96 protein-coding genes and 1 pseudogene (1 of these 97 running past the window's edge) are annotated in these 114,944 nt (G+C 71.5%); 50 read left to right on the top strand and 47 right to left on the bottom strand.

Translation table 11 applies throughout. From position 1 onward, the window contains the following. The 3 genes from ACLVWQ_RS29570 to ACLVWQ_RS29560 form a co-directional block, all read right to left on the bottom strand. Positions 1–801 carry the 5' portion of an acetyl-CoA C-acetyltransferase gene (locus tag ACLVWQ_RS29570; protein WP_414112265.1) on the bottom strand. 414 nt of this gene lie to the left of the window's left edge, so only the first 801 of its 1,215 coding nucleotides appear in the window; the start codon lies at positions 799–801; the stop codon falls past the left edge of the window. A gap of 84 nt (positions 802–885) precedes the next feature. After that, positions 886–2,025 carry an acyl-CoA dehydrogenase family protein gene (locus tag ACLVWQ_RS29565; RefSeq protein ID WP_414112264.1) on the bottom strand — a complete coding sequence of 380 codons (1,140 nt, stop codon included), beginning with the start codon at positions 2,023–2,025 and terminating at the stop codon, positions 886–888. After that, positions 2,022–3,161, bottom strand: a complete 1,140-nt coding sequence (locus ACLVWQ_RS29560) for a CaiB/BaiF CoA transferase family protein (RefSeq protein WP_414112263.1) — start codon at positions 3,159–3,161, stop codon at positions 2,022–2,024. The genes ACLVWQ_RS29565 and ACLVWQ_RS29560 overlap by 4 nt, the downstream gene beginning before the upstream one ends. 160 nt (positions 3,162–3,321) lie before the next feature. Here ACLVWQ_RS29560 and ACLVWQ_RS29555 point away from each other — a divergent pair, with 160 nt between their 5' ends. Further along, complete coding sequence (locus tag ACLVWQ_RS29555; RefSeq protein ID WP_414112262.1) at positions 3,322–4,245, top strand: adenosine kinase; 924 nt, start codon at positions 3,322–3,324, stop codon at positions 4,243–4,245. A 225-nt stretch (positions 4,246–4,470) separates the two neighbouring features. Here the strand turns inward: ACLVWQ_RS29555 and ACLVWQ_RS29550 are convergent, their stop codons facing one another. Continuing rightward, entirely contained in the window at positions 4,471–5,160 is a 690-nt protein-coding gene (locus ACLVWQ_RS29550; RefSeq protein ID WP_414112261.1) for an endonuclease V, read from the bottom strand. A gap of 31 nt (positions 5,161–5,191) precedes the next feature. Further along, on the bottom strand, positions 5,192–6,313 hold the full coding sequence (locus ACLVWQ_RS29545) for a YCF48-related protein (protein WP_414112260.1): 1,122 nt from the start codon (positions 6,311–6,313) through the stop codon (positions 5,192–5,194). Between the two features lie 249 nt (positions 6,314–6,562). Here ACLVWQ_RS29545 and ACLVWQ_RS29540 point away from each other — a divergent pair, with 249 nt between their 5' ends. Then, positions 6,563–6,979, top strand: a complete 417-nt coding sequence (locus ACLVWQ_RS29540; RefSeq protein ID WP_414112259.1) for an SsgA family sporulation/cell division regulator — start codon at positions 6,563–6,565, stop codon at positions 6,977–6,979. Positions 6,980–7,176: 197 nt separating this feature from the next. Here the strand turns inward: ACLVWQ_RS29540 and ACLVWQ_RS29535 are convergent, their stop codons facing one another. Then, positions 7,177–7,860 carry a GOLPH3/VPS74 family protein gene (locus tag ACLVWQ_RS29535; RefSeq protein ID WP_414112258.1) on the bottom strand — a complete coding sequence of 228 codons (684 nt, stop codon included), beginning with the start codon at positions 7,858–7,860 and terminating at the stop codon, positions 7,177–7,179. A gap of 350 nt (positions 7,861–8,210) precedes the next feature. On the opposite strand from ACLVWQ_RS29535, the gene ACLVWQ_RS29530 reads away from it, so the two are divergent. The 3 genes from ACLVWQ_RS29530 to ACLVWQ_RS29520 all read left to right on the top strand — a co-directional run bounded on the left by ACLVWQ_RS29530 (position 8,211) and on the right by ACLVWQ_RS29520 (position 12,090). After that, positions 8,211–9,857: an ABC-F family ATP-binding cassette domain-containing protein gene (locus ACLVWQ_RS29530; protein ID WP_414112257.1), complete on the top strand. Its 1,647-nt coding sequence runs from the start codon at positions 8,211–8,213 to the stop codon at positions 9,855–9,857. Positions 9,858–10,119: 262 nt separating this feature from the next. After that, positions 10,120–10,896 carry a dimethylargininase gene (gene ddaH, locus ACLVWQ_RS29525; RefSeq protein WP_414112256.1) on the top strand — a complete coding sequence of 259 codons (777 nt, stop codon included), beginning with the start codon at positions 10,120–10,122 and terminating at the stop codon, positions 10,894–10,896. 213 nt (positions 10,897–11,109) lie between these two features. Next, on the top strand, positions 11,110–12,090 hold the full coding sequence (locus ACLVWQ_RS29520) for an acyl-ACP desaturase (protein WP_414112255.1): 981 nt from the start codon (positions 11,110–11,112) through the stop codon (positions 12,088–12,090). Between the two features lie 25 nt (positions 12,091–12,115). On the opposite strand, the gene ACLVWQ_RS29515 is transcribed toward ACLVWQ_RS29520, so the two are convergent. The 4 genes from ACLVWQ_RS29515 to ACLVWQ_RS29500 all read right to left on the bottom strand — a co-directional run bounded on the left by ACLVWQ_RS29515 (position 12,116) and on the right by ACLVWQ_RS29500 (position 18,579). Next, a complete protein-coding gene (locus ACLVWQ_RS29515; RefSeq protein WP_414112254.1) occupies positions 12,116–15,544 on the bottom strand; it encodes a hypothetical protein in 3,429 nt (1,142 codons plus the stop codon). A gap of 76 nt (positions 15,545–15,620) precedes the next feature. Further along, complete coding sequence (locus ACLVWQ_RS29510) at positions 15,621–15,899, bottom strand: WhiB family transcriptional regulator (RefSeq protein ID WP_414112253.1); 279 nt, start codon at positions 15,897–15,899, stop codon at positions 15,621–15,623. 368 nt (positions 15,900–16,267) lie between these two features. Then, the gene (locus ACLVWQ_RS29505; RefSeq protein WP_414112252.1) at positions 16,268–17,347 is read right to left on the bottom strand and encodes a LacI family DNA-binding transcriptional regulator; all 1,080 of its coding nucleotides are present in this window, start codon (positions 17,345–17,347) and stop codon (positions 16,268–16,270) included. 272 nt (positions 17,348–17,619) lie between these two features. Beyond that, positions 17,620–18,579, bottom strand: coding sequence for a multicopper oxidase domain-containing protein (locus ACLVWQ_RS29500; protein WP_414112288.1), 960 nt, complete (start codon positions 18,577–18,579; stop codon positions 17,620–17,622). Positions 18,580–18,910: 331 nt separating this feature from the next. On the opposite strand from ACLVWQ_RS29500, the gene ACLVWQ_RS29495 reads away from it, so the two are divergent. Next, complete coding sequence (locus tag ACLVWQ_RS29495; RefSeq protein ID WP_414112251.1) at positions 18,911–21,391, top strand: ThuA domain-containing protein; 2,481 nt, start codon at positions 18,911–18,913, stop codon at positions 21,389–21,391. 38 nt (positions 21,392–21,429) lie between these two features. Continuing rightward, positions 21,430–23,625 (top strand): OmpL47-type beta-barrel domain-containing protein, encoded by a 2,196-nt coding sequence (locus tag ACLVWQ_RS29490; protein ID WP_414112287.1) that lies wholly within the window; start codon positions 21,430–21,432, stop codon positions 23,623–23,625. Between the two features lie 3 nt (positions 23,626–23,628). Here ACLVWQ_RS29490 and ligD read toward each other — a convergent pair whose 3' ends face one another. Further along, complete coding sequence (gene ligD / locus ACLVWQ_RS29485; protein ID WP_414112250.1) at positions 23,629–24,657, bottom strand: non-homologous end-joining DNA ligase; 1,029 nt, start codon at positions 24,655–24,657, stop codon at positions 23,629–23,631. A gap of 93 nt (positions 24,658–24,750) precedes the next feature. Here ligD and ACLVWQ_RS29480 point away from each other — a divergent pair, with 93 nt between their 5' ends. Both ACLVWQ_RS29480 and ACLVWQ_RS29475 read left to right on the top strand, forming a co-directional pair. Next, positions 24,751–25,815 (top strand): ATP-dependent DNA ligase, encoded by a 1,065-nt coding sequence (locus ACLVWQ_RS29480; protein WP_414112249.1) that lies wholly within the window; start codon positions 24,751–24,753, stop codon positions 25,813–25,815. 161 nt (positions 25,816–25,976) lie between these two features. After that, positions 25,977–26,927: a DUF3048 domain-containing protein gene (locus tag ACLVWQ_RS29475; RefSeq protein ID WP_414112248.1), complete on the top strand. Its 951-nt coding sequence runs from the start codon at positions 25,977–25,979 to the stop codon at positions 26,925–26,927. Between the two features lie 18 nt (positions 26,928–26,945). Here the strand turns inward: ACLVWQ_RS29475 and ACLVWQ_RS29470 are convergent, their stop codons facing one another. Beyond that, a complete protein-coding gene (locus ACLVWQ_RS29470) occupies positions 26,946–27,419 on the bottom strand; it encodes a MarR family winged helix-turn-helix transcriptional regulator (RefSeq protein ID WP_414112247.1) in 474 nt (157 codons plus the stop codon). A gap of 227 nt (positions 27,420–27,646) precedes the next feature. Between ACLVWQ_RS29470 and ACLVWQ_RS29465 the strand changes: the two genes are divergently transcribed. Genes ACLVWQ_RS29465 through pcaD form a run of 7 tightly spaced genes read left to right on the top strand, consistent with a single transcriptional unit; the run spans position 27,647 to position 34,243 of the window. After that, the gene (locus ACLVWQ_RS29465; RefSeq protein WP_414112246.1) at positions 27,647–28,459 is read left to right on the top strand and encodes a CoA transferase subunit A; all 813 of its coding nucleotides are present in this window, start codon (positions 27,647–27,649) and stop codon (positions 28,457–28,459) included. Beyond that, positions 28,459–29,130, top strand: coding sequence for a CoA transferase subunit B (locus tag ACLVWQ_RS29460; RefSeq protein WP_414112245.1), 672 nt, complete (start codon positions 28,459–28,461; stop codon positions 29,128–29,130). Before ACLVWQ_RS29465 ends, ACLVWQ_RS29460 begins: the two co-directional genes overlap by 1 nt. An 11-nt stretch (positions 29,131–29,141) precedes the next feature. Continuing rightward, positions 29,142–30,344: a thiolase family protein gene (locus tag ACLVWQ_RS29455; RefSeq protein WP_414112286.1), complete on the top strand. Its 1,203-nt coding sequence runs from the start codon at positions 29,142–29,144 to the stop codon at positions 30,342–30,344. A gap of 8 nt (positions 30,345–30,352) precedes the next feature. Further along, a complete protein-coding gene (gene pcaH, locus ACLVWQ_RS29450; RefSeq protein WP_414112244.1) occupies positions 30,353–31,135 on the top strand; it encodes a protocatechuate 3,4-dioxygenase subunit beta in 783 nt (260 codons plus the stop codon). 2 nt (positions 31,136–31,137) lie between these two features. Continuing rightward, on the top strand, positions 31,138–31,710 hold the full coding sequence (pcaG, locus tag ACLVWQ_RS29445; RefSeq protein ID WP_414112243.1) for a protocatechuate 3,4-dioxygenase subunit alpha: 573 nt from the start codon (positions 31,138–31,140) through the stop codon (positions 31,708–31,710). After that, a complete protein-coding gene (gene pcaB / locus ACLVWQ_RS29440) occupies positions 31,707–33,092 on the top strand; it encodes a 3-carboxy-cis,cis-muconate cycloisomerase (RefSeq protein WP_414112242.1) in 1,386 nt (461 codons plus the stop codon). The genes pcaG and pcaB overlap by 4 nt, the downstream gene beginning before the upstream one ends. Next, positions 33,089–34,243 carry a 3-oxoadipate enol-lactonase gene (pcaD, locus tag ACLVWQ_RS29435; protein WP_414112241.1) on the top strand — a complete coding sequence of 385 codons (1,155 nt, stop codon included), beginning with the start codon at positions 33,089–33,091 and terminating at the stop codon, positions 34,241–34,243. The genes pcaB and pcaD overlap by 4 nt, the downstream gene beginning before the upstream one ends. A gap of 417 nt (positions 34,244–34,660) precedes the next feature. On the opposite strand, the pseudogene ACLVWQ_RS29430 reads toward pcaD, so the two are convergent. Further along, positions 34,661–37,409, bottom strand: a pseudogene (locus ACLVWQ_RS29430) (ATP-binding protein). A 236-nt stretch (positions 37,410–37,645) separates the two neighbouring features. On the opposite strand from ACLVWQ_RS29430, the gene ACLVWQ_RS29425 reads away from it, so the two are divergent. From ACLVWQ_RS29425 to ACLVWQ_RS29415, 3 genes are read left to right on the top strand one after another with little or no spacing between them, the layout of a single operon-like run. Further along, positions 37,646–38,992 (top strand): MFS transporter, encoded by a 1,347-nt coding sequence (locus ACLVWQ_RS29425; RefSeq protein ID WP_414112240.1) that lies wholly within the window; start codon positions 37,646–37,648, stop codon positions 38,990–38,992. Between the two features lie 29 nt (positions 38,993–39,021). Further along, positions 39,022–40,170, top strand: coding sequence for an anhydro-N-acetylmuramic acid kinase (locus tag ACLVWQ_RS29420; protein WP_414112285.1), 1,149 nt, complete (start codon positions 39,022–39,024; stop codon positions 40,168–40,170). Between the two features lie 54 nt (positions 40,171–40,224). Beyond that, positions 40,225–41,190: a DUF2510 domain-containing protein gene (locus tag ACLVWQ_RS29415; RefSeq protein WP_414112239.1), complete on the top strand. Its 966-nt coding sequence runs from the start codon at positions 40,225–40,227 to the stop codon at positions 41,188–41,190. Between the two features lie 142 nt (positions 41,191–41,332). Here ACLVWQ_RS29415 and ACLVWQ_RS29410 read toward each other — a convergent pair whose 3' ends face one another. Then, positions 41,333–41,983, bottom strand: a complete 651-nt coding sequence (locus tag ACLVWQ_RS29410; RefSeq protein WP_414112238.1) for a TetR/AcrR family transcriptional regulator C-terminal ligand-binding domain-containing protein — start codon at positions 41,981–41,983, stop codon at positions 41,333–41,335. Between the two features lie 206 nt (positions 41,984–42,189). Here ACLVWQ_RS29410 and ACLVWQ_RS29405 point away from each other — a divergent pair, with 206 nt between their 5' ends. After that, on the top strand, positions 42,190–43,038 hold the full coding sequence (locus tag ACLVWQ_RS29405) for a phosphatase PAP2 family protein (RefSeq protein ID WP_414112237.1): 849 nt from the start codon (positions 42,190–42,192) through the stop codon (positions 43,036–43,038). After that, entirely contained in the window at positions 43,035–44,042 is a 1,008-nt protein-coding gene (locus ACLVWQ_RS29400; protein ID WP_414112236.1) for a DMT family transporter, read from the top strand. Before ACLVWQ_RS29405 ends, ACLVWQ_RS29400 begins: the two co-directional genes overlap by 4 nt. A gap of 110 nt (positions 44,043–44,152) precedes the next feature. Here the strand turns inward: ACLVWQ_RS29400 and ACLVWQ_RS29395 are convergent, their stop codons facing one another. The 8 genes from ACLVWQ_RS29395 to ACLVWQ_RS29360 form a co-directional block, all read right to left on the bottom strand. Continuing rightward, on the bottom strand, positions 44,153–44,989 hold the full coding sequence (locus ACLVWQ_RS29395) for a phospholipid scramblase-related protein (RefSeq protein WP_414112235.1): 837 nt from the start codon (positions 44,987–44,989) through the stop codon (positions 44,153–44,155). 55 nt (positions 44,990–45,044) lie between these two features. Further along, positions 45,045–47,108, bottom strand: coding sequence for a phosphocholine-specific phospholipase C (locus ACLVWQ_RS29390; RefSeq protein ID WP_414112234.1), 2,064 nt, complete (start codon positions 47,106–47,108; stop codon positions 45,045–45,047). 222 nt (positions 47,109–47,330) lie between these two features. Continuing rightward, positions 47,331–48,224 (bottom strand): ABC transporter ATP-binding protein, encoded by an 894-nt coding sequence (locus ACLVWQ_RS29385; RefSeq protein ID WP_414112233.1) that lies wholly within the window; start codon positions 48,222–48,224, stop codon positions 47,331–47,333. Next, positions 48,221–49,285 (bottom strand): FecCD family ABC transporter permease, encoded by a 1,065-nt coding sequence (locus tag ACLVWQ_RS29380; protein WP_414112232.1) that lies wholly within the window; start codon positions 49,283–49,285, stop codon positions 48,221–48,223. Before ACLVWQ_RS29380 ends, ACLVWQ_RS29385 begins: the two co-directional genes overlap by 4 nt. Next, positions 49,282–50,325: a FecCD family ABC transporter permease gene (locus ACLVWQ_RS29375; RefSeq protein ID WP_414112231.1), complete on the bottom strand. Its 1,044-nt coding sequence runs from the start codon at positions 50,323–50,325 to the stop codon at positions 49,282–49,284. The genes ACLVWQ_RS29380 and ACLVWQ_RS29375 overlap by 4 nt, the downstream gene beginning before the upstream one ends. Further along, positions 50,322–51,371 carry an iron-siderophore ABC transporter substrate-binding protein gene (locus tag ACLVWQ_RS29370; RefSeq protein ID WP_414112230.1) on the bottom strand — a complete coding sequence of 350 codons (1,050 nt, stop codon included), beginning with the start codon at positions 51,369–51,371 and terminating at the stop codon, positions 50,322–50,324. Before ACLVWQ_RS29370 ends, ACLVWQ_RS29375 begins: the two co-directional genes overlap by 4 nt. 218 nt (positions 51,372–51,589) lie before the next feature. Continuing rightward, the gene (locus ACLVWQ_RS29365; protein WP_414112284.1) at positions 51,590–52,369 is read right to left on the bottom strand and encodes an AraC family transcriptional regulator; all 780 of its coding nucleotides are present in this window, start codon (positions 52,367–52,369) and stop codon (positions 51,590–51,592) included. A 50-nt stretch (positions 52,370–52,419) separates the two neighbouring features. Further along, positions 52,420–53,286, bottom strand: a complete 867-nt coding sequence (locus ACLVWQ_RS29360; protein ID WP_414112229.1) for a siderophore-interacting protein — start codon at positions 53,284–53,286, stop codon at positions 52,420–52,422. Between the two features lie 126 nt (positions 53,287–53,412). Here ACLVWQ_RS29360 and ACLVWQ_RS29355 point away from each other — a divergent pair, with 126 nt between their 5' ends. Further along, positions 53,413–54,117 (top strand): restriction endonuclease, encoded by a 705-nt coding sequence (locus ACLVWQ_RS29355; protein WP_414112228.1) that lies wholly within the window; start codon positions 53,413–53,415, stop codon positions 54,115–54,117. Between the two features lie 71 nt (positions 54,118–54,188). Here ACLVWQ_RS29355 and ACLVWQ_RS29350 read toward each other — a convergent pair whose 3' ends face one another. The 14 genes from ACLVWQ_RS29350 to ACLVWQ_RS29285 form a co-directional block, all read right to left on the bottom strand. Then, the gene (locus tag ACLVWQ_RS29350; RefSeq protein ID WP_414112227.1) at positions 54,189–57,086 is read right to left on the bottom strand and encodes an AfsR/SARP family transcriptional regulator; all 2,898 of its coding nucleotides are present in this window, start codon (positions 57,084–57,086) and stop codon (positions 54,189–54,191) included. Positions 57,087–57,471: 385 nt separating this feature from the next. Next, positions 57,472–58,002, bottom strand: coding sequence for a sigma-70 family RNA polymerase sigma factor (locus tag ACLVWQ_RS29345; RefSeq protein ID WP_414112226.1), 531 nt, complete (start codon positions 58,000–58,002; stop codon positions 57,472–57,474). Positions 58,003–58,158: 156 nt separating this feature from the next. Continuing rightward, a complete protein-coding gene (locus ACLVWQ_RS29340) occupies positions 58,159–58,800 on the bottom strand; it encodes a hypothetical protein (protein WP_414112225.1) in 642 nt (213 codons plus the stop codon). Positions 58,801–58,867: 67 nt separating this feature from the next. Then, positions 58,868–59,878: a CHRD domain-containing protein gene (locus ACLVWQ_RS29335; protein ID WP_414112224.1), complete on the bottom strand. Its 1,011-nt coding sequence runs from the start codon at positions 59,876–59,878 to the stop codon at positions 58,868–58,870. 146 nt (positions 59,879–60,024) lie between these two features. Further along, positions 60,025–61,434: an RICIN domain-containing protein gene (locus ACLVWQ_RS29330; protein WP_414112223.1), complete on the bottom strand. Its 1,410-nt coding sequence runs from the start codon at positions 61,432–61,434 to the stop codon at positions 60,025–60,027. A 176-nt stretch (positions 61,435–61,610) separates the two neighbouring features. Next, a complete protein-coding gene (locus ACLVWQ_RS29325) occupies positions 61,611–62,534 on the bottom strand; it encodes an aldehyde dehydrogenase family protein (protein WP_414112222.1) in 924 nt (307 codons plus the stop codon). Further along, positions 62,527–64,017: an aldehyde dehydrogenase family protein gene (locus tag ACLVWQ_RS29320; RefSeq protein ID WP_414112221.1), complete on the bottom strand. Its 1,491-nt coding sequence runs from the start codon at positions 64,015–64,017 to the stop codon at positions 62,527–62,529. The genes ACLVWQ_RS29325 and ACLVWQ_RS29320 overlap by 8 nt, the downstream gene beginning before the upstream one ends. A gap of 16 nt (positions 64,018–64,033) precedes the next feature. Continuing rightward, positions 64,034–65,008: a deoxyribose-phosphate aldolase gene (gene deoC, locus ACLVWQ_RS29315; RefSeq protein WP_414112220.1), complete on the bottom strand. Its 975-nt coding sequence runs from the start codon at positions 65,006–65,008 to the stop codon at positions 64,034–64,036. Further along, positions 65,001–66,020 (bottom strand): ABC transporter permease, encoded by a 1,020-nt coding sequence (locus ACLVWQ_RS29310; protein WP_414112219.1) that lies wholly within the window; start codon positions 66,018–66,020, stop codon positions 65,001–65,003. Before ACLVWQ_RS29310 ends, deoC begins: the two co-directional genes overlap by 8 nt. Then, the gene (locus ACLVWQ_RS29305; RefSeq protein WP_414112218.1) at positions 66,017–67,588 is read right to left on the bottom strand and encodes a sugar ABC transporter ATP-binding protein; all 1,572 of its coding nucleotides are present in this window, start codon (positions 67,586–67,588) and stop codon (positions 66,017–66,019) included. Before ACLVWQ_RS29305 ends, ACLVWQ_RS29310 begins: the two co-directional genes overlap by 4 nt. Positions 67,589–67,614: 26 nt before the next feature. Continuing rightward, the gene (locus tag ACLVWQ_RS29300; protein ID WP_414112217.1) at positions 67,615–68,577 is read right to left on the bottom strand and encodes a sugar-binding transcriptional regulator; all 963 of its coding nucleotides are present in this window, start codon (positions 68,575–68,577) and stop codon (positions 67,615–67,617) included. 26 nt (positions 68,578–68,603) lie between these two features. Next, positions 68,604–70,115 carry an FGGY-family carbohydrate kinase gene (locus ACLVWQ_RS29295; protein WP_414112216.1) on the bottom strand — a complete coding sequence of 504 codons (1,512 nt, stop codon included), beginning with the start codon at positions 70,113–70,115 and terminating at the stop codon, positions 68,604–68,606. Beyond that, a complete protein-coding gene (locus tag ACLVWQ_RS29290; protein WP_414112215.1) occupies positions 70,112–71,161 on the bottom strand; it encodes a galactitol-1-phosphate 5-dehydrogenase in 1,050 nt (349 codons plus the stop codon). The genes ACLVWQ_RS29295 and ACLVWQ_RS29290 overlap by 4 nt, the downstream gene beginning before the upstream one ends. A 74-nt stretch (positions 71,162–71,235) precedes the next feature. Beyond that, entirely contained in the window at positions 71,236–72,231 is a 996-nt protein-coding gene (locus tag ACLVWQ_RS29285; RefSeq protein WP_414112214.1) for a substrate-binding domain-containing protein, read from the bottom strand. Between the two features lie 327 nt (positions 72,232–72,558). Here ACLVWQ_RS29285 and ACLVWQ_RS29280 point away from each other — a divergent pair, with 327 nt between their 5' ends. Genes ACLVWQ_RS29280 through ACLVWQ_RS29270 form a run of 3 tightly spaced genes read left to right on the top strand, consistent with a single transcriptional unit; the run spans position 72,559 to position 74,794 of the window. After that, entirely contained in the window at positions 72,559–73,623 is a 1,065-nt protein-coding gene (locus ACLVWQ_RS29280) for a Rieske 2Fe-2S domain-containing protein (RefSeq protein ID WP_414112213.1), read from the top strand. Continuing rightward, on the top strand, positions 73,620–73,805 hold the full coding sequence (locus ACLVWQ_RS29275) for a hypothetical protein (protein WP_414112212.1): 186 nt from the start codon (positions 73,620–73,622) through the stop codon (positions 73,803–73,805). Before ACLVWQ_RS29280 ends, ACLVWQ_RS29275 begins: the two co-directional genes overlap by 4 nt. Then, positions 73,802–74,794, top strand: a complete 993-nt coding sequence (locus ACLVWQ_RS29270; protein ID WP_414112211.1) for a PDR/VanB family oxidoreductase — start codon at positions 73,802–73,804, stop codon at positions 74,792–74,794. The genes ACLVWQ_RS29275 and ACLVWQ_RS29270 overlap by 4 nt, the downstream gene beginning before the upstream one ends. Here ACLVWQ_RS29270 and ACLVWQ_RS29265 read toward each other — a convergent pair. Next, a complete protein-coding gene (locus ACLVWQ_RS29265; protein ID WP_414112210.1) occupies positions 74,745–75,560 on the bottom strand; it encodes an IclR family transcriptional regulator C-terminal domain-containing protein in 816 nt (271 codons plus the stop codon). The two genes, ACLVWQ_RS29270 and ACLVWQ_RS29265, sit on opposite strands and share 50 nt — an antisense overlap. Positions 75,561–75,744: 184 nt before the next feature. Here ACLVWQ_RS29265 and ACLVWQ_RS29260 point away from each other — a divergent pair, with 184 nt between their 5' ends. Genes ACLVWQ_RS29260 through ACLVWQ_RS29245 form a run of 4 tightly spaced genes read left to right on the top strand, consistent with a single transcriptional unit; the run spans position 75,745 to position 79,134 of the window. After that, positions 75,745–76,722 (top strand): ABC transporter substrate-binding protein, encoded by a 978-nt coding sequence (locus tag ACLVWQ_RS29260; protein ID WP_414112209.1) that lies wholly within the window; start codon positions 75,745–75,747, stop codon positions 76,720–76,722. Next, the gene (locus ACLVWQ_RS29255; RefSeq protein WP_414112208.1) at positions 76,719–77,492 is read left to right on the top strand and encodes an ABC transporter permease; all 774 of its coding nucleotides are present in this window, start codon (positions 76,719–76,721) and stop codon (positions 77,490–77,492) included. Before ACLVWQ_RS29260 ends, ACLVWQ_RS29255 begins: the two co-directional genes overlap by 4 nt. Before the next feature lie 20 nt (positions 77,493–77,512). Then, entirely contained in the window at positions 77,513–78,292 is a 780-nt protein-coding gene (locus tag ACLVWQ_RS29250) for an ABC transporter permease (protein ID WP_414112283.1), read from the top strand. Positions 78,293–78,312: 20 nt separating this feature from the next. Continuing rightward, on the top strand, positions 78,313–79,134 hold the full coding sequence (locus ACLVWQ_RS29245) for an ABC transporter ATP-binding protein (protein WP_414112207.1): 822 nt from the start codon (positions 78,313–78,315) through the stop codon (positions 79,132–79,134). A gap of 55 nt (positions 79,135–79,189) precedes the next feature. Here ACLVWQ_RS29245 and ACLVWQ_RS29240 read toward each other — a convergent pair whose 3' ends face one another. Next, entirely contained in the window at positions 79,190–79,867 is a 678-nt protein-coding gene (locus tag ACLVWQ_RS29240) for a hypothetical protein (protein ID WP_414112206.1), read from the bottom strand. 279 nt (positions 79,868–80,146) lie between these two features. Between ACLVWQ_RS29240 and ACLVWQ_RS29235 the strand changes: the two genes are divergently transcribed. From ACLVWQ_RS29235 to ACLVWQ_RS29220, 4 genes are all read left to right on the top strand, one after another. Continuing rightward, positions 80,147–80,806 carry a helix-turn-helix domain-containing protein gene (locus tag ACLVWQ_RS29235; protein ID WP_414112205.1) on the top strand — a complete coding sequence of 220 codons (660 nt, stop codon included), beginning with the start codon at positions 80,147–80,149 and terminating at the stop codon, positions 80,804–80,806. 32 nt (positions 80,807–80,838) lie between these two features. Then, complete coding sequence (locus ACLVWQ_RS29230; RefSeq protein ID WP_414112282.1) at positions 80,839–81,384, top strand: toxin-antitoxin system, toxin component; 546 nt, start codon at positions 80,839–80,841, stop codon at positions 81,382–81,384. A gap of 15 nt (positions 81,385–81,399) precedes the next feature. Further along, positions 81,400–82,545, top strand: a complete 1,146-nt coding sequence (locus tag ACLVWQ_RS29225; RefSeq protein WP_414112204.1) for an MAB_1171c family putative transporter — start codon at positions 81,400–81,402, stop codon at positions 82,543–82,545. Between the two features lie 242 nt (positions 82,546–82,787). Beyond that, a complete protein-coding gene (locus ACLVWQ_RS29220) occupies positions 82,788–83,015 on the top strand; it encodes a hypothetical protein (protein WP_414112203.1) in 228 nt (75 codons plus the stop codon). Positions 83,016–83,082: 67 nt separating this feature from the next. Here ACLVWQ_RS29220 and ACLVWQ_RS29215 read toward each other — a convergent pair whose 3' ends face one another. Next, entirely contained in the window at positions 83,083–83,790 is a 708-nt protein-coding gene (locus ACLVWQ_RS29215; RefSeq protein ID WP_414112202.1) for a 4'-phosphopantetheinyl transferase family protein, read from the bottom strand. Beyond that, positions 83,738–84,643 carry a metallophosphoesterase family protein gene (locus tag ACLVWQ_RS29210; protein WP_414112201.1) on the bottom strand — a complete coding sequence of 302 codons (906 nt, stop codon included), beginning with the start codon at positions 84,641–84,643 and terminating at the stop codon, positions 83,738–83,740. The genes ACLVWQ_RS29215 and ACLVWQ_RS29210 overlap by 53 nt, the downstream gene beginning before the upstream one ends. A 147-nt stretch (positions 84,644–84,790) precedes the next feature. On the opposite strand from ACLVWQ_RS29210, the gene ACLVWQ_RS29205 reads away from it, so the two are divergent. Both ACLVWQ_RS29205 and ACLVWQ_RS29200 read left to right on the top strand, forming a co-directional pair. Then, a complete protein-coding gene (locus ACLVWQ_RS29205) occupies positions 84,791–84,934 on the top strand; it encodes a hypothetical protein (RefSeq protein WP_414112200.1) in 144 nt (47 codons plus the stop codon). A gap of 201 nt (positions 84,935–85,135) precedes the next feature. After that, positions 85,136–86,311, top strand: coding sequence for an ATP-grasp domain-containing protein (locus ACLVWQ_RS29200; RefSeq protein WP_414112199.1), 1,176 nt, complete (start codon positions 85,136–85,138; stop codon positions 86,309–86,311). 9 nt (positions 86,312–86,320) lie between these two features. On the opposite strand, the gene ACLVWQ_RS29195 is transcribed toward ACLVWQ_RS29200, so the two are convergent. The 3 genes from ACLVWQ_RS29195 to ACLVWQ_RS29185 form a co-directional block, all read right to left on the bottom strand. Beyond that, positions 86,321–89,389: an alpha-mannosidase gene (locus ACLVWQ_RS29195; protein WP_414112198.1), complete on the bottom strand. Its 3,069-nt coding sequence runs from the start codon at positions 89,387–89,389 to the stop codon at positions 86,321–86,323. Positions 89,390–89,476: 87 nt separating this feature from the next. Continuing rightward, on the bottom strand, positions 89,477–90,814 hold the full coding sequence (locus tag ACLVWQ_RS29190; RefSeq protein ID WP_414112197.1) for a 6-phospho-beta-glucosidase: 1,338 nt from the start codon (positions 90,812–90,814) through the stop codon (positions 89,477–89,479). Positions 90,815–90,878: 64 nt separating this feature from the next. Continuing rightward, the gene (locus ACLVWQ_RS29185; RefSeq protein ID WP_414112196.1) at positions 90,879–91,628 is read right to left on the bottom strand and encodes a DeoR/GlpR family DNA-binding transcription regulator; all 750 of its coding nucleotides are present in this window, start codon (positions 91,626–91,628) and stop codon (positions 90,879–90,881) included. Between the two features lie 147 nt (positions 91,629–91,775). Here ACLVWQ_RS29185 and ACLVWQ_RS29180 point away from each other — a divergent pair, with 147 nt between their 5' ends. From ACLVWQ_RS29180 to ACLVWQ_RS29145, 8 genes are all read left to right on the top strand, one after another. Beyond that, positions 91,776–92,849 (top strand): carbohydrate kinase family protein, encoded by a 1,074-nt coding sequence (locus tag ACLVWQ_RS29180; protein WP_414112195.1) that lies wholly within the window; start codon positions 91,776–91,778, stop codon positions 92,847–92,849. A 50-nt stretch (positions 92,850–92,899) separates the two neighbouring features. Next, positions 92,900–94,186 (top strand): extracellular solute-binding protein, encoded by a 1,287-nt coding sequence (locus ACLVWQ_RS29175; RefSeq protein WP_414112194.1) that lies wholly within the window; start codon positions 92,900–92,902, stop codon positions 94,184–94,186. After that, entirely contained in the window at positions 94,186–95,148 is a 963-nt protein-coding gene (locus ACLVWQ_RS29170; RefSeq protein ID WP_414112193.1) for a carbohydrate ABC transporter permease, read from the top strand. Before ACLVWQ_RS29175 ends, ACLVWQ_RS29170 begins: the two co-directional genes overlap by 1 nt. A 14-nt stretch (positions 95,149–95,162) precedes the next feature. Beyond that, positions 95,163–96,062, top strand: a complete 900-nt coding sequence (locus ACLVWQ_RS29165) for a carbohydrate ABC transporter permease (RefSeq protein WP_414112192.1) — start codon at positions 95,163–95,165, stop codon at positions 96,060–96,062. After that, the gene (locus ACLVWQ_RS29160; RefSeq protein ID WP_414112191.1) at positions 96,062–98,989 is read left to right on the top strand and encodes a glycoside hydrolase family 2 TIM barrel-domain containing protein; all 2,928 of its coding nucleotides are present in this window, start codon (positions 96,062–96,064) and stop codon (positions 98,987–98,989) included. The genes ACLVWQ_RS29165 and ACLVWQ_RS29160 overlap by 1 nt, the downstream gene beginning before the upstream one ends. Before the next feature lie 69 nt (positions 98,990–99,058). Further along, complete coding sequence (locus tag ACLVWQ_RS29155; protein WP_414112190.1) at positions 99,059–99,907, top strand: PaaX family transcriptional regulator C-terminal domain-containing protein; 849 nt, start codon at positions 99,059–99,061, stop codon at positions 99,905–99,907. Between the two features lie 20 nt (positions 99,908–99,927). Next, positions 99,928–100,203, top strand: coding sequence for an Imm1 family immunity protein (locus ACLVWQ_RS29150; RefSeq protein ID WP_414112281.1), 276 nt, complete (start codon positions 99,928–99,930; stop codon positions 100,201–100,203). 111 nt (positions 100,204–100,314) lie between these two features. Continuing rightward, positions 100,315–100,758 (top strand): Imm1 family immunity protein, encoded by a 444-nt coding sequence (locus ACLVWQ_RS29145; RefSeq protein ID WP_414112280.1) that lies wholly within the window; start codon positions 100,315–100,317, stop codon positions 100,756–100,758. A gap of 262 nt (positions 100,759–101,020) precedes the next feature. Here the strand turns inward: ACLVWQ_RS29145 and ACLVWQ_RS29140 are convergent, their stop codons facing one another. Then, positions 101,021–101,779, bottom strand: a complete 759-nt coding sequence (locus ACLVWQ_RS29140) for an IclR family transcriptional regulator (RefSeq protein ID WP_414112189.1) — start codon at positions 101,777–101,779, stop codon at positions 101,021–101,023. Positions 101,780–101,880: 101 nt separating this feature from the next. Then, complete coding sequence (locus tag ACLVWQ_RS29135) at positions 101,881–102,345, bottom strand: MarR family winged helix-turn-helix transcriptional regulator (protein WP_414112188.1); 465 nt, start codon at positions 102,343–102,345, stop codon at positions 101,881–101,883. A 204-nt stretch (positions 102,346–102,549) separates the two neighbouring features. Between ACLVWQ_RS29135 and ACLVWQ_RS29130 the strand changes: the two genes are divergently transcribed. The 5 genes from ACLVWQ_RS29130 to ACLVWQ_RS29110 all read left to right on the top strand — a co-directional run bounded on the left by ACLVWQ_RS29130 (position 102,550) and on the right by ACLVWQ_RS29110 (position 108,099). Continuing rightward, positions 102,550–103,467 carry an SDR family NAD(P)-dependent oxidoreductase gene (locus ACLVWQ_RS29130; protein WP_414112187.1) on the top strand — a complete coding sequence of 306 codons (918 nt, stop codon included), beginning with the start codon at positions 102,550–102,552 and terminating at the stop codon, positions 103,465–103,467. Positions 103,468–103,470: 3 nt separating this feature from the next. Then, complete coding sequence (locus ACLVWQ_RS29125; protein ID WP_414112186.1) at positions 103,471–104,358, top strand: amidohydrolase family protein; 888 nt, start codon at positions 103,471–103,473, stop codon at positions 104,356–104,358. Positions 104,359–104,369: 11 nt separating this feature from the next. Beyond that, positions 104,370–105,950 carry an acyl-CoA synthetase gene (locus ACLVWQ_RS29120; RefSeq protein ID WP_414112185.1) on the top strand — a complete coding sequence of 527 codons (1,581 nt, stop codon included), beginning with the start codon at positions 104,370–104,372 and terminating at the stop codon, positions 105,948–105,950. A 12-nt stretch (positions 105,951–105,962) separates the two neighbouring features. Further along, a complete protein-coding gene (locus tag ACLVWQ_RS29115) occupies positions 105,963–106,418 on the top strand; it encodes a MaoC family dehydratase (RefSeq protein ID WP_414112184.1) in 456 nt (151 codons plus the stop codon). Positions 106,419–106,716: 298 nt separating this feature from the next. Beyond that, positions 106,717–108,099 carry a glycoside hydrolase family 16 protein gene (locus tag ACLVWQ_RS29110; RefSeq protein WP_414112183.1) on the top strand — a complete coding sequence of 461 codons (1,383 nt, stop codon included), beginning with the start codon at positions 106,717–106,719 and terminating at the stop codon, positions 108,097–108,099. Here the strand turns inward: ACLVWQ_RS29110 and ACLVWQ_RS29105 are convergent. Then, entirely contained in the window at positions 108,093–111,140 is a 3,048-nt protein-coding gene (locus ACLVWQ_RS29105) for an NACHT domain-containing protein (protein ID WP_414112182.1), read from the bottom strand. The genes ACLVWQ_RS29110 and ACLVWQ_RS29105 overlap by 7 nt on opposite strands. A 68-nt stretch (positions 111,141–111,208) precedes the next feature. After that, positions 111,209–112,168 (bottom strand): helix-turn-helix domain-containing protein, encoded by a 960-nt coding sequence (locus ACLVWQ_RS29100; RefSeq protein ID WP_414112181.1) that lies wholly within the window; start codon positions 112,166–112,168, stop codon positions 111,209–111,211. A gap of 146 nt (positions 112,169–112,314) precedes the next feature. Between ACLVWQ_RS29100 and tkt the strand changes: the two genes are divergently transcribed. Together tkt and ACLVWQ_RS29090 are read left to right on the top strand one after the other, a co-directional pair. Beyond that, positions 112,315–114,432: a transketolase gene (gene tkt / locus ACLVWQ_RS29095; protein WP_414112180.1), complete on the top strand. Its 2,118-nt coding sequence runs from the start codon at positions 112,315–112,317 to the stop codon at positions 114,430–114,432. A gap of 19 nt (positions 114,433–114,451) precedes the next feature. After that, positions 114,452–114,944 (top strand): transaldolase family protein (locus ACLVWQ_RS29090; protein WP_414112179.1); only part of this gene is annotated, 493 nt, incomplete at its 3' end.

Below are 114,944 nucleotides of genomic sequence, written 5' to 3'. Positions count from 1 at the left end.
CAGCGAGGCGCCGTCCACGATCCCGGACGAGTTGCCGGCGTGGTGGACGTGGTCGATCTTCTCCACCCAGTGGTACTTCTGCAGCGCCACGGCGTCGAAGCCGCCCAGGTCGCCGATGTCGGCGAACGACGGCTTGAGCCTGGCCAGGGAGTCGGCGGTGGTGCCGGGGCGCGGGTGCTCGTCGTGGTCGAGGACGACGAGTCCGTTGCGGTCCCGCACGGGGACGACGGACCTGTCGAAGCGGCCGTCCTTCGAGGCCTCGGCGGCGCGCTCCTGGGACAGCGCCGCGTACTCGTCGACGTCCCGGCGGGAGAAGCCCTCGATGGTCGCGATGAGGTCGGCGCCGATGCCCTGGGGTACGAAGTCGGTGGCGAGGTTGGTCATCGGGTCGGCGAACCAGGCGCCGCCGTCCGAGCCCATCGGCACCCGGGACATCGACTCGACGCCGCCCGCGAGGACGAGGTCCTCCCAGCCCGAACGGACCTTCATCGCGGCGAGGTTGACGGCTTCCAGGCCCGAGGCGCAGAAGCGGTTCTCCTGGACGCCGGCCACGGTGTCCGGCAGTCCGGCGGCGATGGCCGAGATCCGGGCGATGTCGGAGCCCTGGTCGCCGACCGGCCCCACGACACCGAGCACGATGTCGTCGATGGCGGCCGGGTCGAGCCCCGGGAAGCGGGCCTGGATCTCGTGGATGAGTCCGACGACCAGGTCGACGGGCTTGGTGCCGTGCAGGGCGCCGTTCGCCTTGCCGCGGCCGCGCGGGGTGCGGATCGCGTCGTACACGTACGCTTCGGTGGTCACTCGTGAGCCTTTCGATGAGAGCCCGGGGGACGAGAAGGGGAGGGAGAGAAGGGCGGCGAGAAGGGGGCGGAGAGGAGAAGCCCGTCAGCCGAGCAGGGAGCGGCCGATGATCTCCTTCATGATCTCGGTGGTCCCGCCGTAGATGGTCTGGATACGGCCGTCGGTGAAGGCCTTGGCTATCCGGTACTCCGTCATGTAGCCGTAGCCGCCGTGCAGTTGGAGGCAGCGGTCGGTGACGCGCTTCTGCAGTTCGGTCGCCCACCACTTGGCCATCGAGGCGTGCACCGCGTCGAGTTCGCCCGCCGTGTGCTCCTCGACGCAGCGGTCGACGAACGTGCGGGTGACGGCGCACTCGGTGGCCATCTCCGCCACCTCGAAGCGGATGTGCTGGAGCTTGGACAGCGGACGCCCGAAGGCCTCGCGCTCCTTGACGTACTCGGTGGTGATCTCCAGCAGGTGCTCGGCGGCGGCGATCCCGGCGACGGCGATGCTCAGCCGCTCCTGCGCGAGGTTCGTCATCAGGTGCACGAAGGCGCCGTTCAGCTCGCCGAGCAGGTTCTCCTTCGGGACGCGTACGTCGTTGAAGAACAACTCGGCGGTGTCCTGGGCCTTCTGGCCGATCTTGTCGAGGTTGCGGCCGCGCTCGAACCCGTCCGTGCCGCGCTCGACGACCAGCAGGGAGAGTCCGTGCGCACCGCCCTCGGGCGTGGTCCTGGCGACGACGATCACGAGGTCGGCCAGGATGCCGTTGGAGATGAAGGTCTTGGAGCCGTTGAGCAGCCAGTGGTCGCCCCGGTCCTCGGCGTGCGTGCGGATGCCCTGGAGGTCCGATCCGGCGCCGGGCTCGGTCATGGCGATGGCGGTGATCAGGGAACCGTCGCAGAAACCGGGCAGCCAGCGGCGCTTCTGCTCCTCGGTGCCGAGCCCGGTCAGATAGGGCCCGACGATGTCGTTGTGCAGCCCGAGCGCGAGCCCGGCGGCTCCCGCGCGGGTGAACTCCTCGGCGAGGGCCACGCTGTAGCGGAAGTCGGCGGTGCCGCCGCCGTACTCCTCGGGGACGGCCAGTCCGAGCAGGCCCTGGCGTCCGGCCGCCGACCAGGCGTCGCGGGAGACGATGCCGTCCTTCTCCCACTGCTCGTAGTGCGGAAGCACCTCCTTGGTGAGGAAGGTGCGGACGGTCTCACGGAACGCCTCGTGCTCGGGGCTGAAGAGCTGCCGCTTCATTCGGGGGTGCCTTTCAGGAGGTCCGGTACGTCCCAGTCGCGGGCCACGTCCTCGGTGCCGCTGCCCGGCAGGGCGGGCCCGCCGCGGACGGTGGTGGGGGTGGCGGAGAAGCGGGGTGCGGGGGCGGGCTGGGTGATGCCGTCGTGCTCGGTGAAGGTGCCGCGGGCCGCGAGGTGCGGATGGTGCGGTGCCTCGCGCAGCGACAGCACGGGCGCCACGCACGCGTCGGAGCCTTCGAAGACCTCGGTCCACTCGTCACGGGTACGGGTCCTGAAGCGGGCCGCGACCGCCTCGCGCAGCTCGCCCCAGCGGGACAGGTCCTTGTGCGCCGAGGCGTATCCGTCGAGGCCGAGCAGGGTCACGAACTCGGCGTAGAACTGGCTCTCCAGCGCGCCGACCGCCATGTGCCGCCCGTCGGCCGTCTCGTACGTGCCGTAGTACGGGCAGCCGCCGTCGAGGAGGTTGGCGCCGCGCCGGTCCTGCCAGCCGCCGCCGGCGAGCATGCCGTGGATCATCGAGCTGAGGTGGGCGGTACCGTCCACGATCGCCGCGTCCACGACCTGTCCCGCGCCGCCCGCGCGCGCGTGGTGCAGGGCGGCGAGGATGCCGACGACGAGGTACAGGGAGCCGCCCGCGTAGTCCCCGACGAGGTTCGCGGGGACGGCCGGAGGCGCGTCGGGGGCGCCGATCATGCCGAGGGTGCCGGTCAGCGCGATGTACGCGATGTCGTGCCCGGCGCGCGGGGCGAGCGGTCCGTCCTGGCCCCAGCCGGTCATCCGTCCGTAGACGAGCTTCGGATTGCGGGCGTGGCACGCCTCGGGCCCGACACCGAGGCGTTCGGCGACGCCCGGCCGGAAGCCCTCGATGAGGATGTCGGCGCGCCCGACCAGGCCGAGGACGCGGTCCGCGCCGTCGGGGGCCTTGAGGTCGACGATCACCGAGCGCTTGTTGCGGTTGGTGACGTCGTACGCGGGGTCGATCGCGAGTCCCCCGCCGGTCGGCCGGTCCACCCGGACGACGTCCGCGCCCAGATCGGCGAGGAGCATGGCGGCGAAGGGGCCCGGCCCGATGCCCGCGAGCTCGACCACGCGCACTCCGGCCAGCGGACCGTGCCCTGCTGTTCCTGCCGCTGTCATCAAGCCCCCAGCACTGTGACACAACCGATGTAACACCAATGATGTTATGAACGCGTTCCACTCCGCACAAGCCCTTGGCGAGCAAGCGCTTAGCCAATTCGCGCACAGCGCCCGTGGGACGGTTGCACCCGGCACCCACCCTCACATCAAAGGAGTGCTCTTGAGCAGCGAGATCGATGTGCTCGTCCTCGGCGGCGCCGGGGTCGACACGATCGTCTATGTGCCCGAACTGCCGTTGCCCTACGCGGACAGCCGTATGGTGCCCGCGATCGAGGCGCGGGCCGGGCAGACCGGTGACTTCGTGGCGCTCGGGGTGCACGCCCTGGGGCTGCGCACCCACCACCTCGACCTGCTCGGCGCGGACCACCACGGCGATCTGGTCCGAGCCCTGCACCGCGACCGGGGCATCGCGCTCACCGAGGTCCCCCAGCCGGCCGGCACCAAGCGGGCCGTGAACCTCGTCGGCCCCGACGGACGGCGCCTGTCGCTGTACGACAGCACGCGCCGGCACGACGACGACCGGCTGCCCCCGGAGACGGTACGGGCCCTCGCCGCGGTGAGCCGGCACGTCCATGTCTCCATCTCCCAGCCCTGCGCGCACAGCTTCCCGGTCCTGCGGGAGACGGGGGTGACCCTCTCGACCGACCTGCACAACTGGGACGGCACACAGGCCTACCACGAGCAGTTCGCGTACCAGGCCGACATCGTCTTCGTCTCGACGGCCGAACTCGCGGACCCGGAGAGGACCATGCGGCGGATCGCCGAGCGGGGCCGGGCCGAGGTGGTCGTCGCCACCGCCGGGGCCGAGGGCGCGTACCAGCTGCTCGACGGCGAGCTGACGCACATCCCGGCCGTCACGCCGACCGCCCCGGTCGTGGACTCCAACGGCGCCGGGGACGCCTTCGTGGCGGGTTATCTCTTCGGTCGGCTGACGGGTGAACCGCCCGAGCGGTGCGGTCTCTTCGGCTCGGTGGCCGGGGCCTACGCCTGCACGGTGCCGGCCACGCGGGCCGATGTCATCGGACGCGAGGAACTACGCACACACGCACGCGCGCTCGAAACCCGACGGCAGCCCCCACCCTGACGTTCCCGTCCGGGGGTGCCAGGCGGCACTGAAAGGCAGGGCCGCTTTTCAGGGGCGCGGGGAACGGCGCGCCCAGCCACACCCAACCCGCACCCGACGAACGACCGTGGGGGGCGAGGGCGAAGCCCCGCCTACAAGGGGCGCGGGGAACGGCGCGACCAGCCCCCACCGGACCCGCACCCCACCGAAAGACACAGACTCACGCTCACGCTCACGCGCACGCGTTCACGCCATGGTCGCCTTCAACGCCCGGCGGCACAACGCGTCCGCGTACCGGGTCGTCTCCGGGAGACGGAAACGCGGCGCGAGGTGGAGGGTATGGGCGCAGGCGGTCTCCAGCGTCACACGGTGGCCGACCGAGACGAACACCGGCTTGACCCCCGCCCGCGTGCGCAGCACCCGGCCGACCTCCTCCACCCCCGCACGCAACGGCGAGCCGGAGCCACGCGGAACGCCCGGCTCCTCGTACGTGAAGGTGAACGGGTTCTTGGCGACCCCGATCGTCGGGAGGCCGGTGAGGACGCCGAGGTGGCTCGCCAGGCCGAAGCGGCGGGGGTGGGCGAGGCCGTAGCCGTCGCAGACCACCAGGCCGGGCGCGCACGGCAGCGCTTCGAGCGCGGCCAGGACGGCCGGGACCTCCCGGAAGGCGAGCAGTCCGGGGACGTACGGAAAGGGCACCTGACCGACGGCCGTGGACTCGGCGACCACGTCGAGGGTCGCCGCGTCGAGCACGACGGCCGCGGCCACGACGACGTCGCGCTCGTCGTCGTACGCCACGTCGACCCCGGTCACCCGGCCCGTCCCCGGCGGCGGCCCCGGCTCGTCGAGGACCACCCGCCCCCTCAACTCGTCCTGCACGGACCGGGCCTGCTCTTCGGTGGCGGGCCAGCCCGCGGGGATGCGTACGGTCGTCATGGTGCCGCCGAGCCTAGGTCCTGCCGGCGCGTCAGGGGGCCAGGCGGGCCACCCTGCCCTGCTCGCCCGAGGCCCAGCAGGACCGGTCGGGGGCGCAGTCGACGGTGTCGTACGAGCCGGTGTCCAGCGGGCGCCAGGTGCGGCCGGCGTCCGTGGTGAGGTCGGTGCCGGTGGGGCCGACCGCGAGGGCGGCGGTGCGGCTGTGCGGGAGCCAGGTGACGCCGGAGCGGTAGGCCGGTGGCGGTGTGGTGGACGTGGTCCAGGTGCGGCCGCCGTCGCCGCTGACCGCTGCCGCCCGGGGCGAGGTCTGGTCGGCCCGGTAGTCGCCGCCGACCGCGATGCCGTGCGTCCGGTCGCGGAAGGCGAGGGCGAAGACTCCGCGGGCCGGATCGCCCGCCGGGACCGGGGTGTCGGTGACGGTCCAGTGGAGACCGCGGTCCGAGGAGTGCAGCACGCGCGCGCGTGTCGCCCCGCCCGTGGCGAGCCACACGTCGCGCGGCCCCGAGCTGACCAGGCACTGCCCGCCGGCCGCGAAGCCCGCCTCGCCCTCCTGCGCCGCGGGCATCCCCGCGCCGGGCAGCACCTTCCAGGAACGGCCGCCGTCGCCGGTCGACAGGATGCGGAACCTGCCGTCCACCGGGTCGCTCATCGCCAGGCCGTGGCGCCGGTCGAAGAAGGTCATGCAGTCGTAGAAGGCCTTGGCGTCGGTGTTGCGGAAGGACTCGGTCCAGGTCGCGCCGCCGTCCTCGGTCCGCAGCACCCTGGACGCCTCGCCCTCGCCGATGGCCAGCACGACGGCCCGCCCGCCGTCGAAGGCCTCGACGTCACGGAACTCCAACTCGGCGGCCCCGGGCGGCGATACGTTCCGCCAGCTCGCCCCGCCGTCCGTGGTGCGCAGCACGGTGCCCTTGGACCCGGCCAGCCAGGCGGTGTCCCGGCTGACGGCGGAGAGCCCGCGGAACCGCGCGTCCGTGCCGCTGTCCTTGAGCTCCCACCGGGGTCCCGCGGGCGGCTTCCCGTGTGACTGTTTTCCGCCACTCGGCCCGCGGTCCGACGGTCCGTGTGCCTGCGCCGGTGCCATGATCGCGGCTGCGAACGCCGCTCCGCACACCCCCACGGTCATCAACCGCCTCGTGAATCCCGGAATTCTCATGTGTCGCGTCTTGCCCAAGCCCCTCATGGCGGGCGAAGCTAGCCCACTCCCCCGGCGACGTCCAGATGCCCCGGGAGGCATCAGTGATCACGCGAGAAATCAATGATCACTCCTGTGATTGAAGGCGGTGACGGAGGTCACTAGGACTTCATGCGTTTTCGCAGGCACGGATTGGCCGATTCCGACGTCTCTACAAGTATCCGGCTCATCCGTCCGCAGTTCGTCCGTCCGTCACAAGGGAGCAAGGCGTTGTCCACCGTCATCGAGCAGCCCGTAGAGGCCCGCCTCGTCGCCGCCGCGCCGCGGATGCCGAGCATTCCCGCGACGCTCAGCTACGACCCCCGCGATCCCTTCGCCGTCCGCATGTCCTTCCCGGCCCCGTCCACGCTCGAAGGCGTGGAGGTGTGCTGGACCTTCGCCCGCGAACTGCTCGCCTCGGGACTGGAGGAGGAGGTGGGCCACGGGGACGTACGGGTGCGGCCGTACGGATACGACCGCATCGTCCTGGAGTTCCACGCCCCGGAGGGCACCGCCGTGATCCATGTGCGCGTCGGTGAGTTGCGGCGGTTCCTGGAGAGTTCGACGGAGCTGGTGCCCGTCGGTCTGGAACACCTGCACCAGGACCTGGACCACGACCTCGCCGAACTGCTGCGCGACTCCTACTGACGTTCCCCCACGAACGTTCTGCCACCTGCTACCTGTTACTGCCGCCTGTCACCTGTCACCTACCTGTCGCCTGTTGTCTGCTGTCCGCCATCTGCTACTGATGCTCTGAAGTTCCGGGAAGCGCCCTCCCTCGGCAGGCGCCGGCCGGCAGCTGCGTCCGCTCCCACGGTCGCGACAGCGGGGTGTGTGCTGCCCGCTCAGTCCCCCTGCCCCGCCACCCCGGACGCCGCCATCACCACGGCCAACGCCGACCGCACCTCGTGCACCGCCTGTTTCAGGGCCGGAGTCGCCGTCCCGCTGCGTTCCGCCAGGGCTTCCACCCGTTCGGCCCACTCGTTGCCGTGTCGCCGCTCCTTGCCGGACATGAGCGTGCGCAACCCGGCCGCGGCCGCCAGGGCCACCAGCGCCGCGTCCCGCTCGGACACCTCGTCGACCGGCACCGGGCCCGCCAGCACCAGCCGCGCCTCCTCCCGCAGCCCGTCCACGACGGCGACGCGGTCGATCTCGTACTCCACGGACGGGAACACCCCGAGCACACGTGTCTTCTCGGCGCGCAGATATCCGTCGGCCGCGAGCTGCGCCTGTACGGCGTCCAGCGTGATGCGGGCCCGCAGGCTCACCCAGGTCTTCCACTTGTGCGGCCGGGACTCCTCGATGAGTTCCAGGAGCCCGTCGAGGACCGGGTCCCCGGTACGGCCGTCCGGGTCGGTGGGGGTGACGGTGCCGTCCACGTCCGCCAGCAGCCCGCGCTGCGCCAGCTCGGTGAGTGCGCCGGCCCGGACCAGGTGCGGGACCTGGGAAGCGCCGGTGATCTTGAGTTTCGTGGTGTCCCAGGCCAGCAGATAGAGCCGGGCGGGCAGCGAGAGCGGGCCATGGGGCACGGAGTCTCCTTCGGTCGAACCAGCAGGTCGGACGGGGTGGACAGGGTCGGACGGGGTCGGGAGCACGTTAATCCGTTGACAGCCCCTCGGCCGCCTCCTACGTTGTAAAGCGGTCCTGTTGCCGCCGAATGGAGAAGGACGTTGCTCGTCTGAGGTCTTGAGACACCGCGTCACACACGTCACGTTCCCGTGTGTGCGCAGCGTGCGACCTCGGCCAGCGAGCCGTCCCGCGGTACAGGGCTTTCGCCGTGTTCCGGGCAAGCCCGCGGGACCCCGTCCTTCCGGCCGTCGTCGCCTCCCGGTGTCTCGATACGTGTCGTCCCGACCGCGTCAAGCACTGCGAGGCCCTCATGTCTACTGCCCCCACTTCCATCACCTGCACCTCCCTCTCCTTCGCCTGGCCCGACGGCACTCCTGTCTTCGACGGTCTCCAGGTGTCCTTCGGCCCCGGCAGGACCGGGCTCGTCGGAGTCAACGGATCAGGCAAATCAACCCTGTTGAAGCTGATCGCGGGCGAACTCGATCCGGCCGACGGCACCGTCCGGGTCGCGGGCGACGTCGGCCAGCTTCCGCAGAACGTCACCCTCGACACCACGCTCCGGGTCGACGAGGTCCTCGGCATCGCCGCCCAGCGCACCGCGCTGCACGCCATCGAGTCGGGCGACGCGTCCGAGGCGCACTTCGACGTCGTGGGCGACGACTGGGACGTCGAGGAGCGCGCCGTGGCGACGCTCGGCGAACTGGGCCTGGGCCGCATCGGCCTCGACCGCACCATCGGCGAGGTCTCGGGCGGCGAGTCGGTCCTGCTGCGGCTGGCCGCGCTGCTGCTGCGCCGGCCCGACGTGCTCCTCCTCGACGAGCCCACCAACAACCTCGACCTGTACGCGCGCCGACGGCTGTACGCGGCCGTCGAGGCCTATTCCGGGGTCATGGTCGTGGTCAGCCACGACCGTGAACTCCTCGACCTGGTCGACCAGATCGCCGATCTGCGCTCCGGTGAGGTCACCTGGTACGGGGGCAACTACTCGGCGTACGAGGAGGCGCTGGCCGCCGAGCAGGAGGCGGCGACGCGCATGGTACGGGTCGCCGAGTCCGACCTGAAGAAGCAGAAGCGCGAACTGGCGGACGCGCAGGTCAAGTTGGCGCGGCGCAAGCGGTACGGCCAGAGGATGTTCGAGCAGAAGCGTGAGCCGAAGATCGTGATGGGGGCGCGCAAACGGGCGGCCCAGGAGTCCGCGGGCAAGCACCGCGTCATGCACGAGGAGAAGCTCGCCGAGGCCAAGGAGCGGCTCGACGACGCGGTGGAGGCCGTGCGGGACGACGACGAGATCCGCGTCGACCTGCCGTACACGGCGGTGCCGCCGGGCCGTACCGTACTGACGCTCCTGGACCTTGAGTTGGCGTACGGGGCGAGCGTGGCGGGCTCCTTCGACCTGCGCGGGCCGGAGCGGGTGGCGCTGATCGGGCGCAACGGCGCGGGCAAGACGACGCTGCTGCGGACGGTCGCCGGGGAGCTGGAGCCTGTCTCCGGGGAGGCGCGGGCGCATGTGCCGCTGCGGTTCCTGCCGCAGCGGCTCGATGTGCTCGACGACGAGTTGACGGTCGCCGAGAACGTGGCGCGGTTCTCGCCGGGCGCCACCAACAACCGGGTCCGGGCGCGGCTGGCCCGCTTCCTGTTCCGGGGTGCCCGCGCGGACCAGCGGGCGGCGACGCTCTCCGGTGGCGAGCGTTTCCGGGCGGCTCTCGCGGCGCTGATGCTCGCCGAGCCCGCGCCGCAGCTTCTGCTGCTCGACGAGCCGACGAACAACCTGGACGTGGCGAGTGTGCGACAGCTCACCACGGCGCTGGAGTCGTACGAGGGGGCGCTGGTCGTGGCCAGCCACGATGTGCCGTTCCTGGAGTCGATCGGGATCACCCGCTGGCTGCTGATGGAGGGAGAGCTCCGGGAGGTCGCGCCTGAGGCGGCGTGGCCCGGCGGCGTGGCCCGGCGGGGCTGAGGCAGTACGTCCGGCGACGGCCGGTGGGGGCTGAGCGCGCAGTTCCCCGCGCCCCTGAAAAACCGGGCCGCCGCCCGCGCGCCCCCACAGGCCCAGGCGGCACGCCCCCCCGACCGCCGGCGGGGGCTGAGCGCGCAGTTCCCCGCGCCCCTAAAAGCCGGGCGGCCGCCCCCGCACCCCCAGCGGTCGAGGGGGCTGTCGTCGGGACGGTGGGGGCTGCATGATGTGCGGGGACACACCCTGCCGAGACGGAGATCCGCACGTGCCCAGCCAGAAGGCCCTCATCCGCCGTCCCAGCCCCCGCCTGGCCGAAGGCCTCGTCACCCATCTGGAGCGGACGCCCGTCGATGTCGGCCTGGCGGTCGAGCAGTGGGAGGCGTACGCGGACGCTCTGCGGACGCACGGCTGGGAGACCGTCGAGGTGGAGCCCGCCGACGACTGCCCGGACTCCGTGTTCGTGGAGGACCCGGTGGTCGTCTTCCGCAACGTGGCGCTGATCGGCCGCCCCGGAGCGGAGTCCCGGCGCGAGGAGACCGCCAGTGTCGAGGAGGCGGTGGCCCGGCTCGGCTGCTCGGTGAACTGGGTGTGGGAGCCGGGCACGCTCGAAGGCGGCGACGTCCTGAAGGTCGGCGACACCCTCTACGTGGGGCTCGGCGGACGCACGAACGGCGCCGGCGTCCAGCAGCTGCGGGCCACGTTCGAGCCGCTCGGCGCCCGGGTCGTCGCCGTACCGGTGAGCCGGGTGCTGCACCTGAAGTCGGCCGTCACCGCGCTGCCGGACGGCACGATCGTCGGGTACGAGCCACTGGTGGACACGCCGTCGCTGTTCCCCCGCTTCCTGGCAGTGCCCGAGGAGTCCGGCTCGCACGTCGTCCTGCTGGGCGGCGGGAAGCTCCTGATGGCCGCGAGCGCGCCCAAGACCGCCGACCTGTTCGCCGGGCTCGGCCACGAACCCGTCCTCGTCGACATCAGCGAGTTCGAGAAGCTCGAAGGCTGCGTGACGTGCCTGTCCGTCCGGCTGCGGGACCTCTACGTCTGATACGTCCAAGGCATCCGATACACCCGAAACGTTCCGCCCGTCCGCCGGACGGTGTACTCCCCACGTAAAACGATTCGATCTTCGAAGAGATCATCGCTGATCAGGGCTCTTTACGACGCGCTTAACCTACGGTGTCGTAACCTACGGATACGTAGCCTACGATGCCGTAGGTTAGGTGAACGCGCTCAGTATTCACGTCCCCCTGGAGCCCCCGTGACGATCACTTCTCCCCATCTCGGCAGCCCGTCCTCCGACTGGACCGACGCCCGCTTGCTGTACGCGTTGGAAGAAGTGGTGGAGACCGAGCTCAACCGCCACCTGAAGGTCGCCAAGGACTGGATGCCGCACGAGTACGTGCCCTGGTCCGACGGTCGCAACTTCCCCGGCATCTTCGAGGACGGCGAGGCCTGGAACAAGGAACAGTCCAAGGTCACCGACCTCGGCCGCATCGCCCTCGTCGTGAACCTCCTGACCGAGGACAACCTGCCCAGCTACCACCACGAGATCGCCTCCCTCTTCGGCCGCGACGGCGCCTGGGGCACCTGGGTGCACCGCTGGACCGCCGAGGAGGGCCGCCACGGCATCGTGATGCGCGACTATCTGCTCGCGTCGCGCGCCGTCGACCCCGACCAGCTGGAAGCCTTCCGCATGATGCACATGAGTGAGGGCTTCGAGTCGGACAACCGGCACTCGATGCTGCACTCCGTCGCGTACGTCGCCTTCCAGGAGCTCGCGACCCGCGTCTCGCACCGCAACACCGGCCACCAGTCGGGCGACCCGGTCTGCGACCGCATGCTGGCGCGCATCTCGACCGACGAGAACCTGCACATGGTCTTCTACCGCAACCTCCTCAAGGGCGCCTTCGAACTCGCGCCCGACCTGACCATGCAGGCCGTGCGGGACGTCATCGTCCAGTTCCGGATGCCCGGACACGGCATGCCCGGCTTCGAGCGCGCCGCCGCGCAGATGGCGATCGGCGAGGTCTACAACATGCGGATCCACCACGACGACGTCCTGATGCCGATCCTGCGCCACCTCAAGGTCCTGCAGATCGAGGGCCTGGGCCCTGACGGCCTCAAGGCCCAGGAGGAGCTCGGCCTCTACATGGGCGGCCTGGACGCCGAGGCCCTCAAGTTCGACGAGAAGCTCGCGGCCCGCAAGGCCCGCATGGCGGCCCGCGCCGCCGCGGTCTGATCCCGCTTCCGCTTCCTGCGCCTCCTCACTCGTACGCCGTCACCTCGGCCAGCGCCCTGTCACGGACGTCGGCCACCGGGTGGCGGCGCAGTGCTCTGAGCTGTGCGCGCCACGGCGGCCCCCAGTCCGTACGGGTGCCGAGCGCGGCCGTGAGAGCCATGGCGAGCAGTCCCTGACCGTGTCCGCCGTGAGCGGTGAGCCGGTGGGCGACGTCGAGGAGGGTCTCGGCGTCGCCCTCGTGCGTCCTGCGGCCCAGCCGGTCGGCGAGTTCCGAGGCGGTCCTGGCCGCGAGCGCCGGACGCCCGTCCGTCAGCGCGGCCAGCCGGGTCAGGGCCTCCTCCACCCGCTCCGCCTCCGTGTCGAGGTCGAGATGGACGACCGTGACCGCGGCGGCCTGCGGCACGAACCCGTCGTACCGCGCGAGCAGTTCGGCGGCGCCGAGAGCCGCCGCCCGGATAGGTACGGCGGCCGTCGCTCCCTGCTGCGCGAGACGGGCGACGAGGTGGTCGACGCGTTGTCTGGCGGGCCGGTCGCGGCGGGGTTCGGCGTCGACGGGCTCTGATCCGGCGCCCGCGTCACTGCCCGGCGAGCCACCCACCGCCGTCCCGCCGTCCGCAGTCTCTGCCTCATCAGCCGTCTCTGCTTCCGCCAAGGCGTGCAGGGCCCTCCGCACGCCGTCGGCTCCCCGGTCCGAGCCCGTCGCCGCGACCACCAGACCCTGGACCGCGGTCCGCCAGCTCGTGCGGTTCGACAGGTCCGCGGCGGCGGAGGCCAGGACGGTGGGCGCGTGGGGGCACCAGGGCGCCCAGCGGGCCAGGGCGTCGAAGGCGAGGACGGCCGTCGGCGCGTCGTCGGTCGTGGACACGTCCCGGACGAGCCGCGCGTACCGCTCACGGTGGCGTTCCGGCAGATCGAGGGGTTCGACGCGCAGCACGGCGGCACGGAGCACCGGTTCGGCCCCGGCGGCGTCGTGCAGCAGCGTCCACACGGGCTCCTCGGCGAGCAGCGAGCCCGCGAAGGCGACGCACGCGGCACGGACGTCGAGATGGGCGCCCGGCCGTCGGTACGCGGCGGTGAGAACGTCGGCGGCCGTCGGGGCCGGGAGCCTGGCCGCGGCGAGGCGGACGGCCTCCTTGCGGCTGGTCACCTTGGTCTGCCGCGCGAACAGCACCTCGCGCAACCGGTCCGCGAGCAGGGAGGGCGCCACATGCCGGGACGCCTGGGTGGCCGCGTACACCGCGACGCGCGCCCGGTCACCGTCCGCGTACGCGAGAAGTTCGGGGAGGACGTCGCCGGGGCGGTCGGTGCGGGCGAGCGCGCCGAGCGCGGCCTCCGCGAGCACGACGTTCGACGAGCCGGTCCAGGCCCGTACGAGTTCCACGCCCCGTCCGGGCAAGAGCGCGGCCTGCTCGACGGCGGCGGCCCGGGTGTACGCAGGCAGGCTCGCGTCGGCGGCCGACGCGGCCAACCGCCGGGCCACGGCGTCCTGCTGGCGTGGCAGCCAGCGCCGTACGTCACGGCTCACGGGCACCGTCCACGGGCTGCCCCTGGTGAGGAAGCGCCCGTACGGCGGAGTGTCCGCGAGGAGCACGTCGAGGAGGTCGGTGCGGCGGCGGGTGATCACCGCCAGGACGGGCCCCAGGGTGCCCGCCGAGGGTTCGAGCGCCAGGACGCGGGCGGCGCGCTCGTCACGGGTGGCCGGTGGTTCCAGCCACAGTTCGACGGCGGCGCGTACCGTCGTGTCGTTCCCGAACCGGACGGCCTGCCACAGGAGTTCCTGCAGATCGGTCATCGCGGCGGCGCGCCGTCCCACCGCTCGGACCAGCGCGAAGGTGAGGCTGTGGTCGGCCTTCTCCGCACCGGCCTCGATCCACGGCCGCAGCGCCTCGTACACCCGGTGTTCCTGGCCCCGGCGCAGCGTGGCGTCGAGCCGGCCCAGGTCGGCGCCGCCGGTGTTGCCGGAGATCCGTACGAGGGTGCGCAGGGCCCAGTTGACCAGCTCCCTCGATCCGCCCGCGGCATGCTCCCGGAGCACGGACAGGGCGAGTTCGCTGAGGTTGCGCCGGCTGCCCGGCGAGGAGTCGCGGGCGTCGACGGCGTCGGTGACGATCACGTCGAGGTGCGGCTCGGCGTCCTCGGTGAACAGGACGGACGGGACACGGGACAGCGCCCACAGGGCCGGCTGGCGCACCGGGTCCTGTTCGTTGCGGAGCCGGGCGGACTCCGCCAGTACGGACACGACGGCCGCGGGGTCGCCGGAGCGGGCCGCGTTGGCGATGAGCAACGGCCAGGCCAGGGCCCGGTCCTCGGCGGCGGAGCGGCGCGTGGCCTCGACCAGCCGGTCGCGCACCTGGGTGACCGGCAGATACGACTCGGCGAGCAGGACGGTGCCCCAGGGCGCGCCGCTCTCGCGCGCCGCGTCCGCCATCCGCCGCGCCTCCTCGGCGACCCCGCTGCGCGGCAGGGCCTCCAGGACGGCGGTGTCGACGGCGTCGCCCCGCGGGCCGCGGCCGGCCATCGCGTCGAGGTAGAAGGCGAGACGCCGAGCGGGCGGCAGCACCGGAAGGAACGCGGCCAGGTGGCCGGATTCGGCCAACGCCCGGCCGAACGCGTCGAGTTCCGCGCTCCGCGACCGCGCCAGCGCGCGCATCAGCGAACGGCTGCGCACGACCGCGTACGGGAGGGTGTCGCGCGCGAGGAGCAGCCGGAGCACGCGTTCCGGGGCGACGGCGGCGAACGCGCGCAGCTGATCGTGGAGTTGCTGCGGGAGCCGGTCGGGTGCGTAGCGTTCGACCACCTCCAGCGCGCGTGAGGGCTCGACGGGCACGGTGACCGTCACGGCCGGCGCGTACCGCTGCCACCAGGCATCGCGCAGCGAGGGCGGCAACGCGGCCAGCTCGCCCTCCACCGCGTCCAGCAGGACTCCGGTGTGCCTCCTGCCGAGCGGCGTCCAGCCGCGCACGGCGTGGAAGAGCGAGGGCAGCAGGCGCGCGACCGTCGTCGGCGAGCATCCTGGCAGCAGCCGTGCCGCCTCCGCGTCGCCCCAGGTGTCCCGCAGCGGTTCGACGAGCCGGTCGGCCAGCGCGGTGCGGCGTCCCGCGACCACGGCACGCAGCAGCTCCCGGCGTATCGCCTCGGGTGCGTCGACGAGGGCCGACTCGTAGGCGGAGTCGGGCACCTGGAGGCTGTCGGCGACGCGCAGCGCGTGGCCGCGCACGAAGGAGTCCGGATCGGCGAGCCGTGCCCCGATCCACCCGGTGTCCCCGCTGACGGCCGCCGCGACGACGGCGAGCCCCCGCTCGTAGGATCCGCGCGCTTCGAGTTCGTCCAGCAGCGGACGTGCTTCGGCCGACTCCCGCACTCTGGCGGCGAGTTCCCGCATACGCAGGGGGTACGGCAGTGGATCGAGGGCGTTCAGCAGGCTCTCGGCCTGGTGCCGCGGCGTGTGGACCATGTGGTGGATTGTGCCTGCCGGGGCCCGTGGCGCGCGCCGAATTCCCGATGCGGCCCCGGGCCGCGCGGGCGCCGCCCTACTGCCGGACCACTGCCGGGCTCCCGCTCGGCCATTGCTGGGCGCGTCGGAGGCTGAGCCGCTCCTTCTCGGAGAGGCCGCCCCAGACGCCGAAGCGTTCGTCGTTGTCGAGCGCGTATTCGAGGCACGCGGAGCGCATCTCGCACAGCCCGCAGATCTGCTTCGCCTCCCGCACCGAGCTGCCCGGCTCGGGAAAGAAGAAGTCGGATCCGGTCTGGGCGCACAGTGCCTGTTCCTGCCAGGAGAGGTCGGGCGCGGCGGCGGTGTCGTTGTGCATGCGGGGATCGTGTCGCATACCGAAAAACGTTCGATCAACGCCGGATCAACGCCGGCGTGCCCGAGCCCGAGCGCGACTGCCGGAGCGAGCGGTCCCTCGTGGCACCCAGGGCCCGACAAGGCGCGACAGTGCCTGATGATGCCCCTGCCGACAGGCGAGCGCACAGCGGCGCGCGGCACCGTCACGGCAGGATCGCGACCGAAGCGGGCCGAAGTCGCGGCGGAAACGCGGTCGGTCGCCGAAACGGAGGCGCGTCGGCGGTGCCCGAGGGCTCCGCCGAATCACCGGAACGCCACGCCCCGGCCGGCCCGCACCCGACACCCACCCCCGAGCAGCCCCACCCGACGCGCCCCACCCCAGTGGAACGGCTACGCCGAGGCGCGCAGAACCAGCGTCGTGGGCAGCACGACACTGGACGGCGGCGCCCCTGCCTCCGCTTCACCCGCCACCGCTTCCCCCGCCACCCCGCCGGAGGCCGCCGCGGACGCCGGCCGGTCCAGCCCCCGCAACAGCAGCCGCGCCATCAGCCGCCCCATCTCCTCGATGTCCTGACGGACCGTGGTGAGCGGCGGGTCGACCTGTTCGGTGAACGGCAGCACGTCGTCGAAGCCGATCACGGCGACGTCCTCGGGCACCCGCCGTCCCCGCTCCCGCAGCACCCGCATGGCGCCCGCCGCCGTGAGGTCGTTGGCGGCGAACACCGCGTCCAGGTCGGGGCGGCGGTCGAGCAGTTCCCGCATGGCGCGCTCCCCGCCCCCCGGGGTGAAGTCGCTCTCCACGATCAGCGCCGGGTCGGCGTCCACCATGACGTCACGGAACCCGTCGAGCCGGTCGACCGCCGAGGTCTGGTCGAGGGCGCCGGTGATGTGGGCGATGTGCCGGCGGCCGAGCCCGACGAGATGCCGGACGGCCTCCCGCGCGCCGCCCCGGTTGTCGCAGTCGACGTAGACCGCGTCGCGCGACCCCGCGCTCCAGCCGGGGCGCCCCCCGTACACGGTCGGCACGCCGCGGATCAGGCCCGGCAGCGGGTCGTCTAGGTGCAGCGAGAAGACGAGCGCGCCGTCCACATGGCCCCCGGCGAGGTAACGCGCCACCCGGGCATGGTCGTCGCGCCCCTCCGTGAGCAGCAGCACGAGCTGCGAGTCGTGGGCCGTCAGCTCCTTGCTGATGCCCCGGAGCTGCAGCGCGAAGAAGGGGTCGGTGAAGACCCGGGTCTCCGGTTCGGCGATCACCACGGCGACCGCGTCGTGCCGTCGGGTGACGAGGCTGCGCGCGGCCTGGTTCGGGACGTAACCGAGCTCGTCGACGGCGCGTCGGACCCGCTCGACCAGTGGTTCGCGCACGCCCTCACCTCCGTTGACGACACGCGACACGGTGGCGCGGGAGACCCCGGCCCGGGCGGCCACGGCCTCCAGTGTCGGACGTGGCTCTGTCGACTGCTCGGTCACCTCGGGGCTCCTCAGGGCGGCGGTTGCCGATCAGGATAGCCCGCACCCACCCCACACTTGAGAGCGCTCTCACCCCCACGAGCCTCAGGAGGACAGGGACTCAACTCGCCACCCGCCCTGGAGGGCAGGGGCGCAGCCCCGCCCTCCGGGGGCGCGGGGAACTGCGCGCCCAGCCCCCACCCACCCGCACCCGACAACACACCCCGAACAACCTCACCCACTCACGCCGGGCCCAGCCGGACCAACCCCCCGGCCCAACCCCAGTGGAACGCTCAGTGCTCGTGGGGGGTGTAGCCCGGAATCGTCCCGTCCGCCTTCTTCACCAGGAACAACCCCGCCATCCCCATGTCCGAATGACTCTGCACATGGCAGTGGTACATCCACGCCCCCGCCCCGACGCCCTCCCCCGCGATCACCTGGAAGCCGAACGAGTCCGCGGGCCCCACGATCTTGTTGTCGATGACCTGGCTCGGATCGTCGGGCCCGGTCAGCAGCCCCGTGCGGTTGTCCGCCCAGCGGTGACCGTGCACATGGAACGTGTGGTAGTACTCGCCGTGCGTGATCATCACGAACTCGACCCGATCACCCAGGGTGGCCTCGAAGTTGGGGCTCTCATGGGCGGGCTTGTTGTTGATCAGCATGTCGTTGAAGACGACGGTCACGGTCCGGTCGGGAAGGATGTCGCCCTTGCGGCGGACGATCACCGGACCGTAGAGCCCCTTGCGGATACCGCCCGTGCCGTGCTCGGTGCCGACGACATGGTCGTGGTAGTGCCAGTACCCCGCGCTGCCCGCCCGCCAGGTGCCGTCCGCGCGGCGGCCCGGGGCATGCGTGCGCCAGGTGTACGTACGGGTGCCGCCCGGCTCGACATGGGAGTTGCTCAGCTTCGTGCCGTCGCTGGAGACCTCGTAGTCCAGGCCGTGGACGTGCAGACTCGCCGCCACGTCCAGCGTGTTCTCGACCTCGATGTACGCGGTGTCGCCCTCGTTGAGCTCGATCAGCGGGCCGGGGATCGAGGCCGCGCCCTTCTCGAACCCGTAACCGAGCTGGCCGTCGGCGAGTTTCTCTATGTACAGCTTGATCCGCTTCGTCTCGCCGCCCGCGGGGGCGGTCCTCGCCGTGCTCTCGGCGGGTGCCGCATCCTGCACCGCGACGAGCGACAACGATGTCGCGACCGTGGCGACGGCGGCCCCGCCCAGCATCATCCGGCGGCTGAAGCCGCGTCTGTCCATGTCGTCCGTGGTGGTGCCCATGCCGAACTCTCCCAACCTGCAGCCGAATTGACGGAAATCGATGGAATCGCCGGACCCGAGTGACAGAGACGAACTGGGGAGACGCTAGTGGCATCACAGTCGTTTATCCACACTCAGGACAAAGTTCGTGTCGTTCTGGTCATAGGTATTGGCGAGTTCCAGGAAAGGGTCTAGCTTCCATGGCGCTGTGCTGTGACGCGAGTGACCCGAAGAGACGCGACGCAGGTTGTAGCGCCCCGGAGGCGAACCGAGCCCAAAAGGGAACAGAGGGGTGGGTGACCACATGCGGCTCACACCGCATCGAACGCCTATGACAGTACGAAGGACGAGCAGAGGCAGACGCAGAGGCTGGGCAGCCGCGCTGGCCGCCGGAGTCGTCGCCGCGGGTGTCCTGTCGGGCCCCGCCGCGAGCGCGCGCCCCGCGCCTGAGCCACCGTTGACAACGATGTCGATCAAGTCGCCGCCCGGCGGCTCCGACGTGAAGGTGCTGATCTTCCACGGTTCCGCGGCCGGCGGCGAGGAGTCGCCCGTCGTCGACGCCGGGATCGAGGCGATCGAGGACATCGGTCTGACCGGCCCCGCGGCCGGGCGCTTCGGCGTGACGGCCACGGACGACGCCTCGGTCTTCACCGACGAGACGAAGCTCGGCCGCTACAACGCCGTCGTCTTCCTGACCGGCGGCGGAGACGTCCTCGAACCGGAGCAGGAGGCCGGTCTCGAGGCATACATGAAGGCCGGCGGCGGCTTCCTCGGCATCCATGACGCGGCCCGCGCGGAGCCGTACTCGGACTGGTTCACCGGACTCGTCGGTGCCCGCCCGGCGGCCGGCGGCCCGACGAACGTACAGCGGGCGACCGTCGAGGTCGGCGACCGCGTGCACCCCGCCACCAAGGACCTCCCGCTCCAGTGGAAGCGTCTCGACCAGTGGCTGAACTGGGAGAAGAACCCGTCGGGCGACGTGCACACCGTGGCCCGCGTCCGCGAGGCGACGTACCAGCCGGGCACCGGCGCCAACGGCGCGGACCACCCGATCTCCTGGTGCCGTGACTACGACGGCGGCCGCTCCTTCTACACCGGCATGGGCGGCACGGCCTCCTCGTACGACGAGGCGGACTTCCGCACCCATCTGCGCGGCGCGCTCGACTGGACCACCAGGATCTCCCAGGCCGACTGCAAGGCCACGATCAACGCCAACTACAAGGCCGAGCGGCTGACCCAGCCCAACCAGCCGGGCCAGAACGACCAGATCGGCGAGCCGCACGGCCTGGTCACCGCGCCCGACGGACGGGTGTTCTACATCGGCCGCGGCGGCGCCGACTCGTCGCAGCCCGTCGTCACGGACTGGAACAACCCGGACGTCGGCAAGGGCAAGGGCGAGATCCACGTCTACGACCCGAAGACCAAGAAGGTCACGCTGGCCGGCTACCTGACCGTCTTCGGCAACAAGGGCGGCGGCGAGGAGCTCACCAAGGTCGAAGAGGGCCTGCTGGGCATCGAGCTGGACCCGCGGTTCGAGGAGAACGGCTGGGTGTACCTGCACTACACGCCGCACTCCAAGATCAACCGTGACACCCAGATGGCCGAGCGCTACGTCTCCCGCTTCACGTACAACTCGACCACCGCCAAGCTCGACATGAGCAGCGAGAAGGTCCTGCTCAAGTGGCCGGTCCAGATCCACAGCTGCTGCCACGCGGGCGGCGGCCTGGCCTGGGACTCCAAGGGCAACCTGTACATCGCCACCGGTGACAACAACTCCAGTGGATTCAGCGACGGTTACTCCGGCAACAACCCGCAGCCCAACTACAAGGGCGTCTCCTTCGCGGACGCCCGCCGCACGGCGGGCAACACCAACAACCTCAACGGCAAGATCCTGCGCATCCACCCGGAGCAGGACGGCACGTACACCCTGCCCGAGGGGAACCTCTTCACGGGCAAGGAGACCGCCGAGGGCGGCGGCAAGACCCGCGGCGAGATCTATGTGATGGGCGTCCGCAACCCGGCGCGCATCTCGATCGACAAGAAGACCGACACCCTCTACGCGGGCTGGGTCGGTCCTGACGCCTCGGAGCCGTCGACGACCTGGGGTCCGGCGAAGTACGACACGTTCGCCGCGATCACCAAGCCGGGCAACCACGGCTGGCCGTACTGCATGGGCAACAAGCAGCCCTACCGGGACCGCAACCTGCCCGATCCGACGAAGCCGCTCGGCTGGTACGACTGCGACGCCCCGAAGAACGAGTCGCCCAACAACGACGGTCTCGTCAACCTCCCGCCGGTCACCTCGAACACCATCTGGTACTCGCCCCAGGGCGGCGGCCCGGACTTCCCGCGGGACGCCAACGGCATCCCGTCGTACAAGACGGCGGAGCAGAAGTTCCTGCTGCCGTGGCTGAAGGGCGGCGGCCAGGCTGCCATGGACGGACCCGTCTACCGGTACGACGAGAACCGGGCCGGTGCGGGCAAGTGGCCCGCGTACTGGGACGGCAAGTGGTTCGTGGGCGACTTCTACGACGCGGACCAGCCCCGGCACGCCGTGCTCCTCGACCCGAAGACGGCCGGACAGGGCGGCATCCCGGTGCACGCCGAGTCCCTGAAGAAGATCGTCCCCATCGGCAACGACGGCATCAAGAACCTCATGGACTGGAAGTTCGGCCCGGACGGCACGCTGTACGTCCTCGACTACGGCCGTGGCTTCTTCACATCGGACTCCAAGTCCGCGCTGTGGCAGGTGACGTACAAGGGCGGCGGCCCCACGCCCGCCGCCGATCAGCTCGCCAGGGAGGCGCAGTGACGCGCGTGACGAACATCCGAAGGCGAAGAACTGGACGGCTGTGGACGGCGCTGCTGGCGTCGCTGCTGATGGTCCTGGGACTCGCGGCCACCTCGGCGTCCGGCCAGAACGACAAGAACCCGTCCAGGGCGGCCGCCGCGGCGCAGACGCTCACCTGGACGGCCGGTGACGACATCACCAAGTACGCGTCCGCGCCCACCACGGCGGTCGCGGGCCCGACGACGATCGTCTTCGAGAACAGCGAGGCGACCGGCAACACCACGGGCATGCCGCACACGTTGACGTTCGACGTGTCGGACCCGGAGTACCAGAACGACGTCCCGCTGAACATCCTGGCCAACCCGAACGACGACCAGGGCGGCAAGCACACGGCCGAGGTGACGCTCTCGCCGGGCCGGTACCGGTACTTCTGCACCATCCCCGGCCACGGCCAGATGACCGGCATCCTCGTGGTCACGGAGGGCACCGGCGAGGACACCACCGCGCCGGAGACCGCGGCCGCGGTGAGCGGGACACAGAACGCGGACGGCGCGTACGTCGGTTCGGCGACGGTGACGCTCAGCGCGACCGACGACGCCTCCGGCGTGGAGCGGATCGAGTACGCGATCGGTGACGACGGCGCCTGGCAGCCGTACACCACGCCCGTGGTGATCGACCAGGTCGGTCCGCAGAAGGTCCGCTACCGGGCCCTCGACAAGGCGGGCAACGTCTCCGCGGAGAAGGCGGAGGAGTTCTCGGTGGTGGCCCCGGACACGGGTGACACCACGCCGCCGGAGACCTCGGCCGCCGTGAGCGGTGAGCAGAACCCGCAAGGGGAGTACCTCTCCATGGCGACCGTCACGGTGACGGCCTCCGACACCGGTTCCGGCGTCAACACCATCGAGTACGCGCTCGGTGACGCCGGCGCCTGGCAGCCGTACACCGCTCCGGTGATGGTCCACGAGGTGGGCGCGCACACGGTGCGGTTCCGGGCGACGGACAAGGCGGGCAACGCGGCCGCCGAGAAGTCCGTGTCGTTCACCGTCGTGGCGCCGCCCGCCGAGGACACCACTCCCCCGGTGACCGGCGTGAGCGTCGAGGGCTCGAAGAACTCGGCCGGGGCGTACATCAACACCGCCAAGGTGACGGTGACCGCCACGGACGCGCACGACGGTTCGGGCGTGGCGGCGATCGAGTACTCGCTCGACGGCGGTCCGTACCTCGCGTACACCGCTCCCGTGGTCGTCGACCGCGTGGGCGCGCACTCGGTGACCTACCGGGCGCGCGACAAGGCCGGCAACACCTCGGACGCCCGGACGGTGAGCTTCACGATCGCCCCGGGCGGCGGCGTGCCCGCGCCCAACTGCGCCGAGTTCGACGAGCGGTTGACGGTCATCGTCGGCACGGTCGACACGGGTGTGCCCAACCGGATCACCAACAGCCGGTGCCGCATCAACGAGTTGATCGAGGACGAGCGGGAGTGGACGTCCCACGCGTTGTTCCTCAAGCACGTGAAGTCGGTCCTGGACGGCCTCCTCGACGACGGTGTCGTCGTCGAGCGCGAGTACGACCTGATCAACGAGGCGGCCGACGAGTCGCGCATCGGTGAGCCCGGCCAGACCGAGGGGTACCGGACGATCCTGGACGGTACACCGGCCACCTTCGACAAGTGGGAGCACGTGGGCGGCGGTTCGTTCGGCCTGAACGGCGACGGGACCATCACCTCGGGCACGTCGAAGGACGGGCTCGGCATGCTGTGGTTCCCCGAGCGCAAGTACGGGGACTTCTCGCTGAAGCTCCAGTGGCGTGACGACGCGCCGGGCACGGGCAACGCCAACTCCGGTGTGTTCGTGCGGTTCCCGCAGGTCCACAACCACCCGGTGGAGTCACGGCCCGAGTGGGTCGCCATCGAGTACGGGCACGAGATCCAGGAGTTCGACAGCCCGACCGGCGACATGTACAAGACCGGTTCGGTCTACGGCTTCGACCGGGTGGGACTCGCCGGTGCCGGCGTCACCCAGAAGGGCACCTGGAACGACTACGAGATCCGCGTGGTGGACCAGCACTACTCGATCCTGCGCAACGGTGTGCTGATCAACGAGTTCGACAACACCGGCGGCCAGGAGTTCACCCCGCCCCGCTCGGACGACCCGGGCACGGACGGCCGGCGGTTCGCCTCCGGCTACATCGGGCTCCAGGTGCACAGCGTCACGGACGTGGTGTCGTACCGGGACGTCCGGATCAAGGAGCTGTGATCCTCAGGTAGGCGCAGGTCCGCTCTCCTTCTTGGCCCTGCTCGGCTGTACCCGCTTCGGCTCGCCCGGCATCTTCGGGTACTCGGGCGGGTACGGCAGATCGCCGAGATCGTGATCGTGTTCGTCACGGTCGGCGAGTTCGAGCAGGGCTTCGAGGGAACAGGCGTGGTCGTCCATGTCCGCGTGCACGTCGCCGAGTTCGGCGAAGCGCGCGGGCATGGTGACCAGGTCGAAGTCACGGGGAACGGCCTCGCCGACCTCGTCCCAGGTCAGGGGCGCCGACACCGGCGCGTGCGGACGGGGGCGCACGGAGTAGGCAGAGGCGATGGTGCGGTCACGGGCCGTCTGGTTGTAGTCGACGAAGATCTTCTCGCCGCGCTGCTCCTTCCACCAGGCCGTGGTCACCTGATCCGGCATCCGGCGCTCCAGCTCACGTCCGACGGCGATCGCGGCCCGGCGGACCTGGGTGAAGGTCCAGCGCGGTGTGATCGGCACGAAGACGTGCAGGCCCCGGCCGCCGGAGGTCTTGGGGAAGCCGCGCAGGTCCCCGTACTCGTGGAGCACCTCGCGCAGCTCGTGGGCGGCGCGCACCGCGTCGGCGTAGTCGGTGCCCGGCTGCGGGTCGAGGTCGATGCGCAGTTCGTCCGGCCGGTCGACGTCGTCACGGCGCACGGGCCAGGGGTGGAAGGTCAGCGTGCCGAACTGGGCGGCCCACAGGACGGCGGCGACCTCGGTGGGGCACATCTCGTCGGCGCTGCGGCCGCTCGGGAAGGTGATGTGCGCGGTGGGGATCCAGTCGGGCATGTTCTTGGGCGCCCGCTTCTGGAAGAAGGACTCGCCGCCGACGCCGTCCGGGTAGCGCTCCAGTGTGGTCGGCCGGTTCCTGAGGGCGCGCAGGATTCCGGGGCCGACCGCGAGGTAGTACCGCGCGAGGTCCAGCTTCGTGAAACCTCGCTCCGGGAAGAAGACCTTGTCCGGGCTGGACAGCCGCACCGTCCTGCCCGCCGCCTCCAGCTCCACCGCGTCCGCCATGCGAGCCACGGTAGGGGCATCGCGTACACCTCGCATATCAGCCGCTGTCACGCATACCGGGCGAATCCTGGCGAGCCGACACAGAATCGGAGCATGGATCTGCCCGTGATGCCGCCCCTGAAGCCCATGCTCGCCAAGTCCGTGGCGAGGATTCCGCCGGACATGCACTACGAGGCGAAGTGGGACGGGTTCCGGGCAGTCGTCTTCCGGGACGGGGACGAGATCGAGATCGGCAGCCGTACGACGAAGTCGCTGGTCAGGTACTTCCCCGAGCTGGTGGAGGCGCTGCGGGAGCGGCTGCCGCAGCGGTGCGTCGTGGACGGCGAGATCGTGGTCGCGCGCGGCGGGCGGCTGGACTTCGACGCCCTCTCGGAGCGCATCCATCCGGCGGCCTCCCGGGTGAAGACCCTCTCCGAGCGGAACCCGGCGTCGTTCGTGGCGTTCGACCTGCTCGCGCTGGCCGACGAGCCACTGCTGGACGTCCCGCTGTCCGACCGGCGGGCCCTGCTGGAGACCGCGCTGTCCGGCAGTACGGCTCCCGTGCACGTGGCGCCGGCGACCACCGACATCGAGGTGGCGCGGCAGTGGTTCGAGCGGTACGAGGGCGCCGGGCTGGACGGGGTGGTCGCCAAGCCGCTCGCGCTGCGTTACGGGCCGGACGAACGCCTGATGTTCAAGATCAAGCACGAGCGCACGGCGGACGTGGTCGTCGCGGGCTACCGGCTCCACAAGAGCGGCCCCGTCGTCGGATCACTGCTGCTCGGCCTGTACGACGACGCGGGGACGCTGCAGCACGTGGGGGTCTGCGCGGCCTTCACCATGAAGCGGCGCGAGGAGCTGATCGCGGAGCTGGCGCCGCTGCGGATGGAATCGCCCGCCGGGCACCCGTGGGCGGCGTGGCACGAGGCGGCGGCGCACGAGTCGGCGCGGCTGCCCGGCGCGCCCAGCCGGTGGACGGGCAAGAAGGACCTCTCCTGGGTGCCGCTGCGGCCGGAGCTGGTGTGCGAGGTGGCGTACGAGCACATGGAGAACGGCGAGCGCTTCCGGCACACGGCACGCTTCCGCCGCCGGCGCCCCGACCGGACGCCGGAGAGCTGCACGTACGCGCAGTTGGAGGAGCCGGTCGGCTATGACCTGGCGGACATCCTGGGCCCGTAGGGCCGAACGGCCCCGCGCCCGTGACCCGCTCGGACCAGCGCACGCCTTCGACCTTGGATCAGTGGGTACTACTCAGGGAACCTACAACCTGACAATCGAAGAAACGGGGCCCGGTGGGCACGGTGCGCACGAGACGGACGGGGCGTTCGAGACGCTCCGCCATGACGACGACGCTGCTGGCCACCCTGTTGGTGGGTGCCGCGGCGACAGCCTGCACGAACGGCGGCGGGCCGCTCGACGACGGACGCGGAAGGATCCCGCCCGACGGCGGGAGCACCGCGGCGAGCCAGGCGGCGCGCGCCCCCTCCCCGCTGGTCGTGAAGATCGACAACGCCCCGGGCGCCCGCCCCCAGACGGGTCTGGACGCCGCCGACCTCGTGTACGCCGAGCAGGTGGAGGGCGGCCTGAGCCGGCTGATGGCGGTGTACGCGACCCGGCTGCCGGAGGCCGTCGGACCGGTGCGCAGCGCGCGCGAGTCGGACCTGGAGCTGCTGCGCCAGTTCCACGAGCCGACCCTCGCGTTCTCGGGGGCCCAGCAGAAGCTGCTGCCGCTGATCGACAAGGCGCCGCTGCACACCGCGCTGCCGGAGGAGAAGGCCGCCGCGTACTACCGGGGCTCGGACAAGCCCTCGCCGCACAATCTCTATCTGCGTCCCCGGCGGCTGCTGTCGTCAGCGCCGGGTGCCGACGCGCTGACCACGGGGTTCCGCTTCGGCGCGCCGCCCTCGGGAGGCACGGCCGAGACCTCGCGCACGGTCCGCTTCCCGAGTGCCCGCTTCACCTTCGACTGGTCGGGGGAGCGGCGGCGATGGCTGGTGTCGACGGACGGCACCCCGACGGTCACGACCGGCGGGCAGCGGGTGGCCCCCGCCACGGTCGTCGTGCAGTACGTGAAGGTGCGTCAGTCGCGCTACCACGACTACCTCGGCAACAACACGCCGTACACGGAGACGGTGGGCTCGGGCACGGCGAAGGTGCTGCGTGACGGCAAGGCCTTCGACGCCGGGTGGAAGCGCCCCTCCGCCACGGGCGGCACCGAGTTCACGACGGCGGACGGCGCGCCGATGAACTTCGCCGAGGGCCAGGTGTGGGTGGTGTTCGCGAAGGCGTGAGCCGGTCCGGGACGGCCCTCAGCTCCGGACGACGAGGGGCTCCCCCGGGCCGCCGGGGTTGCGGAGCCCCTCCGCCGCGTCCGCCACGCGCTGGAGCAGGTCGAAGAAGAGGGCCTGTTCCTCGCCGGAGAGCGGGGCCAGGAACACCTGGTTCATCCGGGCCGTCCGCACCGCCAGCTTGCGGTGGACGCGCAGGCCGTCGTCGGTGAGGCGCAGCATGAAGCGGCGGCCGTCCTCGGGGTCGCGGACCTTGTCCAGGAGGCCGCGCCGGCCGAGCCGGCTGATGACCTCGGCGATGGTGGACCGGTCCAGGCCCACCCGCTCGCCCACCGTGCGCTGATCGGGACCGGGCTCGGCGACGAGCACGTTCAGGACCGCGAACTGGGGCGAGGTGATCTCCTCGGAGACCATCGTGTTCCACAGCAGGTGGTGCGCCTGCTGCAGCCGCCGGGCCAGGTGCCCGGGGTGGGCGGAGAGATCCACCGCGGCCATGAGTGCTCCTCGTTCGTTGGTGCACTGAACGATACCGGGCGGCCACTGGGCCTGTCTCCCTCTCGGTCACCTCCCCCACCATGAGTCTTACACTCCTGACCTGGTGATCCCATGAAAGCCTTGACGGTTCCCGGCCGGAATGGCAGCGTGTTGGAAACCTCGAAGAAATACTCAGTGCCCTGACTAATCAGGGTCGCGGGACGCTCGGGAGAGATGGGGCTTCGCAGATGGACAAGGTGGTCTCCACAGCCGCCGAGGCGGTGGCCGACATACCCGACGGCGCGACACTCGCCGTCGGCGGTTTCGGTCTCAGCGGTGTGCCGAACGTAGTGATCCAGGCACTGTACGAGCGCGGGGTCTCCGGTCTGGGCGTGGTGTCCAACAACTGCGGCGCGATGGAGTCCGGCCTGGCGGTCCTCCTGGCGGCGGGCCGCATCGCCCGCGTCACCGGCTCGTACATCGGGGCCAACAAAGAGTTCGCACGGCAGTACCTGGGCGGGGAGCTGGAGGTCGAGATGATCCCGCAGGGCACCCTGGCCGAGCGGCTGCGGGCCGGCGGCGCCGGCATCCCCGCGTTCTACACCCCGGCCGGGGTGGGCACGCAGGTCGCCGACGGCGGACTGCCCTGGCGTTACGACGGCGCGGGCGGCGTCGCGCTGGCCTCGCCGCCCAAGGAGGTCCGGGACTTCGACGGCACCCCGTACGTGCTGGAGCACGGCATCCGCACCGACTTCGCGCTGGTGCGGGCCGCCAGGGGCGACCGGCACGGGAACCTCGTCTTCAACAAGTCCGCCCGGAACTTCAACCCGCTGGCGGCGATGGCCGGACGGGTGACGATCGCCGAGGTGGAGGAACTGGTGGAGCCGGGCGAGATCGACCCGGACGCGGTGCACCTGCCGGGCGTCTTCGTACAGCGGGTCGTCGCGCTCACCCCGGAACAGGCCGGCGCCAAGCTGATCGAGCGGCGCACGGTCTCCGCGCCCGCCGCACAGGAGCCGGTGGCACAGGAGCCGGCCGCACGAGGAACGGTGAACCGGTGATGGCCTGGAGCAGGGAAGAGATGGCGGCCCGCGCCGCGCGCGAACTCGCCGACGGCCAGTACGTGAACCTGGGCATCGGGCTGCCGACACTGATCCCCAACTACCTCCCGCCGGGCGTGGAGGTGATCCTGGAGTCCGAGAACGGCATCCTGGGCACCGGCCCGTACCCCACCGAGGAGCAGGTCGACCCGGATCTCATCAACGCGGGCAAGGAGACCGTCACGGTCCTGCCCGGCGCCTCCTACTTCGACTCCTCGCTGTCGTTCTCGATGATCCGCGGCGGGCACATCGACGTCGCCGTCCTCGGCGCGATGCAGGTCTCCGCGGGCGGTGACCTGGCGAACTGGGCCGTGCCCGGCAAGATGATCACCGGCATCGGCGGCGCCATGGACCTGGTGCACGGCGCCCGTACCGTGATCGTCGTGATGACCCACACCGCCAAGGACGGTTCGCCGAAGGTCCTCGACGCGTGCACCCTGCCGCTGACCGGCAAGGCCTGTGTCGACCGGGTCATCACGGACCTCGGTGTCCTGGACGTCACCGCCGACGGCCTGGTACTCGTCGAGACGGCGCCCGGGGTCACGGTCGAGGAGATCGTGGCGAAGACCGCCGCGAAGGTCCGTATCGCCGACGAGCTCGCAGCGGAGCTCACCGAGGAGATCCAGCAGTGAGAGAACCAGCCGTGAAGGACGTCTACATCGTCGACGCCGTCCGTACCCCGTTCGGCAAGTACAACGGAAGCCTCGCCGCCGTCCGCCCGGACGACCTCGCCGCCCACGCACTGCGCGAACTCCTCGCCCGTACGCCCGAGTTGGACCCGGCCCGGATCGACGACGTGTACTTCGGCAACGCGAACGGCGCGGGCGAGGAGAACCGCAACGTCGCCCGGATGGCGGGGCTGCTCGCCGGGCTGCCCACCTCCGTGCCGGGGGTGAGCGTCAACCGGCTGTGCGCCTCGGGCCTGGAGGCCGTCATCCAGGCCGCGCGCGCCATCGCGCTCGGCGACGCCTCGATCGCGCTGGCCGGCGGCGTCGAGTCGATGACCCGCGCGCCCTACGTCCTGCAGAAGAACGACAGGCCGTTCCCCGCCGGGCACACCGAGCTGTACTCCACCACCCTCGGCTGGCGCATGGTCAACCCGCGGATGGACCCGCAGTGGACCGTCCCGCTCGGTGAGTCCGCCGAACTCATCGCCGACAAGCACAAGATCACCCGCGAGCAGCAGGACGAGTACGCCCTCGCCAGTCACCACAAGGCGGCCGCCGCCCAGGCCGCGGGCCTGTTCGACGCCGAGATCGCCGCCGTCGCCCTTCCGCAGCGCAAGGGCGACCCGCTGTCCTTCGCCGCCGACGAATGCGTACGCGCCGACGCGTCCCTCGCCGCCATGGCCCGGCTCAAGCCGTCGTTCCGCACCGAGGACGGCACGGTCACCGCGGGCAACGCGTCACCCCTGAACGACGGCGCCGCGGCGCTGCTGCTGGTCGACGAGGAGGGCCTGGCCGCCACCGGCCGCGAGCCCCTCGCCCGGGTGTCCGCCTCCGGGGTCTCCGCGCTCGACCCGGACTACTTCGGTCTCGCCCCCGTCGAAGCCGTCAACCGCGCACTCGCCAAGGCGGGCAGGACGTTCGACGACCTGTCCACCCTCGAACTGAACGAGGCCTTCGCCGCCCAGGTGCTCGGCTGTGTCGCCGAGTGGCCCGAGTTCGACCGGGACGTCCTCAACCCGCAGGGCGGGGCCGTCGCCCTGGGCCACCCGCTCGGCGCCTCGGGTGCCCGCCTCGCCGGGACCGTCGCCCATCAACTCGCCCGCAAGGGCTCGGGAGTCGGCGTCGCCACCCTCTGCATCGGCGTCGGCCAGGGCCTCGCCCTCGTACTGGAGCGTTAGGAACTCTCATGGCTCTCACCAAGTCGCTCACCCAGTCGGACATAGACATCGAGATCAAGGACCACCAGGACGCGTACGACAAGGCCCTCGCCGGCGGTGCCCCGGTCCTCGACCACCCGCGCCGCGACTACGCGCCGTACCGCAGCTCCCTGCTGCGCCACCCCAAGCAGCCGCTGGTCGCCGTGAGCGGCGGCGATCCGGAGACCGTCGAACTGTCGGGACCGGTGTTCGGCGTCACCGACATCACCGACCACGACAACGACCTGACCCTCCAGCACCGGGGCGAGCCCATCGGCGAGCGGATGACCGTCTCGGGCCGGCTGCTCGACCGGAACGGCCGGCCCGTACGCGGCCAGCTCGTCGAGATCTGGCAGGCCAACTCCGCCGGCCGGTACGCCCATCTGCGCGAACAGCACCCGGCGCCGCACGACCCCAACTTCACCGGTGTGGGACGGACCCTGACGGACGATCAGGGCCGGTACACGTTCACCACGATCAAGCCGGGCCCCTACCCGTGGGGCAATCACACCAACGCGTGGCGGCCCGCGCACATCCACTTCTCGGTGTTCGGCACGGCGTTCACCCAGCGGCTCGTGACGCAGATGTACTTCCCGAGCGACCCGCTGTTCCGGTACGACCCGATCCTGCGGTCCGTGACGGACACGGCGGCCCGCGAGCGACTGATCGCCCGCTACGACCACGACCGGTCCCAGCCCGAGTTCTCGATGGGGTACGCCTGGGACATCGTCCTCGACGGTCCCGCCGCCACCTGGATCGAGGAAGGCCGTTGAGCATGGCCGAGCGACTGCGCCCCACCCCGTCCCACACCATCGGCCCCTTCTACGGGCACGCGCTGCCCTTCCCCGACGGCGACCGCGTCGCCCCCCAGGGCCACCCGGACACGATCAGCCTGCACGGGTACGTCTTCGACGGCGCGGGCACGCCCATCCCGGACGCCCTGCTCGACTTCTGGCAGGCGGCCCCCGACGGCTCGCTGACGGGCGCCCCCGGCTCGATGCGCCGCGACCCGTCGACGGGCGGCTTCGTGGGGCGGAGCGGCGTCGACTTCACGGGCTACGGACGCGTCCCCACGGACGCCGACGGGCACTACGCGCTGCACACGCTGCCGCCGGGCAACGCCGGGCTGCCGTACATCAGCGTGTGCGTGTTCGCCCGCGGTCTGACGCACCACCTCTTCACCCGCGCGTACCTCGCCGACGGTCCTGACCCGCTGCTCGACTCGCTGCCCGCCGACCGGCGCGCCACGCTGATCGCGGCCGAGGGAACAAACGGGGTGAACAAGACGTACCGTTTCGACATCCGCCTTCAGGGCGAGGGCGAAACGGTCTTCCTGGAGTTCCAGTGACAGCAGTCGAGCAGGGCGGCGAGGCCGACGCCGGGCTGCTGGCTCCCGGGCGGGTGGGCTCTCCCGCCGAGGCCGCGACGAGCGACACCGCCTTCCTGCGGGCGCTGCTCGACGCGGAGGCGGCGCTCACCCGTGCGCAGGCCTCGCTGGGGCTCGCCCCGGCCGAGGCCGCCGATGCGGTCACCGCCACGGCGGGCGCGGCGCGTTTCGACGTCCACGCGCTCGCGCTGCGCGCACGGGCGGGCGGCAATCCGGTGATCCCGCTGGTCGCGGAGCTGAGCACGGCGGTCGGCGCCGAGCACGCGCCCTACGTCCACCGGGGCGCGACCAGCCAGGACATCATGGACACGGCCGCGATGCTGGTCGCGGTGCGCACGCTGGACCTGGTCCTGGCCGACCTCGCCCGTACGGAGCACGCGCTGGCCCGGCTCGCGCGCGAGCACCGGGACACGGTCATGCCGGGGCGCACCCTGACCCAGCACGCCGTGCCGACCACCTTCGGTCTGAAGGCGGCGGGCTGGCGGTCGCTGGTGCTGGACGCCAGGGACCGTGTCCGGGCCGTGCGGGGCGGGCTGCCGGTCCAGCTCGGCGGCGCGGCGGGCACCTTGGCGGCCTTCGTCGCGTACGGCGCCTCGGACACGGGGGCGCTCGTCGAGGCGTACGCGCGTGAACTGGGCCTGGTCGCACCGGTGTTGCCCTGGCACACCCTGCGGACACCGGTCGCCGACCTGGCGGGCGCCCTCGCCCTCACCGCGGGCGCCCTCGGCAAGACGGCCGCGGACGTGCTCACCCTCTCCCGCACGGAGATCCGCGAGCTGAGCGAGGGCACGGGCGGCGGGTCCTCCGCCATGCCGCACAAGGCGAACCCCGTGCGGGCCACACTGATCGCCGCGGCGGCCCGTCGCGCGCCGCACCTCGCGGCGACGCTGTACGGGTCGCTGCCGGCCGAGGACGAACGGCCCGCCGGGGCCTGGCACGCCGAGTGGGAGCCCCTGCGCGATCTGCTCCGCCTGGTGGGCGGCGCGGCGCGGGACGCGGCCGAGCTGGCGGAGGGGCTGCGGGTCCACGCGGACGTGATGCGCGCGCATCTGGATCTCACGCACGGTCTGATCGTCTCCGAGCGGTTGTCGGCCGAACTCGCACCGGTGATCGGGCGGGCCCGCGCCAAGGAGCTGCTCGGCCGGGCCGCGCGGGCGGCCACCGCGGAGGGCCGGCCGCTCGGGGAACTGCTCGCCGAGGAACCCGAGTTGAAGGACCTTGAAGTGAACGGCCTTGGGGCGAACGGCCTTGAGGTGGGTTTCGATCTGGGGGTCCTCACCGACCCCACTCAGTACACGGGCTCCGCGGGGGCCCTCACCGACCGCGCCCTGGAGCGACGTTGACCAGCCAGACCGACCTGACCGGCGGCTCGCTGCCGCACCACCGGGCCGAGGGGCCCGCTTCCGCGCCTCCGCTTCTCCTCGGGCCCTCCCTCGGTACGTCGACCGCGCTGTGGGACAAGGTCGCGCCCGAACTCTCCGTCACCCACCGGGTCGTGCACTGGGACCTGCCGGGTCATGGCGGCTCCCCCGCAGGTCTCATCGGCCCGGGGGCGACCGTCGCCGACCTCGCCGCGCTGGTGCTGGCGCTCGCCGACTCGCTGGGCATCGACCGGTTCTCGTACGCCGGTGTGTCGCTCGGCGGCGCCGTGGGGCTGCATCTCGCGGTCCACCATCCGGAGCGGGTGGAGAGGCTCGCCGTGGTCTGTTCCTCGGCGCACTTCGGCGGCGCGAGGATGTGGGAGGAGCGGGCCGCGCTCGTACGGGCCGAGGGGCTGGCCGAGTTGGCCGCGAGTGCCGACTCCCGGTGGTTCACACCCGGTTTCACCGTTCCCCGGCTGGTCGAGGACCAGCGGACGGCGGACCCGGACGCGTACGCCGCGTGCTGTGACGCGCTGGCGGCCTTCGACATCCGTGAGCACCTGGGGCGCGTCACGGCCCCCACGCTGCTCGTCGCCGGGCGGGAGGATCCGGCGACTCCGCCCGCGCATCTGCGGGAGATCGCGGACGCGGTGGCGGGTGCCTGGCTCGTGGAGATCCCGGGCGCGTCGCATCTCGCGCCCGCCGAGTGTCCGGAGGCCGTGCTGACCGCGCTGCGCGCGCACTTCGACGGTGCTGCCGGGCTGGCCGGGCGGGGGATGGAGGTGCGGCGGCAGGTGCTCGGGGATGAGCACGTGGACCGGGCGCAGGCGCGGCAGTCCGCGTTCACCGCGCGGTTCCAGGACTTCATCTCGCGGTACGCGTGGGGGGAGGTCTGGACGGACGAGACGCTGGCGCGCCGGGAGCGCAGCATGATCACGATGACCGCGTTGGTCGCGCACGGGCATTACGAGGAACTGGCGATGCATGTCCGGGCCGCTCGCCGGAACGGGCTGACTCCGGAGGAGATCGGGGCGGTGCTGTTGCAGAGTGCGGTGTATTGCGGGGTGCCTGCGGCCAACTCGGCGTTCGCTGTGGCACAGCGGGTGCTCTCCGAGGGGGACGAGGGGTGGTGACCTGCGGTCGGGCTGGTGTGGTGGGTGGGCGGGGTTGACGGCGTCGGGGGGCTTGGGGTCGTCGTCGTCCGCGGGTGCGTCGTGGCTGAGCGCGCCGTTCCCCGCGCCCCCCCTGCGGGGGCTTGACGGCGTTGTCGGCCGACCGTGCGTTGTGGCTGAGCGCGCCGTTCCCCGCGCCCCCTGCGGGAGCTTGACGGCGTTGTCCCCCGACCGTGCGTCGTGGCTGAGCGCGCCGTTCCCCGCGCCCCCTGCGGGAGCTTGACGGCGTTGTCCCCCGACCGTGCGTCGTGGCTGAGCGCGCCGTTCCCCGCGCCCCCTGCGGGGGCTTGACGGCGTTGTCCCCCGACCGTGCGTTGTGGCTGAGCGCGCCGTTCCCCGCGCCCCTTACGGGGGCTTGTCGGGCGGCTGTGGGTGGGGTCAGTGGGGGGTTGGTAGGGAGTTCAGGGCTTGTTGGGCCTGGGTTGCCAGGGTGTCTGCTCCGCAGGAGTGGGCCAGGGTCAGGGCTCGGGTCAGTTCTGTGGTGGAGCGGGCCGCCATGCCGTACTCGAACCTGGCCACCGCGTGTTCGTACGCGCAGGGTGAGGCTTCGAGGTACGCCGCCGCCTGGGCGTAGAGCGAGACCGCGCGCCGGCCGGTCTCCAGCGCGGCAGCGCACCGCAGCGCCTCGCCGATGGCCGTGTCCGTGCCGAAGCGTTCGGCCTGGACACGCGCGTCGGCGGCCACCTCCGCGGCGCGCCGCGGGTCCTGGGACGCGAGGACCCGGGCGAGGTCGCCCGCCCAGGGCGCCATCACGGTGTTGTGACCACCGCGGGACCCGGCCATCTTCTCCGCGCTCTCCAGCTCGTTCACGCCCTCCTCCACCCGGCCCGTGGCGATGAGCAGGCGGCCCCTTATCGAGTGGGTGTCCGGCAGGACGATCGTGGACGGGTGCGGCGGCTCGAAGGAGTACCGCTCCGCTATCTCCTCCGCCTCACCGACATGGCCACGGGCGAGCAGCGTGTCGATGAGCATGCACGCCGCGGACCAGTGCATCGGCAGTCGCCGGCCCACCCGGTCGGCGAGCCGCAGCGCCTCGCGCAGTGACTCGTCCGCGTCCGCGAGCCGGCCCCGCCTGCGGAGCACGTACCCGCCGAAGGCGTGCGCGAGGGCCAGATGCCCGCCGTTCCAGCCGGCGGACTCGTAACTGCGCTGGGCCTCCGTGAAGAGGCTCTCGGCGCGGTCGAGCCGGTCGGCGTACGTGTACGAGATGCCGAGCATCATCAGGAGCTCGAAGCTCCACTCGGTGTCGGTCCAGCCGAGGCCGGGCGCGAGCCGGCCGTTGACGAGCGCGCGGTCGCAGAGCTCGACGACCTCCTCCGCGTTCTCCCCGCGGGTCATCCGGTCGAAGGCCCGCAGGATGAGCAGCGCCCGCTCGGAGTTGTCACGGCCGGTGAGCGGCTTCACGAGCTGGGCCAGCCGGCGGGAGCGGCCGGGCGCGTCCTCCTCACCCGCGTGGATGCCCTCCCACATGTAGCGCACGGCCTGCAGCCGCAGCCGCTCGGGACCGGCGTCGAGCCGGTCGGCCTCCGCGTCGACCGCGGCGACGGCCGCCTCCAGCTGGTCGTTGTGGACCAGCGCCGAGGACAGCCGGCAGACCGCGTCGACCCGCAGCTCCTCCTCGAGGCCGTGCACCGTGAGCGCCTGCCGCAGGTACTCGATCGTGGTCGCGGGCGAGGTGAGCAGGGTGGCGCAGCCCAGTTCGTACAGCACGCGCGCGTGGATCTCCGGCAGCGGCGGTTCCAGCAGGGCACGCTCCAGGCACCGGCGGGCCGCGTCCGGGGCACCGACGGCCAGGTGCTCGCGGGCGGCCTCCCGCATCTGGTCGACGAGTTCGGGGTCGTCGTCCGGATGGACCTCCAGCAGATGGCGGGAGGCCGCGGCGGCGCCGAGCCCCGACGCGGTGACGACGGAAGCGGCCACCCCGTGCATCGCGGTGCGCAGCGCGTCCGGTATCGAGTGGTACACGGCGGTGGCGACGAGCGGATGGACGAACTCCAGCTCGCCCACGTCCGCCTGACCGGGCTTCCGGTCGACGTCGGTGAGGATGCGGGCCGTGCTCAGCCGCGCAGCGCAGCGCACCGCCGCGTCCCGCTGGATTCCGGCCAGCTCGGCCGCCAGGTCCACGGAGATCTGCGTACCGAGGATGGCCGCCGCCCAGGCGAACTTCGTCGCGTCGACGCCGAGGGCCTCCAGCCGGTCGACCAGTCCGCGGCCGCGCGCCGCACGGTTCAGGTCGCGCAGTTCGCAGGCCGAGTCCTCGACGGGTTCGAGTTCGCTGTCCTTGACCTTGGCGAGGAGCTCCACGGTGTCGTAGGGGTTGCCGCCGGTGACCGCCCAGACCTCGCGGCAGAACGGGCCGTCGGCGTGCGCGCCGAGCGAGGCTCGGGTGAGTCCGGCGGTGGCCTCCGGGGACAGCACCCGCAGGCCGGCCATCGGGCGGGCCAGCGCGCCGAGCGTCTCCAGGTGGCGGGCGCTCTCGCCGGTGGCGTCCCCGGGACGGCGGGCGACCACGACCAGGACGGGCAGGTCGTCGAGGCGCTCGGCGAAGGCCACCGGTGGCGTCCCCGGGACGGCGGGCGACCACGACCAGGACGGGCAGGTCGTCGAGGCGCTCGGCGAAGGCCACCAGCCAGTGCAGGGTCTCCTGGTCGGCCCAGTGCGCGTCGTCGACGATCAGCACCAGTGGCCACTCGCGCCGGGCGAGCCTGCGCACGGCGGCGACCAGACCGTCGCACACGCCCTGCGGGTCGACCTGGCGCGCGCCCGGTTCCGCTATGCCGAGGGCCGGTCCCGCGATGTCGTACCAGTCGCCGAAGTACTCGCGCGCCTCGTCGGGCATCAGCGCCACGAGCGCGGGCTGCAGCAACTGCCGGACGACGTTGAACGGTACGGAGGTGATGGTCTCGCCGCCACGGGCCGACCAGACCGTGCAGCGGCCCTCCGCGAGGGCGCGGACCCGGGCGAGCAACGCGGTCTTGCCGATGCCCGCCTCGCCGGTGAACACCAGCAGGCTGCCCACGGCGGACCCGGCGCACAGAGCGTCGAGGGCCTCCGCGACCGCCGTGAGTTCCGCGTCGCGCTCCCAGAGCGGTGCCGAGGCGGCCGCACCCGGCCGGACCTCCGTCATCCCGCTACCTCCCCAGGTCACCCGAACGATGGACAGACCTTGAGCGTAGTCCTCCGGGAGGTGTGATGGAGCCTGGTCGGGACACCTGTTGCCTTGACGGGTGACAGCAGAGGACCGAAGGCGACGGACCGGGTCGTCGACCGGTTCGGAGGGGCCTGCGCCCCGGCCGGCAGCCGTGCGACGAAGGCGGTTTTCCAGCATCGCCGTAAGAGCGGCGTGAGGGCGGGAGGAACAGTATGGGTGCCCCGGCGCACGGCTCCGACCAGCGGACCCATCGGCCGGAGCGCTCCCGCGGGGCGCTGGTCGCGGGGTCAGTGGGCAATTTCATCGAGTGGTACGAGTTCGGTGTCTACGGCTACTTCGCGACCGTCATCGCGGCCCGGTTCTTCACCCCGGAGGGCGGCAGCGAGGTCGAGGCCCTCGTCAGGACCTACGCGTCGTTCGCGCTCGCCTTCTTCTTCCGGCCGGTGGGCGCCGCGCTGTTCGGCCGGCTCGGCGACCGCGTCGGCCGCCGTCCCGTGCTGATCCTGGTCATCGTCCTCATGACGGCGGCCACGACCCTGATCGGCGTCCTGCCCACGTACGCCACGGTGGGCGCCCTCGCGCCCTGGCTGCTCACCCTGCTCCGGGTGGTCCAAGGGCTCTCCGCGGGCGGGGAGTTCGGCGGGGCGGTGTCGGTGATGACGGAGTTCGCGCCACCGGGCAGGCGGGGTCTGTACGGCTCGTGGCAGTCGTTCACGGTGGCGCTGGGGCTGCTGGGCGGGGCGGGCGCGGCGGCGGTCCTCGCGACCCTGCTCACCGAGGCGCAGCTGAACTCCTGGGGCTGGCGGCTGCCCTTCCTGCTGACGCTGCCGATGGGGCTCGGGGCCCTGTGGCTGCGGCTGCGGCTCGACGAGACACCGTCCTTCCGCGCGCACCAGGCAGCACGGGCAGCGCATTCCGGTCAGCCAGGCCAGTCAGGCGAGGTTCACGGTGCGGAACAGGAGTCCGCACCGCCTCCCGCGCGCACGGTGGCGAAGGCGATCGTGCTGGGCGCGGGGCGCGTCATGGGCTGGTCCGCCGCCGGGTACACCTTCCTCGTCGTGCTCCCCTCGTATCTGCAGAGTTCGCTGAACGCCACCTTCCAGCAGGCGCTGGTGGCCACGGTCCTCGCCAACCTGGGCTTCGCGGTGACGATCGTCCCGGCGGGTCTGCTCAGCGACCTGATCGGCCGGCGTCCGGTGATGCTCACGGGCGCGCTGCTGGTCACCGTCCTCGCGGTGCCGCTCCTCGACCTCCTTCAGGACACGGGTACGTCGACCGCGCTCAAGGGGGCCGTCGTGTTCGGCGCGGGGGCGGTCGTCGGCCTGATGGCGGGGCCGGGCCCCGCGATGCTCTCGGAGATGTTCCCGACGAGCGTCCGGTACACCGGCCTCGGACTCGCCTACGCCCTGTCCAATGCCGTGTTCTCGGGTTGTGCCGGGCTCATCATCACGGAGACGATCAAGCGGACGGGCAGCGTGGACATTCCCGCGTACTACGCGGCGGCCACCTGCGCGGTGAGCGTGTTCGCCCTGCTGACACTCCGTGACAGCCGGCGGTGACAGGCATGGAGCGCGAGGGAGTCGAACCGGTGCGGGTGATCGGTCTGATGTCCGGCACGTCGTACGACGCGATCGACGCGGCCGCCGCCGACCTGCGGCTCGACGGGGAGAGCCTGGTGCTGCGGCCGCTCGGCATGGTGAGCGAGACGTACGCGGCGGGACTGCGCGCGTCACTGGCCGCGGCGCTGCCCCCGGCGGCCACGAGCCTCGCCGAGGTGTGCCGTCTCGACACCCTCATCGGGCAGGCCTTCGCCGCGACGGCGGTCCGTGCCGATCGTGAACTGTGCGACGGGCAGGCCGAGTTGATCGCCTCGCACGGCCAGACCGTCTTCCACTGGACCGACGGCGGGACGGTGCGCGGCACCCTCCAGATCGGCGCGCCCGCCTGGATCGCGGAGGCGACGGGGCTGCCCGTGATCGCCGACTTCCGGCCACGTGACATCGCCGCGGGAGGCCAGGGCGCGCCCCTGGTGAGCCTGGTCGACCTCCTGTGGCTGCGCGGGAGGGCGGGCACACCCCTCGCGCTGAACCTCGGCGGCATCGCCAACCTCACCGCACCCGACGGCACCGCCTTCGACACGGGTCCGGCGGGCGCGCTCATCGACGCCGCCGTACGCCGCTTCACCGGCCGCGGCTTCGACGCGGAGGGCGCGCTCGCGGCCCGCGGCACCGTGCACGAACCGCTGCTGCGGCGCCTGCTCGCCGAGCCGTACTACGCGCTGCCCGCGCCCAAGTCGACCGGCAAGGAGCTGTTCCACGAGGGCTATCTGCTCGCGGCGCTGGCGGACTTCGGGGCCCTGGCCGAGGAGGACGTGGTCGCGACGCTCACCCGGCTCACGGCGCGGACGGTGGCCGACGCGGTCCGTTCCCTGCACGCCACCGAGGTGATCGTCTCGGGCGGCGGGACGCGCAATCCCGTCCTCATGGCGATGCTGGCCGCGGAACTGCCGGGTGTGCCGCTGCGTGTCTCCGACGGCCTGGGTCTGCCCGCGGCGGCCAAGGAGGCGTACGCCTTCGCCGTCCTCGGGTTCCTGACGCTGCACGGGCTGGCGGGCACCGACCCGAGGAGCACCGGCGCCCGGCACGCCAGTGTGCTCGGCTCGCTCACGCCGGGGCGGACCGGTTTCCCCCCGCTGCCCTCCGGCGCGCGGCAGCCGGTGCGCCTCGTGCTGGAGTGACCGGAAACGGGGTCCTCTCATACGGCTTTCACCCGCACCTCATACGGTGGACCCATGACGCAGGCGACTCCCCCCGGCTGGTATCCCGATCCCGGGCAGACAAGTGACGCTCCCGCCACCCAGCGCTGGTGGGACGGCAGGACATGGACGGACCAGACCCGCCCCGCGGAGTCGGCCGCCGCATGGGGTCCTCCGGCGTACGCGCCGGGCGCGCCGTACCCGGGCGCGGCCCCCAACGGGCCCCGGCGCGGAGTGCGTACGGCGATAGCCGTCGCCGCCGCCGTCGCGGTGCTCGCGGGCATCGGCGGCGGCGTGTACGCGCTGACCGCCGACGACGACACGGCCGGTGCCGGGCAGAGCGACGCCCGGTCGACACCCGTGCCGTCGCAGCCGGGTGGCCCCCAGGGGCAGGACGGTGGCGGCCAGGGCGGTCCCGGCGGGCCGGACGGCGGCGAGAGCGGGGTCCCGCAGCCGCAGCAGTCCGAGGACGGCTTCGCCGCCGACCCCGTCAACGGCATCAGCCTTCCGGTGCCCGACGACTGGAGCGGCGAGACCATCCAGGTGGGCGCCCAGGTGACGTCCAAGGACTCCTACAAGTGCCCGGGTGACACGTCGGCGACCTGCACCCGCGGCGGCGCGTACTCCGTCCCCGCGCTGGCCCTGGAGATCAAGGCGACCACCGTCGAGGCCGCCGCCAAGGAGGACATCGCCAAGAACGCCGAGGAGTCCTACGGCGGCAAGAGCTACGGCGAGATCACCTCGCACGAGGAGCTCTCCTCCAAGGCGGTCACCGTGGCCGGTCAGAAGGGCTACGCGGTCCGCTGGAAGGTCGTCACGAGCAAGGGCGCCGACGGGTACGTCGAGTCGCTGGTCTTCCCGGCGCCCGCCAACGCCAAGCAGCTCGTCGTCGTGCGCTTCGGTGTCGATGTGGGGTCAGGGGCGCCCAAGCAGTCCGTGATCGACGACATCACGAAGGGCATCAAGGAGTCCGCGGGCGGCGGCAACGGCCAGAACGTGTAGGACGTACGGCGGCGGTCCCGACGAACGGGCCGGACGCCGGTCGGCCGGGTGAAGGCCCTCTCCGCTCAAGAGGAACCCCACCCGGCCGGGGGTCCGCGCCGCCCCCGTCCCCACGGTGCGGCGCGATCAGGTCACCGTCCAGTCATCCCGTGGACGGCGGCCTGGGTCTCGGATGGGACCGCGCCAGCCCGAGGGCGGGCAGCAGGGCCACGTCGACATAGCGCAGCAGATACTCCGCGTCGGCCGGCCGGCCTTCGAGGAGCGGACGGACGCGCAGCACACCGAGCAGTTGCGCCGGCACGAACTCCAGCACCGGGTGGTCGGCCATGACCTCGCCCCGCTCGACCGCGCGCCCGATCATCGCCCGGAGCGCGTCGAGTTCGGGAGCCACCAGGGCTTCACGCAGCGCGCGTTTCAGTTCGTCGTCCTGCATCACGGACTGCCCCAGCGCCTGCAGCAGCCTGGTGTCCTCGTCGGACCGCTCCCCCGCCGTGCGGGCCACCGCGCGCAGGTCGCCGGCGAGCGAGCCGGTGTCGATGCCGATGAACTTGGGGCAGTGGCTGGCGCGCAGCGCGGCGGCCACGAACTGCGGCTTCGTCTTCCACTGCCGGTAGAGCGTGGACTTGCTGCACCGCGTGGAGGCGGCCACACCCTCCATGGTCAGCGCGGCATAGCCGCACTCCCGGACCTGCTCGAGCACGGCGTCGAAGAACTCCTGCTCACGCTCCGGCGTGATCTTGGAGCGGCGCGAGGGGGCGACCGTCTCCGGTCCCTCCGTTGCCTGCGACGTCATGGCGCTTTCTCCTCGCTCGTCCTCGGGTGTGGCTGCCGCCGGGATGGGCACGCTATCGATACGCCAGTGTACCGGAACGACTTCGTATCGGTACACTGGCGTATCGATGAGCCTTGGACGGGACCCACCCCTGTGTCCGAGTGGATCCGCTCCTGGGCTCACCACGCATCAGTACACGTGAGACCGTCAAGCAAAGGGGCCGGGGGATGGAACGCCCAACCGAGCCTGCCCAGAAGGGATCCGCCGCGATACGGCGGCCTCCCCTCGTCCGTGAGGTCCTGCTCGTCGCGGGGCTCTTCCTCGTCTACAAACTCGGCCGGCAGCTGGCCACGGGCCACACCTCCGAGGCCTTCGACAACGCGCACCGCGTATGGGACCTGGAACGGTTCCTGCACCTGCCCGGCGAGGGCTCCGTACAGACCGCCACGCTGTACGGCGACACCCTCGTCCATGTCGTCAACACCTATTACGCGACAGTCCACTTCCCCGCCACGTCGGCCTTCCTGATCTGGCTCTATCTGCGGCGCCCCGGGCACTACGTGTGGGCCCGCCGGGTCCTCGCCGCGGTGACCGCGGCCGCCCTGGTGGTGCATCTCACATTCCCGCTCGCGCCGCCGCGCATGCTCGCCGCGACGGGCCTCGTGGACACCGGTCAGGTGTACGGACCCACGGTGTACGGCGCCTCGCCCGAGACCGACTCCCTCTCGAACCAGTTCGCGGCGATGCCGTCGCTGCACTTCGGCTGGGCCCTGATGGTCGCCATCGGGCTGATCGCCGCGACCCGCTCCCGATGGCGGTGGCTGTGGCTGCTGCACCCGCTGCTGACGCTGCTCGTGATCGTCGGTACGGCGAACCACTACTGGCTCGACGCGATCGTGGCGGCCGTCGTCCTCGGCATCGCCCTGGCCGTCGTCCGCCCGCCCCGCCGCCCGGCGAGGGACACCGGGTCCGGTCCGGAGCACGCGGACGACGGCAGCCCCGTACCGCGGGCGGCGGGCGGACGGCCCGCGCACGACGTACCCGAGGCGCCCGAGCTCGTGGGAGCCGCACGATGAGCGCAACCCTCGTCGCCGTCGTCCTGTCGCTGTTCTCCGCCGTCGCGTACGCGGCCGCCGCCGTCGCCCAGGAACGGCTGGCCTCCCGGACCGGCGACTCCGGAGTGCTGCGCCTGCTGGGCCGCGGCGCCTGGTGGTGGTCGGTCGGGCTCAACGCGGGGGCCGCGCTGCTGCACGTGGCCGCTCTCAAGTACGGGAACCTCACGCTCGTGCAGCCGCTCGGCGCGCTCACCCTGGTCGCCGCGGTACCGCTGGGCGCGCGCCTGGCGGGGCGACGGGTCAGCGCGGTGGAGTGGCGCGGTACGGCACTGACGCTGGCCGGGCTCGCCGCCCTGCTCGTCACGGCGTCCGGGCCCGCGCCCGACGACGGGCTGACCGTCCCGCAGGCGCTGACCGTGACGGGCGCCACCGCAGTCCTCATCGGCGTACTGGCCCGGCCGGGCGCCCGCCCCGGGCTGCGCCACGCGTCCGCGTCCGGTGTCGCCTCGGGTGTCGCGTCGGCGCTGACCCAGACCGTCACGGTCGCCACGACGGACCGCTCGGGTCCGCTGCTCGACGCGGGGGTGATCGTGGTGGCCGTGCTGGTCGCGGCCTTCGCCGCGCTGGGTCTGCTGCTGTCGCAGACCGCCTACAAGGGCGGGCTCGGCGCGCCGCTGGCCGTGGTGACGCTGGCCAATCCGATCGCCGCCGCGCTGATCGGCCTTTCGCTGCTCGGCGAACGGCTGCAGGGTGGAGTGGTGGGGCTGCTGCTCGCGGGGAGCGGAGCGGCGGTCGCGGCCTGGGGCGTGGTGACGCTGTCACGGTCCACGCCCGCGCCCGTGCCCATACCCTCGCCCGTGCCTCCGGGCGTGGATGCGGAGGCGCCGGTGGAGACGCCCGTGGAGGTGGAGCGGCATCCCGTGGCCGCGGTTCTCGCGCTGGACCCCCAGCCGGCGCCGTACGAGCCGTTCTTGCTGCCGCGTCAGCCGGCGCCACCGGCGTCCGGGCACCTGACATCACTGTGAACCCGTCCGCCGCGACCCCGTCCGCCGCGAACGTGTGCCTGCCACGCGAAGGGCGGCCGGTGCGTACCGGGTACGCGCCTGCCGCCCTCGTCGTCGTTCCGTTCCGGGTCTCAGCCCAGGCCGCGTGAGTCCTGCTTGAGTGCCGTGTCGACGGTGAGCGCCGTCGCCACCACGAGGCTCAGCAGGGGCTCGGGAAGCTGGAAGTGGATCTGCAGGACGTAGTTGTCCGCAGTGGTGAACATCGTCTTCGCGAGGCCTTCCCAGGTCTTGGTGATCCGGGCGACCTCGGTGTCGGCGTGGTCGACGATCGCGAAGTTCCAGGCACGCCAGTTCTCCGCCTTGATCGCGCCGACCTGCTGCCCGTCGACCTTGATCGCGAAGTTGATCTTCCCGAACATGTTCTGCTGGGCTATCTCACCGACCGGCGTGCCGTCCGCACGCGCCACGAGCACCCGGGACTTCAGGAACTTGCGGGGCCGGGTCAGCAGCAGCTGCGGCTGACCGTACGCGTCGCGGATCTCCAGCTTGTGCGTCATGAACTGGTCGATGCTGGCGACGAAGCGCAGCACCTTCTTCAGGGCGCTCTGCCCCACCTGGACGACCGAGCCGATCGCGTTGCCCTGCTGGTCCATGACCTTGTACTCGTTGGTCAGCTCGATCAGTTTGGCCTTCTGGTTCACCACCAGGACCGGCTCGGTGAACAGCGTGCCGCCGCCTGCCGTGTTCGGCGCGACGCCGGCCCGCTGCTGCACCTGCTGCTGGACCCGCGGATCGGGGGCCGCCGCCTGCTGCGGGACCTGCTGCGCGGGCTGGGCGGGCTGCGCGGCCTGCTGCTGGCCCTGGTTGGTGTGCTCGGTCCACTGGGCGCCGTCCCAGTAGCGCTGTGTCTGCGGCGCGCCCTGCGGATCCGGGTACCAGCCTGCAGGGGTGTTCGAATGCGTGGTCATCGGGGCAGACTACCCCGGGCCCTCAGGTACATGACCAGTCCGGTCGATGTGGGACTCACCGCGCCACCCGTGCCGCGCCGATCGCGGGGTCGCTGACGCCCGCCCGGCCGTTCTCGACGTGCCCGGCGAAGCGGCGCAGGAACGAGGCGTCCGCGCCCCACCGGACGGTCAGGTCGTACCAGCGCCTGCTGGCGCGCAGGTCCACGGTGTGCCGTACGGTCGCGCCGGGCCGCACCTTGAACGACCTGGTCCTGCCGCCGTAGCCGTCGGCGAGTTCGAGGTCGACCGTGCGGGTCCCCCCGTTGGTGAGGGTCAGCTCGACGTCGTCCCCGCGGTGGCGGGCGGTGACCTCCGGTCCTGCGGTCCTACCGGGGCCCCTGAAGACACGGAGGAAGCCGTTGGGCCCGTGCACGGTCAGGTCGTACGAGCCGTTCGAGTACGCGGAGTTCCAGGTGTCCGAGACGCTCTTGCCGGCCTCGGTGGTGTAGGTCCAGGGGCCGTCGGTGCGGCTCCCGGAGGTCACGTGGAAGGAGGCGCCGGCCTTCTTGCCGGAGGCGAAGGCCAGCGTGAACGTCCCGCCCTTCGGGTCCGCCGAGCCGTCGGTCCACGGGGCGTAGCGGAGCGGGCGGGCGGGCCGCAGACCGCGCTCCTGTCCGGGCAGCTCCGGGTTGGCCGGCGGGGTCGGCTTGTAGTCCGGGTGCCGGTCCTTGTCCTGCGGCTCGTACGCGTCGGTGTCGGGGAGGCCGGCCGGCTCGCTGTCCTTGCGGGTGAAGTCGAACGCGGAGGTCAGGTCGCCGCAGATGGCCCGGCGCCAGGGCGAGATGTTCGGCTCCTCGACCCCGAAGCGGCGCTCCAGGAACCGGACGATCGAGGTGTGGTCGAGGGTCTCGGAGCAGACGTAGCCGCCCTTGCTCCACGGCGAGACGACGAGCATCGGCACCCGCGGGCCCAGCCCGTAGGGTCCTGCGACGTACTTCGAGCTGCCCGCGAAGAGGTCCGGGCCGACGTCGACGGTGGACTTGCCGTGCTCGGCGGAGCGCGGCGGCAGCGGCGGGACGAGGTGGTCGAAGAAGCCGTCGTTCTCGTCATACGTGATGAACAGGGCCGTCTTCGCCCACACGGCGGGATCCGCGGTGAGCGCCTCCAGGACCTGGGAGATGTACCAGGCGCCGTAGTTCGAGGGCCAGTTGGAGTGCTCGGAGAACGCCTCGGGGGCGGCGATCCAGGAGACCTGCGGCAGCTTGCCGCCCACCACGTCGGCGCGCAGCCGGTCGAAGTAGCCCTCGCCCGTGCGCGCGTCGGTGCCGGTGCGGGCCTTGTCGTGGAGCGGGTCGCCGGCCTTCGCGTTGCGGTACTTGTTGAAGTAGAGCAGCGAGTTGTCACCGTAGTTGCCGCGGTAGGCGTCCGGGATCCAGCCCCAGGAGCCGGCCGCGTCCAGGCCGTCGCCGATGTCCTGGTAGACCTTCCAGGAGATCCCGGCCTCCTCCAGGCGCTCGGGGTACGTCGTCCAGTCGTAGCCCGCCTCGTCGTTGCCGAGGACGGGGCCGCCGCCCTTGCCGTCGTTACCGGTGAAGCCCGACCACATGTAGTAGCGGTTCGGGTCGGTGGAGCCGATGAACGAGCAGTGGTACGCGTCGCAGACGGTGAAGGTGTCGGCGAGCGCGTAGTGGAAGGGGATGTCCTCACGGGTCAGGTACGCCATGGTGGTGGCGCCCTTCGCGGGGACCCACTTGTCGTACTTGCCGCCGTTGTAGGCGGCGTGCCCGTCGGGCCAGCTGTGCGGCAGGCCCTCCAGGAACTGCATGCCGAGGTCGTCGGCCTCGGGGCGGAAGGGCAGCAGGTCCTTGGTGCCGTCGGACTGGTGCCAGACGGACTTGCCGTTGTCGAGCGCGACCGGGTGCGGGTCGCCGAAACCGCGGACACCCCTGAGCGCACCGAAGTAGTGGTCGAAGGAACGGTTCTCCTGCATCAGGACGACCACGTGCTCGACGTCCTCGATGGTGCCCCGGTGGTAACCCGCGGGGATCGCGGCGGCCTTGGCGATGCTCTCCGACAGCGCGGTGAACGCCGCGGTGCCGCCTGCCAGCTGCAGGAAACGGCGCCGATTCACTTCGGTCATGACTGGGTGACCTCTCGTCCTGACGGGTACGGGGCGTACGGAGCGGCTCACGAACGGACCTTCGCATGCCGGAACGTACGCGCAAGGAGTGTTCCAAGAGCAACAGACGTCAGGGAAGGCCCGCGTGGCGCCCACGTGAAAGACGGAGGTACGTGAGGTGCGCGAGGCGGGTGCGGTGTGCGCGGCGGGTGAGGCGCCGGCGCGCGTCGGCCGACGGTCAGGTCAGAGCCGGTGGAGTTCGTCGTCCCGCTCACGCGGCTCCGCGCCCACGGCCGGTGGCGTCGCGTGCCCGGCCTCGCCGGGACCGGTGGCGTCGGCCGTCGAGTGGTGGCGGCCGATGGGCAGGACGAGGGGCTTGCCGGAGATCGGGTCCTTCATCACGCGGCTCTCCATGCCGTACAGCGCGCTGACGGTGTCCTCGGTCATCACCTCCTCGGGGGTCCCGGCCGCGTGCAGTCCGCCGGACGCCAGGGCGACGAGGCGGTCGGCGTAGCGCGCGGCCAGGTTGAGGTCGTGCAGGACCATGACGATCGTGGTGCCGCGGGTCCGGTTCAGGTCGGTCAGCAGGTCGAGGACCTCCACCTGGTGGCTGATGTCGAGGAACGTGGTGGGCTCGTCGAGGAGCAGCAGGTCGGTCTGCTGGGCGAGCGCCATGGCGATCCACACGCGCTGGCGCTGACCGCCGGAGAGTTCGTCGACCGCCCGGTCCACCAGGTCGGTGGTACCGGTGGCCTCCAGCGCGACGGCCACCGCCTCGTCGTCCTGCGCCGTCCAGCGGGAGAACGCGCGCTGGTGGGGGTGGCGGCCCCGGCCGACCAGGTCGAGGACCGTGATGCCCTCGGGGGTGACCGGCGACTGCGGCAGCAGGCCCATGGTGCGGGCGAGTTCCTTGGCGGGGGTGCGGTGGACCTCCCTGCCGTCCAGGACGACCCGCCCGGTACGGGGGGTGAGCAGCCGGGACATCGAGCGCAGCAGCGTCGACTTGCCGCAGGCGTTGGCACCGACGATCACCGTGATCCGCCCGGCCGCGAGGGTCAGGTCCAGTCCCTCGATGACGGCACGGTCGCCGTAGCCGAGTGTGAGGTCCTCGGTGGAGAGGGTGTGGGACGCGGTCACAGTGAGCCTCCGGCCCGGTTGGTGCGGACGATCAGGTAGACGAGGTAGGGGGCGCCGAGGACGCCGGTGACGACACCGACGGGATAGCGGATGTCGAAGGCGTACTGGCCGGTGAAGTCGGCGACCAGGACCAGCAGCGAGCCGACCAGGCCCGCGGGGATCAGCAGGGATCCGCCGCCGCCGACCAGCCGGGCGGCGATCGGGCCGGAGAGGAAGGCGACGAAGGCGATGGGTCCCGCGGCCGCCGTCGCGAACGCGATGAGCCCGACGGCGGCGACGATGACGATCACGCGGGTGCGTTCGACACGGACGCCGAGCGCGGACGCCGTGTCGTCGCCCAGGCTCAGCGCGCTCAGGTTGCGGGCCTGGGAGAGCAGCACGGGACCGAGTACGAACACGGCGAGGACGGCCGGCACGGTCTCCGTCCAGGTCGTGCCGTTCAGGCTGCCCGTGAGCCAGCGCATCGCCTCCTGGAGGTCCCATTCGGCGGCCTGCGACAGGACGTAGGAGGTGACGCTGTCGAGGAGGGCGGAGATGCCGATGCCGATCAGGATGAGCCGGGTGCCGGCCACCCCGTCGCGGAAGGCGAGGGTGTAGACGAGCAGCGCCACCCCGAGCGCGGCGGCTATCGCCAGGACCGAGACCTGGGTCTCGCTCAGCGAGAGGACCACGATGGCGATGGCCGCGGCCGCGCTCGCGCCCGCGCTGATGCCGATGATGTCGGGGCTGGCGAGCGGGTTGCGGAGCATCGTCTGGAAGGTGACTCCCGCGATGCCGAAGCTGAACCCGGCGGTCAGGGCGAGCACCGCGCGCGGCAGCCGCAGCGTACCGACGGTGAAGGAGGCGCCCGGCACCTGTTCACCCATGATCACGCGCAGCACGTCGCGGGCCGGGTAGAAGGTGTGCCCGGCCATCAGCGTCGTGGCGAACGCGGCGGCCACGAGGACCAGCAGCGCCAGGACGATCAGGCGGCGCCGGTGGGCGCGGCGGACCCGGAGGCGGGTCACGGTCGCGGTGACGGTCCGCACCACGGACGGGCCGGGGACGGCGGGAGCGGTCACAGGGATCTGACCTTCTGTCGGCGGACGATGTGGATGAAGAAGGGGGCGCCGACCAGCGCGGTCACGATCCCCACGTCGATCTCCGACGGCCGGGCCACGACCCGGCCCACCACGTCGGCGACGGTCAGCAGGACGGCACCGCTCAGCGCGGAGAACGGCAGCAGCCAGCGGTGGTCCACCCCGACCAGCAGCCGGCAGGCGTGCGGTACGACGAGTCCGACGAACCCGATCGGTCCGGCGACGGCGGTGGAGGCGCCGCACAGGACGACCGCGCCGAGGGCGGCGGTGGCCCGCACGAGGGCGACACGTTCACCGAGTCCGGCGGCCAGGTCGTCGCCCAGGGCCAGCGAGTTGAGGGCCCGCGCGGAGGCGAGGCAGAGCACGAACCCCACGGCGAGGAACGGTACGACGCTGCCGAGCTGCGCGTACGAGGCGCCGCCGACGCCGCCGATCTGCCACAGCCGGAAGGTGTCGGCGATGTCGTTGCGCGGCAGGACGACGGCGCTGACCAGGGAGGCGAGCGCGGCCGAGATGGCGGCGCCGGCGAGGGCCAGCTTCAGCGGGGTGGCGCCGCCGCGGCCCAGCGAGCCGACGCCGTAGACGAAGGCCGCCGTCAGGCCGGCGCCGAGCATCGCCACCCAGATGTAGCCGGCCGCCGAGGAGAGGCCGAAGGAGGCGATGGCGGTGACCACCGCGAGGGAGGCCCCCATGTTGACGCCGAGGATGCCGGGGTCGGCCAGCGGGTTGCGGGTCACCCCCTGCATCACCGCGCCGGCGAGTCCGAGGGCGGCGCCCACGACGACGGCCAGCAGGGTGCGCGGTATGCGTTTGGCGACCGCGGCCTGTTCCAGGGTGTGGTCCGCCCCGCCGAGCGCCGACCACACGTCGGACCAGGCGACGTCACGGGAGCCGAAGGCGAGGGAGGCGGTCATGACGGCGATCAGGACCGCGGTGACCACGAGGAGCCAGCTGACGCGCACGCGCGCCGGACGCCGTACGGGGACGACGTCCGGGGCGCGCGGGATGTGGGTGACGCTCACGCGGCCTTGTCCGCGGCCTTGGCGAGCGCTGCCACATAGTCGTCCAGGACGTACGGGATGGAGAGCGGTGTCGGGTTCGCGGCGGTGGCGAGCGGGGTGCTGCCGGGCAGCAGGTAGAGGGAGTCCCTCTCGACCGCGGCCAGCTTCGAGGTGAGCGGGTCCTTCTGGAGGGCCTTGAGCAGCTCGCCCTTGTCGTCGCCGTAGCCGGTGATGATGTCGACGTCGTTGAAGTCGTCGATGCGCTCGGCGCTCTTGGTGAGCACGAACTTCTTCGTCGCGCCGGACGGCCCGGAGACACTGGCCGGGATCTTCATGCCGAGGTCGGTGAAGAACTGCGTGCGGGTGTCGTGGGTCGTGTAGAAGCCGACCTCGCTGACGTCCTTGGACGACACGTGCGTCATGAACATCGCCGACTTCCCCTTCAGCTGGGGGTACTTGGCGACGGTCTTGGTGATCTGCCCCTCCAGGTCGCCGATCAGCTCGTCGCCCTCGGCCGCGAGTCCGATGGCCTTGCTGTTCAGGCGGATGATGTCGCGCCACGGGGTCGCCCAGGCGGCCTCGGGGTAGGCCACCACGGGGGCGATCTGGCTGAGGGTCTCGTAGTCCTGCTCGGTCAGTCCGGAGTACGAGGCGAGGATGACGTCCGGCCGGGTGTCGGCGACGGCCTCGAAGTCGATGCCGTCGGTCTCGTCGAACAGGACCGGCGTCTTGGCGTCGAGTTCCTTGAGCCTGGCCTCGGTCCAGGGCAGCACCCCGTCCCCGTCGTCGTCGCCGAAGTTGGCCTTGGCCATGCCGACGGGGACGACCCCGAGGGCCAGCGGCACCTCGTCGTTGGCCCAGTTCACGGTGGCGACACGCTTGGGCTCGGACGGTACGACGGTGGTGCCGAGCGCGTGCTTGATCGTCACGGGGAACCGGCCCGAGCTCTTGGCGCCGGCGTCCGCGGCACCGCTGTCGTCCGAGTCGTCGGATCCACCGCCACAGGCGGTGAGTCCGAGCAGGAGGGTCGCCGCGAGGGCGAGCGCACGAAGGCGTGGGGTTCTCATCGACCCGTGTCCACTTTCATTCGGGGTGCCGGGCGGGCTCACAGCGGAGGACCCGCGAACCGTGAGTCGTGGAGCAGGGCACCCCACGCACACCAGCAACTTAGGTAAGGCTTACCTGCACAGAGTATGGAGTTGGGCGGCGCGTATCAATCGAGCTTTCTCGACAGCCCTTGTAGCGATCGGGACATCCGCGCGGACCGCCGGCGGGGCGGCCCTCTTCAGGGGGCGCGGAACCGACCCGGAGTCATGCCCGTCGTACGCCGGAAAGCCGCCCCGAAGGCGCTCGCCGAGCGGTAGCCCACCGCGTCGGCCACCATGTCGACCTCGCAGCCGAGGGACAGCAGTTGGACGGCGTGCTGGGCCCTGACCGCCGCCACCCAGCGGGCGAAACTGGTGCCCGTCTCAGCCCTGAACGCGCGGGTCAGCGTGCGGGCGCTGCACCCGAGCGAGGCCGCCCAGCCGGTGAGTGTCCGCTGATGGGAGGGGTCGGCGCGGACCGCGTCCACGATCGGCCGCAGCAGCGCGGAGGTGGGCAGCTGGACCAGCAGCGCACGGGGCGACGGCTGGAGGACGTCGAGCACCGTCGCCTCCGTCACGGACCGGGAGCGCGACGGCAGATCCGGCTCCTCCAGCCGCTCCAGCAGGAGGCGGAGCAGCGGGGTGATCTCCACGGCCACCGGCGCGTCGGACAGCTCGGACAACGCCGACACCGTGCCGTGGCGGAAGAAGTGGGCGCGGAAGGCGGTGCCCGCGACCGCGGACGCGGAGTGCAGCTGCCCGGCCGGCATCCACAGGCCCAGGGTCGGCGTGACGCACCAGACCTGGGAACCCACCACGGCGGTGGACGCCCCGTGCTCGTTCCAGAGGAGTTCGTGCCACGGGTGCGAGTGCTCGTTCCACGCCGTGTCGGCGGTGACGACCTCCTCGTACCCCTTGATCACGAACGGCACGTCCACCTCGCCCGCGGCGAGCGTGGGCAGTTCCCTGGTGACGCGCACACGCCTGTCGACCCGGCCCACCTGACCCACCTGCCCCGTCCGTCCGCCTGTCAGGCCGTGGCCTTCTCGTGCGCCTCACGCGTCTCTCGCACCTCGTGCGTCTCGCGCTTCCAGAAGCCGGAGAAGGTGATGCGCGACTTCGGCAGTCCCGAGCGGTGCAGATGGCGGCGGCTCTCCGTGGCGAGCGTCGACTCCCCCACCACGAAGGCGTACGCCTTCGGGTCGGCGGCCGGTACGTGCCGGCGCAGCTGGGCCAGCGCGGCGGCGCCGGGGACCGCGGACGGGTCGTCGCGTACGACCCAGGTGATGCTCATCCCGGCAGGCGCCTCGAGAACGCGCCGGTCACCCGCGGTCGGGACCTCCTGGATGACACGGCCGACGGCGTCCCGAGGCAGCGAACGCAGGATGCCGGCCGTCGCGGGCAGACCGCTCTCGTCGGCGACGAGCAGCACGTCGGAGGCGTCGTCGGGGCAGTCGAAGAGCAACCCCTGGTCGAGCAGGGCGAGTTCCTCACCGGGGGTCGCGGCGCAGGCCCAGATCGCGGCGGCCCCCTCCGGCTCACCACCGGGACCGCAGTGCACGACGAAGTCGATGTCGAGCTCGGCGTCGAGCCCGGCCCCGGCAGGGCGGAAGTCGGCCACGGTGTAGTTGGCGCAGTGCGCCCGCTCCTCCTCCGGAAGGGCGAGGAACGGCTTCCACCAGCTCGCACCGGAGATCTCCGGCAGTACGAACCGCTCCTGGTGGGGTTTGCGCAGGAACAGCCGGAACCACTGGTCGTAGCCGCGCCATGGGTACGTGGTGAGGTCCGCCCCTGTCACGGTGACCCGCTGCATCGAGGGCGTGCGACGCTCACCGCGCACGACGTGGCAGCGGAACAGCCGGGGCCGCTGGGGCATCAACCTGGAGATCTTCGACACCTACAAAGGTTAGCCTAAGCTAACTTCCGATCCAAGCCCTGGCCGACTTGCGCCCTACTCGCGGCGGTCCGTTCTCGCCAGACTGCCCATCAGGGACGTCGGCCCGAGGGGGAGGGTGAGGCCGGTATGGCTGCTCGGCGAGGTCGGGGTGCGGCTGCTCGCAGACGGCGGAAGGCGCGGCTGAGGTCGGCCGCGGTCGGCGGCGGTGCGGCGCTGGGGCTCCTGGTGGTCTTCTGGTCCACCGTGTGGCCGTATCTCACGGCAGCCCTGCTCCTCGGTGTCGTCGGGACGACGGGCTGGTGGCTGTGGCGCACGGACCGGCTCGCGCGGGCACGGGACCGGCACTGGCGCCGGGCCGACGAGGTGGCGGCCGGCCGGCGGACCCTCGCCGAGGCGGACGCGATGACCGGCACGGAGTTCGAGGAGCTGGTGGCGGAGCTGTGCCGGCGCGACGGCTGCACCCAGGTGCGGCGGGTCGGCGGTTCGCACGACAACGGCGCCGATGTCCTCGGGCGTCTCCCCGACGGCCGGGCCATGGTGATCCAGTGCAAGCGGTACGCGCCGAGCAGCACGATCGCCAGCCGCGAACTGCGTGATCTGCTGGGCGCGTGGGTCCACTTCCGGGCGGACCTGGCCGTCTTCGTGACGACCACGCGCTTCAGCCGCCCCTCGGAGCGGTTCGCCGTGGAGCACGGCATCCTCGCCGTGCACCGGGATCTCCTCGGGCTGTGGAACAACGGAGTGCCCCTCTCCTCGCTGAGCGGTCTGAACGGCCGGGGACAGGGGGACGTCCGGCACCGGGCACGCTGGAAGCAGGCCTACGGCAAGTGACCGGCGACCGCTTCCGGAGCGGCGGCGAGGGCGCGGGACAGAGGGGCAGAGGGGCAGAGGGGCAGAGGGGATCAGATGTTCATGGTGGCCGGCCGGTTCCTCGGTGGGTCCTCGTCGGGTCCCTCCAGCAGTTCCCGCAGCCGGTCGGCCTCCGCGTGCCCGAGGGCGTCGAGTATCTCCAGTGCCTCCTTCCACGCCTGGCGCGCCTCCTGGGGGGAGATGACGGCGAGGGCCTCACCCCGGTGGACGAGGGTGTCGGCGGTCAGCGAGGCGTCGTTGAGCGCGCGGTAGTGGGCGAGCGCCTGGTCGAAGGCCTCCAGCGCCTCGTCGTACTGTCCGAGCCGGTGGTGTGCGACCCCCATGGTGTCCCAGGCCGCCGCTTCGATGTTCCTGTTCCCCGACCTGTGCGCGATGCGGACCGCGCGGCGGCAGTCCCCCAGCGCCTCCTCGTACTCGTGCAGGAGAAGGCGGGTCCAGGCGACCTCGTTGGTGACGCTCGCGATACCGACGTAGGCCCGCGTCCGCGTGTACAGGGCACAGGCGATCTTGTACTGCGCCAGCGCCTCGCGGTGGTCCTGCCGGGCGTTCGCCAGGAAGGCCAGGTACCGGTGGGTCAGCGCGGTGAAGGGGACGTCCCCCATCTCGGTGAACAGCTCCAACGCCCGTTCCAGGTGCGCGGCGCCGCGCACGTGGTCGTTCGTCCGGACGTGGGCGAAGCCGAGCACCCGGTGCATATGGGCCTCGCCCTGTGTCTCTCCGAGCCGCTGCGCGCCGGCGAGGGCCGTGGTGTGGAGCTCGATCTGTTCCTCCCGGCGTCCCCGCCGGTCCAGGACGAGTTCGAGGGTCGTGGCCATGCGCCAGGCGTGCGCCCCGGTGCCGTGACCGCTGTCCCGGGTGATGACCGCCTCCAGCGCCGGCATCTCCCGGACGAGCCACTTGGCCGCGCGGTCCGTGTCGGTGAAGGAGATGACCTGCGTACCGGGGGCGGCGGGCGGCAGCGGGAGGGGCTCCCGGTGCGTGTACAGCTGGGTGGCCGCTCCGCGCGCGCTGTGCAGGTAGTGGTCGAAGAGCCGACGGCGGGCCTCCTCGCGGGCGTCGGCCGAGTCGTCGGCCAGGGAGAGCTCCTGGCTGAAGGTCCGCAGCAGTTCGTGGGAGCTGTAGAGGCCGGGCACGGGTTCGGTCCAGAGGCTGGCCCGGGTGAGTTCGGACAGCACGGGACGGGTCTGTGCGACGGGCAGTCCCGCGAGGCTCGCCACGGCCTGCGGGGAGACGCCGTGGGGCGGACACATCCACAGCAGCCGGAAGACCCGGGCCGCCGCCGGGGTCAGGGTGCGGTACGACCAGGAGAAGACCGAGCGGGTGTCGGTGGCCGGGTCGCCGGCGCCGAAGACACCGAGGTCGTCGCGGCTCTCCTCCAGTTCCGCGGCGATGTCGGCGAGCGGCGCGGCCCGGTGGCCTTCCGCACGCGCGCACACGATGGCCAGGGCGAGGGGCAGCCGCCCGCACTGTTCGGCGATGCTGAGCGCCGCCTGCCGGTCGGCCGTGACGCGTGCCTCGCCCAGCCGCCGCGACATGAACTCGATGGACTCCTCGGCGGTCAGGATGTCCAGGCGCAGGGAGCGCGCTCCGTTGGCGGCGACGAGTCCGGGCATCTGTTCACGGCTGGTGATCACCGTGAGGCAGGTCGGTGTCCCGGGAAGGAGGGGACGCACCTGCTCGGCGCTGCGCGCGTTGTCCAGGACCACCAGGATGCGCCGTCGTGCCAGCAGACTGCGGTACAGGGCCGCCTGGCCGTCGAGGCTCGGCGGGATGTCCTCGGCCGGTACGCCGAGCCCCTCCAGGAAGTAGCAGATGGCCGTCGACGGAGTGAGCGCGACGCCGGCCGGGTCGTATCCGCGCAGGTTGACGTACAACTGCCCGTCGGGGAAGTGCTGGGCGTTGCGGTGGGCCCAGTGCAGGGCGAGCGTGGTCTTCCCCACGCCCGGCGCGCCGCCGATCGCGCTGATGACGACAGAGGTCGGGGTGCCGCCCTCGACCGGCAGCAGGTCGCGCATCCACTCCAGTTCGGGTCTCCTGCCGGTGAACGCGGGCAGATCCGCGGGCAGTTGGGCGGGGCGTACCCCCGGGGAGGGCGTGCCGTCGGCGGCCGTCGCCGCGGGGCGGGGGGCCCGCGTCGGGGCGACGGTGCCGCGCAGTACGCGGACCTGGGCGTCCCGCAGTTCAGGGCCTGGGTCGACACCGAGTTCACTGGTGAGCCGGGACCGGACGACCTGGTAGTGGTCCAGGGCCTGGGCGGCGAGACCCTCGGCGGCGAGGACGAGGACGAGCCGTGCCTGGAGGCACTCGTTCAGGGGGTCGCTCTCGGCTGCCTGCCTGAGCAGTGGGAGCACCTCCGACGTCCGTCCCGCGGCCAGCGCCGCGTCGGCGGCGTCCCTGGCGGCGTGGAGGTACTCGGCGTCGACTCCGGCGAAGACCGTGTGGGACTGCGCCGTGCGGGGAAGTCCGGCGGCGGTCCGCCCGTGCCACAGGGAGAGCGCCTGGACGAACAGTCCGGCGGCCTGCGCGGGCCGCCCTGCGGTCGAGGCCTCCTGCGCCGCGTCGCGCAGTTTCCGGAAGTTCAGCAGATCCAGCGCGTCGTCCGCCGTGTCGAGCCGGTAGCCGCCTGCCGCGCGCACCAGCACGCGGGCTCGGGCTCGTTCGGTCAGCTCCGGTTCGAGGAGCCTGCGCAGGGCACCGACGTGACGGTGGACGACGTTGACCGCGTGCTCCGGCGGGGAGTCGTCCCATAAGGCGTCGACGATCTGGTGCAGCGGCACCGGCCGGTTCGTCTGCACCAGCAGCAGGGCCAGCAGCGCCCGTTGTTTCGGTGGCCCCAGGCTGAGCTCCGTCGTGTGCCGCCAGGCCCTGAGAGGGCCGAGCACCGAGAAACGCAGTGCGACGTCCGCCGTGGGCCGGTGTTCGGGGCTCACTTCTGATTCTCCCTACAGACAAGTGGTCGGTACCCCCACATCGCGGGTACGACATGGTGGTTCAGGTTCCGCGAAGGGCGCGAGGCGCGCCGCTCGCAGGCAGGTACGGGGCAGGATCGTGCGGCGCTCACCCGGTTGCCGCCACGTGGCACGACGGCGACGGATCAGAGACACTCCGTACGCGATCCCGACATCGGGCGCTCCCGCACAGTGTGGGTCACACACGGGCGACCGCGCCCCACACTGTGCGGGACGCGGTCAAGTGAACGCCAGACATGGCCATTTGTGGCCAGCCGAGCAGAAATGGCGCCGGGCGGCCCCAGACGCACTGAAGGGCCCCACTTCGAACAGTGGGGCCCTTCAGTGCGTTTCAGGATCGGTGGGGTCAATACCCCAGCGAAGCACGCCTGTTGCGCAGTGCGCGCAGTGCCAGGTGCCGGCGTGAGCTGACCGTGCCCGACGGCACCCCCAGGATCCGCGCGGTCTCGTCCACCGTGCATCCGTAGATGTAGAGGTAGACGAGCACCTTCCGGTGTTCCGCCGACACGCCCCGCAGGAGGGACACGGCCTCCATGGACGCGTGGGCCGGTTCGGTGTGGTCCTCCTGCGCCGGGTCACCGCTGTCGGTGGTGACCGTCTCGTGCCGCGCGTAGGCGCTCCGCGACCGGTCGATGATCAGGTTCCGTGCGACCTTGAAGAGCCAACCGCGCACGGACCCCTCCCTGTTGAGGAGTCGGTCCGTGTGACGCCACGCCCTGATGAAGGTCTCCTGGACGATGTCCTCGGCGAGGTGGTGGTCCGACAGCAGCCTGTGCGCGTAGGCGAGGAGTGCGTCTCTGTGCTGCTCCACCAGGTCGTCCACGGGGTCGGAGGCCGGCAAGGACGTGGAGGGAGCGATGCCCGCAGTTACGGTCATGGTGACTGGTTCCTAATTCTCTGTCACACCGGTGCTCCGTCCGGGCAGGCGGGGGGCTGCCCGGTCGCGGAGGCACACGGGGAAGGGATCACGATGCGGAACCGACGGTAGGCAGCGGGCAGTGCCGAAAGAGTGACGAGCGGACCACCCCGGCCGTCACTGACCTCTGACGTGCGCCTTCGCCGCGGGCACGGTCCTTCCGCGGTCGCTCCGGGGGATGTCCGCCTTGACCGCGAACCACACCCCTCCCACCCCCTGCCCCTTCGTGTCTCCGGGCTTCTCGTCGCCCTTGAAGGTGTACGCGGGCCAGCAGTTGAAGGACTCCTGCGTCCGCCCGTCCGGCGTGGTGAACGGGGAGAGGACACCGGGGTCAAGACCCGCGGCCTTCGCCTCCGCCGCCGTGACGGGCTCGCTGGGCGTCCACTTCTCCAGGCACTTCGCGTCACAGGCCGTCCGCATCGGCCAGGGCGTGTCCTTCGTGAACAGGTAGAGCGTCCTGCCGTTCCTGTCCTGCAGCACCCGGCCGAGCTCAGGACTGTCCAGGACGCCGAGGGCGGGCCGCGCGGTGCCCGCCTGCGCCGTGCCGTCCGGGACCGCGCCCGCGGAACTCAGGGGCACCGCCGGCTCCTCGACCACCTCCAGCGTGATCTGCCCCGACGGCTCCGCCCCGGCCCGCGCCGCACCACGCGTGCCGGGCCGGTCCGATCCGCAGGCGGACAGCGCCAGGGCCAGCACCACGGCCCCCGCGGCGAACGCGGTTCTCCGGCGGTACGTGGTCATCTCGTCGTACGTGTTCATGGTCGTCCCTGCCTCGTCCCCATCGCGGCCCGCGCGTCGCGGCCCGCCCTCCCGACGTGCCGGTGTGTCACCGAGTGGCGAGGAAGAGGTAGTCGGCGGAGTAGGGCACCCGGGCTGTCGGGTGGGCGGCGGCGTCGCAGGTGCCCGCGGGGGCCACCCCGCCCTCGGTGTTGAGCCGCAGGACGACCTGCGTCCTGGCGAGAAGCCCCTCCGCCGCACCCGTCTGCGTCGCCTTCAGGATGAGTTCGGGGATGTTGCCCTTGCCGTTGTCGAACTTGTTGACGACGCTGCCGGTGACGGACGAGCCGTCGGGCGCGATCCACTGCGGCGGGCCCGCCGGACCGGGCTGGGCGAAGGTGTGGTCGATGTCGCCCTGGAGGGTGGCGTCGACGTTGTCCTGGGTGAACGCGTGGGTGCCGTCGGGCTGTTCGGTGCAGGCGTAGACCTGGGATCCCTTCACGACACCGCGCAGCCTGGAGTCCTGGACGGTCTTCGGCAGGTCGACACTGCCGGGCAGGGCGACCGCCTGGCCGCGGACGGCGCCGCCGGGGAACTCGTCGGTGTGCAGGTTGAAGTAGAACTTCTCGGGGTGGGCCTTGATGTCACCCAGCAGCGCGGCGTCCCGCACCTTCACGGTGCCGTAGACGTGCGAACTGCCGTCCTTGAGCTTCTCGGTGAAGAACGGGATCTTCACATCGCCGTTGACTCCCCGGCCGCCCTGGTGCAGGTGCGCCAGTGTCGGAGTCGCCGTGCCGCTCCAGGCCAGTGCGAAGGACACGTCCTGGCCCTGGACGCGCAGGAACGCCACGGCCCGGCCGTCCTTGTCGCCGACCGCCGGCTTGCCCTCCACGGGCACCTCGTTGTCGCCGGTGAGGGCCGAGGCGAAGAACGCCGCCCCCTCCGCGTCCTTGCCGTAGCGGCCGATCGCCCCCGCGGCCTGAGCGGAGTCCGCCGACACGTGCCCGCCCGCCGACGCGTGGGCCCCGTCCTGCGCGAGGTCGTCGCCGTTGCAGGCCGTCAGCATCAGGGCACCGGCCACGGCGGACGAGGCGATCAACGCGAAACGCTTGCTGTTCATGAGATTCCGTCTCCCCGTAGGTGTCACCGCGGCGATCTCCGCGGTCCGACACCCGAGACACGGGACACCCCTGCGTTCCGGGTCACCCGGTGACAGTTCTGAGACGTTCCCGGGACCGGCCGGGGCCGATTTCCGGGAGTCGTGTCTCAGGTCTTCGAGGGGTGAACGATCTTCCACTCCTGGTCGTCGGTGTTGGTGCAGTCGAAGATCAAGAGTCGTACCTCGTCAGTGGTGGGCGCGTTCCCGCCCACTTCGAGACACTTGTTGTTGCTGGCGTAGTTGCGGATCCAGTAGGCGCCGCTCTCCTGCTTGTCGACCCACCACAGCTGGTTGTCGTCGACCGTGCCGACGCAGACGGACTCGCTGATCGCCGTGTGGATGGGCTGAGCCCCGGTACCCGGCAGGTCCATGCACAACTGGTCCTTGACATTGCGGATCACGAACAGGCCCGAGCCCCTGGGGCCGAGCTTCGGGTAGCGCACGTCGAGATCCCAGAGCTGGTTGTCGTCGGTGCTCTCGTTGCACGCGAACTGCTGCACCCGGCCGTCCTGCGCGCCCTTCCCCTTGCCCGGGATGTCGGCGCACTTCCTGGTGTCGGCGTTCTGCAGGAGGATGTCGGAGGCGGGCACCACGCTCTTGGGCTTGTCCTTCGTCGGCTGCGGGGCCGCGCCCCCTCCGCCGCCACCCGAGTCGCCCGCGGCGGACTCGGAGGGCTCCGGCTCGACGGAGGGAGCCTTCGGGGCCTCGACGGACGGCGACGGAGAGGGCGCCAGGGTACTGATTCCGGCGTCTTCCAGCTTCTCCGTGGCGGCGCTGCGCACCTGCGGCTTGTACGCGATCCACAGCATCACGAAGGTGACCGCGAGGGCCAGGAAGATACCGAAGAAGGTGGCGAGCCAGCGCGGCAGGAACCCCCGCTGGACATACATGCCTTCGACGTCCAGTGGTGTGACACCGGAGCGCTGCACGGCCAGGGTGTAGGGCCGCTGCTCCTTCGAGCCGAACCAGATGATCTGCCGCGGCTTCAGCGTCGTCTTCACGAACGCCGCACGGCCCGGCTCGATCTGCACACTGCTCGGATGGATCTCGTACGACAGCTGATCGCCGTTGTCGCTGCCGCTCACCGAAGCCGTCAGCTTCGTGTTGCCCACGTTGTCCACGGCCAGCTTCGGACGCCCGCGGAACCGGCCCTTCACGGTCGGCGGCACCAACTCCGCCCGCACCTCCGTGAACGGAGTGATCGTCAGATTCCCCTCCGGAACGGTCACCGCCTCCGGATGCTCGACCGGCGTGACACGGACCGCGTACGGATTGGGACCCGCGGTCGCGTCCGGAGTGCGCGGCGGAGCGAACGTCAGCTCCACCGAACCCGTCGTACCCGGAAACAACCGCAGCGACTGCGGCTCCACTCTCGCCCAGGGAGCCAGATCCCCCACCACTTCGAAGTGGTACTCGTCCACCACGTCACCGGTGTTGCGCAGCCGCAGCCGCACCGTCGTACTGCCACCCGGGTCCACAGTCGCGGAGGCGGGTTCCAGGGAAGTCCAAAGGCTCACTCACCGAGTGAAACGCACCGCGAGGGCCACGTCAGGAAGCCTCAGGGCAGCATCACTGCCCGAACGGGCGGTTCCGGTTGCCCCGGTCCCCTGCCGGTCTCCCGACGCCGCTCCGACCCGGCCACCGGTCCGCGCCGAGGGCCGAGGCCGGAAGTGGCCGGCACACCACGGGCCGTTCACCGTCCGACGGTCTGCCAGACGGTCTTCGTCTCCAGGAACGGCGTGATGCGGGCGAGGCCCGGCAACGCGTTCCAGTCCGGGGACGGTTCCGGGCGCAGCACCCGGGTGAGGGTGGCCGCCGCCGCGGTCTCCAACCGCGTGGCGAGGTCTCCCGCTCCGGCCAGGTCGAGTGCGTTGACGTCGGCGTGCGCGGCCAGGGTCGGCGCGATCTCGGCGGTGCGGCCGGTGAGGACGTTGACGACCCCGCCGGGCAGGTCCGAGGTGGCGAGCGCCTCGGCCAGGGTGACGGCGGGCAGCGGGGCGCGCTCGCTCGCCACCACGACCGCGGTGTTGCCCGCGGCGATCACCGGGGCGACGACCGAGACCAGCCCGAGCAGTGGTGAGTCCTGGGGGGCGAGGACCGCGACGACACCCGTGGGTTCGGGGGACGAGTTGTTCTCGTAGGGTCCCGCCACCGGGTTGCCTCCGCCCAGCACCTGCGCGATCTTGTCGGTCCATCCCGCGTAGTAGACCCAGCGGTCGATCGCGGCGGAGACGACGTCCTGCGCAGTTGCCTCGTCGATGCCCTGCGCGTCGACGGTCTCCTGCACGAAGTGGGCGCGGCGGCCCTCCATCATTTCGGCGATCCGGTAGAGGATCTGGCCTCTGAGCTGGGCCGACCGCGAAGCCCAGGGACCGAACGCGGCGCGCGCCGCGACGACGGCGTCCCTGGCGTCCTTGCGTGAGGCGAGCGCGGCGTTGGCCAGGTGGGCGCCGTCCGATGAGGTCACGGGGATGCTCCTGCCCGACTCGGAGCGGGGGAAGGCGCCACCGAGGTAGAGCTTGTAGGTCTTGTGCACCGGCAGCCGTCGGGACGCCGGAGCCGGATCCTGAGCCGTCGATGCGGGTTCGGGTGCCGTGGCCGTGTCGGTGTCAGCCATTGAGGTACGCCTCCAGTCCGTGCCGTCCGCCTTCGCGCCCGTAGCCGGACTCGCGGTAGCCCCCGAAGGGGCTCGTGGGATCGAATTTGTTGAAGGTGTTGGACCAGATCACTCCGGCACGCAGCCGGTTCGCGGTCCAGGGGATCCTGCTGGCCTTCTCCGTCCAGATTCCCGCGGAGAGGCCGTAGGGGGTGTTGTTGGCCTTCTCGACGGCCTCTTCCGGGGTGCGGAAGGTCAGGACGGAGAGCACCGGCCCGAAGATCTCTTCACGGGCGATCCGGTGGGCCTGGGTGATCCCGGTGAAGACGGTGGGCGCGAACCAGTAGCCGCGGGAGGGCAGTTCGCAGGGCGGGGACCACTGTTCGCCTCCCTCGTTCCGGCCCGCCTCGGCGAGGTCCTGGATACGGGCGAGCTGGGCGGCGGAGTTGATGGCGCCGATGTCGGTGTTCTTGTCCAGCGGGTCGCCGAGCCTCAGCCGGGCCACCCGTTCCTTGAGCCGGTGCATGACCTCCTCGGCGACGGACTCCTGAACCAGCAGCCGGGACCCGGCGCAGCACACATGCCCCTGGTTGAAGAAGATCCCTGTGACGATCCCTTCCACCGCCTGGTCGAGCGCCGCGTCCGCGTAGACGATGTTGGCGCCCTTGCCGCCGAGTTCCAGCGTGACCCGCTTGGACGTGCCGGCGACGGTCGCGGCGATCTCCCGGCCCACCTCGGTGGAACCGGTGAACGCCACCTTGTCCACGCCGGGGTGGGCGACGAGCGCCCGGCCGGTGGCACCCGCGCCGGTGACGATGTTGACCACACCGGGCGGCAGTTCGGCCTCCTGGCAGATTTCGGCGAAGACCAGGGCGGTCAGCGGGGTGGTCTCCGCGGGTTTGAGGACCACGGTGTTGCCTGCCGCGAGCGCCGGGGCGATCTTCCAGGCGAGCATCAGCAGGGGGAAGTTCCACGGGATGACCTGGGCCGCGACGCCGAGCGGCCGCGGTGCGGGAACGCCCGGCGAGACGAAGGCGAGTTTGTCGGCCCAGCCCGCGTAGTAGAAGAAGTGCGCGGCCGCGAGCGGGATGTCGACGTCCCGGGTCTCCTTGATGGGTTTGCCGTTGTCGAGGGACTCCAGCACGGCGAGTTCGCGGGCGCGGTCCTGGATGATCCGGCTGATCCGGTAGAGGTACTTGCCTCGCTCGGAGGGGCTGGTCCGGGACCACACGCCGTCGTAGGCGCGGCGCGCCGCGGCCACGGCGCGGTCCAGGTCCGCCTCGGTGGCCGAGGTCACCTCGGCGAGCTTCTCCTCGTCGGCCGGGTTGACACTGACCAGGGTCTGTTCGCCCGGTTCGGTGAACTCGCCGTCGACGAAGAGTCCGTAGGCGGGCCGCAGTGAGACGACGGCCCTGGATTCGGGTGCGGGGGCGTAGAGGAGGGCGCCCGGCCCGGCGGATTCCTGCCGGGTGGGGACGGTACGGGGCTCGGGGCGGTCCGACATGTGCGCTTGATCCCTTTCAGTCCGCGGAGTAGTAGTCAGGACCGGGGTACGTGCCGGTCGTCAGCTTCGACCGCTGCATCAGCAGATCGTTGAGCAGGCTGGAGGCACCGATGCGGAACCAGTGGGGATCGAGCCAGTCGGGTCCTGCCGTCTCGTTCACCATGACGAGGTTGCGCAGGGCGTCCTTGGTGGTGCGGATGCCGCCGGCGGGTTTGACACCGACCTGGCGACCGGACGCGGCGCGGAAGTCGCGCACCGCCTGGAGCATGATCAGGGTGACGGCAGGGGTCGCGGCGGGCGCGACCTTGCCGGTGGACGTCTTGATGAAGTCGGCCCCCGCGTGCATCGCCAGCCAGGACGCACGGCGTACGGCGTCGTACCCGGCCAGTTCACCGGTCTCCAGGATGACCTTCAGATGGGCCGGCGGGCCGTCGGAACGGCCGCAGGCCTCCTTGACGGCGACGATCTCCTCGTACACCTTGCGGTAGTCCCCGGCGAGGAAGGCTCCCCTGTCGATCACCATGTCGATCTCGGTGGCGCCGTCGGCGACCGCGTACCGGGTGTCGAGAAGGCGGACCTCCAGCGGTGCGCGTCCCGCGGGAAAGGCGGAGGCGACGGAAGCGACGCCCACGGACGTGGACTCCAGGGCGCGCACCGCCACGCCGACGAGGTCGGGGTAGACGCAGACGGCGGCCACCGGCGGAACCGTGCGGTCGGTGGGGTCCGGCAACAGGGCCTTCGTGCACAGGGCGCGTACCTTGCCGGGGGTGTCGGCGCCCTCGAGAGTCGTCAGGTCGACCATGCGGATGGCCAGGTCGATGGCGTGGGCCTTGGCGGTCGTCTTCACCGAGCGGGTCGCCAGGTCGGCGACGCGGGCGTGCACGCCCGCCTCGTCGACGCCGGGCAGCGAGTCCAGGAGGGCACGCAGCGCGGCGTTGCTGTGCGCGGGGGCCGGGGGTGCCTGGGGGGCGGGGCCGGCGGTGTCAGGCACGGGAACCTCGCTTCTCTATGAGCATGTTGAGGATGAGCGCGACCACGAGGATCAGTCCGGTGACGACCATCTGGAAGAACGAGCCGAGGCCCATCAGGTTGCAGAGGTTGCGCAGCACGGACAGGAGCAGCACGGCGACGAAGGTGCCCATGACGCCGCCGCGTCCGCCGAAGAGGTTGGTGCCGCCGAGGACGACGGCGGCGATGGCGTCCAGTTCGAGGCCGTTGAACGCGGTGGGCTGACCGATGGTGAGCCGTGAGGTGAGCAGCACCCCGGCGAGGGCGGAGAGCGCGCCGGAGATGGCGAAGACCGCGGTGATCACGCCACGCACCGGCAGTCCGGAGAGCCGCGCGGCCTCCTTGTTGCTGCCCACGGCGTAGATGTACTCGCCGAACGTCGTCCCGCGCAGCAGCAGTCCGGCAGCGATGGCGACCGCGACGAAGACCAGGCCGACGATGGGCACGTACCCGACGAATCCGCCGCCGAGGAGCTGAAAGGCGTGCGGGATCTCGCCCCCGGCCGGCTCGCCGTCGGTCAGCAGGTAGGTCAGACCGCGGATGGCGGTGAGTCCGGCGAGGGTGGTCATGAACGCGGGCAGCGACAGGTAGGCCGACAGTCCGCCCATGACAGCGCCGAAGGCGGCGCCGGCGGCCAGGCTCACGACGATGGCCAGCACGAAGTTGATGTCGTGGTCGATCAGCAGGGCGACGGTCATGCCGCCGAAGGCGGCGACGCTCCCCACCGAGAGGTCGATCCCGGCGGTGAGGATGACGAGGGTCATCCCGACGGCGACGATGCCCGTGAGCGCGGACTGCTGCAGCAGGTTCGACATGTTGCGGACGGTGAGGAACTCGGGGGCGAGCAGGCTCGCGACCACACACAGCGCCAGGAAGACGAGTACCAGGTTGAACCTGACGATGAGGTCGGCGCCCCGCCACCGGGGCGAGGGCGACCCCGGACCGCTGCCGCCGGAGGCGGATTTCGGGTCGGCCACCGTGGTGGATGTGCTCATGAGGATGCTCCAGGGAGTGTCGCTCCGGTGGATGTCGCACCAGGGGGTGCCGCACCGGTGATGACGGTGTGCGCGATGGTGTTCTCGTCGGTGGTGCGGGGGTCGAAGCAGGCCACGTTGCGGCCTTCGTGCAGGACCCAGACGCGGTCGGCGTTGGCGGTCAGTTCGCTCAGTTCGCTGCTGGCCAGCAGGACGGCCACGCCCTGGTCGGCGAGGTGGCGCACCTGGCGGTAGAGGTCGGCCTTGGCCCCCACGTCCAGGCCGCGGGTGGGTTCGTCGAGCAGCAGGACCCGGATGTCGCCCCTGGTGATCCACTTCGCCAGCACGACCTTCTGCTGGTTGCCGCCGGAGAGCTTGCCGACCGGCTGGTCCGGCGAGGAGCACCGCACTCCGAGATCGGTGATGACCGGGGAGGCGAGCCGCCGGCCGAGGCGTCGGGGGAACAGCCAGGGCGGGCGGTTCAGCGCGGTGACGGCCGCGTTGCGTGCGACGGACAGGTCCAGCATCAACCCTTGTTCCTTGCGGCTCTCCGGTACGAGGGCCAGACCGGCCCGTACAGCCGCGGCGGGACTGCTCAGCCGGAGGTCTTTGCCGTCGACGGCCACGGAGACGGTGGCCCGGGTGTCGGCGAACAGGGCTTTGAGGAGGGTGGTGCGCCCGGCGCCGCCGAGCCCCGCGAGTCCGACGATCTCGCCCGCCCGGACCTCGATGCCCTTGATGTCGATCAGTCCCGGGCTCCGTGCGGAACGGATCTCCAGGAGGGGCGGGCCGTCGGGCCTGGGCCGGTCGGTGGTACCGACGAGTTCCCGGTTCTCACCGATCATGTCGGCGACCAGTTCGTCCGCCGTCGTGGTGGCCAGGTCCCGGACGGCGACCGAGCGGCCGTCGCGCATCACCGTGGCGCGGTCGCCGATCTCCATGACCTCGTCCAGGCGGTGCGAGATGTAGATGACGGAGCGCCCCTGCGCGGTGAGGGAGCGGATCACTTCGAACACCGTGCGCAGGTCGCTCTCGCCGAGGGTGGCGGAGGGCTCGTCCATGACGATGAGACGGGCGTCGGCCGTCAGCGCCCTGGCGATCGCGGTGAGCTGCTGCGCCGCGATGGGCAGCGCGCGGACGGGAGTGTGGACCGAGAAGTCGCCGCCGACCCGGGCGATGGCGGCCCTGGCCAGTTCGGCGCGCTCTTTGCGGCGTACGACGGGGCCCCATGCCGGTGCGTGGCCGAGCAGCAGGTTCTGGGCGACGGTCAGGTCCGGTACGAGGTCCAGTTCCTGGTAGATCACGGAGATGCCGGCGGCCAGTCCCGCCTGCGGGCCGGCGAGGGTGACCGGCTCGCCGTCGAGGAGAATCTCGCCCGCGTCCGGCTGGTAGGAGCCGGCCAGGATCTTCATCAGGGTGCTCTTGCCCGCGCCGTTCTCCCCGAGCAGGCAATGGACCTCCCCGGGACGCACGACCAGGTCGGCACCGTCGTTGGCGAGGGTGCCGGGGAAGCGTTTGACGATGTCGCGCATGACCAGCCGCGGTATGTCCCCGCCGGCCGGCCGGGCTTCGGTGTCGTGAGGGCTCATGGCTCCTCCTTTCTGGCTCTCCGTGCTCACGTCTCCTCCCGCTGCTGCGTGGTGAGCAGGTGGGACGCGGTGTGCTGATCGGTGACGAGGGTGTTGCACAGGCCGCTGGTGACCACGGCGGCGCAGACGGCGTGTTTCGCGGTGCCCGAGACGACGGCCACGGAGACGGCGCTGTTGCGCAGGTGTTCCAGCGGGAGCCCCAGGGTGCGGTCGTCGAGCGGCTGGTCGACGATGGCTCCCCGGGCGTCGATGAAGCGGCCCGCGACATCGCCGACGGCTCCGGCGGCGGCCAGGGACGCCAGGTCGTCGGCGGTCAGATAGCCGGAGCTGACCAGCACCGAGTCGGCTCCTATGCCGCCGGGGCTGAACAGCACGGTGTCCGCGGCGGCGGCCTGATCGAGGACGTCGGCGACCGCGCTGTCCTGCTCCAGGAGCCGGCGGGTGGTCTCCTGCTCCACGATGGACGGCACGGGCAGGACGCTGAGGGTGCCCTGCGCGAGGTGGGCGATCCGGCCCGCCATGTCCTGGGCGGAGGTGGGGGTGCGGGAGCGGCTGAGGCCGCCGTTGATCTGGACGACGTGGACCCCGGTCGCCCAGCCGGGATGGAGGCGCGCGGCGAGCAGGTCGAGGGTGCGGCCCCAGGAGATGCCGAGCTGGCGCGGCGACGGGTTCAGCCGGGTGAGGTAGTCGGCGCCGGCCTCGGCGACCCGGGCACGCAGCCGCTCGTCGTCCGCGCGATCGGCGGCGACCACGACGGCGTCGCGCAGCCCGAAGGCGTCGCGCAGCCGATCCTCCAGGCCGCGCATCCGGGCCTTGGGGTGGACGACCTCGATCCGTACGATCCCCGCCTCCCGGGCCTCGGCCAGCAGCCGGCCGACCTTCCAGCGGGTGAAGTGGAGTTCCTCCCCGATCTGTTCCTGCGTCCGGTTCTGTTCGTAGTACAGGGAGGCGACCTGGTAGAGCAGGGCCTCGTCCTCGATGTTGGTCATCCGGACCTCCTTGTCCGACGGCCCGGTCAGCCTGGTCGGCGGTCGGGCGCGCTGAGCCGGTGGGCGATCGCGCGCGTGGCATCGGTCGCGGCCCGGTAGTCCGCGTATCCCTGTTCGAAGGCCGCGCGGTGGGAAGAGTCCGGTTCGATGACCGTCACGCGCGGGGCGAAGCCCGCGGCGGCCTCGGCGAGGGAAGCGGCCTGGCCGGCCCCGGTGGCGGCGGTGACCGCGCAGGCCCGCAGGGTGAGGTTGCCCTCGGCGACCAGCAGCAGCGGGCGGCCGAGGACGTCCGCGGTGGCGCGCAGCCACAGCGGGTTGTGCCGGATACCGCCGGACACGAACACCTCGTCGACCGGTACGCCGCCGTCGACGAACGAGTCGAGGACCTGGCGGGTGCCGTAGGCGACGCCTTCGACGGCGGCCCGGTAGACCTCCTCGGGACGGCTGCCGAGGGTCAGCCCGAGGACGGCGCCGCGCAGCCGGGGGTCGCGGAGCGGCGTGCGGTTGCCCATGAAGTAGTCGAGGACCATCAGCCCGTGCGCGCCGGGCGGCAGTGCCGCGGCCTCCTCGATGAGACCGGGCAGCTCCGCGCGGGGCCGGCCGAGGAGTTGTTCGCCGGCCCAGGTGAGCACGGACCCCGAGGTGACCTGCCCGCCCTCGACGAGCCACCGGCCGGTGTTCAGGGCATCCGGATAGGGGCCCCAGACGGTGGACGGGAACACGGGTTCGTCGATCTCCGTGACGAAGGCGGTGGAGGTGCCGCAGACGACCGACACCCGGCCGGTCCGCGCGCCGCCGACAGCGAGCAGCGACAAGTGGGCGTCGATGCCGCCGGCGCTGACCACGGCCCCGCCGGTGAGACCGAGTTCGTCGCGGGCACGGGGCTGCACAGGGGCGACGGGGTCGCCGACCGGGATGATCCGGCTGGGAAGCTTGTCCTGGAGGTCGGGTACGCCCAGGTCCGCGTAGAGGTCGTCGGGGAGTCCGCCGCCGCGCGGGTCGTAGTTCCACTTGCAGACCGCGTTCATCCGCGATCCGGTCCACTCGCCGGTGAGGCGCCAGACGAGGTAGTCGACCGCCTCGACGATGTGGCCGGCGGCACGGTAGATGTCCGGCTGGTGCCGGGCCAGCCACATGGCCTTCGGCACGAGCCACTCGACCGCGTCGGAGCCACCCGCGTACCGCAGGACCGGATGGTCCGAGACAGCTGTCAGCGCGGACTCCGCGCTGGCCCGGCTGTCCATCCACAGCAGCGCGGGGCGCAGCGGCCGTCCGGCCTCGTCCAGTACGGCGACGGTGGACGCGGTGGTGGCCACGGCGACGCCGGCCACCGGGGGCGAGCCCGCCTCCGTGAGGGCGGCGCGGGTGGCCGTGACCACGGCGCGCCACCAGTCCTCGGGATTCTGCTCGGCCCAGCCGGGGTGCGGGAAGGAGGTGGCGTAGCCGCTCTGGCTCAGCGCGAGTTCCGCACCGTCGGCGCTGTACACGGCCACCCGGGCGCTCTCGGTGCCCAGGTCGATGGCGAGGAGCGCGCTCATGGACGGTCTCCGTTCGGCAGGAAGAGAACCTTGGAACTGAAGATGGACCGTTCGCCGAGCTGGTGCAGCGTGGCGGAGACGTCGTCGAGACCCAGTTCATGGGTGATCATGAACTTCCAGCGGAGGCTGCCGTCGCCCATGGCACGGGCGGCGGTGCGCCATTCGTCGCCGGGAAACGGTGCGGAGAAGGAGTTCCAGGCGCCGTGCAGGGTGACCTCGCGGCGGAGGAAGTTGCTGAAGGTGGCCTTGGGCAGGACGACCGGGTCGTGCGGGATGCCGATGAAGACGGCCTGCCCGTGCCGGGCGGCGAGGGAGACGGCCTGGTCGGCCGTGGCCGGCACGCCGGCGGACTCGATGATGACGTCGTAGCCCTGGCCGGCGAGTTCGGTGGCCTGCTCGGCGGTGGTGGCGGTGTGGGTGGCACCGGCCTCCAGGGCCATCGCGGCCTTCTCCTCGCTGACGTCGATGGAGAGCACCTCGTGAGCGCCGGCGAGCCGGGCCCACTGGACGGCGAACAGGCCGATGGGTCCCGCGCCGACGACGGCGACCCGGTGACCGGTACGCAGCTTGGTGCGCCAGATGGCGTGGAGGGCGATGGCGGCCGGGTCGAGCATCGCGGCGGCACGCGGATCGAGGTCGGGGGGCAGCACCATCAGATTGCCCTCGGGAACGGTCACGTACTCGGCGTAGGCACCGGCGCGCCGGCTGCCGAAGTAGTCGTAGTCCTCGCAGAGGCTGAAGTGTCCCTGGGTGCAGGGGGCGCAGCGGCGGCAGGGAATCAGCGGGGGGACCGCCACGAGGTCGCCCTCCTTGACCGTGCCCGCCGCCGCGAGCTCCGCGCCCAGCGCCACCACGTGTCCGGAGAATTCGTGGCCGCAGATCAGCGGGAGGTGGTAGGCCCCTCCGGGGCGCAGCATCCTGGGTATGTCGGAGCCGCAGACCCCGCATGCGGCGACACGGACGAGCGCCTCCCGGGGCGCGGGCACCGGTACGGGCACCTCCTCGACGCGGATGTCGCCCGGGGCGTGCAGCAGGGCGGCTCGCATGGTTCGCGGCATTTTCGTATCGCTCTCTCGGGTGGGGACGGGGCCGGTCACGGCCTGCGGCGTGCTGTTCGGGGTTACTTCTTGTCCGCGAGGGCGAACGTGGTGGAGCCGCTGTAGGTGGCGGCGTTGCCGGTGTCGATCAGGGCGGTTCCGGCGTCGACCTCGGCGGAGACCTTCTTGCCCTGCTGGGCGTCCAGCGCGGTCCGTACGGCGGTGGCGCCGAGCGAGATCGGGTCGTTGAGCGCGGTCGCGATGTAGGGGCCGTCGGCGGCGACGGACTTGACGGCCTCCATCAGCCCGTCGACACCGGCGACCTTGACGTCGGTGCGGTTGTTCTCCTTGAGCACCTGGAGCGCGCCGAGAGCCATGTCGTCGTTGTGCGCGTAGACGGCCTTGACGTCGGGGTTGGTCTGGACGAGGTCCTGCATGGCGGTGACGGCCTTGGCGCGGATGTAGTCGCAGTAGGGTCCCGCCACGATCTTGATCTTCTTGTTGGCGGCCACGGCCTCGTGGAACCCCGCGCTGCGGTCGCGGGCGACGGCACCGCCCGCGTCCCCCTTGATCTCGATGACCTTGCCGCCCTCGGCGCCCAGGGCCTTGACGACCTCGGCGCCGACGAGCCGGCCCATCTCCTTGTTGTCGCGTCCGACGTGGGCGACGGCGCCGGAGGGCACCGGACGGTCGACGGTGACGACCGGGATCCCCGCGGCCTTGGCGGCGGCCAGTCCCGCCTTCACGCCCTTGGGGTCGACGGGGTTGACGAGCAGCACGTCGACACCACGGGTGATGAGGTCCTGGATGTCGTTGTTCTGCTTCGTCACGTCGTCGCCCGCGTCGGCGAAGTTCAGCTTGGCGCCGGCCTTCTCGGCGGCCTGCTCGGCGCCGGTGCGCAGCTGCACGTAGAACGGCGACTGCTGGGTGGCCTGGCTGAATCCGATGGACAAGCTGTCCGAGGCCGCCTTCTTGCCGCTGCTGTCCGAGCCGCCCGGGGTGGTCGAGACGGAGCACGCGGTGAGCGATACAAGAGTGGATGCCGTGATAAAGATCCCGAAGATGCGCTTGGTACGCATATGGGCCTCCTGATGTGGTCCTGGCGACGGACAGTAGGTCCCGAATTAACCTCACGGCAACACATGCAGATTTTTTTGCTCTCATGAGCACGCGCCGCACGGGATCACCTCGCACGACGAACCACCGCCCGCGACAGCAACGACGCCGATCGTCCGAGGCAGCCGGACACGCGACCCTGGAACGTCGTGACCAGCGGGAAGAGGCCGTGCCCCAGGGCAGCGGGATCGGCCGGCCGGCGGCCCCTTCCGTGGGACGGAAGAGGTATTGCGCCCCGGTGGCGCCCTTCCGGACGATGTCGCCATCGCCCAATGACGGGAGCCGCAGCCATGCCGCACACCACCGCCTTCGCCAGGAACCAGTGGTACGTCGCCGCCTACGCCCACGAGGTCGGGCGGGAGTTGCTCGGGCGGACCGTTCTCGGGGAGCCGCTCGTCCTCTACCGGACCGAGGGCGACGGCCGGCCCGTCGCCCTGCACGACCGCTGTGTGCACCGCCGCTACCCGCTCTCCGCCAGCGGGCTCGACGGTGACCGGATCGTCTGCGGCTACCACGGCTTCACGTACGACACCACGGGCGCCTGCGTGTACGTACCCGGGCAGAAACGCGTCCCGCGCACCGCCCGGGTCGCCGCCTACCCGGTGGTCGAGCAGGACGCCCTGATCTGGGTGTGGATCGGCGACCCCGCGCTCGCCGACCCCGGGGCGATACCGCGGGCCAGGCATCTCGACTCCCCCGGCTGGGTCACCGTCAGCGGGATGGAGCCGATCGACGCCGACTACGGCCTGCTCGTCGACAACCTCCTCGACCTGTCCCACGAGACGTATCTGCACGGCGGTGACATCGGCACCCCCGAGGTCGCCGAGACGCCGATCACCACCGAGGTCGACGAGGGCGCCGGCGTCGTACGGGTGAGCCGGCGCATGGACGACGCCGAGTGCCCGCCGTTCTACGCCAGGTCGACCGGGATCGACGGACGGATCACCCGCTGGCAGGACATCGAGTACCACGCGCCGTGTCTGTACCTGCTGCACAGCCGGATCGCCCCGGCCGGTGTCGTGCCCGAGCCGGACGGCAGCGATCCGAACGGCTTCCACACGGAGATCACGTACGCCATCACCCCGTCCACCGACGGCTCGGTGTACGACTTCTGGATGGTCTCGCGCGACTGGGCGACCGACGACGCCGAGGTGACCGAGTTCCTGCGGGCCAACAACCACACCGTCGTGATGCAGGACGTCGACGCGCTCAACCTGCTGCAGCGGACGCTCGGCACGGAGCGGACCGGTTACCAGGAGCTGAGCATCAACATCGACACCGGCGGGCTCGCCGCCCGGCGCATACTCGCCCGGCTCGTCGAGGAGGGCGCCAAGCCCGTGGAGAAGGTCCAGTGACCAGCCCGACGGGGGAGGTCTACCGCATCGACTGGGTGCCGGGCACGGACGTGCTCCACGGCACCTGCCACTGCGGCGCCGAGCACACCGCGGAGGACCCCGTCGTGATGTGGGAGTGGATGCTCGGCCACCCCGAAGGACACACGCCCCACGGACGGCCGCTCCGAGGACCCGGCTCATGAGCGGGTACGAGACCGACCCGTACGAGACCGAACCGCACGAGGCCGCCCCGTACGAGGCCGAACTCGTCGTCGACCGGCGCGACAGAGCAGCCGACGGCGTGCTCGCCCTCACCCTGCGCCATCCCTTGGGCGAGGAGCTGCCGGCCTGGGAGCCCGGCGCCCACATCGACGTGGTCCTCGGCCCCGGCCTGGAGCGGCAGTACTCCTTGTGCGGTGACCCGGCCGACCGGCACACGTGGCGCGTCGCGGTCCTGCGGGAGCCCGACGGGCGCGGCGGATCGGCCTACGTCCACGGGCAGTTGGCGGCCGGGGACACGGTCGGGGTGCGCGGTCCGCGCAACCACTTCGCCCTCCTGCCGTCGCCCCGCTACCGCTTCGTCGCGGGCGGCATCGGCATCACGCCCGTGCTGCCCATGCTGGCCGCGGCCGAGGCGGCGGGTACGCACTGGACCCTGCTGTACGGCGGACGGACCCGCGACTCCATGGCGTTCACCGGGGAGTTGACGCGGTACGGGGACAGGGTGCGCCTCGCCCCGCAGGACGAGACCGGGCTGCTCGACCTCGCCCCGGAACTCGGCGAACCGCAGCCGGACACGCTCGTCTACTGCTGCGGTCCCGGTCCCCTGCTGGACGCGGTGGAACAACGGTGCGCCCGGTGGCCGGCGGGCTCCCTGCACGTCGAGCGCTTCCGGCCCAGGGCCGTCCAGCAGGCGGCCGTGGACACGGAGTTCGAGGTGGTCCTGGAGCGCTCGGGCCGCACGCTCACCGTCCCGGCGGACACGTCCGTGCTCGACACCGTGCGGGCGGCGGGCGTCGAGGTGCTGTTCTCCTGCACCGAGGGCACCTGCGGGACCTGCGAGACGGACGTCCTCGACGGCGTCCCGGACCACCGTGACTCGATCCTCGACGACGCGGAGCGGGCGGCCGGCGAGACCATGCTCATCTGTGTGTCCCGATGCCGCGGGAGGCGCCTCGTGCTCGACCTGTGATCCGCAGGTCCGCCTCGATCCGGGCGACCGTGGCCAGCAGCTGGGGCAGCAGGTCACGGCGCACGGAGTCGACGGAGTTGCGGCTGGCGTGCACGGGGATGTTGACCGCCGCCACCGCCTCGCCGTCCCGGTCGCGCACCGGGACGGCGACCGAGCGCAGCCCCTCCTCCAGCTCCTGGTCGACGATCGCGTACCCCTGGCGGCGTACCCGGCGCAGTTCGGTGCGCAGCAGGTCGGCCGAGACCGTCGTGCGGGGCGTCAGGGGCCGCAGGTCCGCGCGCGACAGCCGGGCGTCGATCTCCTCGTCGGACAGCTGCGCGAGCAACACCCGCCCCACCGAGGTCACATGGGCCGGGAAGCGGGTGCCCACGGTGATCGCCGCGGTCATGATGCGGTGCGTCGGCACCCGGGCGACGTACACGATGTCGTCGCCGTCGAGGACGCACAGGGACGACGACTCCCTTATCTGTGCGACGAGTTGCTCCAGGTGGGGCTCGGCCATCTCCGGCAGGGTGACACTGGACAGGTACGAGTAACCGAGTTCCAGGACGCGCGGGGTGAGCCGGAACATCCGGCCGTCCGTCTCCACGTATCCCAGGTCGAAGAGCGTCAGCAGGAAGCGGCGGGCCGCCGCGCGGGTCAGGTCGCTGACCCGCGCCACCTCGCTGAGCGTGAGCTCCGGATGGTCGGCGTCGAAGGCGCGGATGACCGCGAGACCACGCTCGAAGGACCGGACGAAATGCGGTTCGCGGGCTCCAGCAGGCATCGTCGCCTCCACGGGACGCACGGGGGTGCGCTCTGCGCACGCTAGGAGCACCCTTCGGCAAGTGTCAACAACCGTGCGCGTCAAGGGCATTGACCTGTTCCCCGGCCAGGTTCTACGTTCCCGCTGAGCACTTCTGTGCGGCCTGCGCACAGCCTGTCGAAGAACTGTCCCAGTAGGGGGAGTCATGCGTCGTCTGCTCATCGGCCTCGTGACCGGCGCCGTGTTCGCCGCCGCGACGGCCTGCGGTTCGTCCGACGACTCGGGGTCGGGTTCCTCCGGGTCGGACCAGGCGTCCGGTGGTACCGCCACCGTCAAGGTCGGGGTCATCCCCATCATCGACGTCGCGCCCCTGTACCTGGGCCAGAAACAGGGCTTCTACCGCGACCGGGGCATCGGGCTGTCGCTGACGAGCGCACAGGGCGGGGCGGCGATCGTGCCCGGCGTGGTCTCGGGGCAGTTCGACTTCGGCTTCAGCAACATGACCTCCCTGCTGGTCGCGCAGTCCAAGAACGTGCCGGTCAAGGCCGTGGTGAACGGCGTCGCGTCGACCGGCGAGGAGGGCGCCGACTTCGCGGAACTCGCCGTGAAGAAGGGCAGCCCCCTGAAGTCCGCGAAGGACGTGGAGGGCAAGAAGGTCGCCGCCAACACGCTCAACAACATCTGTGACACCTCGACCAGGGAGTCGGTCCGCAAGGACGGCGGCGACCCGTCCCGGGTCGAGTTCGTGGAGATGCCCTTCGACCAGATGCCGGCCGCCCTCGAAGGCGGCCGGGTGGACGCGGCCTGCGTCGTGGAGCCCGCGCTCGCGAGCATCAAGGCCCAGGGCGGCACCTCCATCGCGTCGCTCTTCTACGACGTGTCGCCCGACCTCACCGTGGCCATGTACTTCACCTCCCAGCAGTACGCGCAGAAGAACCCGGAGATGGTGAAGAAGTTCCAGGAGGCGACCGCCGAGTCCCTGAAGTACGCCGACAGCCATCCGGCCGAGGTCCGCGACATCATCACCACGTACACGAAGATCCCCGCACCCCTGGTGAAGTCGCTCACCCTGCCCAGGTGGCCCGCGGAGCCGGACCGCGCCTCCATCGAGCGGTTGTCCGAACTGGGCGTGCAGGACGGCCTGTTCGACAAGGCGCCGGACCTGGACAAGCTGCTTCCGTGAGGGCGACCAACGCCCTCCTCGGCGCGGCCGGGCTCGCGGCCTTCCTCGCCCTCGGCGAGGCGGTGCCGCGGCTCGGGCTGGTCGACGAGAAGTACTTCCCGCCCACCAGCCGCATCGCCGACGCGCTCGCGACGGAACTCGCCGACGACGCGTTCTGGACCGCTCTGGGGGACACGCTCACCGGCTGGGCGATCGGGCTCGCGATCGCCGTGAGCGCGGGCATCGTCGCGGGCGTCCTGATCTCGGTCACCCCCCACCTGCGCGAGGCGACCATCTCGACGATCGAGTTCCTGCGCCCGATCCCGTCGGTCGCGCTGATCCCGCTGGCCGTGCTCCTGTACGGCACGGAACTGCGCTCGGTCCTGCTCCTGGTCGTCTACGCGTCGTTCTGGCAGGTCCTCGTGCAGGTCATGTACGGCGTCCAGGACGTCGACCCGGTCGCCGAGGAGACCGCCCGCTCCTACGGCCTCGGCACCTGGGCGCGGATCCGTCATGTGCTGTGGCCCACGGCGCTCCCGTACGTGATGACGGGGGTCAGGCTGGCCGCCGCGGTGGCCCTGATCCTCGCCGTGACCGCCGAACTCGTCATCGGGGCGCCGGGGCTGGGCGCGCGGATCGCCGTCGCGCAGACCTCGCAGGCGGTACCGGAGATGTACGCCCTCGTGGTGGTCACCGGGCTGCTCGGGCTGCTCATCAACGTGGGCGCGCGGACGATCGAGCGGCGGGCCCTCGCCTGGCACCAGTCCGTGCGCGGGGAGGTGACGGTGTGAGGGCCGGGGTGACGCGCGGTGTGCGGGGTGTCCTGCTGCGGTCGGCCTTCGTCGTCGCGCTGCCCGCCGTGCTCGTCGCGGTGTGGTGGTTCGCGTCGGACGACAGCACGGACGTCTACTGGCCGCCGCTGCGCACCATCCTCCGCACGTTCCCCGACGTGTGGACCGGGGAGCGGCTGCGTGCGGACGTACTGCCCAGCATGGTGCGGCTGACGTCCGGTTACGCGTGCGCGGCCGTCGTGGGCGTGGCGCTGGGCACGGTGATCGGCTCGTACCGCCGGGTGCGGGCCGTGTGCGAACCGGTCCTGGAGTTCCTGCGCGCGGTGCCGCCGCCCGTGCTCGTCCCGGTCATCATGCTGTTCGCGGGCATCGGCGACACGATGAAGATCGCGGTGATCGCGAGCGGCTGCGTCTGGCCGGTCCTGCTCAACACCGTCGAGGGCGTACGGGCCGTCGACTCCGTGATGACCGAGACGGCCCGCTCCTACGGCGTCACGGGCGCCGCCCGCCTGCGGCACCTGGTGCTGCCCTCGGCGAGCCCGCAGATCTTCGCGGGGCTGCGGCAGGCGCTGTCGATCGGCATCATCCTGATGGTCATCAGCGAGATGTTCGCCGCCAGCAACGGGCTCGGCTTCACCATCGTGCAGTTCCAGCGCGGCTTCGCCATTCCCGACATGTGGACCGGCATCCTTCTTCTCGGTCTGCTCGGGTTCGTCCTGTCGGTCGTCTTCCGGCTGGTCGAGCAGCGCGCGCTCGGCTGGTACCACGGTCTGCGCGACGCCTCCCGGCGGTCGTCGTGAACCTCGTGAAAGGGCGGTCCATGCTCGACGTAAGCGGCCTCAAGAAGGTCTACGAGGGGTCGGGCCGGCGGGTGGAGGCGGTGCGCGACCTCACGTTCACGGTGGACGCCGGTGAACTGGTCTGTCTGGTCGGGCCCTCGGGCTGCGGCAAGACGACCCTGCTGAAGTGCGTGGGCGGGCTGCTCACGCCCACGGCAGGCGAGGTGCTGGTGGAGGGCCGCCGGGTGACCGGGCCGCCACCGGACATGGCTGTCGTCTTCCAGGAGTACGGGCGCAGCCTGTTCCCCTGGAAGCGGGTGGGCGAGAACGTGGAACTGCCGCTGCGGCAGAAGAAGCTGAGCGCCGCGCGACGGCGTGAGCTGGTCGCGGACGCCCTGGAGTCCGTCGGGCTCGCGGACGCCGCCGGAGCGTACCCGTGGCAGCTGTCGGGCGGCATGCAGCAGCGGGTGGCCATCGCCCGCGCCCTGGCGTACGAGCCCCGGGTGCTGCTCATGGACGAGCCGTTCGCGGCGGTGGACGCCCAGACGCGGGCCGATCTGGAGGATCTGGTCCGGGGGCTGTGGCGGCAGCGGGGCATCACGATCCTCTTCGTGACGCACGACATCGACGAGGCCGTCTACCTCGGCGAGCGGGTGCTGATCCTCTCCTCGTCCCCGACCGTCGTGCGGGAGCAGCTGAAGATCGATCTCCCGGCCGACCGGGACCAGTTGCACACCCGGGTGGCACCGCGCTTCGCCGAACTGCGCACCCATGTGTACGAGCAGATCCAGGCGGCGAAACGCGGCGCTCCCGCCGACCACCCGGTGCCAGGCCCCGAGCAGGACAAGCGGCCGCCGCGCTGAGCATGGAGCCGGGGCCCGCGCCGAGGAACCCACGTGGCTCGGCCGGCGGCAGCCGTCAGGCGTCGGCGGCCGGGACCACGCTGAGGTGGCTGGACGTGCGGCGCGGGCGGCCGGCCCGGCTCGCCCGGCGCGTGGCGGGGGTCGGGCGGCGGGCCTCGCGCAGGACCAGCGTCAGCCGCGTGTACCCCATGTCGTGCAGGGTCTTGGGGGTCTCGCCGATGATCCGGCAGGTGCTCCCCCACCGCGGATCCGGGTGCAGCAGCGGCCGCACCGCGCCGTCGTGCTCGACGGCGTGCGAGCCCACCGAGCGGATCCAGTGCGGCAGACCGTGCCGGTAGGCGGCGTCCATGATCGGGTCCTGGGCGATGTCCCGCAGGATCGACTGGAGCCCGTGGTCGTGGCCGTGCCGCTCCACGGCGGCGGCGAAATGGGCCAGCATCGGCAGACACCAGCTGGACTCGTGCTCGGCGAGGACCGTGGCCGCGTCCGGATGGAACAGCACGAACCGCAGGAAGTTGTCGCCGGGCATCGCGGTGGGGTGCGGGCCGACCCCGCGGAAAAGTGTCTCGAACGCACCGTTGGCGAGAACGACGTCCCAGCGGTGGTCGACGACGACGGACGGAAAGGGAACGGCGTCCAGGAGTGCTGCGTAGTCCTGGAGATACGCCTGGGCCTCAAGACTCTCGGGGACAGGGCGCGGCTGCGGCCGGGGCCCTCCTGCCTGGTACGCCATCGGGAGGTCCACCCCTCTTGCCTATGCGGCCTTCACGCGGCGTCGTGATCCTGCTACCCCGGCCCGATCGGTGTCAACTATCGTGGCATTTGACGTCCGTTGGCGGCCGATTCCCGCCACAGTTGTGGCGAGACCTGGATGTGGGTTCGGCCGAAGGGCTACTCTCCGGTCTTCGGGCAGTTCACGCTGCACTACGCCGGTCCCCACACACGGGCTTCACGTTCGAGGGATGCGGCTTCCCCACAGCGGTCGGTCGATTGAGACGTAGGAGAACTGTCGGTGACGGATGGCTTCGAGGTTCCGGGCGCCACGGCCACGGGTCTGCTGCCGGCCGTCGTGGGCCGGGTGGCCGGTCTGGCCGACCGGCTGGGCGCACCGCACAGCGAGGTCTTCGACATCCGCCGGCTGTCCGTCGCGTCGGGCGTCCCGGAGACCGTGGTCCGGTCCCTGCTGAACGGGCGGCCCGCGGGCGAGGCCGACCTCCAGGCCCGTTTCCTGCAACGCCTCGACCTGTTGCGGCGGACCCGGCTGAAGCCCAACGGCCGCCGGTACACCCAGCAGGAGATAGCCGACGGCGCGGGCATGTCGCGTCAGCAGGCGGGCGCGCTCATCAACGGCGACCGGCGCCCGACGATGGAGCACTGCGACGCCATCCAGCGCTTCTTCCGTGTCCACGCCGGTTTCCTCACCGCGGAGGACCCCGAGGCGCTCGCCGGCGCCCTCCAGCGCACCGAGCAGGACCTGTTGCAGCGGCTCGCCGACCGGGAGCGGCAGGCGGACCCGGCGACCGCGGACGACCCGCTGGAGCGGCTGCTGCAGGACCACGGGGTCCGCGGCATCGCCTGGCGGGCCGCTCAGCTGCCGACCGACCAGCACCGGGACAAGGTCGCCGAGTGGCTGGACATGCTCCTGGAGAGCGTCAAACGGCCCGAGTCGTGATCCGGGGGACCACGATGGCCATCGGAAGGGACATGCGCAGGCTCTGCGGCGAGCTGGTCGACCAGCTCTCGCTCCCGGCCCCGGCCGAACCCGGGGACCTGTACTCGGCGCTGTGCGGGGCCATGAGCAGGCGGCGCGGCCGGCCGGTCCGGTTCCGTACGGCCCCTTTCCCGCCGGGCACCGCGAGCGGGCTCTGGCTCGACATGGCGGAGCAGGATCTCGTGGTCGTCGAGGAGCGCACCGCGCCCGACCACCAACTGGTGATCCTCGGCCACGAGTTGTGGCACATGGACGCCGGTCACCGCGGTCATCATGTGGCGGGCGCGGCCGTCGCGGCCCGCCTGCTGTCGGACGACGCCGATCTGCGGGCGACCGTCCTGCGGGTGGCGGCGCGTACCCGCTTCGACCGGTCGGACCAGGCCGACGAGGACGAGAAGGACGCCGAGAGCTTCGGCCTGCTGCTGGCGAGCAGGTGCCGGGGGTGGTTCGCCGGTTCGGCGCCGCGCGGGCCCCGGCGGCGCGAGGGGCTCGCGGGCCGGCTCGACGCGTCACTGGGCTATCGCGGACCGCGGGGCTGAGGGCGCCGGTTCGGCATGGACGGGTCCGGCTACTACGTCCCCGCGGTGGCCATGGCGGCCGTGCTCGCCGTCAAGGGCCCCTCGCTGCTGCGTTCCTGGCGTGATCCGCTGCTGCGGTCGGTGTGCGCGCTGGTGGCGCTGACCGGGCTGGTGTTCTTCTTCGCGGCGCCGCCGACCATCGCGGAGGTCAACGACCTCGTCGGCGTCCCGAACGTCTCGGCGCCGCTCGTCTACTGTCTGCTGAGCGCGTTCAGCGCGGCCTGTCTGGTGCTGATCGTCAACTGGCGCGGAGGGCCGCCCGAGTCGACCCGCCGGATGTCGCGGCGCTGGATCACCGGGTACGGCGTGGTGGTCGTGGCCCTCGTCGTGCTGTTCGCTCTCGGCGACACACCGGTCGAGCGGCTGCGGGACTTCGACACGTACTACGCCGATGAGCCCTTCGTGCGCGAGATGATCGTGCTCTATCTCTGCGCGCTGGCCGTGGCGGGGGTCGCGATGAACGTGATGTGCGGCCGCTGGGCCCTTCAGGTGCACGGCCGGCTGCGGGCCGGGCTGCTGATCATCGTCGCCGGACACGTGTGCAACATCGCCTATCTGACCGCCAAGTTCACCGCGGTGGTCGCGCGTTGGAACGGCGGGAACCTCGACTACCTCAGCTCCGACGTGGCCCCGGGGCTCGCCTCGGCCGGGGCGCAGATCAGCGCGGTCGGCTTCTGTCTTCCGCTGGCCTGTCAGCGGGCCGGGGACACCTGGTCGGCCTGGTCGACGTACCGCAGGCTGGGACCGCTGTGGCGCGAGCTGGAGCCGGTCCGGCCGCACCCCGGCCGCACGGTGCGGATGTCGTGGTGGTCCCCCGCCGAACTGCAGGTCACCCAGCGGGAGTCGGACATCCACGACGGGCTGCTCAGCCTCTCTCCGTACTTCGACGCCGAGGTGCGGGCGCGGGCCCGTGACGCGGCGCTCGCCGCGGGCTCCGGCCCCGTCCGGGCGCAGGCGGAGGCCGACGCGGCGATGGTGGCGGCGGCCGTGCGGGCCAGGACCGCCGACCCGCAGGGCACGCCGGGCGCCTGGCCGGACCCGCCGGCCGCCGAGGGCCCACGCGACCTCGTCGGAATGTCCCTGGCCCTGCGCTGGTCCCCCCTGGTGAGACACCTCCGCTGACCTGCGCCCCGCAGGGGCGCGGGGAACCGCACGCCCGGCCACGGTTCACCCGCGGACGACGACACGGCGCGTCCCCCTCCCGACGGTCCCTTGCCCGACATGGGGTTCCGGTGAGGTTTCCCCTCCGCTGACCGGGCGAACGAACCCGCACGGAAGGGGCATTGTCAGTGGCGGACGGCAAGCTGGACCCAGCACCTTCGCCGTGCGAGAACCGAGTCGAGCCGAACCGGGAGGGCCGTCCGATGACGACCGCCGTACTGACCGATCACGAACGCACCGCCGTGCAGGCCTATCTGAGGCTGTTGCAGACCGTACGAGCCGCGATGGACGGTCCGCCCGGTGCGGGCCGACCACCCGTCGTGCCGCCCGGCGCCCTCGCGGAGGCGGAGCGCGCCCTGGCCGCGGCGGGCCTCGCGGGCAACGAGGAGGCGTTCTTCCGGATGCTGCACACCTGGTGCCCGAAGGTGTGACGGCCGATGACGTGCCGGCCCCCCGCGTGCCGGGGCCGTCGGACGACCACCGGCGACACCTCCGCGGTCAGCCTCGCCCGTGCGGGACGGTCACCGACGTCGCCACGAGTCCCCGGCGCACCGCCCAGCGCCCGTCGAACCGGCCTACGCGGTGGCCGTCCACCACCGGGCCGGGGACGAGGAGCGTGGCGCGCAGGCCGCCGGACGTGCTGTGCCCGGGGTCCGTGAAGACCTCGATGTCCGCCTCGGCGAAGTCGAGCCACTTCCCGGTGAGGGGGAACCACGCCTTGTAGACCGACTCCTTGGCGCTGAACAGGAGCCGGTCCCAGTGGGTCCCCGGGTGCTGCCCGGCGAGGGCGCGCAGCCGCCGGTCCTCGTCGGGCAGCGCCACCGCCGCCAGCACGCCGTCGGGCAGCCGCTGGTGGGGCTCCGCGTCGATGCCCAGTGAGGCCAGGTCGCCCGCCCTGGCCAGTGCGGCGGCCGCGTAGCCGTCGCAGTGTGTCATGCTGCCGATCAGCCCGGCGGGCCACCCCGGGGCACCCCGGTCACCGGGCAGGACGGCCTGCGGGGGTACGCCGAGCTTCTCCATGGCACGTCTGGCGCAGCCGCGTACCACGGTGAACTCGCGGCGCCGCTTCTCGACGGCGCGCGCGATCAGCGCCTCTTCCTCGGGATACAGCTCGGGGTACGGGGCCGGGGCCCAGGTGCCCCCGGTGTGGTCGTCAGCGTGTGCCTCCACGGCCACGACCGACTCCGGGAGCAGCTCCTCGATCACCGGGTGCGACCTCCATCGGCAGAATGCGGCGCAGCGTGCCCGGGGGTTCCGGGCGCTTGCGCCACTCGCGGGGGTAACCCACCGACACCTCTTCGAAGCGGACGCCGTCCAGCCAGGTGGTGCGGGGAATGTGCAGGTGGCCGTAGACCATGGCGGCCACGCGGTAGGTGCGGTGCCAGTCGGCGGTGAGCCGGGTGCCGCACCACATCGCGAACTCCGGGTACCACAGGACCTCGGTGGGGTGCCGGTCCAGCGGGTAGTGGTTGACGAGCACCGTGGGCAGGTCGGCGGGGATCTCGGCGAGCCTGCGCTCGGTCTCGGCCACCCGGGCCCGGCACCAGGCCTCGCGGCTGGGGTACGGGTCGGGGTGCAGCACGTGCTCGTCGGTGCAGACGATGCCGGTCCCGTGGGCGTACGCCAGACCCTCTTCCTTGGTCGTGCAGCCCGCGGGCAGGAACGAGTAGTCGTACAGGAGGAAGAGCGGGGCCACCGCGACCGGCCCGCCGGGGCCCTCCCACACGGGGTAGGGGTCCTCCGGAGTGATCACGCCCAGCTCGCGGCAGAGCTCCACGAGATGCTCGTACCGGGCCACTCCGCGCAGGGTGACCGTGTCCTTGGGGTGGGTCCACAACTCGTGGTTGCCCGGTGCCCAGATCACCTTGCGGAAGCGGGCGCTGAGCGTTTCGAGCGCCCAGCGGATGTCGGCCACCGTCTCCGCGACGTCACCGGCCACCAGGAGCCAGTCGTCGTCGGTCTCGGGGCGCATCCGCTCGACGAGGGCGCGGTTCTCGGCGTATCCGATGTGCAGGTCACTGATGGCCAGCAGCCGGCCCTGACGGTCCGCCGTCGTCACCCTCGTCCCCCTCTGCCGCGGCCCGGGACGCCTCTCGGCCCGCCCGGATGGGATCAACAAGAACACACGCGCGCACCACGGTACAAGAGCGTCTCCGGCCGGGGCCGCCCGGCGGTCTTCCCACGCGCTGCCGGGCGGCGCACCCACATGGGTGGCGTCCGAACGGTGTACGTGGTCCGCCGGGCGCCGGAACGACGCGGTGGCGTTCCCGGCGTTCCCGTCGACGAGGTGCCGACGGTGATCAAGACGTACGGTGAGCCGTTCGGGGCGGACCGGGCACAGGGGCTCTGACCTGCCACGGGAGCCCCGCGGGGCCCGTCCGGGCAATCCGTAACACGCCCGTAGCAGCAGCACTGCTCGGGACCCCCTATGATCGGCCCTACACAACCGCCCACGAACTCCCGTTTTCGAACGGCGGTTTTGTGTACCCACTCAACTCTTGGCCGGGCACGGCCTGCTTCGCCGCGCCCGCGAACCTGAAAGGCGGCCTGCATGGTCTCTCGCGTACGCGTCTGGCTCAACCGCACGTACGCGGAGAACGTGTTCTTCATGGATCAGCTTCGGCGAAATCCGTGTGGCCGCGCGGTCGAGATCCACGCCACCCATGGTGACCCCGACTCCCCCATCCTGGCCGCCGCGGACTTCGCCGCGATGGAGCCGGAGGGCCTGTCCCCGGCCGCCTACGTCGAGTACGCGCTCGACCAGTGCGCCCGGTACTCGATCGACGTGTTCGTGCCCGTCCTGCACCAGGCGGCCCTCGCCGAGCACCGCGAGGAGTTCGCCGCGGTCGGCACCGCGCTGCTCGCGCCGCCCGCCGAGGCCGTGCACACCTTCCAGGACAAGGTCGTCGCCTACGAGGCGGTCAAGAAGCTCGGCGTGCCGGTTCCGCCGTGGTGGCGGGTCCGTACCGCGGACGAGCTGATCGCGGCGGTCGACGAGCTGGAGGCGGCCGGTCACCGGGCGTGCTTCAAGCCGGCCTCCGGGGCGGGCGGCGTCGGTTTCCGCATCATCACGCGCACCCCCTTCTCACTGATGCACCTGAACGGCTTCCCGAGCCCGTACATGCCGCTGGACCTGGTCGTCCAGGCGCTGCGGGAGGCCGACGAGCCCGTGGACTGGCTGGTCATGCCGCGTCTGGAGGAGCCGGAGGTGTCCGTGGACTGCCTCACGGGTCCGGACGGGCGGGTCCGGATGGCGGTGGGCCGGACGAAGAACGGGCGGCGTCGCGGCTTCACGCTGGATCCCGCGTGGATCGAGCCGGCGCGGCTCCTCGCGGAGTCGTTCGGGCTGCACTACCTGACGAACATCCAGTTCCGCAATCTCGGTGACGAGCCGGTCCTCATGGACGTCAACACGCGCCCGGCGGGCGGTCTGCACCAGCTCTCGCAGTGCGGGATCAACGCTCCGTGGGCCGCCGTGCGCCTCGCGCTCGGCGAGGAGCCCGGTGAGCTCGTCCCGCCGTTCCTCGGCCAGGACTACGCGGTGGTCTCCGGGCCGCGCGCGGTGCGTCCCGTGTCGGTGCCCGAGCGGCAGCGCGAGGACCACCTCGACCTGCCCGCCACCGTGGCGGCGCCGGACGCGGCGGACACCCGGACGGCCGAGGCGCCGCCCCGCAAGAGCCGTGCGGCGCAGGCGGCCCAGGGTTCGGACCGCCCGCTGACCGTCTGACCCGGTCTCCTACCTCTCCCCCACGGCCAGCCGCAGGGTCTGGATCTCGAAGGGGCGCAGGGTGACGGGCACGCTGTTGCCGGCCGTGTCCACCGTCGTCAGCGGGCGTTCCAGGAGATCGGTGAGCTGGGCGCCCGCCAGGGGGAAACTCGTGCGCAGGGTGCCCTGCGCACGGCCGCCGCGCGACTCGTAGAGCCGTACGACGACATCGCCCGAGGCGTCGTCGGCGATCTTGACGGCTTCGACGGTCACGCCCTCGCCGTCCACGGAGACGACCGGTTCGGGCGTGCCCGCGGAGTCCGCCAGCCGCAGCGGCAGGTTGAGCGCGTAGCCCTCGGCGACCGCGTCCCCGATGGTCGCGCCCGGCAGCAGCGCGTACGTGAAGCGGTGCCTGCCCTGGTCGGCCCCCGGGTCCGGGACGCGCGGGGCGCGGACCAGGCTGAGCCGGACCGTGGTCGTCGTACCGCCGTCCTCGCGGACCGTGCGGGAGACGTCGTGGCCGTAGGTGGAGTCGTTGATGACCGCCACGCCGTAGCCGGGTTCACCGAGGTGGACCCAGCGGTGGCCGGAGACCTCGAAGCGGGCCGACTCCCAGGTGGTGTTGGTGTGCGTGGGCCGCTGGATGTGCCCGAACGCGATCTCGGCGGACGAGTGCGCGGCCCTGATGTCCACCGGGAAGCCCGCCTTGAGGAACTTCTCGGCCTCGTGCCAGTCGATGTCGGTCTCGAAGTCGATACGGGGGCTGCCGGCGCGCAGGGTGATCGTCTGGGTGACGCGCGAGCCGTTGCCGAAGGAGCGCTCGACCCGGATCGCCCCGAGCAGCGGGTCGTCCTCGGCCACCGTCACGGACTCGGTGTCCAGCAGATCCGTGTAGCGGTTCTTGTAGTGCTTGTCGACGTCCCAGGCGTCCCAGTAGTTGGGGAGGTCCGTGTGCAGCCGGAGCAGGTTGCCCTGTCCCGCGAGGACCTCACGGCCGCCGGCCCGCAGATCGCGTACGGAGGACAGGGTGCCGTCCTCGGCGACCTCGACGCGCACCAGGCCGTTGTCGAGGACGCGCCCGGTGACCGTCACCGGGAGGGGTGCTCCGGCGCCGTCGGTGTCCTTGCCGGTGCCCAGGGGCGCGCTGCCGTTCGCGGGGACGACCGTGTGGGCCAGGGCGCCGTCGGCGGTGCGTACGACCTCCCGGCGCTCGACCGGGCTGGTGTTGAAGACGCGGGTGGCGCCGGTGCCGAGCGCGTCGACCGCCTCGGCGGTCAGCGCCTCGACCTCCACGGCGACGCGCGCGTACTCGGCCTCCGCCTCGCGGTGCACCCAGGCGATCGAGGAGCCCGGCAGGATGTCGTGGAACTGGTGGAGCAGGACCGTCTTCCAGAGCCGGTCGAGCCTCTCCTGCGGGTAGCGGTAGCCGGGCGCGTGCAGCGCGGCCGTCGTGGCCCACAACTCCGCCTCGCGGAGCCGGTGTTCGCTGCGGCGGTTGCCCTGCTTGGTGCGGGCCTGCGAGGTGTAGGTGGCGCGGTGCAGCTCCAGGTAGAGCTCGCCGACCCAGACCGGCGCGTCCGGGTACTCCTCGCGGGCCTTGGCGAAGAACGCGTCGGGGTGTTCGACGACGACCTTCGGTGAGCCTTCCAGGTCGGCCAGCCTGCGCGCCCGTTCCATGATCTCGCGGGTGGGGCCGCCACCGCCGTCGCCGTGGCCGAAGGGGGCCAGCGAACGCGTGGCGACGCCCTTCTCACGGAAGTTGCGGGAGGCCAGGGCCATCTCCTCGCCGCTGAAACTGGCGTTGTAGGTGTCGACCGGCGGGAAGTGCGTGAAGATGCGCGTGCCGTCGATGCCCTCCCACCAGAAGGTGTGGTGCGGGAACTTGTTGGTCTGGTTCCAGGAGATCTTCTGGGTGAGGAACCACTCGTTGCCCGCCAGCTTGGCGAGTTGCGGGTAGGCCGCGGTGTAGCCGAAGGAGTCCGGCAGCCACACGCCCTTCGTCTCGACGCCGAAGTGCTCGATGAAGAACCGCTTGCCGTGGATCAGCTGCCGGGCGACGGCCTCGCCGCCGGGCAGGTTGCCGTCGGCCTCGACCCACATGCCGCCGACCGGCGCCCACTGGCCCTTCTTGACCGACTCCTGGATACGGGCCCAGATCTTCGGGTGGTTGTCGCGCACCCACTCGTACTGCTGGGCCTGTGAGCAGGCGAAGACCAGCTCGTCGTACTCCTCGGCGAGCGAGGTGACGTTGGAGAACGTGCGGGACGTCTTGCGCTTGGTCTCGCGGATCGGCCAGAGCCAGGCGGAGTCGATGTGCGCGTGCCCGACGCCGGAGACGATGTGGGCACTGGCGCTCGCGGGCTTGGCCAGCGCGGGCTTCAGCGCGGCCCGGACGTCCGCCGCCGAACCGGACACGTCGTCGAGGTCCAGCAGGTCCAGCGCCCGGTCCAGGGTGTGGGTGATCTCGTGCCGGCGGGGGTCGTGCTCGCCCAGCTCCAGCATCAGCTCACGCAGCACCTGGAGGTCCAGGTCGAGGTGCCAGACCTCCTCGTCGAGGACGGCGAGGTCGGCGCGCCGGAAGGTGTAGAGGGGCTGGTCGCCCGCGGTGAGCTTGTCACCGAACGGCGTGGTCCTCGCGAAGTCGTCGGCGAGGATGTCCGGGTTGGAGGCCGCCTCCACCAGGTAGTCGACCTGCTCGCCGCCGGTGGCGGGGTTGGCGATCGCCACGTACTGGTTGAGCGGGTTGACCGCCTTCAGCGGGGTGCCGTCGGTGAGGTGGACGAGCGCCTCGGCCTGGTTGCCCGGCCAGTCGCCGACGAAGCCGAGGTCGATGACCGCCTCGACGCGCCGGCCCGCCCACTCGGCGGGCACCTGCCCGCGCATCCGGAACCAGGTGGTGCCCCAGGGCGGGCCCCAGGGGGTGTCCGTCGCGAAGGGCGCGTACGGGGCGGCCGCCGCCTCCTCGAAGGGGACGGGCTCCCCCGGCGCCTGCCAGGCCTCGACCTCGAAGGGCACGGCGGCGGCGTAGACCGCGGCCTTGACGCGCTGGTCGTGAAGGCGCTTGACGCGCTCCTCGATGCGCTGACGTTCGTCGTGCATGAAAAGTCTCCAAGTAGCGAGGACCGGCGGGGCGGGCGGGGAGCAGCGGGCAGAACCAGCCGAAGGCGGCGGGGCCGGGACGGCTGCCTACCTGAGGTAGGCCAGACCAGGATGGACCGCGGTGTAGCCGTCGACCAGATCGCGGGCGACGTTCACCGAGTCGACCAGCGGGTGCAGCGCGAAGGCCTTCACGGCGGTGGCGCGCGAGCCCGACTCCGCGGCGGCGAGCACCTCGCGCTCCACCGCCTTCACCGCGCACACCAGGCCGGTCGCGTGGTCGGGCAGCGGGGCCACGGCGACCGGGTGCGCGCCGTTGGCGTCGACATGGCAGGGCACCTCTATGACGGCGTCCGTATCGAGCACGGAGAGGGTCCCCTGGTTGCGGACGTTGAGGATGAGGGTGGTGCGCTCGTCCCGGGCGATGGCCCGCATCAGGGCCAGCGCCACCTTCTCGTAGCCGCCGGAGAGGTCGTCGGCCTCGCGCTCGCCCGCCCCGGCCGTCTCCCGGTTCTCGGACATGTACGTGGTCTCGCGCTCGGCGCGCGTCCGGTCCCAGGCGGTGAGGGCCGGGCTGTCCGGGCTGCTCATCTCCGCGTAGAAACGGGCCTGCTGGTCGCGCAGGAACGCGCCGCGGGTCTTCTCCGCCCGGCTGTAGGCGCGGACGGTCTCGCGGTTGAAGTAGTAGTAGTGCAGGTACTCGTTCGGGATCGCGCCGAGCGATCGGAGCCAGTCGGTGCCGAAGAGCTTGCCCTCCTCGAAGGAGCCGAGGAGGTCGGGGTCGGCGAGCAGCCGCGGGAGTTCGTCGCGTCCGTCGATGCGCAGTCCGCGGACCCAGCCGAGGTGGTTGAGGCCCACGTAGTCGATCCAGGCCTCGCGCGGCTTCGCGCCCAGCACCCGGGCGATCCGGCGGCCGAGTCCGACCGGTGAGTCGCAGATGCCGATGACCCGGTCGCCGAGGTGGCGGGACATGGCCTCGGTGACCAGGCCCGCCGGGTTGGTGAAGTTGATGAGCCAGGCGTCCGGCGCGAGGCGGGCCACCCGCCGGGCGATGTCGACGGCGACGGGCACGGTGCGCAGGCCGTACGCGATGCCTCCGGCGCCGACCGTCTCCTGGCCGAGGACGCCGTGGTCGAGGGCGACCTGTTCGTCGGCGGCGCGGCCTTCGAGGCCGCCGACCCGGATCGCGGAGAAGACGAAGTCGGCGCCGCGCAGCGCCTCGTCGAGATCCGTGGTGGCCCGCACGGCGGGTGCGTCCGGGATGCCCGCCGCCTGCTCGGCGAGGACGCGGGCGACGGCGGAGAGCCGTCCCGGGTCCAGGTCGTGCAGGACGACGTCGGTGACGCGGCCCTCACCGCGGTCCCCGAGGAGTGCCCCGTACACGAGCGGCACGCGGAATCCGCCGCCGCCCAGAATCGTCAGCTTCACGCAACTGCCCTTTCGCTGTTCCTCGGGGTGCTGGGCGCCACCATGGGGCTCCCGTGCGCGCCGGTCACGTCAGCACCACGCGCACACCCGCCTCTTCCAGGGCGGCCCGCGTCCCGGCGTCCGCCGGTCCGTCGGTCACCACCACGTCCAGTTCCTCGGGCCCGCAGACCATCGCCATCCCCGTACCCGGGAACTTGGCGCGGTCGGCGAGCAGGGCGACCCGGTCGGCCGCCTTGATCATGGCGCGCTTCACCGGCACCTCGACGACGGTCGTGTCCATCACCTGCCCCTGCGGCCGTACTCCACTGGTGCCCAGGAAGAGCCAGTCGGCGTGCAGCTGGCGCAGGTTGTCCTCGGTGAGGAAGCCGACCAGCGAGCGGTACTCGCGGCGGACCATGCCCCCGAGCAGCACCAGCTCGATCGCCTCGTCGTCGACCAGCTCCTCGTAGACCACGAGGTTGCTGGTGATCACGGTGATCCGGCGGCCGTGCAGCTGCCGGGCCAGCCGGTAGGCGGTGGTGCCGATGTCGAGCAGCACGGACTGGCCGTCCTCGACGAGGGCCGCCGCGCGCCGCGCTATCGCGTCCTTCTCGGTCACCCGCACCTCGGCGACCTCGGCGAAGGGCTGGTCGCCCTCCTCGGCGACCGCCCCGCCGTGGACGCGGGTGAGCAGTCCCTCCTCCTCCAGTTTGAGCAGGTCGCGCCGGACCGTGGCGGGGCTCACGCCGAGCTGCTCCGAAAGGTCGGTCACGGCCGCGGGGCCACCGGAGCGCAGGGCCCGCAGGATGAGTTGATGTCGTCGCTCTGCCAGCACGCGATGAACAGTACTCGTCATTCTCAATCATTTCCATGCTCTGTTCTGCTCAACTCTTGCCAAAATGGCCCGAGGCGCGCACGATCCTGTCCACCGAAACACGATTCCGTGCATCGATGTGAAGAGTTTTGACGAGAGGATGCGCTCGTGGGTGACGAACGGCCCGACGCGCGGCCCGATGTGCTGCTGACCGGGCTGCTCTTCTACGACCTCGTCCTGACCGGTCTGGACAGGCCGCCGACCCCCGGCGAGGAGATCTGGACCGAGGGGATGGGCACGAGTCCCGGCGGGATCGCGAACCTCGCCGTGGCCGCGGCCCGCTACGGCCTCAGGACCTCCCTGGCCGCTGTCTTCGGCGACGACTACTACGGCGCGTACTGCCGTGAGGTCCTCGCCGGGCAGGAGCACATCGACCTCTCGCTCTCCCGCACCGCTGAGGGCTGGCACACCCCGGTCACCGTCTCGATCGCGTACGGCCACGACCGGGCCCTGGTCACCCACGGCCAGGAACCCCCGTTCTCGCAGGACGCGCTGATGGGCGACCCGCCCGCCGCGCGCACAGCCCTGGTGCACCTGGAGGCCGAGCCCCGTGCGTGGCTCGCGAAGGCGGCCGCGAACGACACGAAGATCTACGCGGACGTCGGCTGGGACCCCACGCAGCAGTGGTCCTCGGACCTCCTCGACCAGCTCGCCCTGTGTCACGCGTTCCTCCCCAACGACACCGAGGCGATGGCGTACACCCGCACCGACACCGCGGCCGACGCGCTGTCCGAGCTCTCCGAGCTGGTGCCGGTGGCCGTGGTCACCCGCGGCGGCTCCGGCGCGCTCGCCGTCGACCAGAGCACGGGCGAGTACGCCGACGTGCCCGCCCTGGCCACCGACGTCCTGGACGCGACAGGCGCCGGGGACGTCTTCGGCGCCAGTTTCGTCGCGGCCTCGCTCCAGGGCTGGCCCCTGGAGGAGCGGCTGCGCTTCGCGGTGCTGGCCGCCGGACTGTCCGTACGGCGCCACGGCGGGGCCCTGGCCGCGCCCGGCTGGTACGGCGTCCACCAGTGGTGGAGCTCGCTCGACGACCCCGGACTGCGGCGCGTGTACGGCTTCCTGGCCGACCGCATGCCCGCCGACCCCGGCCCGCCGCTCCCCCACGCACCGGTGACTCCGCCCGCCCCCACGGCGTTCCCGACCTCCCCCGACCGGTCACCGCTGACCGGTAAGCCCTGACCGGTCTCCCTCGACACGAGACCGAACACATCCGAAAGGCGGTGGGAGCTGTGCGGCTCTCACGAAGGGGCCTGCTCCGCGCGGGGCTGGCCGGCACGGCCGCGACGGCGCTCGGCGGCCTGACGTCCGGCTGCGCCGTACCGACCGGCTCGACGGGCCGGAACATGGTCCTGTGGTACTGGAGCGGCGGCCTGAGCGACACCGTCGTCAAGAAGGCCAGGGCACGCTACGACAGCGCCGTCGACCTGAAGGCGATCCAGATCGGCGGCTACTACCGCTCCAAGCTCATCACCACGATGACCGGCCAGGCCCATGTCCCCGACATCGCGGGGCTCAAGGGCGAGGACATGGCCTCGTACCTGCCGAACGCCGACCAGTTCGTGGATCTGCGCACCCTCGGCGCCGACCGGCTCAAGAGCCAGTACCTGGACTGGAAGTGGCGGCAGGGCATCGCCCCCGACGGCAGCCTCGTCGGCTTCCCCATCGACGTGGGACCGGTCGTGCAGTTCTACCAGCCCGCCGTCTACGAGAAGGCGGGCCTGGCGTACGAACCGGCGGACGTCTCGCGGGAGATGGGCACCTGGGACCAGTTCTTCACAGCGGGCGAGCAGCTCAGGAAGCGCGTCCCCGGCACGTTCATCCTGACCGACATCACCAGCGTCTTCGAGATGTCGATCGGACAGAGCACCCGGCGGTACGTCGACGAGGACCGGCACTTCATCGGTGCCGAGGCCCATGTGCGCGCCGCCTGGGACCGGGCCGTGGAGGCCAAGCGGCGCGGCATCGTCTCCAGCATCGTGAGCGGCACGCCGGACTCGATCTCCGCCACGGAGAGCGGCAAGCTGCCCAGTCAGCTCAACGCCTCGTGGGCGGCGGGCGACCTCAAACTGCAGTACCCGAAGACCAAGGGCAGATGGCGGGTGGCGAACTGTCCCGGCGGCCCCTCGAACGTCGGCGGCTCGTTCCTCGCGATCACCAAGGCGTGCCGTGAACCCGAGAAGGCCTTCGAGATCATCACCTGGCTGCTGAACCCCGCCAACCAGGCCCAGGGCTTCATGGACGCCGGACTCTTCCCGTCCACGCCCGCCTCGTACGAACTGGCGAAGCTCCGCGAGAGCGACCCGTTCTTCGGCGACCAGATCACGATGGACGTCTACGGCCCGGCCGCGGAGAAGATCCCGGTGGCCTTCAACAGCCCGTACGACGTCGCACTCGGGCAGCCGGTCAAGGACGAGATCAAGAACGTCGGCGTCCTCGGCAAGAACCCCGACACGGCCTGGAAGGACGCCATGAGCAAGTGCCGGCGCATCGCGGACCACCTGGGGGTGAGCCACTGATGGCCACCGCCCCCATAGTCGACAAGCCCCCGGCCCCCGTCGCCGGACCGCCCTCCGTCCACCCGGGGAAGAGCGTCCTGAGCCACTGGCGTCTGTACGCCGCGATCTCGCCCTTCTACCTCCTCTTCCTCGCCTTCGGCCTGATCCCGGTCGGCTTCTCCCTCTATCTGTCGTTCCACCGGTGGGACGGCCTCGGCTCGATGGAGTACGCCGGGCTCTCGCAGTACCGCTATCTGCTGACCGACACCGACTTCTGGAGCTCGATCGGCAACACGCTGATCATCTGGGCGCTCGCCACCTTCCCCATGATCTTCCTGGCGATGGTGACGGCCGTGATGCTCAACTCGGCGGTCCGCTTCAAGAACGTGTACCGCTTCGCGTTCTTCCTGCCCAACGTCACCTCGGTGGTGGCCGTCGCGATCATCTTCGGCTCGGTCTTCTCCACCAACTTCGGCCTGGTGAACGCCCTGTTGCAGGCGGTCGGCCTGGACCAGGTGGCCTGGCTGAACACCCCGTGGGGCATCAAGGTCGCCATCGCCACCCTGATGACCTGGCAGTGGACCGGCTACAACGCGATCATCTTCCTCGCCGGACTCCAGACCATCCCCGGCGAGCTGTACGAGGCGGCGCGCATGGACGGCGCCGGGCCCGTGCAGACGTTCTTCCGGATCACGCTGCCCCTGATGCGCCCCGTGCTGCTGTTCGTGCTCGTCATCTCGACCGTCACCGGACTGCAGAGCTTCTCCGAACCGCAGGTGCTGCTGCAGTCCACGGCCAACGAGTCGACGTTCTCGGGCGGTCCCGACCACGCGGGCCGGACGATGGTCCTCTACTTCTTCCAGCAGACCTTCGACAACAACGACTTCGGTTACGGCGCCGCCGTGGCCTGGGGCATCTTCCTCGTCGTGGTCATCTTCTCGATCATCAACTGGCGCCTGGTGCAGCGCCGGGGCGAAGACTAGGGAGGCCCGTCACCATGGCAACCACCACACAGACCGAGCCCGCCCCCACCGGGCCGCCCCCGGCCGAGCCCCGCGGGGCCGGGCGTATCCGGGGCACCGCGCGCAGGGGCCTCACCCTCCATGTCTCCCTCGTCCTCGGCGTGCTGCTCTCCGCGTTCCCGTTCTACTGGGCCGTGATCATGGCGACGCACACGTCGACCGAGATCTTCTCCTACCCGCCGAAGCTGCTGCCCGGCTCGCACTTCGGCGACAACCTGAGCAAGCTCTTCGACAGCGTCGACTTCTTCGGGTCGATGGCCAACTCGCTGCTCGTCGCCGTGTCCGTGACCTTCCTCGTCCTGTTCTTCGACTCGCTGGCCGCGTTCGTCTTCGCGAAGTTCGAGTTCCCGGGCAGGCGGGTGCTGTTCGCGGCGATGATGGCGATCTTCATGGTGCCGGCGCAGCTCGCGGCCATCCCGCAGTTCGTCATCATGGCGAAGCTGGGCTGGATCGGCTCGATGACCGCGCTGATCGTGCCGGCCGCCGCGAACGCGTTCGGCATCTTCTGGATGCGGCAGTACATGAAGAGCGCGATCCACGACGAGCTGCTCGACGCCTCGAAGATCGACGGGGCGAGCTTCCTGCGCCAGTACTGGCATGTGGCGCTGCCCGTGGTCCGCCCCGGGCTCGCCTTCCTCGGCATCTTCACGTTCATGGGCCAGTGGAACGACTACGCCTGGCCGCTGATCGCGCTGACCGACCCGGACAACGTGACGTTGCAGGTCGCCCTGTCCCAGCTCAACGGGGTCCACGGCACCACGGACTACGGGATGGTCATGACGGGTGCGGTACTGGCCCTGATCCCCCTGCTGATCGTCTTCGCGATCGGCGCCAAGCAGATCATCGCCGACCTCGGCAAGGGAGCCATCCGCTGATGGGACGCGACCACCTGATCTCCCTGCGCCCCTGGGAGTCACCGGAGACGACCTCCTGGCGGCGGCTGCCGATGAACGCGGTGGACCGGCGCTCCGGCGCGCTGTCGCTGGACGGCTCCTGGCACTTCCAGCTGCTGCCCTCCCCCACCGGCTGCTCGGGCGAGTGGACCCTCGTCGACGTGCCCGGCGCGTGGACCATGCAGAGCGCCGACGACCTGCCCCAGTACACCAACGTCCGGATGCCGTGGGGCGAGTTCCCGCCGCACTCGCCCGCCGTCAACCCGACGGGCGTCTACGAGCGGTCCGTCGACGTCCCCGCCGAGTGGGCGGGGCGCCGGATCGTCCTCCAGGTCGGCGCGGCCGAGAGCGTGCTGCTCGTCCATGTGAACGGCCGGCCGGTCGGCATCTCCAAGGACTCCCACCTGGCGGCCGAGTTCGACCTGTCCGAGGTGGTACGCGCCGGGGACCCGGCCACCGTACGGTTCACCGTGGTCAAGTGGTCCGACGCCACGCACATCGAGGACCAGGACCAGTGGTGGCACGCCGGGATCACCCGCTCGGTGCTGCTGTACGCCACCGACCCGCTGCATCTGGCCGACGTGACCGTGCGCGCCCGGCGGGACGGCCGACTGAGGGTGGACTGCACGGTGCGCGACGCCGCGGGGCCGCTGCCCGAGGGCTGGTACGTCACTGCCGCGCTGGACGGCCAACTCCTCGTCCAGGACACCGAGTTCGACCGGCTCAACGCCGAGGACATGCGGGTGTCCGACTTCCTCGGCCAGGCCCGGCTGCGGGCGACCGTGCCGGACGTGCGCCCGTGGACGGCCGAGACCCCCGAGCTGTACGACCTGACCGTGCGGCTGCACCGGGCCGACGGTTCGGTGGCCGACACCTCGCAGCACCGGACCGGTTTCCGGGACGTCGAGATCGTCGGCCGGGACCTGCTGGTCAACGGCGAACGCGTCTACATCCGGGGGGTGAACCGGCACGACTTCCATCCGCTGACCGGGCGCACGGTCACGGCGGACGACATGCGCGCGGACCTGACCGTCCTCAAGCGGTTCGGCTTCAACGCGGTCCGCACCTCCCACTACCCCAACGACCCGGCGCTGTACGACCTCGCGGACGAGCTGGGCCTGTACGTCGTGGACGAGGCGAACATCGAGTCGCACGACCACGCCCACGAGATCGCCGACGACCCGCGCTACCTGGCCGCGTTCGTGGACCGGGTCTCCCGCATGGTCCTGCGCGACAAGAACCACCCGTCGGTCATCGTCTGGTCACTGGGCAACGAGTCCGACTACGGCGCGAACCACGACGCGGCGGCGGGCTGGGTACGGCGCCACGACCCGACCCGCCCGATCCAGTACGAGGGAGCCGCCAGGACGGGCTGGGCGGACGAGGGGCTCGCGTCCGACATCACCTGCCCCATGTACGCGCCGATCGAGGACTGTGTCGCGCACGCGCTGTCGGGCGAGCAGACCAAGCCGCTCATCCAGTGCGAGTACTCGCACGCGATGGGCAACAGCAACGGCACGCTCGCCGACACCTGGGCCGCCATCGAGTCCACCCCGGGCCTTCAGGGCGGCTTCATCTGGGAGTTCTGGGACCACGGCATCCTCCAGCGTGTGAACGACGGACGACCGGTCGGCCGCGGCGGCGCCGGACTGTACGACAACGGGGTCCCCGCACCCGGCCACCGCTGGGCGTACGGCGGCGACTTCGGCGAGACGATCCACGACGGGGCTTTCATCGCCGACGGTGTGGTGTTCCCGGACCGGACCCCCAAGCCCGTGATGTACGAGCACCGGGAGATCGCGGGCCCGGTCCGCCTCACGTACGACGACGGGGTGCTCCGGATCCACAACCGGCAGCACTTCCGGGGCCTGGAGTGGCTGGCGGCCGAGTGGCGCCTGGTGCTCGCGGACGGCACCTCGGCCCCGCGGAGCCTGCCCGCCCGGCTGCCGTCGGTGGGGCCCGGCGAGTCGGCGGCCGTGCCGCTGCCGTTCCCGCTGCCCGAACCCGCCGCCGGTGAGGCCTGGTTGACGCTGCGGGTCACGACCGCGGACGACGAGGCGTGGGCGCCGCTCGGCACGGAGGTGTGTGTGCCGCAGGTGCGGCTGAGCGCGCCCGTCGTCCACGCGCCGGAGCCCGCCGCGGGTCCGGCCGTCGCTCTTGACGAGGACGCGCTGCTGCGCCACCCGCTGCTGACGTCCGCGCCGGTGCTCTCCCTGTGGCGGGCGCCCACCGACAACGACGAGCTGGGCGGCATGGCGGCCCGCTGGCACGACTGGGGTCTCGACGCGCTCGTACGCAAGGTCGTGGAGGTGTGTGAGGAGGGCACCCGGGTCGTCGTACGCAGCGAGTACGCGACCGGCGCCGGGCCCGTCCGCCACGAGCAGGTGTTCACCCCCGTCACCGGCGGCCTCCGGATCGAGGAGTCGGCCGAGCTGCCGGCGGGGCTCGACGACGTGGCGAGGGTCGGCACGGTCTTCGAGACGGTTCCGGGGCTCGACGTCCTGGACTGGTACGGGCAGGGCCCCTGGGAGTCCTACCCGGACCGGGGTGCCGGGGCGCCCGTGGGGCACCACTCGCTGGCGGTGGACGAGCTGTTCACCCCGTATCTGCGGCCGCAGGAGAGCGGGGGCCGGCACGGGGTGCGCCGGTTCACGCTGTCGGCGCCGGACGCCACCGGGCTGACCGTGGAGCTCGGTGCGCCCGCGCAGGTCTCCGTCAACCGGTACCGGGCGGAGGACCTGGCGGCCGCCGCCCACCACGACGAGCTGGTCCCGCGGCCGGGCTGCGTCGTGCACCTCGACGCGGCGCACCGGGGACTGGGCACGGCGTCGTGCGGGCCCGACACCTCGGCGCGGTACCTCGTCGCGGCGGGCGTCCACCGGTGGGAGTGGACGCTGCGCGTGCTGTGAGCCACGGGCCCGCGCGGTGGGCCCGTACGACCTGGTGACGGGCTGATCGGCGGGCGTACCGTGGGCCGGGTGACCACCGACGAGGCGCTGCGGCCCCAGTCCCTCATGCTGTCGTTCCTGGGCGACCAGGTGCTCGGCCGGGACGTCTGTGTGTACTCGGGGAGCGTCGTCGACGTCTTCGGGCGCGCGGGGGTCGGGGAGCACGCGACCCGCTCGACGCTGACGCGCATGGCCGGCCGCGGTCTGCTGCGGCGGCAGCGCGAGGGACGCCGGATGTACTTCGGACTGACCGAGCGTTCCGAGGCGGTGCTGCGGGACGGCGAGCGGCGGATCTGGGAGACGGGGGCCGTCAATCGCCGCTGGGACGGCACCTGGACCCTGCTCGGCTTCTCGCTGCCCGAGTCCTGGCAGCGCCAACGGCACGATCTGCGGGCGCGGTTGACGTGGAGCGGGTTCGGTCCGCTGTTCGGCGGGCTGTGGATCGCGCCCGGTGAGGCGGACGTCTCCGGGCTCGTCGCCGAGCTGGGCCTGTCCGCCCACGTGAAGATCTTCCGGGCCCACGCGGACCCCGGCACGGACATCGCCTCGATGGTCGAGGAGACCTGGGCCTTGACGGAACTGGCCGCGCGCTACGAGGAGTTCACCCGCCGCTGGCAGCCCCGGAGGACGACGAACCCCCCGGACCTCGCCGCGCTCGCCCTACGACTGCGCCTCTCGACGGAGTGGCTACAGGTGATCCGCCGCGACCCACGCCTCCCGCTCGAACACCTCCCGGACAACTGGCCCGCGGAACAGGCCGAGAAGACGTTCAAGTCGGTGTACACACACTTGACGGACCCGGCACAGAAGGCCGCGGACCACCTGCTCGACCTGGTACCGACCCGCCCGCTCCCTACTACGAGAACAGCGCCAACCTGAAGAACGCGTTGGCCGGTGCCGTGTGGTTCGCCGGATGGGAGCACGGGGCGCGATACAAGCAGCATCCTGAAAATGGACCGGTGGATCACCCATGGGTCTCTGACGGTGAAAATACTCCGCCTTTCGACCCGGAGGTTCTTTCGGACGCCCATTGCCCTTCGTACTTCGACCCGCGCGGAGTGCTGCCTGTGGCAGACGTCCGCAAGGCGGTCGAAGAGTACTGCGCTTCTCTGGGCGAACGGCCGGCGCACATCAACTGGGTTCCCGGCGAGCTGAACGGCAGCCGGACCCCCTGACGGGATTTCACAGCGAGAGCGCAAGAGAACACGCGGGAGGAGACGCACAAGTTGATCGTGCTCGGCGGCACGCACGCTGGGGAATTCTACGCCCGCACCGAACAGGAGGTGATGTCACTCATCGACCACATCATGAGTGATCTCATCCAGGAAGGGCGGAATCCTGACGGCTTTGAGATCATTCCCGAAATGGCTGTGCTCAGTATCGTCAAGGGCAAGTACCCGGAAGAGAGCGATGAGAGATGGCCAAATAACTACCTTTACGTCTCGGTGAACACTCAAAACGGGTACGGGGCATTGAAGTGGTGGACGACCAGCATTCCCGAGGGATCACCCGAAGACGACGTGAACCGATCCGTATGGACTTCGGGGGTCTCGGATCCCCCGAGCTTCGATCCCTGGCTGATCTCAGATCCGGGGAACCCCAGTTACTATCCGCGAGAGGCGGCGGTTCCGGTCGAGCTGGTCCGCGAAGCCGTCGAGGAGTTCTGTAGATCTCGAACGGGTGCGCGGCCGCGATGCGTGCCATGGCAGCGCCTTGAGCAGTCGGTGTAGAAACAGGACCCGCAGGAGCCGTCCACCTTGCGCGGGCAGCAAAATGATCGCGGCCGGCATGTCGGTCATGGTCAGCGGCGCCTCTGCCAGGTCAGCCGGTGCGGCGAGCGCGGCGTCGACGACGTACGGGTTCGCCGCGCGCAGGCGGGCGACGGTGGGGGTGATCCCGGAAGGGGCGGGCATGAGCGGCTCCTCGGGGCGAAGGGCGTGCGAGGAGGAGGCGCCGGCCGCTCGCTGTTGCCCGGTGGCCCTCCCCGCCGCCTCACCTTCCCGACGGATCCGGCTGCCAGCCCAGTGCCCGGGAGATCCCGCGTGCGGCCAGTCGCACCGCGGGGATCAACGCCGGTGTCTGCGCGCCGTGTTCGGGTACCACCACCGAGACCGCCGCGGTCACGGTGCCGTCCGCGCCCCGGACCGGCGCGGCCACCGACAGCGCGTCGTCCGTGATCTGACGGCTGCTCACCGCCACGCCGGAGCGACGGACTTCGGCGAGTGCGCGGCGCAGCTCGGCCGGATCCGTGATGGTGTGCGGCGTGAAGCCGGCCAGCGGCCCGCCGCAGTACGCCACTTGGAACCCCGGCTCGCAGTGGGCGAGCAGCGCGAGCCCCACGCCGGTCGCGTGCAGCGGCCAGCGCGCGCCCACCTGGATCTTCACTCCCACGGCCGAACGGCCCGAGATCCACTCGATGTAGACGACCTCCGATCCGTCCCGCACCGCCAACTGCACGTTCTCGTGCGTGGCTTCGTACAGGTCCTCCAGATACGGCAGCGCGACCTGCCGCAGCGCCAGCCCGCGCGGGGAGAGTGCCGCGATCTCCCACAGCCGCAGGCCCACGTGGTAGATCCCGGCCGCGTCCCGCTCCAGGGCGCCCCAGTCGCTCAGCGCGCCCACGAGCCGGTGCGCGGTGGTGAGGGAGAGTCCGGCCCGACGGCTGATGTCCGTGAGGGAGAGCGCCGGGTGGTCGTGGTCGAAGGCGGCGAGCACGGACAGCAGGCGGTGCGGCGCGGACGGCGGGGTCATGGGTCGAGTGTCGTCATGTACCGAGTGCCGTCACAGACCGCGTGCGGTCACGGCCGGAGCGAGCGGGGTCATGGGCCGGCACCCCTCATGGGCGGACGCCCTCATGCGTTCAGCTCGTTCTCCGCGACCCGTTGCAGCAGTGTGTGCAGCGTGTCCCGCTCGGCGGGGTCCAGCGGGGCCAGCAGGTCGTTCGTCACGCGCAGGCCCGCCTCGTCGGTGTCGCGCAGGAACGCCCGCCCGTCCCCGGTCAGCACCACGATGCGGCTGCGGCGGTCGTCCGGCGAGGGGCGGCGCTCGGCGAACCCGAGCTTCTCCAGGTCGTCGACCAGGCCGACGATCGCGCTCGGGTCGTAGCCGAGCCGTGAACTCAGCTCCCGCTGGAGCGCGCCCTCGGAGGTGGCCAGGAACCGCAGCAGGGCGTAGTGGCGCAGCCGCAGCCCCGACTCCTGGAGGAACGTGTTGAACAACTGACCCGAGCGCAGGCCCAGCCGGTACAGCAGATAGCCGGTGTCCGCGTGCAGCCCGCGCATCCACGGCTCCTGGGCGTCGACGGAGGCGGGGCCCACGACGGGGTCTGTCACATGTGGCTGGCGGGCGATGGCGGGCTCCCTGGTCGGTGGCCCCGTCCGGTCCTGCCGGGGCGCGGTGCTGCTTGCTGCGGTACGGGACCAGCATGACGCACGGATCGAACGGCAACAACTATTGACGTCAACAATTATTGTCCTTAGCTTCGATCTCGTCACCCGTATCGACCCCGAAGGGACACACTCGTGCCCAGCATCGATCTGACCGGCAAAGTCGCCGTCGTCACCGGCTCCGGCCGCGGCCTCGGCCTGGCCTACGCACACGCCCTGGCCGCCGCGGGCGCCCGCGTGGTCGTCAACGACGTGGACGAGGCCGTCGCCGAGCAGGCCGTCGAGGCGATCACCGCCGCGGGCGGCACCGCCGTGGCCGAGGTGGTCGCGGTCGGCACCACCGAGGCCGCCGACCGGCTGGTGGGCCGGGCGGTCCGGGAGTTCGGCCGCCTCGACGTCCTGGTCACCAACGCGGGCATCCTGCGCGACAAGGTCCTGTGGAAGATGACCGACGACGACTTCGACGCGGTGATCACCACCCACCTCAAGGGCACGTTCACCTGCGCCCGCGCCGCCGCCGTACGCATGCGCGAGCAGGGTGAGGGCGGCACCCTGATCCTGGTCGGCTCACCGGCGGGCCAGCGCGGCAACTTCGGCCAGACCAACTACGCCGCCGCCAAGGCCGGCATCGCCGCGATGGCCCGTACCTGGTCGATGGAGCTGGGCCGGGCCGGCGTCACCGTCAACGCCATCGTGCCGGTGGCCGCGACCGCGATGACCGAGTCCATCCCGGCCTTCGCGCCCTACATCGAGGCACTGCGGGGCGGCGAGCCCCTGCCGGACTTCCTGCGCAAGGGCGAGGGCTTCGGCACCCCCGAGGACTGCGCCGCCCTCGTCCCGTTCCTGGCCTCCGAGGCCGCGCGCGGGGTGACCGGCCAGGCCATCGGCATCGGCGGGGACAAGGTCGCCCTGTGGTCCCATCCCCAGGAGATCACCACGGCGTACGCCGACGGCGGCTGGACGCCCGAGGCGCTCGCCGACGTCTGGGCCACCTCGCTCGGCGCCGAGCCGCAGAGCGTCGGCATCCCCGCGCCGAAGCTCCCGGAGGCCTGACCGATGACGGCCATCGACGTCGCGGAACTCACCGCGATCGACGTCCACACCCATGCCGAGGTCTCCTCCAAGGGCGGCGCCTCCTCCCTCGACGACGACCTGCACGCCGCCTCCAGCGCCTATTTCAAGGTCGAGGGCAAGCGGAAGCCGACCCTGGAGGAGACGGCCGCGTACTACCGGGAGCGGAAGATGGCCGCCGTGGTCTTCACGGTCGACGCCGAGTCCGCCACCGGCACCGCGCCCGTCCCGAACGAGGAGGTCGCCGAGGCGGCCGCCGCCAACCCGGACGTACTGATCCCCTTCGCCTCCATCGACCCCTTCCGCGGCAAGGCCGGTGTGAAGCAGGCCCGGCGCCTCGTCGAGGAGTACGGGGTGAAGGGCTTCAAGTTCCACCCCAGCATCCAGGGCTTCTTCCCGAACGACCGGTCCGTGGCCTACGGCCTGTACGAGGTCATCGAGGAGACCGGCACCGTCGCCCTCTTCCACACCGGGCAGACGGGCATCGGGGCCGGGGTGCCGGGCGGCGGCGGGATCAGGCTCAAGTACTCCAACCCGCTGTACGTCGACGACGTCGCCGCGGACTTCCCGCATCTGAAGGTCATCCTGGCGCATCCGTCCTTCCCCTGGCAGGACGAGGCCCTCGCCGTCGCCACACACAAGCCGGGCGTCCACATCGACCTGTCCGGCTGGTCGCCGAAGTACTTCCCGCCGCAGCTCGTGCAGTACGCGAACACGCTGCTCAAGGACAAGGTCCTGTTCGGCTCCGACTACCCGGTCCTCACCCCGGACCGCTGGCTCGCCGACTTCGCGAAGCTGCCCGTCAAGGACGAGGTCCGGCCCGGGATCCTCAAGGAGAACGCGGCCCGGCTGCTCGGCCTCACCACACCCTAGGGGGCACACCGATGCGCAACGAGGGACTGGGGTCGTGGCCCGCCCGCCGGGCCCGCAAGACCCCCCACCGCACCGCCCTGATCCACCACGGCACGACGCTCACGTACGGCGCGCTGCACGAGCGCACCACCCGCCTCGCGCACGCCCTGCGCGCCCGCGGGGTGCGGCGCGGCGACCGGGTCGCCTACCTGGGCCCCAACCACCCCTCCTACCTGGAGACCCTCTTCGCCGCCGGCACGCTCGGCGCGGTCTTCGTACCCCTCAACATCCGCCTCGCCGGCCCCGAGATCGCCTACCAGCTCGACGACTCCGGGGCCAAGGTCCTGGTGTACGGGCCGTCGCTGGCGGGGCTGGTCGCGGGGCTCCCGGGCCACAGCGATGTACGTACTTACGTCGAAGTGGGCGGCGAGTACGACCAGTTGCTGGCGTCGGCCAAAGACGAGCCGGTCGACGAACCCGTCTCCGCCGACGACACCTGCATCATCATGTACACCTCGGGCACCACGGGCCGGCCCAAGGGCGCGATGCTCACCCACGCCAACCTGACCTGGAACGCCGTCAACGTCCTGGTCGACCAGGACCTGATCGCAGACGAACGCGCTCTGGTCTCGGCCCCGTTGTTCCACACGGCGGGGCTGAACATGCTCACCCTGCCGGTCCTCCTCAAGGGCGGTACCTGCGTCCTGGCCGAGGCCTTCGAACCGGCGGCCACCTTCGACCTGATCGAACGGCACCGGATCACCTTCATGTTCGGTGTGCCCACCATGTTCGACCAGGTGGCCCGCCATCCGCGCTGGGCGGACGCGGACCTGTCCTCGCTGCGGATGCTCAGCTGCGGCGGCTCACCCGTGCCGACCCCGCTCATCGCCGCCTACCAGGAGCGGGGGCTCACCTTCCTCCAGGGCTACGGCATGACCGAGGCCTCGCCCGGCACGCTCTTCCTGGACGCCGAGCACGCGGTGGCCAAGGCGGGTTCGGCGGGCGTGCCGCACTTCTTCAGCGACGTACGGGTCGTACGGCCCGACCTCGCCCCTGCCGATGTCGGCGAGACCGGCGAGGTGGTCGTCCGGGGGCCGCACGTCATGCCCGGCTACTGGGGGCTGCCCGAGGAGACCGCGGCCGTGTTCAGCGACGGCTGGTTCCGCAGCGGGGACGCCGCCCGGGTCGACGAGGACGGGTACGTGACCATCGTCGACCGGATCAAAGACATGATCATCTCGGGCGGGGAGAACATCTACCCCGCCGAGATAGAGGACCAGCTCCTCACCCACCCCGACATCGTCGAGTGCGCGGTCATCGGCGTGCCCGACGAGAAGTGGGGCGAGACACCGCGCGCGGTCGTCGTGCCGCGCTCGGGTGCCGAGCTCGACCCCGCCGAGGTGATCGCGTCCCTCGCCGGACGCCTCGCCAAGTACAAGATCCCGAAATCGGTGGTGCTCGCGGACGAACTCCCGCGCACCGCCTCCGGGAAGCTCCTCAAGTCCCGCGTCCGGAGCCGGTACGGCACCGACCTCCGCGCGCACCCCGGTACTGAAACCGGCACTGAAGCCGGAACCGCCCCTGGTACCCACTCCGGTACCGACTACCCGTGAAGGAAAAGCCATATGAGCATCACCGTGAACGGCGTCGACGAACTCAAGAAGCTCGCCGGTGGCGACCTCGGCACCAGCGAGTGGATCGAGGTCACCCAGGAACGCGTCAACACCTTCGCCGACGCGACGGGCGACCACCAGTGGATCCACGTCGACGCGGAGAGGGCCAAGGAGGGGCCGTTCGGCGCGCCCATCGCGCACGGCTATCTCACGCTCTCCCTCTTCATCCCGCTCTTCACCGAACTGCTGGACGTCCAGGGGGTGGCCACGAAGGTCAACTACGGTCTGAACAAGGTGCGGTTCCCCTCGCCGGTGAAGGTCGGCTCGCGGATCCGGCTCGTCGCGAAGCTGGCGTCCGTCGAGGATGTGCCGGGCGGGGTACAGGTCACGGTCGACGGCGCGATCGAGATCGACGGCACGGCCAAGCCCGCGGCCGTGCTGCAGAGTCTGTCCCGCTTCTACGTCTGAGGGGTGCCCCGGGGCTCGGGGGCGGGCGCCTCCGTCGCGGCCGCCGTCCGGCACGTGATCCGGGGCGACTCGGCAACCCGACTGCTGGAAGCGCTTTCTGACGGCACGTCCGTTCCGTCCCCGCTCCCGCCTCCACCCTCCTCCCCCTTCACGGCGTGAACTCCCCGGCCCCTTGCGGGCTTTCTCTGCTTTACCTCTTGACGGCCGGAGTACCGAAGAGCACATTGGCCGCGCAGCTGTGATGAGAGCGCTCTCAAAAACCTCCGCGCATCCCCACTCCGTACCCGAAGAGGCACCCATGAGGGAAACTTCCGGCACACTCAAGAGACCTGGCCGACTGCGGCGTACCGTCATCGCGCTGGTCGGCGTGCTGAGCCTGGCGGCGGCCGGGGCCACGGCGGCGACGGCGGACGCGCCCACGCCGCCCAGCGGCTGGACCCAGGTCTTCGTCGACGACTTCAACGGCACCGCGGGTACCGGCGTCAACACCGCGAACTGGCAGTACGCGACCGGCCACGGCTACCCGGGCGGGCCCTCGAACTGGGGCACGGGCGAGATCGAGAACATGACGTCCAGCACCAACAACGTGGCCCTCGACGGCTCGGGGAACCTCCGGATCACCCCCCGGCGCGACGCCTCGGGCAACTGGACCTCGGGCCGCATCGAGACCAACCGCACCGACTTCCGGCCGCCCGCCGGCGGCAAGCTGCGTGTCCAGTCCCGGATCCAGATGCCGAACGTGACGGGCGCCGCCGCCCGCGGTTACTGGCCGGCGTTCTGGATGCTGGGCGCGCCCTACCGCGGCAACTACCAGAACTGGCCGAGCGTCGGTGAGCTGGACATCCTGGAGAACGTCCAGGGCCTCAACACCGTGTGGGCCACGATGCACTGCGGCAGCAGCCCGGGAGGCCCGTGCAACGAGACGACCGGGATCGGCGGCTCCACGGCCTGCCCCGGCGCGACCTGCCAGGCGGGCTTCCACACGTACGGCATGGAGTGGGACCGGTCGACGAGCCCGGAGGAGATCCGCTTCTACGTCGACAACGTCAACTACCACACCGTACGGGCGAACCAGGTCGACGCGACGACCTGGTCGAACGCCACGAACCACGGCTTCTTCATCATCCTGAACGTGGCGATGGGCGGCGGTTTCGTGGACGCCTTCGGCGGCGGCCCGGACGGTGCCACGGTGCCCGGCAACCCGCTGGTCGTCGACTACGTCCAGGTGCTCCAGTCCGGCGGCGGCACCACTCCTCCGCCGACCGGCAACCGTGACGCGTACAGTCCGATCCAGGCCGAGTCCTTCGACGGCCAGAGCGGCACGATCACCGAGACCACCACCGACTCGGGCGGCGGCCAGAACATCGGCGCCCTCGCGAACGGCGACTGGGTGCAGTACAAGGGTGTCAACTTCGGTTCCTCCGCGGCCACGCAGTTCAACGCGCGGGTCGCGAGCGGCGCCGGGACCAGCGTCAGCGGCCTCGTCGAGGTCCGCCTCGACAGCCGGACCAGCACACCCGTCGGCAGCTTCGCGCTCGCCAACACCGGCGGCTGGCAGAGCTGGCGGACCGTCCCAGCGAACATCAGCGGTGTCACCGGCACCCATGACGTCTATCTGACCTTCACCAGCGGCCAGCCGGCCGACTTCGTGAACGTGAACTGGTTCAACTTCGGTCACTGATACGGAAGGTCACCAGGTGCCGCCGCACCAGCCCGGGTGCGGCGGCGCCGCAACCGCCCCGCCTTGGGCCGCCCCTCGTGCCGTACCGTTACGCGGTCCGCGGGGAGCGCCTCCAGCCCGTGGACCTTTCCGGTGTCCACGAGTGTGACGGCGATCCGGCCCCGGGTGACACCCCGCAGTACCGAGAGGTCGACCGGGGCACGGTAGCTGCGACAGGTCAGCCGCAGCGTCAGCTTGGTGAGACCGGGGAACACCGCCGCGATGTCGGGGAGCGCCTGGCCCGTGAGCACGCCGTCCACGTCGAGAGAGGTGACCCTGGGCAGCGGCACCTTCGGTATCGGCACCGTGTGCGGCGAGGAGAGCGTCAGGGAGCGCAGTCGCGACGCCCGGCTGAGGAAGGCGAGATCCAGGTGCTCGGGCACCCGGTGCAGGACGAGTTCCTCCGCGGCGCAGTCGCCGACCGAGGTCGTGCTGGTGAGGACGTCGCACGACTCGACCGTGAGCCGTCGCAGTCCGGCGAGCGGTTCCAGCGAGGGGACGCCGAACGACGAGGCACTGGAGGCGGCGATCGCCAAAGAATGGAGATTCACCCCGGCCAGCACGTCGATGAGGCCGTCCGTCAGCAGATGCCCGCGGACCGAGACGTGCGGCACGGTGTGGAGCGCGCTCAGGCAGTCGATCTGTTCACGGCTCGACAGATGCAGCGTGAGGTCGTCGAGGGGCAGTCCGACAAGGATCTCCTCGACAAAGGCACGAGCGTCGAAGTACGGCCAGGACAGGGCGAGCTGCTGCCGCACCTCGCGGTCGTGCACCCGCTTGAAGGGGACCAGCTTGCGCAGAGCGGCCTCACCTCCGATGCGCGCGACGGTGGTCAGCGTCGCCTGCGCCTGGGCGAGGGTCAACTCCGCCGGGGCAGGCAGCAGGTCGAGCACAATGTCGCCGGCGGTGGCCAGTTGCTCGGCGTCCGTGCCGTTGGCAGGCGGGATCAGCGCCGAGGCCCTGAGCAGGACGGCGGCGCGCACCGCCGGGTCGAGGGTCGTGGCGTGTTCGAGCGCCGCGGCGGCCAACAGGTGGTAACGGCGCCGCAGTTGCAGGTCCGTGGTCTCGTCTCCGAGTTGCAGGAGCCGCTGCAGCAGATGGGCCCGTTCACCGTCCCTGGCGTGGCCCACCGCGAGCCGGATCACGTCCTCCCACTGATCGTCCCTGCCCCGGTCCGCGAGCAGGTCGAGGTCCTCCGCCTCCACGGCGGCCTTGGCACCGAGGTAGTCCTGGAAGGTCCGGTGGATGAAGTCGACGGTGTCGGGGGCCGGCTCCCGCAGGACACCGCTGCGCAGCAGCAGGAAGCGGAACACGTCCTCCGCGGCGGAGGGCGGCGCCATCTGCGGCATCGTGGGGAGCTTCTCGCGGATGATTCGTACGGCGCTGGCCTGTGCGGCCTCGGAGCGTCCGTTGCGGATCAGCCAGTACGCGATCCGCTGCAACAGCTGGACCTGTGCCTCCTCGGTGGGCGCCAGGCCCTCCGGTGCCGCGATCTCCCGCTCCTTGTCACGTCGGACGAGCAGCATCGTCAGCGCGGCGGCGTACAACTCCATGCGTCGCTCGGGCAGATGGGTGCGCCGGTCCCGGTGCAGCGCACAGATCAGCGCGCACATGAGCGGATTGGTGGACAGCCTGAAGAGGTCATGTTTGCGGCGCAGGGTGTCCCGCAGCGCGCCACGGCAGCGTTCCACCGTACGGCGTTCCTCCAGGTCGTCGACGGCGGTGAGGACGGCGTCGTGCCAGCGCTGGATGAACCGATCGACGTCATGACGGTTCATCGGGAGGAGGTCGAACTCGGGAAAGCCCTCTTCGGCGAGCCAGTCCGTGTCCACCGCCGAGGGACGGGTGGTGACGAGGAAGAACGTGTGGGGGTACAGATCGACGAGGTCGAGCAACCACCGTCGGACCTGCGGCCGTTCGGTCTCGGAGACCTCGTCCACGCCGTCGATGAGCAGCATGCCGCGCCCGCTGCGCAGCACCCGGTCGGCCCAGTGCTCCGGCTGCAGTCCGTGCAGGATGCTGCCCACCGCCGAGAGGAACTGCTCGGGGCGAGGAAGCGAGGAGCCCTGCGACAGCGCGCGCAGCGGAAGCATGAAGGGGATGCGGCCGCGCAGTTCGGCCAGCCCTTCGGGGAACGAGTCCTGGGCCGCCGAGACGGCCAGCCACTGCATGAGTGTGGTCTTGCCCGACCCGGCGAGACCACGCAGCAGCGCCCGGCTCCGGCCGGCCAGCGCCTCCTCGACCCGTCTGCGTTTGGCCGAGGGAAGACCCCCCGCGTGCGGTGACGCCAGTTCCAGGCTCAGGTACGCGGTGTCGAGCGGCCACCGCGCCCGCCCCGGGCCGCTCAGGTCGAGACCGAAGATGTTGAGCTTCCCGTACTTGCTGACGACGTGCGCCAAGTAGCGGGTCTCGAAGGTCTCGTCCTCGCTGCCGGGACGCGGGCTCCGCTCGACGAGCGCGTCCAGCAGGCGCAGGGTCTCGTCCAGCAGCCGGGTCTGGGCGAGCAGGGCGTGGGCCACGAAGGTGGAACGCTGGGTGAAAAAGTGCAGGACGTGCAGACAGCTCAGGTCGAGGAGGCTGTCGTGGAGCACGGATGCGTCGGCCGACAGGTCACGGGTGGCGTGCGGACGCGCGGCCAGCAGTCGTCGCGCCAGGGCACGGTGTCCCAGCCGGACGACCTCGATGTCGTCCATGTCCAGCTCCCCCAGGGCGCTGAGTGTCATCGCCAACGCCTCGGCGACCGGCTCGCGTTCGTCAGAGGGCACCACGTGCTCGGCGGGATTCGCCTCGATCGCACGGTCCACCAGGTCGTGTGCAATCTTCCACATGTCGACGGTGTTCAGAGAACGTTTCTCACCACGCCAGCGCAGCAGTCCCGCGACCCGGACAGGTCTGTCGACCAGACCGGCGCCGTCGCTCTCGCGGACGAAGAGCCGCGCGATGATCGGCCGGGCCACCGCCGAGGCGATACGGGCGGTCGTACCGATGCTTGCCGGATCCATCCAGCCCCCCGAGCCGACGAAGACGCGTACGCCAATGGTAGGCAGTCCACCGCAGCACGGCAGGAGAGTCAGCGCAGCTCCGCCCGGAACGTCACCGGTGTCGTCCCCGTGTGCTGGGTGAAGAACTTGGAGAAGTTGGCCGCGTCGGGGAAGCCCACGACCGCGCCGACGCGGCCGATCGGCAGGTCCGTGTGGGCCAGCAGGCGCTTCGCCTCCAGGACGACCCGTTTGTCGATGAAGCCCTTGGGGGTCTCGCCCGTCGCGGCGCGGACCGCGCGCACGAGGGTGCGCCGGGAGTAGCCGAGGGCGTCCGCGTAGGCGCTGACGCTGTGGTTGGTGGCGAAGCCCTTCTCGACGGCCTCGCGGAAGCGGGTGAAGGTGCTGTCGGCCTGTTCGTGCGCCGTGTCGGCGGCGCCCGCGGCGAGATGGGCCAGCCGCAGCAGGAACGCGGTCAGGGTGTGCCGCAGCACGGCGGTGTGCAGGCTGAGCGGCAGGGTGCCCGTGTCGACGTACTCGCGCTCCAGTTGGGTGAGGGAGTTCTCCAGCGCGGTGCGCTGGGCCGGGTCGGGGCGCAGCAGCGGGGGCAGGTCGTAGCGGTAGAGGCCGGTCGCCTCGACGGTGGCGCGGGGCAGGAAACCCGGCTGCATGATCAAGACCGTGCCGCGGTAGTCGGCCGGCGCGGAGAAGCGGTGCACCTGGCCGGGGCGGATCCACAGGATCTCGCCGTCACCGGCCTCGTACTCGTCGAAGTCGATCATGTGCCGGACGGGGCCGCCCCGGAAGAGCAGGACCACATGGAAGTCGATGCGGTGGACGCGGTCGATCCGCTCGCCCGAATGCCAGCTGCGGCCTGCCTCCATCGGACCCACCTGCATACCCACACCGAGGACGCTCAGGTCGACGGGGAAGGGAAAGGTCCTGATCCCGGTCCGGGCGCCGCCCCCACCGCTACCGCCACCGCTTCCGTCGCCGCTCTTGTCGCGGCCCCTGTCGCCGTCGCCGTCGTATTGGTCTCTTGTGTCCGCCATGTCCTTCTCGTGTCGGCTCGGTCCCGCGGGTCGTGTCCCACTTTCACCAAAGGCTGACACAGAGGCACCTTCCCTCTTAAAAGTATGACTTTTAAGGTTGAACGCAACAGAGCAGTTATCGGACTTCCAGCGAGGATTACTTGAAGATGAGCACGCAGACACCTGACAGCTCCATCGGCCTGGAGTGGACCGAACTGGACCGGCGCGCCGTCGACACGGCCCGTCTGCTGGCGGCCGACGCCGTGCAGAAGGTCGGCAACGGCCATCCCGGCACCGCGATGAGTCTGGCTCCGGCCGCGTACACCCTCTTTCAGAAGGTGATGCGTCACGATCCCGCAGACCCCGAGTGGACCGGCCGCGACCGCTTCGTCCTCTCCCCCGGCCACACCTCGCTGACCCTCTACACCCAGCTCTTCCTCTCCGGCTACGAGCTGGAGCTGGACGACCTGAAGACGTTCCGCACCCACGGCTCCAAGACGCCGGGACACCCCGAGTACGGCCACACGGCCGGGGTCGAGACCACCACGGGCCCGCTGGGCCAGGGTGTCGCCAACGCGGTCGGCATGGCGATGGCCGCCCGCTACGAGCGCGGACTCTTCGACCCGGACGCCCCCGAGGGCGAGTCCCCCTTCGACCACACCGTCTGGGCGATCGTCTCCGACGGCGACCTGGAGGAGGGCATCTCCGCCGAGGCCTCCTCGCTGGCCGGCCACCAGAAGCTCGGCAACCTCGTCTTCCTCTACGACGACAACCACATCTCGATCGAGGGCGACACCGCCACGGCGTTCTCCGAGGACGTGCTGGGGCGCTACGAGGCGTACGGCTGGCACGTGCAGCGGATCGAGCCCTCACTCGGCGGCGACGTCGACGTACCCGCGCTGTACGAGGCCCTGACCGCCGCCAGGAACGAGACCGGGCGCCCCTCGATCATCGCGATGCGCACCATCATCGCCTGGCCCGCCCCGAACGCCCAGAACACCGAGGCCTCGCACGGCTCGGCGCTCGGCGCGGAGGAGATCGCGGCCACCAAGCGCCTGCTGGGCTTCGACCCCGAGCAGACCTTCGAGGTGTCCGACGAGGTGCTGAGCCACGCCCGGCGCGCCCTCGACCGCGGCGCCGAGGCGCACGCCGGCTGGAACAAGCAGCTCGCCGCGTGGCGTACCGCGCAGCCCGAGCGCTCGAAGCTCTTCGACCGGATCGTCTCCGGTCAGCTGCCCGAGGACTGGCAGAGCGCGCTGCCGGTGTTCGAGCCCGGCACCTCGGTGGCGACCCGTGCGGCGTCCGGCAAGGTCCTCCAGGCCCTCGGTGACGTGCTCCCCGAGCTGTGGGGCGGCTCCGCCGACCTCGCTGGCTCGAACAACACGACCATCGACAAGGCGAGTTCGTTCCTGCCGAAGGGCAACCCGCTGCCGGAGGCCGACCCGTACGGCCGCACCATCCACTTCGGTATCCGCGAGCACTCCATGGCCGCGGAGATGAACGGCATCGCGCTGCACGGCAACACCCGCATCTACGGCGGCACCTTCCTGGTGTTCTCCGACTACATGCGCAACGCCGTCCGCCTGGCCGCCCTCATGCAGCTCCCGGTGACGTACGTGTGGACGCACGACTCCATCGGCCTCGGCGAGGACGGCCCCACCCACCAGCCGGTCGAACACCTGGCCTCGCTGCGCGCCATCCCCGGCCTCAACATCGTGCGCCCCGCCGACGCCAACGAGACGGCGATCGCCTGGGCCGAGATCACCCGGCGGCACGCGACGAACCCGGCCCCGCACGGCCTGGCCCTCACCCGTCAGGGCGTACCGACGTACGACGCAAACCCCGAGGCGGCCAAGGGCGGGTACGTCCTGCTCGACTCCTCCACCGGCACGCCCGACGTGATCCTGATCGCCACCGGATCCGAGGTCCAGCTCGCCGTCGCGGCCCGCGAGCAGTTGGAAACGGAGGGAGTGGGCACCCGGGTGGTGTCGATGCCGTCCGTGGAGTGGTTCGAGGAGCAGGACGCCGCCTACCGGGAGTCGGTGCTCGTGCCGTCCGTGAAGGCCCGCGTGGCGGTCGAGGCCGGCATCGGTCTCACCTGGTACCGGTACGTCGGTGACAACGGACGCATCGTCTCCCTGGAGCACTTCGGCGCCTCAGCCGACGCCAAGACCCTGTTCGCCGAGTACGGCTTCACCGCCGAGAACGTCGCCGCGGCCGCACGGGCCGCACTCGACTCGACAACCGGCAGTTCAGCCGCCGGCCCCTCCGCCGTCCGCGGTTGATCCGACCGCAAGAAGGAAGATGATCTCTGTGACCGAAACAACCACCACCGCGGACCCCCTGAAGGCCCTCTCCGGCGAAGGCGTCTCCATCTGGCTCGACGACCTGTCCCGCAACCGCATCACGTCCGGCAACCTCGCCGGGCTCGTCGACACCCGGCACGTCGTCGGTGTCACCACCAACCCCTCCATCTTCCAGGCCGCGATCGGCTCCGGCGAAGGCTACGAGGAGCAGCTCGACGACCTCGCCGCGCGCCGCGTCACGGTCGACGAGGCCGTACGGATGATGACCACGGCCGACGTGCGCGCCGCCGCGGACATCCTGCGCCCGGTGTACGACGCCACCGACGGCCGGGACGGCCGGGTCTCCATCGAGGTCGACCCGCGGCTGGCCCACGACACGAAGGCGACGGTCGCCGAGGCCAAGCAGCTCGCCTGGCTGGTCGACCGCCCGAACGTGCTGGTCAAGATCCCGGCGACCAGGGCGGGCCTGCCCGCGATCACCGAGACGATCG

This window comes from Streptomyces sp. CWNU-52B (assembly GCF_047444975.1).
GTDB lineage: Bacteria > Actinomycetota > Actinomycetes > Streptomycetales > Streptomycetaceae > Streptomyces.
The sequence above is the reverse complement of the archived record's forward strand: the minus strand, read 5'-3'. Positions and strand labels throughout refer to the sequence as shown.

What these genes read in the sequence shown, in the direction of transcription:
- ACLVWQ_RS29565 (WP_414112264.1), bottom strand. Translation starts at nt 2,025, where the DNA reads ATGAAGCGGCAGCTCTTCAGCCCCGAGCACGAGGCGTTCCGTGAGACC.
- ACLVWQ_RS29560 (WP_414112263.1), bottom strand. Translation starts at nt 3,161, where the DNA reads ATGACAGCGGCAGGAACAGCAGGGCACGGTCCGCTGGCCGGAGTGCGC.
- ACLVWQ_RS29550 (WP_414112261.1), bottom strand. Translation starts at nt 5,160, where the DNA reads ATGACGACCGTACGCATCCCCGCGGGCTGGCCCGCCACCGAAGAGCAG.
- ACLVWQ_RS29545 (WP_414112260.1), bottom strand. Translation starts at nt 6,313, where the DNA reads ATGAGAATTCCGGGATTCACGAGGCGGTTGATGACCGTGGGGGTGTGC.
- ACLVWQ_RS29530 (WP_414112257.1), top strand. Translation starts at nt 8,211, where the DNA reads ATGTCTACTGCCCCCACTTCCATCACCTGCACCTCCCTCTCCTTCGCC.
- ACLVWQ_RS29515 (WP_414112254.1), bottom strand. Translation starts at nt 15,544, where the DNA reads ATGGTCCACACGCCGCGGCACCAGGCCGAGAGCCTGCTGAACGCCCTC.
- ACLVWQ_RS29510 (WP_414112253.1), bottom strand. Translation starts at nt 15,899, where the DNA reads ATGCACAACGACACCGCCGCCGCGCCCGACCTCTCCTGGCAGGAACAG.
- ACLVWQ_RS29500 (WP_414112288.1), bottom strand. Translation starts at nt 18,579, where the DNA reads ATGGACAGACGCGGCTTCAGCCGCCGGATGATGCTGGGCGGGGCCGCC.
- ACLVWQ_RS29495 (WP_414112251.1), top strand. Translation starts at nt 18,911, where the DNA reads ATGACAGTACGAAGGACGAGCAGAGGCAGACGCAGAGGCTGGGCAGCC.
- ligD (WP_414112250.1), bottom strand. Translation starts at nt 24,657, where the DNA reads ATGGCGGACGCGGTGGAGCTGGAGGCGGCGGGCAGGACGGTGCGGCTG.
- ACLVWQ_RS29480 (WP_414112249.1), top strand. Translation starts at nt 24,751, where the DNA reads ATGGATCTGCCCGTGATGCCGCCCCTGAAGCCCATGCTCGCCAAGTCC.
- ACLVWQ_RS29475 (WP_414112248.1), top strand. Translation starts at nt 25,977, where the DNA reads ATGACGACGACGCTGCTGGCCACCCTGTTGGTGGGTGCCGCGGCGACA.
- ACLVWQ_RS29470 (WP_414112247.1), bottom strand. Translation starts at nt 27,419, where the DNA reads ATGGCCGCGGTGGATCTCTCCGCCCACCCCGGGCACCTGGCCCGGCGG.
- ACLVWQ_RS29465 (WP_414112246.1), top strand. Translation starts at nt 27,647, where the DNA reads ATGGACAAGGTGGTCTCCACAGCCGCCGAGGCGGTGGCCGACATACCC.
- ACLVWQ_RS29460 (WP_414112245.1), top strand. Translation starts at nt 28,459, where the DNA reads ATGGCCTGGAGCAGGGAAGAGATGGCGGCCCGCGCCGCGCGCGAACTC.
- pcaH (WP_414112244.1), top strand. Translation starts at nt 30,353, where the DNA reads ATGGCTCTCACCAAGTCGCTCACCCAGTCGGACATAGACATCGAGATC.
- pcaG (WP_414112243.1), top strand. Translation starts at nt 31,138, where the DNA reads ATGGCCGAGCGACTGCGCCCCACCCCGTCCCACACCATCGGCCCCTTC.
- ACLVWQ_RS29425 (WP_414112240.1), top strand. Translation starts at nt 37,646, where the DNA reads ATGGGTGCCCCGGCGCACGGCTCCGACCAGCGGACCCATCGGCCGGAG.
- ACLVWQ_RS29415 (WP_414112239.1), top strand. Translation starts at nt 40,225, where the DNA reads ATGACGCAGGCGACTCCCCCCGGCTGGTATCCCGATCCCGGGCAGACA.
- ACLVWQ_RS29410 (WP_414112238.1), bottom strand. Translation starts at nt 41,983, where the DNA reads ATGACGTCGCAGGCAACGGAGGGACCGGAGACGGTCGCCCCCTCGCGC.
- ACLVWQ_RS29405 (WP_414112237.1), top strand. Translation starts at nt 42,190, where the DNA reads ATGGAACGCCCAACCGAGCCTGCCCAGAAGGGATCCGCCGCGATACGG.
- ACLVWQ_RS29400 (WP_414112236.1), top strand. Translation starts at nt 43,035, where the DNA reads ATGAGCGCAACCCTCGTCGCCGTCGTCCTGTCGCTGTTCTCCGCCGTC.
- ACLVWQ_RS29395 (WP_414112235.1), bottom strand. Translation starts at nt 44,989, where the DNA reads ATGACCACGCATTCGAACACCCCTGCAGGCTGGTACCCGGATCCGCAG.
- ACLVWQ_RS29390 (WP_414112234.1), bottom strand. Translation starts at nt 47,108, where the DNA reads ATGACCGAAGTGAATCGGCGCCGTTTCCTGCAGCTGGCAGGCGGCACC.
- ACLVWQ_RS29370 (WP_414112230.1), bottom strand. Translation starts at nt 51,371, where the DNA reads ATGAGAACCCCACGCCTTCGTGCGCTCGCCCTCGCGGCGACCCTCCTG.
- ACLVWQ_RS29355 (WP_414112228.1), top strand. Translation starts at nt 53,413, where the DNA reads ATGGCTGCTCGGCGAGGTCGGGGTGCGGCTGCTCGCAGACGGCGGAAG.
- ACLVWQ_RS29345 (WP_414112226.1), bottom strand. Translation starts at nt 58,002, where the DNA reads ATGACCGTAACTGCGGGCATCGCTCCCTCCACGTCCTTGCCGGCCTCC.
- ACLVWQ_RS29340 (WP_414112225.1), bottom strand. Translation starts at nt 58,800, where the DNA reads ATGAACACGTACGACGAGATGACCACGTACCGCCGGAGAACCGCGTTC.
- ACLVWQ_RS29335 (WP_414112224.1), bottom strand. Translation starts at nt 59,878, where the DNA reads ATGAACAGCAAGCGTTTCGCGTTGATCGCCTCGTCCGCCGTGGCCGGT.
- ACLVWQ_RS29325 (WP_414112222.1), bottom strand. Translation starts at nt 62,534, where the DNA reads ATGGCTGACACCGACACGGCCACGGCACCCGAACCCGCATCGACGGCT.
- ACLVWQ_RS29320 (WP_414112221.1), bottom strand. Translation starts at nt 64,017, where the DNA reads ATGTCGGACCGCCCCGAGCCCCGTACCGTCCCCACCCGGCAGGAATCC.
- ACLVWQ_RS29310 (WP_414112219.1), bottom strand. Translation starts at nt 66,020, where the DNA reads ATGAGCACATCCACCACGGTGGCCGACCCGAAATCCGCCTCCGGCGGC.
- ACLVWQ_RS29305 (WP_414112218.1), bottom strand. Translation starts at nt 67,588, where the DNA reads ATGAGCCCTCACGACACCGAAGCCCGGCCGGCCGGCGGGGACATACCG.
- ACLVWQ_RS29300 (WP_414112217.1), bottom strand. Translation starts at nt 68,577, where the DNA reads ATGACCAACATCGAGGACGAGGCCCTGCTCTACCAGGTCGCCTCCCTG.
- ACLVWQ_RS29295 (WP_414112216.1), bottom strand. Translation starts at nt 70,115, where the DNA reads ATGAGCGCGCTCCTCGCCATCGACCTGGGCACCGAGAGCGCCCGGGTG.
- ACLVWQ_RS29290 (WP_414112215.1), bottom strand. Translation starts at nt 71,161, where the DNA reads ATGCGAGCCGCCCTGCTGCACGCCCCGGGCGACATCCGCGTCGAGGAG.
- ACLVWQ_RS29285 (WP_414112214.1), bottom strand. Translation starts at nt 72,231, where the DNA reads ATGCGTACCAAGCGCATCTTCGGGATCTTTATCACGGCATCCACTCTT.
- ACLVWQ_RS29280 (WP_414112213.1), top strand. Translation starts at nt 72,559, where the DNA reads ATGCCGCACACCACCGCCTTCGCCAGGAACCAGTGGTACGTCGCCGCC.
- ACLVWQ_RS29270 (WP_414112211.1), top strand. Translation starts at nt 73,802, where the DNA reads ATGAGCGGGTACGAGACCGACCCGTACGAGACCGAACCGCACGAGGCC.
- ACLVWQ_RS29265 (WP_414112210.1), bottom strand. Translation starts at nt 75,560, where the DNA reads ATGCCTGCTGGAGCCCGCGAACCGCATTTCGTCCGGTCCTTCGAGCGT.
- ACLVWQ_RS29260 (WP_414112209.1), top strand. Translation starts at nt 75,745, where the DNA reads ATGCGTCGTCTGCTCATCGGCCTCGTGACCGGCGCCGTGTTCGCCGCC.
- ACLVWQ_RS29245 (WP_414112207.1), top strand. Translation starts at nt 78,313, where the DNA reads ATGCTCGACGTAAGCGGCCTCAAGAAGGTCTACGAGGGGTCGGGCCGG.
- ACLVWQ_RS29240 (WP_414112206.1), bottom strand. Translation starts at nt 79,867, where the DNA reads ATGGCGTACCAGGCAGGAGGGCCCCGGCCGCAGCCGCGCCCTGTCCCC.
- ACLVWQ_RS29230 (WP_414112282.1), top strand. Translation starts at nt 80,839, where the DNA reads ATGCGCAGGCTCTGCGGCGAGCTGGTCGACCAGCTCTCGCTCCCGGCC.
- ACLVWQ_RS29225 (WP_414112204.1), top strand. Translation starts at nt 81,400, where the DNA reads ATGGACGGGTCCGGCTACTACGTCCCCGCGGTGGCCATGGCGGCCGTG.
- ACLVWQ_RS29220 (WP_414112203.1), top strand. Translation starts at nt 82,788, where the DNA reads ATGACGACCGCCGTACTGACCGATCACGAACGCACCGCCGTGCAGGCC.
- ACLVWQ_RS29205 (WP_414112200.1), top strand. Translation starts at nt 84,791, where the DNA reads ATGGGTGGCGTCCGAACGGTGTACGTGGTCCGCCGGGCGCCGGAACGA.
- ACLVWQ_RS29200 (WP_414112199.1), top strand. Translation starts at nt 85,136, where the DNA reads ATGGTCTCTCGCGTACGCGTCTGGCTCAACCGCACGTACGCGGAGAAC.
- ACLVWQ_RS29195 (WP_414112198.1), bottom strand. Translation starts at nt 89,389, where the DNA reads ATGCACGACGAACGTCAGCGCATCGAGGAGCGCGTCAAGCGCCTTCAC.
- ACLVWQ_RS29170 (WP_414112193.1), top strand. Translation starts at nt 94,186, where the DNA reads ATGGCCACCGCCCCCATAGTCGACAAGCCCCCGGCCCCCGTCGCCGGA.
- ACLVWQ_RS29165 (WP_414112192.1), top strand. Translation starts at nt 95,163, where the DNA reads ATGGCAACCACCACACAGACCGAGCCCGCCCCCACCGGGCCGCCCCCG.
- ACLVWQ_RS29160 (WP_414112191.1), top strand. Translation starts at nt 96,062, where the DNA reads ATGGGACGCGACCACCTGATCTCCCTGCGCCCCTGGGAGTCACCGGAG.
- ACLVWQ_RS29145 (WP_414112280.1), top strand. Translation starts at nt 100,315, where the DNA reads ATGTCACTCATCGACCACATCATGAGTGATCTCATCCAGGAAGGGCGG.
- ACLVWQ_RS29140 (WP_414112189.1), bottom strand. Translation starts at nt 101,779, where the DNA reads ATGACCCCGCCGTCCGCGCCGCACCGCCTGCTGTCCGTGCTCGCCGCC.
- ACLVWQ_RS29125 (WP_414112186.1), top strand. Translation starts at nt 103,471, where the DNA reads ATGACGGCCATCGACGTCGCGGAACTCACCGCGATCGACGTCCACACC.
- ACLVWQ_RS29120 (WP_414112185.1), top strand. Translation starts at nt 104,370, where the DNA reads ATGCGCAACGAGGGACTGGGGTCGTGGCCCGCCCGCCGGGCCCGCAAG.
- ACLVWQ_RS29115 (WP_414112184.1), top strand. Translation starts at nt 105,963, where the DNA reads ATGAGCATCACCGTGAACGGCGTCGACGAACTCAAGAAGCTCGCCGGT.
- ACLVWQ_RS29110 (WP_414112183.1), top strand. Translation starts at nt 106,717, where the DNA reads ATGAGGGAAACTTCCGGCACACTCAAGAGACCTGGCCGACTGCGGCGT.
- ACLVWQ_RS29105 (WP_414112182.1), bottom strand. Translation starts at nt 111,140, where the DNA reads ATGGATCCGGCAAGCATCGGTACGACCGCCCGTATCGCCTCGGCGGTG.
- ACLVWQ_RS29100 (WP_414112181.1), bottom strand. Translation starts at nt 112,168, where the DNA reads ATGGCGGACACAAGAGACCAATACGACGGCGACGGCGACAGGGGCCGC.
- tkt (WP_414112180.1), top strand. Translation starts at nt 112,315, where the DNA reads ATGAGCACGCAGACACCTGACAGCTCCATCGGCCTGGAGTGGACCGAA.